This window comes from Exiguobacterium sp. s91 (assembly GCF_018618915.1).
In the GTDB taxonomy this organism is placed as follows: Bacteria; Bacillota; Bacilli; order Exiguobacteriales; family Exiguobacteriaceae; genus Exiguobacterium_A; species Exiguobacterium_A abrahamii.
In genome coordinates this window covers 2,108,600-2,206,596 of record NZ_JACSMZ010000001.1, presented here as the reverse complement: position 1 = coordinate 2,206,596, position 97,997 = coordinate 2,108,600, and the positions used below count along the sequence as shown (strand labels likewise).

The window sequence follows — 97,997 nt, the reverse complement described above, 5'->3', positions numbered from 1 at the left end:
GTGGTCACACCCGTTCCCATGCCGAACACGGAAGTTAAGCACTTGAACGCCGAAAGTAGTTGGGGGCTTCCCCCTGTGAGGATAGGACGCTGCCAGGCGATCGTTCCGCAATAGCTCAGCGGTAGAGCAACCGGCTGTTAACCGGTAGGTCGTAGGTTCAAATCCTACTTGCGGAGCCATTTATTACTTCTTCACCACGTACAATGGAGAGCTGTCCGAGTGGCCGAAGGAGCACGATTGGAAATCGTGTAGGCGTCAAAAGCGTCTCAAGGGTTCGAATCCCTTGCTCTCCGCCATCATCACTTTCAATTCATAATGGCCCGTTGGTCAAGCGGTTAAGACACCGCCCTTTCACGGCGGTAACACGGGTTCGAATCCCGTACGGGTCACCATTTATAGCGTCGCGGGGTGGAGCAGTCTGGTAGCTCGTTGGGCTCATAACCCAAAGGTCGTCGGTTCAAATCCGGCCCCCGCAATTACATACGGTCCTGTGGTGTAGCGGTTAACATGCCTGCCTGTCACGCAGGAGATCGCGGGTTCGAATCCCGTCAGGACCGCCATTGTTAAGGCTTTGTAGCTCAGTTGGTAGAGCAAAGGACTGAAAATCCTTGTGTCGGCGGTTCGATTCCGTCCAAAGCCACCATCTTTATTAACAACATGATTTTCCCATTTGTGGGGGGGTAGCGAAGTGGCTAAACGCGGCGGACTGTAAATCCGCTCCCTCGGGTTCGGCGGTTCGAATCCGCCCCCCCCCACCACCATAGGGGCATAGTTTAGCGGTAGAACTACGGTCTCCAAAACCGTCAGCGCGGGTTCGATTCCTGCTGCCCCTGTTTACCATGGCGATTGTGGCGAAGTGGTTAACGCACCGGATTGTGATTCCGGCATTCGTGGGTTCAATTCCCATCAGTCGCCCTCTTATTATTGGGCTGTAGCCAAGTGGTAAGGCACTGGATTTTGATTCCAGCACGCGAAGGTTCGATCCCTTCCAGCCCAGCTTTTCAAGCGGAAGTAGTTCAGTGGTAGAATACGACCTTGCCAAGGTCGGGGTCGCGGGTTCGAATCCCGTCTTCCGCTCCAATGAGTGGCGCCATAGCCAAGTGGTAAGGCAGAGGACTGCAACTCCTTTATCGTCAGTTCGATTCTGACTGGCGCCTCCAACTATTTCTCAATTAAATAGTTTTGCAAGAGATTGTGCCGGTGTGGCGGAACTGGTAGACGCGCACGACTCAAAATCGTGTTCCTTTGGAGTGTCGGTTCGATTCCGACCACCGGTATCTTGCGGGTGTAGTTTAATGGTAAAACCTCAGCCTTCCAAGCTGATGACGAGGGTTCGATTCCCTTCACCCGCTTTATACTTTTTACACAATCTGATGTTTCACCTGATCATGCGGGTGTAGTTTAATGGTAAAACCTCAGCCTTCCAAGCTGATGACGAGGGTTCGATTCCCTTCACCCGCTTACTAAAAAAGAGCAATGTGTCGTTTTCGCTGACACCTTGCTCTTTTTGTTTAGGAACGGGATTTTAACGAGGAAAGGAGTAGATCGTGATGGATGGTGTGCAATTGAAATTGGCTTTACAAGAGTACGCAGCAGAGATTGGGATTGATGAATTGAAGGTGACGACGGCTGATCCATTTCTTGTCTTAAAACGTCGCCTGCAAGCGCAACAAGAAAAAGGATTCGCTTCTGGTTTTGAAGAGCCCGATCTCGATCTTCGAACGACACCGTCTCTACTCGTTGAAGATGCCGCTTCGATCATTGCCATTGCGGTCGCGTATCCAAGTACTCTCAAAAGTGCACCTCGTGGCAAGGAAGGGGAGCGACGGGGAATCTTTTGTCGATCGTCCTGGGGACTGGATTATCACCAGGCGTTGCGACAACGCTTGACGTTACTTGAAGAAAAAATTCAAGAATTGAGTCCAGGTGCAAGGACGCGCTCGATGGTCGATACAGGAGAACTCGTCGATCGTGCAGTAGCAGAACGAGCAGGTATCGGATTCAGTGGGAAAAACTGCTCGATCATCAGTGAGGAGCACGGATCCTATCTCTATCTTGGTGAACTGATTACAGATATCGTCCTACCGCCGGACCAGCCAGTCGAAGAATTATGCGGGACATGCAATAAGTGTATCGACGCTTGTCCGACGGATGCGCTTGTTGAACCTGGCGTCATCGACGCTAAACGGTGTATCTCGTTTTTGACGCAGACGAAAACATTACTACCAGAACCATTCCGAATGGCGCTTGGGAACCGTCTATACGGTTGTGATACGTGTCAGCAAGTATGTCCGTATAACCGGAAGAAGAATGCGACACATCACGCTGAACTGCAGCCGGATCCAGAACAAGTCAAACCGCTCTTAGTTCCACTCTTATCCATGAGTAACCGTGAGTTCAAGAGCCGGTTCGGTACGTTGTCTGGCGCATGGCGTGGAAAAAAGCCGATTCAGCGTAATGCGATTTGTGCGCTCGTCCATTATCGAGACAAGAGCGCGATTGAGGCGCTACGGTTAATGACAGAAACGGATGCCCGGGAAGACATGCGGGCGCTTGCACTCTGGGCAGTCGGTCGAATTGGTGGAATTGAAGAAAAGTCATATATCGAATCACGTCTTTTAGCCGATACTGCAGTGGATGTGCAGACAGAAGGACAACGGTTACTTGAGGAGTGGGGGGAAGCAGATGCCATTTCAACAGCTCACTTATGAGTTTGGTACATTGCTCGTCGCATGGGAAAAAGAGCACATCGTGTATCTCGATTTTGGATTGAATGAAGAGCGTGCTCGAACCTATTTGCAAGAAGAAACCGACGACGGTGAATTACCGAAAGCTTGGCGCATGGCGTTTGATCGTTATGCAGGAGGCGATCGACAAGCGCTTGATGCACTTCCTTGTCAGTTGCGTGTCACACCGTTTGCGGAGCAAGTGTTGCACGCTTTACGAACCGTTCCGTTTGGTCAGACGATCAGTTACGGTGAACTGGCTCGAATGATCGGGAAACCAAAGGCAGCACGAGCCGTTGGTGGTGCCTTGAACCGGAATCCGATCGCGTTAATTTATCCGTGTCACCGTGTCATAGGGGCGACTGGTAAACTGACGGGTTTTGCAAGTGGGATTGCCCATAAAGAAGCGCTTTTAGCGCATGAGATAGGAGAGAATTGAACCATGGCTATTCATGTCGTTATGTATCAACCGGAGATTCCTCAAAATACAGGAAATATTTCACGCACATGTGCAGCGACGCATTCCGTCCTTCACTTGATCCGACCGCTCGGCTTCTCGACGGACGATAAGCAACTTAAACGTGCGGGTCTCGATTACTGGGAATTCGTCGATGTCCGTTATCATGATTCGTTAGAAGAACTGTGGGAGAAGCATCCGGAAGGTATTTTCTACTATATTACGAAATATGGAGAACAGTACCCGAGCCAGATCGACTTATCGGATGTCGAACAGGATTATTTCTTTGTCTTTGGTCGGGAAACAAAAGGATTGCCGCTTGAAGTCATCGATGCGAACGCAGAGCGTTGTATCCGTCTACCCCAATCGAATCTCGTTCGTTCACTGAACGTCTCGAACACGGCAGCGATCATCGTCTATGAAGCATTGCGTCAGCAAGGATACGCAGGTCTTCTATAAAGCAAAAGCTCCATCCTGAATCAGGATGGAGCTTTTATGAATTATTCGTTACCTTCAGGTTTTTTGTTGTAGCCTGCAGTGAAGATTGCTGTCAAAAACGCAAGACTTACGCCGACCATTAAGATAAATGCCATTTTTGTTTCCCCCTTCAGTCTCTTGAACCGATATAATCTATTATAGTATACCTGTAAGTGAAATTGTGTGCTACATATGAATTTTCTATGAATGGAGACTCCACATGCGTACGAACGTTTACCTATTAAGTTATGCTCCGCTGATCAGCATCTTGTTATTTAGTACGTCCCTTGCGATTGCAACGACGGAACTTGCATTACATTGGCTCGATCAAGTCGGCGTGTACGATGAACTACTGCAACTCTTGACGGCACGCGATACGAAGCTTGTCGTTTGGCTTGGTTTTTTGATCGTTTACTTCATGATCTTTAGTTCACTTAAACTATTGTCAGATACGATCAATCAGCTCGGTTTTGCCTTTTTTATCAAGGAACAAGAGGGTACGACACTCGGCATGTTACGTCCGGGTAGTATTCTGTTACTTATCGGAGGTTGTGTCAGCTTTGCCTTCATGACGTCCTTCTTGCATGTCGGAATCGTGTTGCTTGTGTCTTTTTTCATCTATTTTATCTTTTACACGGTACAAATTAGTAAAATGACGAGTGCAGCAGGAGCCGTCGGTTTGATTATCTTTTCTTTCTTAGCCTGGGGTGTTCTGCTTGCTGGTCTATCGTGGGTCGGTCTGACTTTATTCAATTCGTTCGGGGAAGCGATTTTATTTCCGAGTTGACTTAAGGACGTAAAATCGTCGCCCACGTCTGGACTTGTAACGTTGCATTCGCCTCAACAGGGAAGGGACGCGGGCGATCTGCCCCTAGCCAAATCCCTCCGATATGTTGATTTTTAATACCGACGAACCACATGTCTTTGTTATCGTTCGTCGTTCCTGTTTTTCCTCCGATATAGCGCGCAGAGGAATCATATCCTTTGCGTCCCGTTCCATACGTCATGACATTCTTTAAACCAGCCCGTAATTCCCGGTTCGTCTGACTGGACCAAATCCGTTGTTCTTTTTCTTGTGGTCGTTCGACCGTTCCATTTTTAAGCGTAATACTTTTGATCATCGATGCCGGTCGATAGATCCCGTCATTGACGAATACGGAATAAGCGTTCGTCAGTTCATATGGACTGATCCCGTATTGCAACCCACCTAGGGCACTCGTAAAGGCATCATCCTCACGTGTCCATTGGCTAAACTGGAATGGACGGATGGACTTCAATCCTTCCCGGAAAGAGACAGCAAATGCTCGAATTGCTGGTGTGTTATAGGAATAAGCGATCGCATCGGCAATCGTTACTTGTCCGAGAATTCGATTTCCGCTATTTGACGGACAGTATCCATCGATACAGACGGGACTACCGTCTAACGTGCTCGACAAGCGGGCTTTCGTCTTCTCAAGGTAAGGACCGTAGACAAGTAACGGTTTGATGGCTGAACCAGGTTGTCGGTACGACTGCACTGCTCGGTTGAACTGACCTGTCAAATTCGATTTGTAGCCGACAAGAGCCGTGACCCCGTGTGTTTGTCCGTCGATGCCAACATAAGCCCCCTCAATCGGGTTGGGTAGATTGCGAAGAGCTTCCTTAGCCCGTCGTTGTTCTGCTGAGTCGAGATATGTCGAGATGACCGCACCTTGTTGATGCAGATATTCTGCAGCATGCTTCTCACTCCAACCCTTTTTTTGAGCGGTCATCCGAACAGCAGCTTGAACGGTGGCATCGATATAGTCCGGATAAGGGACACTCGGTTTATAGGATCGAGGCGACACACGAGAAATAGCAAAATCTTTCGTCAGTACACGATCGCGTATTAACGCTTGAACGATTCGTTGCTGACGTTTTTTTGTGTTTTCAGGAAAGCGCAGCGGGTCATAAAGAGAAGGATTATTCGGAATTGCTGTCAGAAAACTGATTTCAGACCAACTCAACTCGCGTGCCGGCTTATTGAAATATGATTTTGCGGCAAGTTCGATGCCATAAATATTATTCGCGAAATAGGCTTGATTGACATACGCTGTCATCAGTTCTTTTTTCGAATATTTTTGCTCCAAAGACACAGCAATTAACAACTCTTTTATTTTTCTAGTATATGTTTTTTCGTTTGTTAGATATGTCATTCTTGCTAGTTGTTGTGTGATCGTACTGCCACCTTGAGATTTAGAATCAGACTGGTTTTTCGTAAACGCGCGTAAGATTCCTGTGATGTCATATCCGTCATGTTGATAGAAACGCTGATCTTCGATAGCAACAAACGCTTGCTCGACTTTTTTCGGCAATGTTCGAGGTGTTAAGTCATCCCGTCGCAATCCGTCATAGAGCTCGACCCGTTTGTTTTCATAGGTTACGGTGATTGGTTGGTAGGAGGTCAGTGGATGTCGTGTCGTCTGTTCATCGGCCCAGAAAAAAAGTGTGCGTGCTGTTTTTAACTCATCTTTAATTGAAAATAAGGAAAACAGAAGCATCATTGTAAGACCAAGTAAGACGAGATATCCTGTCGTAATTCGCATGAGAACTCCTTTCAAAAAGCCATTTCATTCCTATTATCGGTCTTTTATGGAGAAATCAATAGATTTTTTTTCGATTTTTGTATTTTAATAAACCTATTTTGCAGGAATGTTATATTAAAAAGAGAAAAGATTGGGTATATAGAAGTATCTGTGGATTTTAGAACGCGAGTCATCTGTAAAAAAAGAGCATAAATGGAGGGGACGAAATGGCTAAAAAGAATGTCGTTGCGATGTTACTTGCAGGCGGAGAAGGGAAACGTCTGGGAGCTTTGACGAAACACACTGCGAAACCAGCTGTTGCATTTGGAGGAAAATACCGGATCATTGATTTCCCACTTTCGAACTGTACGAACTCAGGAATCGATACAGTTGGCGTGTTGACGCAATACGAACCATTAGAGTTGAATCGATACCTTGGCATCGGAAGTCCATGGGATTTGGATCGTCGTAATGGCGGATTAACAATTCTTCCACCATACCAAGCACAGAACGGCAAAAACTGGTATGAGGGCACAGCAAATGCTATTTATCGAAACATGAGTTATATCAACCAATTTGACCCTGAATATGTTCTTGTTCTATCAGGCGACCATATCTATAAAATGGACTACGAAAAGATGATTGAGGAACACCGTGTGACAGGTTCTGATGTCACGATTTCCGTACGTGAAGTACCATGGGACGAGGCACCGCGATTTGGTATCCTCAATACGGACGATGACTTACGAATCAATGAATTCGAAGAAAAGCCAAAAAACCCGAAATCAAATCTTGCATCGATGGGGATTTATGTCTTTAACTGGGACATCTTAAAACGCCACTTGATTCAAGATGCCGGCGATGCGGAATCAAGCTTTGACTTCGGTAAGAATATCATCCCGAACATGCTTTTTGAAAATCTCAATATCCGTGCGTATAAATTCAAAGGATACTGGAAAGACGTCGGGACGATTCAATCCCTTTGGGAAGCAAATATGGATCTATTGACGGCAGAGCCTGAATTCGATTTGTATGAACCATCATGGAAAGTACATTCGGTCAACCCGAATCAGCAACCACAATACATTGGAAACGCTGCGACAGTCGAGACATCGATCATCAACGAAGGATGCCACATCGAAGGAGAAATCAATCATTCGGTTCTCTTCTATGGTGTCGATGTAGCAGAAGGATCACTCGTCAAAGACTCAGTCATCTTCCCGAACGTCAAAATCGGACGAGACGTCACGATTCACCGGGCGATCTTAGCAGATGGCGTGATCGTTGAAGATGGTGCAACGATTGGTTCTCCGGACGGAGAAGTTTTCGTCATTGAAGCAGACAGTATCGTCAAAAAGAACGAAGTCATCAAAGAAGCGATTCAATAAGGGGGATATACGAAATGAAGGTCGATCTATTAGGCGTCATCAATCTGAGTGGTGAAGAAGGATTTTTTAAAGAATTGACAGAACATCGCAACTTGGCAGCAGTTCCATTTGCAGGGCGTTATCGGTTGATCGATTTTACATTAACGAACATGGTACAAAACGATATCGCGAACATCGGGATTTTTACGCTCGAGAAATATCGGGGCATGATGGACCATCTTGGATCTGGTAAAGAGTGGGATCTTGACCGTTCAAACGGTGGACTCTATATCTTCCCACCTGCATTGTCACAAGATGCGAACGAGTTCCGTGGGGATCTATCGAACTTCCACCTTCACCGTGATTTTTTCCTTCGCAGTAAGGAAAACTATGTCGTCGTCTCTGGTTCAAACATCTTATCCGCGGTGGATTATCGCGATGTATTACGTGAACATAAAGAATCGAATGCGGATATTACGGTCGTCTATACGAAGCGTGAGCTACCTTGTAAATACTGCCGCCCGATCCGTTTTGGTGAACAGAATCGCGTGACAGCGATTGGATCACGCGGATTCCAGCCGACGGATGAGACGTTCTATATGGAGACGGTCGTTCTATCGAAAAATCTCTTTGTTCGTTTAATTGATGAAGCGATTGCTCGTGGTGAGTACGATTTACTTCAGAGTATCATTCGTTCGCAACTGAACCGTCTACACGTGCACGGTTATGAGTACAGTGGTACATCACAAGTCATTCACTCGCTTCGTTCATACTATCGTGAGAGCATGCTGTTGCTTGAACAATGGGGAGCAATCAATGACTTCCAGCACGTCTATACGAAAATCAAGCATGAGCCACCGACACGTTATCTACCGGGTTCTGACATCAAGAACTCACTTGTCGCGAACGGCTGTAAATTAGAAGGAACGACGACGGACAGCATCTTGTTCCGTGGTGTCAAAGTCGGTAAACACGCTCGTGTCAAGAATTCGATCATCATGCAAAAATCAGTCATTGAAGAAGGCGCGGTCGTTGAGTACGCGATTCTCGATAAAGAAGTCACCGTCAAACGCGGTCAAGTCATCCGCGGAACGGCAGAAGAACCAATCGTCATCAAAAAACAAACAATCGTTTAAAGGAGATGTCACTTATGAAGGTATGGTTTGCTGCCACGGAAGCGACACCCTTCATCAAGACAGGGGGGCTAGCTGACGTCGTCGGCTCGCTCCCTTTAGCGCTTGCTGAGGAAGGTGCAGACGTTTCAGTCGTTTTACCTAATTATGGTCAAATCAAGGAACAGTATAAATCAGAGATGGAGTTTTTATTCGACTTCATCGTGCCTGTCGGCTGGCGCCAGCAATTCGGTGCAGTTCTCCGTCTGAAACAAGATGGTGTGACGTTCTATTTCATCGATAATGAGTACTACTTCAAACGGGATGGCGTCATTTATGGACATTACGATGATGCGGAACGGTTTGCGTATTTCTCACGTGCTGTCCTTGAGATGATTCAACATTTGGATCGAAAGGAAGTACCGGACGTCATCCATTGTCACGATTGGCAAACAGGTGTGATTCCAGCGTTCTTACGCATCCATTATCAACACCTCGAGCGCTATCAAGACATTAAAACGGTCTTTACGATTCACAATCTACAATACCAAGGTGTCTTCCCGGAAGAAGTGCTTGGTGACTTACTTGGTTTGAGTCATGAACATTTCACAGCGGATGGGATTGCTCATAACGGGCTCGTCAATTACATGAAGGCAGGACTCGTCCACTCCAATCAAATCACGACAGTCAGTCCAACGTACCGTGATGAAATCATGGATCCGTATTACGGTGAGACACTTGAGCCGGTCTTGCAACATCGCGCTGTCGACGTGCGTGGCATCTTGAACGGGATCGACTATCGTCAATTTGATCCTGCGCATGATACGCATCTCGTTGAGACGTATTCCGTTGATACCGTCACGGAAGGAAAAGCAAAAAACAAGGCGGCTTTACAAGAGGAACTAGGTCTCCCAATCAATCCGGACGTACCATTGTTCGGTTTCGTATCTCGTCTTGTCGACCAAAAGGGAATCGATTTACTCGCGCATATTTTACCAGACTTGTTCGAACTCGATGCGCAGTTCATCATTCTCGGATCGGGTGAAGCGGAATATGAAGGATTGTTCCATCATGCGACATCGATTCGTCCAGACAAAATCGCTTCTTATATCGGATTTGACGTTGGTCTCGCACAACGGATCTACGCGGGCAGTGATGCCTTCTTGATGCCATCGCGTTTTGAACCGTGTGGTCTCAGTCAGTTGATTTCGATGAAGTATGGCTGTTTACCGGTCGTTCGGGAAACAGGTGGGCTCCGTGATACGGTCAAACCGTTCAATCAGTTCACATTAGAAGGAAATGGATTCTCGTTCGCGAATTATAATGCACATGAGTTTTTAGAAGCGATTAAACGTACGATTGAGGTGTATCATGATCGACCAGTCTTTGATCATTTGATTGAGACAGCGATGAATGAAGACTTCAGTTGGTTGCGTTCAGCCGACGAATACTTGGCGTTATATCGTTTGATTGCACCGTCCGCCACTTGATCGTATCACTGGGAAAAGGGGTTACGTCATGTTCAAAGATAAAGAGAAGTTCAAGGAGAGGTTTACGGAACGATTCGTTTCGATGCATGGCAAGGCAATAACGGAAGCAACAGAAAACGATATCTATCAGACACTTGCCTATCTGGTACGCGAGACGGTCACGACCGATTGGTTACGGACGAAGGAAACATATATCCATAAAAAAAGTAAGCAAGTCTATTACTTCTCACTCGAGTTTTTACTCGGACGTTTCCTGCATAACAATCTATTGAGTCTTGATGTCTTAAAGGATGTCGAGCGGGGACTTGAAGAACTCGGATATCAGCTCAGTGATTTGACGGAAGAAGAGCCGGAACCTGGACTTGGGAACGGGGGTCTCGGACGTCTCGCGGCGTGTTTCCTTGATTCCCTTGCTGCGCTCGGTCTTCCTGGACACGGGAACGGAATCCGGTATCAGTATGGTCTCTTCAAGCAAAAAATCATCGATGGTTATCAAGTCGAGTTACCGGATAACTGGCTGAAGAACGGAAACATGTGGGAAATCAGACGTTCTGATAAAGCAGTCGATGTTCCATTCGGTGGACACGTTTGGCTTGAAGAGGTCGGTGATGGATATCGCGTCCATCATGAACCGGCTGAAATCGTCCGTGCTGTTCCGTACGATATGCCGATCGTCGGCTATCAAAACAATGTCGTCAATAACCTGCGACTTTGGAGTGCTGAGTCTCCACTTGATGATGATGAATTACTTAGCCAATACCGTGGGAACTATAAAGATTTACTGGCACATAAACAATCGATTCAGACGATTTCAGAATTTCTGTATCCGGATGATACGACGTATGAAGGAAAAGAGCTGCGTCTAAAGCAACAATATTTCTTCGTCTCTGCTGGATTACGGAGTATCTTAACGTCCTTTAAAAAGCGAAATCATTCATTGAAGCAACTCGGCAACCATATCGCTATCCATATCAACGATACACATCCGGTCGTCGCGATTCCAGAGTTGATGCGGATTCTTGTCGATGAAGAAGGATTTGGCTGGGAAGAAGCATGGCGCATCACGAAGAGTGTCATGTCGTTTACGAACCACACGTTACTGTCAGAAGCACTCGAGCGCTGGCCGATCGATTTGTTCCGTCGCTTATTACCGCGCATCTACCTCATCATCGAGGAAATCAACCGACGCTTCTGTAAGGATGTGCTTGCGAACTATCCACACATGGAAGCGCATATGCGAGATATCGCCATCATCGCGGATGACCGGATCAATATGGCGAATCTGGCTGTTGTCGGCACGCATTCGACGAATGGTGTCGCTCAGATTCATACTGAGATTCTGAAGCAGCGCGAGATGCGCCTATTTTATGAGATGTTTCCGCTTCGCTTTAATAATAAGACGAACGGAATTACACATCGTCGCTGGTTCCTCTCATCAAACCCAGCACTGGCAAATCGTGTGACAGAAGCAATCGGGGATAGTTGGATTCAGCATCCGTCTGATTTGCAAAAGTTGACGAAATGGGCAGAGGATTCAGCATTACAGAAGGACATCGCCGAGATCAAACTTCAGCGCAAAGAAGAATTAGCGTTGCTCATTGAAAAAGAAACCGGTATCGTCGTGGACCCAACCTCGATTTTTGATGTTCAAGTCAAGCGATTGCATGCGTACAAACGTCAACTCTTGAATGCGTTACACATTCATTCGCTCTACTATCGTCTGAAGGAGGACCGTTCCTTCACGATGACACCGCGGACATTCATCTTTGGTGCAAAGGCGGCGCCAGGCTATCATTATGCAAAAGAAGTCATTCGTTATATCAATGCGTTAGCTCGCTTGATCAATCAGGATCCAGACGTCAGTCCATACTTAAAAGTCGTCTTCCTAGAAAACTATCGTGTATCGCTTGCTGAGAAGATTTTCCCGGCAAGTGACGTCAGTGAACAGATTTCGACTGCAAGTTATGAAGCCTCTGGAACCGGCAACATGAAATTCATGATGAATGGCGCCTTGACGATTGGAACGCTCGACGGAGCGAACATCGAAATTCGAGACGAGGTCGGGGATGTGAACATCTTCATCTTCGGCTTAACACCACAAGAAGTCATGAATTATAAACAATACGGCGGTTACAGTGCATACGATCAATACAGTGCCCAACCCGAGCTACGACGGATCATCGATAGTCTCGTCGATGGAACATTATTTGCTCCAGGTGAATTCCAAGCGATTTACGATTCATTATTGACGTATAATGATGAGTATCTGATCCTGAAAGACTTCATGTCGTATCAACAAGCGCAAGAACGAATCGATCGGATGTATCAGCAACCAGAAGAATGGTATAAACGCGTCATTCTTAATATTGCACGGTCAGGTGTGTTCTCAAGTGACCGCACGATTAAAGAGTATGCGAATGCGATCTGGAACATCAAACCGATTCAACTCTGAACAAAAAGACACTGACAGATGTTTCTGTCAGTGTCTGATGCTTACGAACGGGAGACATCTTCACCACGGCTGACCCAATCACTATAAGAGCCGGCGTAAAGCCGGACATCGGTTTTCCCGAGTGAATGGAGAGCGATGACATTGACACACGCTGTCACACCACTTCCACAATAGAGGATAGGGGCTGTGACCGGTAGGATGTCGGCGTACAATTCTTTCAAATCTTCCGCGTCCCGTAAGCGACCATCTGGTGAGAGTGCTTGTTCAAAGAAACAATTCACGGCACCTGGAATGTGGCCGGCGACGTGATCGAGTGGTTCGATTTCTCCACGGTATCGATCGGGCGCACGGGAATCGATGACCATCGTTTCTGTCAGCTGATCTTTCAACTCTTCGAACGAGACGAGCATCTCATCTTGAAAACGAGGCGCGTACTGAGAAGGTTCATAAGTAGGAACGTCGTCCGTGACCGGAAGATCGAACGCTAGGTAAGAGGAGAATCCGCCCTCAAGGACGACGACACGCTCATGTCCGATCCATTTAAATAACCACCAGGCACGAGCGGCATACGGAAAACCATCGTCATACAAGACGACGAAGTCGTCCGGTGTCACACCATGCTGTTCCAGTGTGTGTTGCCACGCTTCTTTTGAAGGAAGCGGATGCCGACCGCCGACCTCATCGATGGGACCGGAAAGGTCAGTTGTTAAATCCAGGTGCTGTGCACCTTCGACGTGTTGTTCCAAGAAAGCATTTCGTCCATATTCAGGTTGTTGCAAGTCATATCGGCAGTCAAACCAGCGAATCTGATCCGTTCGGACGAGCTGTTGAAGATCTGCCATTTGAATCGTAGGAAACATGCCTCATCACCTTACCCTTTCTAGTGTTAATCATATGAAAGGTATCGCATCATCGCAAGTCTTACCCTCATTCAAAAAGGAGTCGATTTACCATGTCATGGAAAGAAACCTACCAAAAATGGGATCAGTTCGCTGATTTAGACAGTACATTAAAAGAAGAGTTAGTCACGTTAGCAACGGATGAAAAAGCAGCCGAAGAAGCATTCTATAAAGAACTCGAGTTCGGAACAGGTGGTATGCGTGGGGAAATCGGTGTCGGGACGAACCGGATGAACGTATATACGGTCCGAAAAGCATCACAAGGGTTCGCGGCATTCATTAAGGCGTCGGGGGAAGAAGCGGCAGCAAAAGGAATCGTCATCGCACACGATTCACGCCATTTCTCACCAGAATTTGCGCTAGAGGCGGCACGTACGCTCGCAAGCAACGGCATCAAAGCGTATCTGTTTGACGGTCTACGTCCGACACCGGAACTTTCGTTTGCGGTTCGGTCTTTACAAGCGGCGGGCGGGATCGTCATCACGGCGAGTCACAACCCACCAGAGTACAATGGCTACAAAGTATATGGAGATGACGGTGGACAACTTCCGCCAAAAGAAGCAGATGAACTCGTTTCGTACGTCAGCCAAATCGAAGATGAGCTATCGATTGAACTTGAGCAAGAAGAAGTCCTTCGCGCGAACGGTTTGATCGTCCGTGTCGGAGAAGAGCTCGACGAGGCGTATCAAGAAAAATTACAAACGATTCGTGTCTTACCTTCGATTCAATCGGAATTAGCGGATCCACTTAAAATCGTCTTCACACCACTTCACGGAACAGGTCTTGTGCCGGTAACAGAAGGCTTGAAACGGTATGGATTCGAACACGTGACAGTCGTTAAGGAGCAAGCAGAACCAGACGGTGCGTTCCCGACCGTGACGTCACCGAACCCGGAAGAACATGCTGCCTTTAAACTGGCGATCGAATATGGTGACCGGACAGATGCCGACATCTTGATTGCGACGGATCCCGATGCTGACCGTGTCGGAGTCGCAACACGTGATGCAGACGGAGAATGGACAGTCCTGACAGGGAATCAGACGGGAGCGTTATTGCTCGACTACATCCTTTCACAAAAAGCGGCGCAAGGAACACTGCCAGCGAACGGATTCGTCGCGAAGACGATCGTTACGTCGGAACTCGGCGCGTTGATTGCACGTCACTATGATCTTCATGTCGAGAACACGTTGACAGGCTTTAAGTTCATCGGGGAAAAAATCAAACAATACAACGCATCGGGTCAATATGAGTATCTCTTCGGATACGAGGAGAGCTATGGTTACCTTATCGGTGACTTCTGCCGAGACAAGGATGCCGTCCAAGCGTGCTTGTTAGCTGCTGAGATGGCTGCGTACCATAAGAAAGAAGGACGGACGCTCTATGAGGCATTACAGGCGATTTACGAGCAGTTCGGGTACTTTGAAGAGTCACTCCGCTCTCTGACACTCAAAGGGAAGGATGGCGTGGAACAGATCGGTCGTATCATGGATACGTTCCGTGAGAATCCGCCAAAACAAGTGGCTGGAGAACAGGTCGTCTTATTCGAGGACTATGATGCGAGCATCGCCCACGATTTGAAGACACATCAACCTTCACCGATCAACTTGCCAAAATCCAACGTACTGAAGTTTACGCTTAGCGATGGATCATGGTTCTGCCTTCGTCCATCGGGTACGGAACCAAAAATCAAATTCTACTTCAGCGTCACGTCACCAGATGCTGCTGAGACGACACGGAAACGTCAGCAAATCGAAGATGAAGTCATGCAAGAAGTCGAACAAATTCAATAAGTCCCATGCAGGATCACGTCATCGACGGGGTCCTGTTTTTTGTCTGAGAGCATCAAAAAGTGAAATCCGTGCAACCGGTACCATTTTGGGGTACAGTAAACAAGATAGAGTTTATACGATAGGGGAGTGGAAGATAGATGAAACGGATTCAACTAACAGAAGATTTATCATTCTCACGCATCATTCACGGCTTATGGCGATTGAATGAATGGGAGATGACGAAAGAAGAGCGGCTTGAATTGATCGAAGCATGTCTTGCTTTAGGAATTACGACGTTTGATCACGCAGATATCTATGGCGATTACACGAATGAACGCTTATTCGGAGAAGCGCTTGCTTTAAAACCGGAGTTACGTGACCGAATGGAGATCGTTACGAAGACGGGCATCAAGATGAAAGGGAATCATTTCTCGGATCAGTCGTTGTCATTCTACGATACGACGAAAGAGCATATCATCAAACAAGTCAACCGTTCTCTTCAAGAACTCGGTGTCGAGTACGTGGATACGTTGTTGATTCACCGTCCAGATCCGTTGATGGACCCGAACGAGATTGCTGAAGCGTTCGTAGAGTTGAAGGACGCAGGAAAGGTACGGACATTCGGTCTCTCGAACCATACACCTGCGCAACAAAGTCTGATTCAGTCGCGCTTACCATTCATGCTCGTGACGAACCAACTCGAGTTGTCGGTTTCGGAACTGAAACATTTCGAGGACGGATCCGTTGATCTCTGTCATGAAAATGAGATGCCGTTGATGGCATGGAGTCCGCTTGCGGGCGGTCGTCTCTTCAAGGACGAGCAATATGCTCCGTTACGCGAAAAATTAGCTGAGATCGCAGAGACGATCGGGGCAGAAGAAATCGACGAAGTCGCATATGCATGGTTGCTCAAACATCCAGCACGTATCATGCCAATCGTTGGTTCTGGTAAGATTGAACGCATCGAATCTGCGGTTCGTTCGACGAAATTGTCGTTGACACGCGAACAGTGGTTTGAGATTTTGAAGGCATCACGTGGTCGTGACGTCGATTAATTGATTTTGAGATAGAAGCGGATCAATGCGTAAATTGTCCGTTAGCGAAATAAAGTGAGGGGATCGTTTCCGATATATCATCCGGAAGCGATCCTTTCTTTCGCTTACGTATAGAACATATGTCAAAAAGTAAACAAAAAAAGCCCCATCTCAAGGGGGAGGAGAGATGGGGGAATCTATGAGGTTAAGCTTCTAAGCGAAGCATCTCCTGACGGTATTTATCTAAACGATCTTTACTTGCTGACATGGCAGCTTGGTCATTGGCTTGAATCGCATCGAAGAGCGTACTGAGCTCATAATCGATTTCGAGACGTAGCACTGGAATTCGCTGCTCTGCATCTTGTCTACGGAAAGCTTCAATTACTTGTTTCATCTCGGCCACGCTCCTTTATAAGTTGTCAGATAATTCTGATTTTTATTAGTATACTTGATTATTCCCGGATTGCCTAGTGCTAAACCTAAAAAAATCTAAAAAAACACACTTGAAATCCTGACGGTTCCAAGTGTGGAAAATTCATTCTGGAATGCTGAATCGTGCCTCTAAGCGATGTTGAACACTTTGAATGAGCGTTGACATGATCCAGTAAATCGCAGCTGAGAATAGCAGCAACGGCATGACGAGATACGTCGTAGCTGAAATCTGGTCAGAGACGTATGTCAATTCTTCGACAGCAACAATCGTACCGAGTGATGTCGATTTGATGATATCGATGACAGAGTTCGAAAGCGGTGGAATCGCCCGAGATAGTGCTTGCGGCAAGATGACGTCCTTGAATGTCTTACGACGCGGAATACCGAGCGAATCAGCTGCTTCCCATTGTCCACGATCGACAGAGGAGATGGCAGCTCGGAACGATTCTGAGATATACGCAGAAAAGTGAAGCGATAAGCCGAAAGCGAGAGCTTGGAATCCAGTCAATTGAAGGACAACGAGACCATTGTATAAAATCAGGATTTGTAACAGCAATGGTGTTCCTCGGAAGAAGGAGACGTATAAACGTGCAAAACCGCTAAAGACGGCAAGACGGCTATCACGCATGACGGCAAGAATCAACCCGAGAATAAGCGCAAAGACGATGGCGAGACCACTTGCTAGAAGGGTCGTACCAATCGCCTTTGCGTAGACGTCCGAGTTATCCCGGACGATCGTCAGTAATTCACTCACTTACTGATATCCTCGTTGAAATACTTCTCACCGATTTTTGCAAGAGTGCCGTCTTCTTGCATCTCAGCGAGTGCTTTATTAAAGTCTTCTGTATACTTGCTGTTTTTCGCCATCATGAAGCCTGATTCGTTCTTATCGAACGTCTCACCGACCGCTTTGACTTTATAGCCTGCTTTTTTCAGCTCCGTTAAAACGAAGAGACGATCGTTCATAGCAGCATCAACACGACCTGCTTCAAGATCTTTTAAGACTTGGTTCGCACCTTTGTAGTACTTCACTTTCGCGCCAGCTTCTTCAGCCGTTTTGGCATAAAGTGAACCTTGTGTCGAACCGACTGTCTTTCCTTTTAAGTCGTCGAGTGTTTTGATGTCGTTCGTTTTATTGTTGACGATGATCGTTGAACCAGAGACTGTATACGCATCAGAGAAAGCGTATTTTTCTTGGCGCTCAGGCGTGATTCCCATTTGGTTCGCGATGACATCGATTCGTTTTGAATCGAGTGCTGGGATGAGTCCTTTGAAGTCCATCGCTTTGTAATCGACTTTATAGCCGGCACGTTTTGCGACTTCATTCATGACGTCTACGTCATAACCTGTCAATTTTCCTTTTTCTTTATACGTGAAAGGTGGGTACGTTGCTTCTGTACCGACTGTAATGACTTTTGACTCTTTATCAGAACCTGCGTTGTCGTTCGAAGCGCCGCATGCTGCAAGCACCCCCGCTGTCGATAATGCTGCTACAGCTAATTTCAAACCGTGTTTCATAGCGCTCTCTCCTTTATAAATGAATGATTTCAATTCCTAGTTTTCGAATAGGATTAATTTTAAGCTACAAGCAGTATCATACAAAGTTACAGGAACGTCTGTCAATAAAAAAGACTGCCCTTAAAAGGACAGTCTGAAACATCGTAACTGATCGATGATGCGATTAACGGATCGTTGCTTCCGTCGCAGAGTCGAAGAAGTGTGCTTTCGTCATATCGAAGAAGAGATCAAGCTGCGATCCCATCTCGACGTGTGAACGCGAATCAACACGTGCCGTGAACGCTTGTTGTCCGACTTTTGAGTAGAGGTAAGACTCTGCACCCATCAATTCGGAGACTTCGATATGTGCTGGGAAGCGGTGTGCTGTTTTCGTGTCTTGGTAGATCAATTCCGCATGGATGTCCTCTGGACGAATTCCGAGGACGAGATCCTTGTTCGTGTAACCACGGTCGCGGAGAACTTTCATTTTTCCTTCTGGTACTTCGAACTTCTCTTCTGTTCCTGAAACGTGGAAGAGACCGTCTTCCGCTAATTTACCTGTCAAGAAGTTCATCGATGGTGAACCGATGAATCCGGCAACGAACATGTTATCTGGGTGATCATAGACTTCTTTCGGCGTACCGACTTGTTGAATGATACCCGCTTTCATGATGACGATTCGTGTCGCAAGCGTCATCGCTTCCGTCTGATCGTGCGTAACGTAAATCGTCGTCGTCTCAAGACGTTTGTGTAACTGAATGATTTCCTTACGCATTTGTACACGTAATTTAGCATCTAAGTTCGAGAGCGGCTCATCCATCAAGAAGACTTTAGCATCACGAACGATGGCGCGACCAATCGCTACCCGTTGGCGCTGACCACCAGAGAGTGCTTTTGGCTTCCGCTCGAGGTATTCTTCAAGACCGAGGATACGAGCTGCGTTATCAACGCGTTGCTTGATTTCATCTTTAGGGAACTTCCGAAGCTTTAATCCAAATGCCATGTTATCGAAGACGTTCATGTGTGGATACAGCGCGTAGTTTTGGAAGACCATCGCGATATCGCGATCTTTTGGCGCTACATCGTTCATGCGTTTACCGTCGATGATGAAATCCCCACCTGAGATTTCTTCGAGCCCAGCGATCATCCGGAGCGTCGTTGATTTACCGCAACCTGATGGTCCGACGAAGACGATGAATTCTTTATCTTTAATGTGAAGGTTGAAGTCATCAACCGCTTTTGCATCACCTGAGTAGATTTTATCGATATGTTCAAGACGAATTTCAGCCATGTGTAGTTCCCCCTAATGTAAATGATGAAATAATAACGCTTACAAGATTTAGTATAAAAGAAGTCAGGGAGTCTGCCTATGGACAACCTGACTAAATGCAAACGTTTTCAATTAGGCATCATGCTACAAGAAGTAAGGTATAGAGGAAAGTAGCACCTTCAAATGAGCGAACATCGATTCCAGTCTGCTCCGTCAACCGGTCGAGTCGATACTGGAGGCTATTTCGATGTAAGAATAGATGTTTTGCTGTCAGAGAGACGTTCAAATTAGATCGACAAAAAGCAAGGATTGTCTCACGAGACTCTGGCTCGAGGGAACGAATGAACTGATCGACGAGTGTCGCGCGGTGCCGGTCATCTAGACTCGCAAGACGAATCATGGCAGGCAAGAAGCGTTCGATGTGCATCGAAGGAACGAAAGCAAGCGCTGCTTGTTCAAGTTGGAACTGAACGGCGATATCGCCTGCAGCACGTTGTTGACCAAGCAATACCTTACCGTCGAGTACAAAATCAGATTGTAACGCTAAAAATAAATCGGATAGTTCAGACTCAATGACAAACTCTTCGCGTTCGACGACCGTGAAGCGGTGTGTGCTAAAAGGAATAAGGATGCTCGTCTGCGAAAAGAAAGAGGAGAGCAATTGTTGAATTTCTTCACTTGTCCGTTCATCGGTTGGATTGAACAAAAAATGGACAAGTCGGAACGACTGATCTTCGAGGGCATGAGCAGATTGGATACGCTCTCGCCATAGATCGATATCAGACCGCGACGTCGTAATGATGCGTTCAGCGAATACATCAAGCAGTTGTTGTTCGCGGTCAGAGATGGCGGTCGCCTTGATTCCAAAACAGAGTCCATCTTCAAGGCGATATACGCTATACTGTTCCTGGCAATAAACATTCGGATCGGTCGTAAGCTGGTCATTGAATACAGTCATCAGTTGTCGTAACACACGGCATCACTCCTAAATCGTACATAACTATCTCGACTTTACCATAAGTCGAAAATCGGAAGGAATGATAACTTATGTCAGATACGTTTTTACTCGTATTGAAACTTGTCGGAATCATTGTCATTGGGGCCCTGATTGGCGCAGTCACGAATCATCTAGCGATTCGGATGTTATTTCGACCACTTGAACCGAAATACATCGGAAAATTTCGCGTACCCTTTACGCCGGGTCTGATTCCTAAACGGCGGGATGAACTGGCAGCGAATCTCGGACGGACGGTCGTCAAGCATCTTTTGACGCCAGAAGGGATCGGGAAACGTCTCGCATCACCAGCTGTTCGTGGAGCCGTCACGCGACTTGTCGAACAAGAAGTCATGAAATGGACACGCTCGGAAGAGACGACGGAAGCGTGGATTAGTCGCTTCATCGACGAACCCAAACAACGGATCCAAGGGAAAATCAGTTATCACTTGGAGCAGGAGTTTTCGCTTCTCATGGGTAAATGGCGTGAAAAATCCTTACGCGAGTTGATCGGGGAAGCCGGAGAACAAAAAATCGAGGAGGTCATGCCAAGACTCATCACATCCGTATTGCACCAAGCAGAGGAATATTTTGATGGACCAGAAGGACGTCTACAACTCGAGGAAACGGTTGCTCGTTTCATCCAACAGCGACTCGGAGGTGGGATGTTCGGGATGTTGCTCGCGAACGTCAACGTCGTTGATATGATTCAGCCGGAGCTGAAACGGGTACTTCAATCAGAGTCGACGTCTCAGTTCATCCTTGCCTTATTACGTCAGGAATGGCAAAAGGGACTGGATCGTCCACTGTCGTCCTATATGACGGAAGAGACGGAGTCGCGGATTCGACAGACCGTCAAAGAACAAGTCTTGGCGCGTTTACCGATTGAATCGATGCTTGCTACACCATTACGCGTCTGGTTGAATCCACTCGAATCACAATTACTCGAGCAACATGTCCCTGTCGTCATCGATCATCTATTCGAACGGACGACGAATCAAATCGGGCAAATCTTGCAGACGCTCGATCTCGAAACGATTGTTCGAGAAGAGGTCGGTTTGCTGGATACTGCATATCTCGAAGAAATCGTCTTATCGATTTCTAAGCGAGAATTCCGGGCTATCACTTGGCTTGGAGGGTTGTTAGGTGGTTTAATTGGATTGATACAGGCGGGGCTTTATCTCGTCTAAACAAATTGGAGGTTTTACTCATGGCAGAAACAAACTTATACGATCACGCGTACACACTGGAGCGTGCATTACGTGAAACTTCGGAGTATACGACATTAAAAGACTTGTACACGCAAGTTAACGCGGATCCGGAATCAAACGAATTGTTCGCGTCGTTCCGTAACATCCAACTCGAATTACAACAAAAACAGATGCAAGGTGAAGAAATCACACCAGACGATATGGCATCTGCCCAAACAAAGATGCTTGAAGTACAAAACAACCCACTAATCAGTCAGCTGATGCAAGAAGAGCAACGGATGCACACGATGCTGACGGAAGTCACACAAATCATCATGAAGCCGTTAGAAGAACTCTACGCGCCAATGATGGAGCAACAAGACGACGTTCAATAAGTAATCAAAAGGAAGACGGCCATAGTGGCGAGTCTTCCTTTTTTGTATGGCTCAAGATGAAGTAGGGACGATCCGTGGCAAATAAGCGCGCTCGAAATGAATGAGACGACCGGAACGTGTGACACGTGCTGCATGATGGGCGTACCCACTCTCATTAAGACGCCGAATCCCTTTTTCTCGTGCCTGTCCATCTGTTTCTGCTTCAAAGACGTCATCGAGTAACGTTTCACCACGATCTGAAAAGACTGTAATCGTATACTGCATACTTGTTCCTCCCTTGTCCGATTGGTCTTGTATTTAGTATAGTGAATCACTATTCATTTTACAAGCGTAAGTCCATATCCTGCCACGTCAGTTGTCTCGCAGCTGGAGGAGTAGTCAGGTGACTGACCGTCATACCAATCAAGCGGATCGGTCTGTCGAAGGTGATGCCATTGAACAGTTTCGTTGTTTCCTCAAGTAATCGTTCTTCGTCCGCCGTCTCTTCTGAAAATGTATGCCGTTTCGAACGTGACTGGAATGTATCGGTCTTCCACTTGATCGTGATCGTCCGGCAGACGAGTTCTTTTTTTTGAAGACTCGCAATGACGGATTTTGATTCTCGAATCAACGTCTCAAATATCGTATCGATATCCTCCGTATCTTCTTCAAATGTTGTCTCAGAACCAATCGATTTTCGCTCGCGTTCCGGACGAACCGGACGCTCGTCGATCCCGTGTGCCATCGCATGCAGTTCCGTTCCGCGATCACGTCCAAGTATTGCTCGTAATTGTTCGACCGGCATTGCTTGGACATCTGCGACGGTTTCAATCCCTTGCTTTCGTAACGCTTGTTCCGTGACTTTTCCGACGCCATGTAAATCTCCAATTTTTAATGGAGACAAGAAACTGAGGACGTCCTCTGGAGGAACGACCGTCAAGCCGTTCGGTTTCTCGTATCCGGAAGCGACCTTCGCGACGAGCTTAGAGTTCGAAACACCAGCAGAGGCCGTCAGACCTGTCCGTTCTTTAATTTGCTGAAGAACATATTGCGCGATATAGGTCGCACTTTTTTGATCAAAATAATTTTCCGTGACGTCAAGATACGCTTCATCAAGCGAGAGAGGCTCGACGAGCGGTGTCACTTCTCGAAAAAGCGCCATGATTTGCGCACTGACAGCTCGGTAGACGTCAAAGCGGGGACGAATGAAGACCGCACGGGGGCAAAGCTGGAAGGCACGTCTTGACGGCATCGCGCTATGGATCCCGTATTTCCGTGCTTCATAGGAACAGGTCGCTACGACACCACGTGCATGAGGCGGTCCACCGACGACGACGGGAACACCTTTTAATCGAGGACGATCGCGTTGCTCGACGGAAGCGTAAAAGGCGTCCATATCAATATGAATGATTTTTCGTTCCATCGTACAAGCGTCTCCTTTCAGTAGATATGATACAATTAGTATAACGAACTTATGTTCTGATATCTATTTTTTTGGTCGACTGTTCTTTGGCATCCGAACAAGAGCGCCTAACCATCCGCGCCAGCGCATCCAGTAGAAGATGCCACCGGTCGAGAGAAAGATCAGTCCTAGGGATAGGGCGTAACCGTATTTCCATTCTAATTCCGGCATGATTTTAAAGTTCATCCCCCAAATCGCACCGAGAGCCATCGTTGGTGTCGCGACGGCAGTAAAGATTGTTAATGCCTTCATGATTTCGTTTCCACGGAAGTTCGAGACGGTCGTCGATAAGTCGAGCAGGACCTCAATGTCTTTTTGATAATGTTCGATGAGCATCAACAGACGGCGGACACGTTTCGTAGCTAGTTTCAACGAGAGATCCTCGAGATACGCGTCCTCATCGAGAAATGATTCTTCGCCAGCCATGACGAGCTCTTGAAACGGAACGATTAAATCGGACCAGTTCTCGATCGTGTCGCGTAAAGCGAAGATGCTATCGAGTGAATCTTCATTGATGCTACCGCGCAGTTCATCTTGTCTTGAGAACAGTTCCGTCTCAAACTGATCGATACCGGCAAAATACGTGTTCAGCTGTAAAGCAAGAATCGTATAAAAAGCCGCAAAGGGATGCGCGGGAGAATAGGGAGCGACCAGGGACACGATTGAATCCGACAATCCGATTGTGATGAGTTTTTCTTTCGTTACGTAAAAGCAAATCGAGCGGCGGTCACTTTTGTCGACAGGATTTTGCCAGGTGACGACAGCGCCATAGAGAACCCCTTTTTCCGAGCGGGTGAAGTTCATGTCTTTCGATCGCAGCTGTGTGACCCAGTCCATTTCGGATTGGTCGACGGCAGCCGTCGGAAAGGTTTGTTCATAGTCAGCTAAATCGAGATAGCGGGACCAATTAAATTGAGGTTCCAGTTCCATGTTCATGACTCCCATATAGTAGAATGAAATAGTATATGCCTTAAGTGTAGTCAATGGAATATAAAAAAGACACCTATTTTACAGATAAAGGACGTGTTTCAAGTATGAAAGGAATTGGTAAATTAGCAGTTGGAGAAACGCTCGATCAACGAGCGATGATCAAGCAAGCGGTCAAAGGAATTGCAGCAAATGGGAAACCATACTTGACGCTCATCTTGACGGATAAGACAGGCGAAATCGAGACGAAGATGTGGGATACGAGTGATCTTGAAAAATATGCGCCGAAGTCGATCGTCCATGCTGCTGGAGAAGTCATGGACTATCGGGGACGGACACAACTCAAGCTCAAACAAATCACGGTCCTAGCGGAGACGAATGTCGAGGACTATGTCCAATCCGCGCCGATTCCGCGAGAGCAGATCGAGACGGAAGTACTCGCGTTCGTAGAATCGATTCAGAACAGTGATATGAAAAAGCTCGTTAAACATTTGATTACTTCACGATTCGACGCCTACTTCACGCATCCGGCAGCGGTCAAGAACCATCATGCTTTTTACTCGGGGCTGTCATACCACGTCCTTTCGATGTTGCGTCTAGCGGATCAAATCGCTCAACTCTATCCGACCTTAAACCGTGACGTGCTAATCAGTGGCATCATTCTGCACGATTATGCGAAAATCAAGGAGTTATCCGATCCGGTTGCACCGGAATATACGTTGCCTGGTAAACTCGTCGGTCATATTACGATGATGGTAGCGGAACTTGAGAAAGTCGGAGCAGAATTACAAATTGACGCAGAAGTACTGACGGTCTTGCAACATCTCGTCTTAAGTCATCACGGACGACCGGAATGGGGTTCTGCCGTCGCACCACAGATGCGCGAGGCAGAAGTTTTGTTCTTGATCGATAACCTTGATGCACGGATGACGATGATGGATCGTCTCCTTGAATATGTCGAGCCAGGACAGTTCTCGGAACGATCATTTGCACTAGATAATCGTGCTTTTTATCGTCCGAAGCTATAAGGGGGAAAAAAGATGAAGACGAAGTTGTTTGATACGGTTCAACTCGGAACGTTGACATTCCGCAATCGGGTCATCATGGCGCCGATGTGTATGTACAGTGCAAAAGAAGATGGACTCGTTACGGATTGGCATGTCACGCACTATGCAACCCGTGCAATGGGTGGTGTCGGTGGTGTCATCTTAGAAGCGAGTGCCGTCACGCCAGACGGTCGTATTTCAGCCGGTGACCTTGGGATTTGGTCAGATGCGCATATCGAAGGACTACAACGGATCGCAGAGCAAGTCAAAGCAGCGGGGGCAAAAGCAGGCATTCAACTGGCCCATGCTGGGCGCAAAAGTACGACGGCAGAACCACCCGTCGCACCGAGTGCTTTACCGTTTGATGACACATACGGTCATCCGCGAGCATTAACGCTTGAGGAAATCGCAACGATCAAACAACAGTTCATCGATGCAGCACTACGTGCGGAACGAGCAGGGTACGATTTCATTGAAATTCATGGGGCTCATGGTTATTTATTGAACACGTTCCTCTCTCCGTTATCGAATGTCCGCGATGATCAATACGGTGGATCGATTGAAAATCGGATGCGCTTGTTGCTAGAGATCATTGATGGGATTCAGGACGTCTCGAAGCTTTCGATTTGGGTCCGGATTTCAGCAGCGGATCACGCAACAGGAGGAATGACGGCAACGGACTATATTCCACTTGCAAAAGAACTAGCCGCACGTAACATCGATCTACTCGATTGCAGTTCAGGGGCTGTCGTCGCCAATGCCGTACCGGAAGTGTATCCAGGCTATCAAGTGAGCTATGCAGAAGAGTTGAAACGAGAGACAGGTATTGCAACAGGCGCGGTTGGATTGATTACGACAGCTGCCCATGCAGAAGAAATCGTCCGTAACGGTCGAGCAGATATCGTACTGCTCGCACGTGAACTACTTCGCCAACCGTACTGGGTCTATCATGCGGCAGCCGAACTAGGAGACACGGTCGCCTTGCCGAAACAATACGAACGAGCACCGATTCGGACGGTACGCTAACTATTAATCATATGAAAAAACGACACAAAAAAGGGAAGCCCTAAAGGCTTCCTTTTTTGATTACTGCTGTTGTTGTTGCATCATCTGTTGTTGCATTTGTTGTTGTTCTTGTTTGTCTAAATCAAAAGCATCCTTGAAGTCTTTGTTTTCGATTTTAACATCGTATTCTTTCATGAGTGAACGGTAGATATCGTTCGGGTTGACTTGTGCTGCTTTTTCTTCAGCAAGTGCTTTTTTGATGCGTGATTTTTCTTTATCAAGTGTAAAGTCTTTCTTTTCTTTACGATCGACTACTTTGATGATGTGGTAACCGAACTGTGTTTTAATTGGATCGGAGATTTTACCTTCAACGCCATCCTTGAACGCATAATCTTCGAATTCCTTGACCATTTTACCTTTTGTGAAGTATCCAAGGTCTCCACCTTTTGTACCGCTACCTGTATCTGTTGATTTCTCTTTTGCGAGTTTCGCGAAGTCTGCGCCGTCATCCAATTGTTTTTTGATGTCTTTTGCTTCTGACTCTTTCGCAACGAGGATATGGCTTGCTTTAACTTCGACTTTTTCTTGGTCAAAACGCTCTTGGATTTCTTTATCTGTTACTTTTGATTTCGCAGATTTTGCTTCCGTTAAGAGCATTTGTGTGCGAAGAACTTTCTCGAATTCTTTTTCGTTCTTGATTCCAGCAGATTTCAATGTTGTACTGAACTGCTCTTTATCCGGGAACTGGTCCTTTGTCTTCTTGACTTCTGCTTCGACTTCTTTATCCGTGACTTCTTTGCCGTATTTCTTCTCAAGCAATTTGTTCATCGTTTGCTGGAAGGCGATTTGAGCACCAGCTTTTTCGTATGCTTCTTCTTGGACGTCAGCCTTGTTGACTTCGCCACCTTTGTAATTGATGACGGCTTCGTCATTTGATCCACATGCTGCTAACGTAAATACACTTGCGACTGCTGCTGCGCCTAACAATTTCTTTTTCATACATACACCCCTAATTTACCATTTATTTCAACCGTTTTATCATATCATATTCTCGTCTGGTTGACAGCTGTATCTTGTCATGCCGAGAGATACTTGCTCTTTTCCATGCTATCACATCCAAGTAGCCGGTTGAGGATAATTTTTATGGGAAATTGTGAGGGAAATAACGCTCTTGAGACATAGTAGTAATGTCCTTGTCATGAGGAAAAAAGACCTAAAAAAAGCATTCTAGCTAGAGGCTAAAACGCTTTTAGTAAGGTTATGCTTTTTTGATTGAGTCCATGACTGGATCTTGAGGGCGACGATCTGCTTCTTCTGTGATCATCTTTGATGTCTCAGCGAATATGTCCATGAAGCTGTCGCCATACAAGCGACGTACGATCGCAGAAATGTCCGTTAATTCCGGGAACTTCCCGTACAGTTCCTGAAGAGGAAGTGATGCACGGAAGACACCGTTTTCTTCAGGGCGGAACGCTTGAATCGTCTCAAGCAAGAGTGATTCGCCCTCTGGTGTCAACTGGACGTAGGTATTTCGTTTATCTGTTTCCTTTTTTGAGAACGTCAACAGTCCGCGGTCTTCTAACTTCTTCGAGAAGTTGAACGCCGTCGAGACGTGCATGACACCATACTTCGCAATCTCTGAAATCGAGGCACCGCCTAGCGCGTGCGAAATCCACAAGATATGATGTTCATTGATGTTCAGATCAAAAGGCTTGATCCAATTTTGCCAATCTTTTTCTACCGTTTTCCATAGTGCTTTGCTTAACTGGACAATCTTGTGGCTATACAACAAAGCCTCTTGTCCAGGATATAACTTTTCGTGTTCCATATCTGACTCATCCTTTCGAAAGGTGACAATGGCTCAAACGCGCAAAATGCAAACTATACAAAAACAAATCGAAGCAACGGATCTTACTTTTGTGGAGAAAGCTGGTCTGCTTCCTGTTTCGCTTCATCAGCGAGAGACTGGATCTTCGTGAGCGATGCTTGGACTTCCGTTTGGTATTCCGAGACGCTCTGCATGACTTCTTCTTTGAAGTGCATACCAGACGCTTTTGCTGTCTCTACTAAGTTCTTGCCCTCCTGGGTCAAATCCTGCACATTCGTTACGATTGTAGAATAAGAATTTCGACGTTGATGACCGTTCGAAGAGTCGCTTTTCGTACCTTGGCGAAGCGCCTTCAGACCGTAAAAAGTCACAAGTGTTAGCGTAGCACCAAAAGCGACCCAATTACGGGCGGGACGCTTCGACATATTGAACCTCCTTTTTAATATTAAAATATTTGTTTCATATTATTTTACCGAAAATCGAATGAAAGAAACCTATTTCGGCAATATTTTTCTAAGAATAGAAGAAAAAGAACAGACTTAGATGCGAGAAGCGATCGAGTTAGCGAGTTCAGCCAATTCCTCTACCGTGTAATCGTCATTATGAACTTCCCATTTCGCGCCGAAACCGTCTTGTTTATCGTGACGCGGAATGAGGTGCAGGTGGAAGTGGGAGACCGATTGACCCGCTACTTTTCCTGTATTCGATAAGAGATTCATGCCAGCTGCCTCTGTCTCTTGTTGAAGCGCACGACTGATTTGCGGGATCGTCGCAAATACGTCTTGTGCTTGTTCAGGAGAAAGATCATACAAATTATCGGCATGTTGTTTTGGGATGACGAGCGTATGTCCTTTCGTCACTTGTGACAAATCGAGGAAGGCGAGAACTTGTTCGTTCTCGAATACGATATGACCAGGGACTTCTTTGCGAGCAATTTTACAGAAGATACATGACTCTTTTTGCATGGAACGTTCACTCCTTTGGGTAAGATAACATTAGTATACGGAAAGTTTCCGACTTCCGCACGATTGACAGTCAAATTGAACCCGATACACTTAGAAACATACAGCTACTGAAGGGAAGGAGCGAACTGCATGGCATCACGAGTAGCCTCGACGGCACAAAAAAAACGAAAACGGCGTCTGCTCGTCGGTAGCGTTATCGTCGTCGGTCTTTTCTTATTGGTTGCCTTTTGGTTTGGGCGTAACATGCAAGAAGCGGCGAAAATGGAGAAAACAGACGAGCGTCTTGCTACCTTGTTAAAGGAAAAGGATCAGCGTGGATTCCAAAAGCTAGTCACGATGAACGATAAGTCACTACCGATGAGTGAGGCGACGCGACTCGTTAATTGGTTGACGGCTGATGCAGAGCGGACGGACCGGGTCATCGCACAAGTCAAACAGGATCAAGACGCAGGTAAGCAAGTGAAGACACATCTGTTTTCGTTACAAGAAGAGGATGGATGGCTTTGGTATGATCGGTACTCTCTCGATGTGAATCCTCAACGGTTAACCGTTTCGAGTGATCTACCGGGAACGAAGGTTTCACTAGATGGAGAAGAAGTCGGGACGATCGATCAGAAATCCCTTGAAGTCAAGCGTTCTCCTGGAGAGTACGATATTCAAGTAAGTGCGGAACAATCAGGACAGACCGTCCAGGAATCAAAGACTGTACAACTCGGAGATGAACCGAACGCGACAGTCGACTTTAAATTAGCTGATCGGTTCAATACGACCGTTTCGAACGAATATGCAGTCGATATCAAAACGTTACTTGAGACGGAAGTGAAAGCCCGGACTGGAAAAAGTATCGATACGATGACTGGCTATCTTGGACGTTCGCGTGACTCGTTTGAGAATACGTTCGGCACGCCTGATTCGACCGTTGCCAATCGAGCGCGGTACGATGGATATGAAGTAACCTATCAGTCGGGGCAGGTAGAAGAATTGTTAATCCGATTGAATAAGACTCCGGATGAACTGGAAGCCATCGCTGGAAAACCTGAACGAAAGAAGCGAGAGCAAGTCGGTACGGTTTGGGAGTATCCGTCTAGTTTTCTCGAAGGTGTGTTCGAATGGTTGAATCTGCGAGCAGAAAAACGTGTCGTCGAGCGAGAAGACGGCATGTGGTTACAATTAAAAGACTAAAAAAATCCTCGGACAGAACGTCCGAGGATTTTTGGTTATCGTTTATTCACCGCACGGAGAATGAACGATACGATGAGGATAAGAATGATAGCTCCGAGTAAAGCAGGTACGATTGCGAATCCAGCAACCATTGGACCCCAATCTCCGAATAATGCTTGACCAATCAATGCACCAACGAAACCAGCGATGATGTTACCGATAATACCACCTGGAACATCTTTACCTAAAATCAAGCTTGCTAACCAACCAATAATACCACCAACGATTAATGCCCATAAGAATCCCATTTAAAACACTCCTTTTCAATTTAAGATATATGATTACTTACGTACTGCCCGGAGAATAAGTGAGACGATGAAGATCAAGATGACTGCTCCGAGAATAGCCGGAATGACTGCGAAACCAGCGATTTTTGGTCCCATTGAACCAAAGATGGCTTGACCGATCATCGAACCGATGAAACCAGCGATAATGTTACCGATGATGCCACCCGGCACATCTTTCCCGATAATTAAACTTGCGATCCAACCGATGAGACCACCAATGATGAGTGCCCATAAGAAACCCATTTTAAAACATCTCCTCTACATATTAGTTTTACCTGTTTTCAGGCAGTTATAAACACGTGCGAAAATGAAAAAATCTGAAATCGTTCATTCTTTAAATGACTAGACAATTAGACCACTTGATAGAGAATGAATGGACGATTCATTGATTTCACTTTCAATTTACATGTAAATCGTTTTCATATATTGATGTAACGATTACACTTAGAGTAATTGCCGAAAAAACAAGTATTAAAACATTATATTTTAAAAAACTAGGCGTTAAGCTAGAAAAACGAAGCAAATCTACTTTACGATGAGCCTAAAGGGAGTGGCGAACATGTTATTAGATATCAAAGGTTTATCAGGCGGATATGGATCGAAAACCGTCCTTCATGACATTAATATCGAAGTGGATTGGGGTGAACTCGTTGGTTTAATTGGTTTAAACGGTGCTGGGAAATCGACGACTATCAAGCACATACTCGGTCTTTTGCCAGTCAAGACGGGATCAGTTCGAATCAATGGAATGGATTTAGCAACGAACGAAACCGAGTATCGTCGCCAAGTTGCATACATTCCAGAACAACCGATGTTATATGAACAACTGACATTACGGGAGCACCTTCGTCTGATGGCGCAAGGATATGATGTCGAAGAAGCGATCGCGACAGAACGCGCGCAACATTACGCTGAACGACTTCGGATGACGAAGCAACTCGAATGGTTTCCAAGTGTCTTCTCAAAAGGAATGAAACAAAAAGCGATGATCTTGTGCGCACTCGTCACAGGGAGTGAGCTGTTGATCGTCGATGAACCGTTTGTTGGACTAGATCCGCTCGCGATTCGCGAGTTATTACAGATTTTTAGTGAACTGAAACAGGATGGAAAAGGGATCTTAATGTCAACACATATCCTTGAGACAGCAGAACGGCATTGTAATCGTTTCGTACTCTTACATGAGGGTCACATTGCAGCGGAAGGGACGACAGCTGCTTTACGCGCACGATATGGACTGCAAGATGGAACGCTGGATGATCTGTACGTCGCTGCAATCGAGGAGGCGGAACGATGAGCAGCCAGTCCTTATGGAGGGAACGGTATCAGGCGGCGATGACCGAGACGGTGAAATACACAAGGTATATGGCGAATGGTGGACTATTATTCACCGTGTACTTCGTTATTTTGTACGGTTTAGTCGTATACGGTCGTTTCCTCGACCAACTCGATCCATCGTTTCCTGGTCGGTTCGTCATGGCAGCCTTGTTTCTGATTTTACCGCTCTACCGGACGAGTCGGACGTTTCTCGTTGAGGCGGACCAAGTGTTTTTGTTACCGGTATTAGCGAAGTTATCAGGGTTTATGCAACAAGTACGAGCGTACAATGCGGTCTTTGGTATCATCCGTGCCGTGATTCCATTTTTAGCTGTCGTTGTTCTCTATGTTCGAACGGAACAGACGACACCACTTGAACTTGTTTTACTTGGGGTAGCACTTGCTTTGTTCGGAGCGGCTGCGAATTTATCCAAGCTTGAAGGCATCGCACATCGGACGGTGTTGCTGTATGCGTTCGGAGCGGCGCTACTCGTCATCATCGATATGGCGTGGATGACAATCGTCGTCGCACTTCTCTTAATGGTCGTACTCCATTTGAAGCGTCAGGACCATCTTCCTCTACGCGAATGGATTGCACTTGAGCAGGAATCGCGCGATCGTTTTTACCGACTAGCAAATTGGTTCGTCGATGTACCTCATTTGACAGCAACGTATAAACGCCGTCGTCTCTTAAGTAACATGGTCGAGCGGATTCCACATCGAGCGCAAACGACATTCGATTACCTGTATGTCAAACAGTTCATCCGGAGTGGGGACGGCATCGGATTGATTGTTCGTTTGACATTGATTGGGGTCGTGTTCATGTGGTTGGCAAACGGTAACGAGTTGTTCGTTGCGCTTGCAATCCCTGCGTTTGCAGGACTTACAAGCTTTCAGCTAGCACCGTTCACGAAGGCAGTGGACCAACACCTATTGACTCGTCTATTACCGTTTGGAAATGCTGTACAGGCGAAACGGAAAATCATCCGCTTCGCAGCAATCAGTCAATGCATCGTCCTGACGCTACTTGGATTCTTCTTCAGTGGATCCCTCTATGTCGTTGGTGGGGCAGCCTTGGCGCTTGTGATTGGTGAATACTACGCTCGAAAGTAATAAACAAGAAAGAGCCTACGCGATGAATCCATCGTGTAGGCTCTTGTTCTTTACTAATTATTAATTGACACGTTCGTTTGAGAGGTCTTCTTCTTCAACCATACGTAATTCTTTGCTGACAGGAGCAGGGAGATCGTAAGAAGATTGACCATGTTCTGCAACATCCAATCCGCGGAGTTCATCTTCGCGTGTGATCCGAAGACCAATCGTAAGGTCGAGAACTTTTAAGAATGCGTAACTTAAGACGCTGACGATGACGACGGCAAAGACGACACCAAGTGCTTGAACGCCGAGTTGCGTAAAACCGCCACCATAGAAGAGACCAGCTTGTCCGATCCCTGTGATTTCAACGAGTCGTGGTGAAGCGAAGAATCCAGTTGCGAGTGTACCCCAGATACCAGCGACGCCATGAACGGAGAAGGCACATAATGGATCATCCACACGGCTTGCGAGAAGAATGCTCGTTCCATATGTGATCACACCAGCGAGGAAACCGATGACGACAGCTGCCCACGGTTCGACGAAGGCACAGGCTGCTGTGATGGCGACGAGTGCAGCTAACACGCCGTTGATGATCGAAGGGATATCTGCGACACGACGGTGCCAGAATGAGATGGCAAGAGCACCGAGGGCACCTGCTGCAGTCGCAAGTAACGTCGTCAAGGCAACGTAACTAAAGAATCCATCGGCAATCGTTAGTGTCGAACCAGCGTTGAAGCCGAACCAACATAACCAGAGGATGAAGGCACCAACGACAGAATAGATGACGTTGTGTCCAAGTAACGGTGTTTTTTCAGCACCGATTCGTTTCTTGAGCAGTAAAGCGGCAACGAGTGCGGCAATCCCACCTTGTAAGTGAACGACCGTTGATCCAGCGAAGTCTTGCATCCCGAGCGAACCAAGGAATCCACCTGCCCAAACGGAACGTGCGATGATCGGATAGATGATAGCAACGAAAAACGTTCCGAACAACAGGTAGACGGATAATTTAGCACGTTCTGCGAATCCGCCCCAAGCGATCGCGAGGGAGACAGCGACGAATGAGAGTTGGAAGAGGAACTTCACATCAATCGTGATGTTCGACCAATCAAGACTGCTGAATCCTCCTTGTAAAAAGAATCCTTCCGTTCCGATGATAGAATTGCCATCACCGAACGTCAATCCGAATCCGATGGCCCAAAAGGCGAGAGCGGCAACCGAGAAGCTGATGATTTGTTTGACGGCGACGTGCCCCGCGTTCTTCGCCCGTAACATCCCTGTTTCTAGAAGTAAGAATCCGATTTGCATCGTCAAGACGAGCAGTGCTGCGAATAAGACATAAAACGTATCGACTGAGATAGCGAGTTGTTCCAGTTTCATTGTCGTTCCTCCTTTATCCATTTAAAGTATGTGTTTACTTTAGACGGAAATACTTTCAAAGAAACGTGTTGTGTCAGAAAATCTGACATGGTATTTTTGTGGAAAGGAGTGACGAAGATGAACTACCGCGAAAAAAAGGTGATGTCGATCGGAATCGTCTGTGAATTGACCGGCTTGTCAGAACGTCAGATTCGTTACTATGAGGAACGGAAGCTAATCTTTCCAGAACGGACAAATGGAAAGACACGAAAATATTCGTTTACGGATGTCGAGCGACTCGTCGAAGTCGCGGAAAAAATCGAGGATGGCTGGCGCACGCACGAAATTCGAGAAAAAGAACGCAAGGTAACGGAACAACAACGTTCTGACTTGATTCGTGGTCAGTTGAATGCTGCATTCGGTCTTTACAAGAAACAGTGAACATTTCATGAACTGGTAACAGAACTGTCATTTTGTAAACGATTTATTGGCACAGACTTCTTAATTTCAGATATAATGTTTCTGTGTTCACAAACTTATCGTACGTTTTTTTGGGGCGTTAGAACGAGTATAAAGGGGTAGTTATGATGAAGAAATTCAATGATACGTTTTTGCGGGCGATCCGTGGCGAGCAGATTGATCACGTTCCCGTCTGGTACATGCGACAAGCAGGTCGTTATCAAGCGGAATATCGTGAAATCAAGAAGACGCGGACGCTTTTCGAGATCACACATGACTCGGAACTAGGCGCATATGTGACAGAACTACCTGTAAAACAATTAGGGGTCGATGCAGCGATTCTGTATAAAGACATCATGACGCCACTTCCATCGATGGGCGTTGACGTCGAAATCAAGAGTGGTATCGGTCCAGTCATCGCGAACCCGATTCGCACGATGGCAGATGTCGAAGCATTACAACCATTTAACCGTGAAGATATTCCATATATCTATGAAACGATTCGTTTGTTACGGGAACGACTCGAAGTACCGTTGATTGGTTTTTCCGGGGCACCATTCACGCTTGCGAGCTATATGATTGAAGGTGGTCCTTCGAAGGGATACCATAAAACGAAAGCATTGATGTATGGACAACCTGAGGTATGGCATGCCTTAATGGAGAAACTAGGTGACATGGTCATCGATTACATCAAATCACAAGTGGATGCAGGAATCCAAGCGTTCCAAATCTTTGATTCATGGGTCGGAACGACAAGCCGGAAAGATTATGTCCGTTACATCAAGCCAACGATGGAACGCATTTTCACGGAATTAAAAGATACAGGCGTGCCGATGATCATGTTCGGTGTAGGAGCGAGTCACTTGGCAGAAGAATGGCACAGTTTACCGTTAGACGTCGTCGGACTTGATTGGCGTTTGTCGATTGACGAAGCACGTGAGCGTGGACTGACGAAACCTGTCCAAGGAAACCTCGACCCGTCTTATCTGTTAGCACCATGGGATATCCTTGAAGCAAAAACGAAGGAAATTCTCGACATGGGAATGAAGCAACCAGGATTTATCTTTAACCTCGGTCACGGCATCTTCCCGGAAGTCGATCCAGAAGTATTGAAACGTTTGACTGCATTTATCCATGATTATTCGAAAGAAAAAATGGAGGTAGGAAAATGAAGACGTTAGGACTACTTGTTATGGCGTACGGTACGCCATATAAACCAGAAGATATCGAGCGTTATTATACGCACATCCGTCGCGGGCGCAAACCGTCTCCAGAAGCATTGGCAGAGTTGACGGAACGTTACGAAGCCATCGGTGGTGTCTCACCACTCGCACAAGTCACGATTGATCAGGCTGAAGAGCTACACCGTCAACTGTCTGAGAAATATGCTGGTGAAATCGAGTTCAAACTCTATCTTGGTCTGAAACACATCGAGCCATTCGTTGAGGATGCTGTCGAGCAAATGGCAAAAGACGGCATTACGGAAGCGGTCACGGTCGTTTTAGCACCTCACTATTCGACGTTCAGTATCCGTTCATACAATGGTCGTGCGAAGGAAGTCGCGGACCAACACGGTATTCGTCTCGCATCCGTCGAATCGTGGTACAAAGAAGAAGCGTTTCTCGATTGGTGGGGTAAAGAAATCCGCAAGACGTTCGACGCTTTACCAGTACCTGAAGAAAAAGCCGTTCTCGTCGTTTCAGCACACAGTCTACCTGAAAAAATCATTGCAAACGGTGATCCATACCCAGAACAATTGAAGGAAACAGCTGAATTGATCGCGCAACGTGCTGGTGTACCGCATATGATCACAGGCTGGCAATCGGCTGGACAAACGCCAGAACCATGGCTTGGACCAGATGTTCAGGATTTGACACGTGACGTCTACGAAGAAAAAGGATACGAAGCATTCGTCTATGTACCCGTTGGTTTCGTTGCCGATCACCTAGAAGTATTGTTCGATAATGATTACGAGTGTAAAGTCGTCTGCGACGAACTCGGAATTCACTATGCGCGACCTGTCATGCCAAACGCGGATCCAGCTTTCATGAAAGCTGTCACGGAAGCCGTCGCGAAACAGGTGGGTAGTTATGTCCAGTAAACGTCTCGTCATCGTGGGCGGTGGTATATCAGGACTTGCAGCCGCCTATTATGCAGAGAAGCAGTTTCCGGAGATGAACATCACGTTACTCGAGGCAGAGGGTCGTCTCGGTGGTAAGGTGGCGACATATCGGGACGAAGGATTGACGATCGAGCGGGGACCGGATTCATACGTCGCACGGAAACACGTGTTGACGGATCTCATCGAAGAGATTGGATTAGGGGAGCAACTCGTTCGCAATAACACGTCGCAAGCGTATATCTTGGATGCGCGCGGTCTCCACCCGATTCCAAAAGGTGCCGTCATGGGCATCCCGACCGATTTAGAGTTATTCGCAGAGACGTCTCTACTGACGGAAGAAGAAAAGGCAGAGGTGACAGAACGCTTGCTTCACCCTGCTCCTGATTTGACGATTCCGGAAACAGACATCCCATTAGGGGAATACCTGCGTCCGCGTCTTGGAGATGCGCTCGTCGAGAAGTTGATCGAACCGCTTCTTTCAGGCATCTATGCGGGTGATATCGACCGGATGAGTACGTTCGCGACCTATCCGCAATTCGTTGCGAATGAGCAAAAGGCTGGAAGCTTGTTCGAAGGGATGCGCCTCATGCGTCCGCTTGATCAACAACAAGGTCCGACGCTCAAAGCGACAGGTCAATTCCTATCACTTGCTACTGGACTCGAGTCTCTCGTCGAGCGTTTAGAAGAGGTGCTCGAACGGACAGAGATTCGTCTTGAGACACCGCTTCGCTCCATTGAACGGGAAGAAGACGGGCGATATCGTCTCGAAACGGATCATGGTCCAGAATATGCCGATGATATTTTGTTGACGATTCCGCATCGCCAAGTCGTGTCCCTGTTACCAGATGCGACGCTTCCAGGGCTTGCGAACCTTTCAACACACTCGACGGCGACGGTCACGTTGATTTTCGATAAGGAAACTGCGTTACCGATTGATGGAACGGGATTCATCGTCAACCGTCGGGCGCCGTATTCAATTACAGCATGCACGGCGATTGATCAAAAGTGGAATCATGCAGCACCGAATCATACCGTGCTTCGTGCCTTCGTCGGACGCCCCGGAAAAGATGCACTCGTTCGTGAATCAGACGAAGTGATTGAACGCGTCGTCTTAGAAGATCTTGAAAACATCTGTGGTCGTCCTTTGCAACCGGAGCGTGTCGTCATCAGTCGTCTCTTAGACGGCTTACCGGCCTATACGGTAGGACATGCACAGCGGATTCAAGAAGTGCGAGAAATCGTCGCTTCTCATTATCCGCACATTCATTTAGCCGGACTCGCCTATGATGGTGTTGGATTGCCAGACTGTGTAGCAGGTGTCAAAGCGACGCTTGAACAAATGGCGTTACAACAACTGGAACCTTGTCCAGAATCATGACACGCCTAAACCTTTTTGAAGCTAGCAGTGCTTCAAAAAGGTTTTTTTGTCTTCAGAAGAATGACACGGAAGGAAACGGGAATAAGAGACAGAGGAATCAAAATCGAAGAATACCGTTGAAGCGGGAGGGAATCGTATGGTGGAAGTATGGAGTACGTTCACGATCATCATCGTCTACGGATTGCTTATCATGAATATCTTGGCTGTTCTGACGGTTATTTTTCTCGAGCGGCGCGATATTGGTGCGACGTGGGCATGGGTATTCATCTTGTATTTCGTTCCGCTCGTTGGATTTCTCGTCTATCTGTTTTTCGGAAGATTGTTGAAAAAAACGAATTTTTATCGTGTCACGGATGAAGAACAACTGGAACAGGATAGACGGATCGCCTTACAGAAAAAAGAACTTGTAACGATGGGACGGCACCCGATGATTCAAAAGCACCGGGATATGATTCGGATGAACCTGATGTCGAACGGTTCCCTGCTCAGTCTCTCGAATCAACTGCAGATTCTTTCGGATGGCGAGCAGAAGTTCAATCGGATGATTCAAGATATCCGCCAGGCAGAGCATGAAGTGAATATCCAATATTACATCATTCAGAAAGATCGTCTCGGGTTAGCGTTGATCGATACATTGACCGATTGTGCCCGTCGCGGGATCAAAGTACGTCTATTGTATGATGCTGTCGGATCACGAAGTCTCAAACGGACGGATTTTAAGGATTTACTCGCACACGGAGGAGAAGTGTTTGCCTTTTTCCCGTCGACGATTGGATTCGTTAATTTTCGATTGAACAACCGCAATCACCGTAAATCCTGTATCATTGACGGTCGAATCGGCTACATTGGTGGGTTCAACGTTGGTACGGAATATCTCGGTATCGATGAAAAGTTCGGCTACTGGCGGGATACACATTTTCGCTTGGAAGGTGACGTCGTTCATGATCAACTCGATCGCTTTATTCTCGACTGGAACCAAGCAAGTGACGTCTATACGGAAAAATCTTTGTTTTACTATGGAACGCATAGGATTCAGGATATATTACCGATGCAAATCGTCACATCGGGTCCGGATTCCCGTTCAGAGTATTTGAAGCTTGCCTTAATCAAGATGATCAACGAAGCAAAACGGACGATTTATATCCAATCGCCTTATTTCATTCCAGACACGAGTTATTTAGATGCATGTAAGGCAGCCCTTCTGTCCGGAGTGGAAGTCCGCATCATGATTCCGAACAAGCCGGATCACCCATTCGTTTACTGGGCAACGACTGCTGCTGTAGGAGAGTTGTTATCGTACGGAGCTAAAGTCTACACGTATGAACCTGGATTTTTACACGCAAAGACGATCGTCGTCGATGGCGAGATTGCTTCAGTCGGGACGACGAATATCGATGCGCGAAGCTTTCGGTTGAACTTTGAAATGAACACGATCGTCTATGATCAGGCAATAGCGATTGAACTAGAACGTCTCTTCCTCGCTGATTGTGAGGTATCAAAGCTCATGACGGTCGAGTCGTATGCCGCGCGTTCAAGAACGATCAAATTCAAGGAAAGTATTTCGCGTTTATTGTCACCGATTTTGTAAACCGCGTTTACGACCAGTCAAAATGTGAAAAATGGTATAGTGGTATGGAAATAGAAAAAGAGGAGAGTGAAGACGATGGCAAATTCAATCAAACTACTCGTATCAGACATGGATGGAACCGTTCTTTCGGGCAAGCAACGAATTGAACCGGAGACGATTCAGGCAATTGAAGCGGCACGCGAACAAGGTGTCGAATTTGCAATCGCGACAGGACGTAACTACTTAAATGCAAAAGAATTAACAGATGCAGCAGGAATCCACTGTCCGATCATTGCTTCAAACGGGGCACGTGTGATGACCGTAGATGGAGAAGAGTTGAGTGCGACGACGTTGACGACGGAACAAGCACAGCAAATTTACGGTATCATCAGTCAATATGAAGTTTTCTTCGAGATGTTCTGTGATCGAGGACTCGTGACAGCACAAGGAGCGACGATCGACGCAGCCTATGATTCCCTGAAAGAGTTGAGTGAAGAAAGTGATCGGGCAAAACAAGTGCTTGATTTCTTCCACGATCGTTATTATGTCCACGAAGACGTCAAGATGATTGATGGATTCCGGTCGTACATTCGTAACCAAGCAGGAAAAGTATTTAAATTCATTTCATTCTCGTTTGATCAAGAATTAATGAAAAAAATCTGGCAGGAAATCGAGCAGAAGGTCGACGGTGTCTATGTCACGTCGTCAGGACACGATAACATTGAAGTCATGGCAGTCGGTGCCGATAAAGGAACGGCAGTTAAAATCCTCGCAGACCACCTCGGTGTGCCAATCGAACAGGTCGCTGTCATCGGTGATAACCTGAATGATCTTCCAATGTTCAAAGTTGCCGGCAAAGCGATCGCGATGGGGAATGGTCATGATGAGGCAAAAGCGATTGCCCATCACGTGACGAAAACAAATGATGAGCACGGCGTCGGATATGCGATTCAGCAGTTGGCGTCCCGTGCTTGGTAAGGGGGACGTTTCATGTTTAAGGCATTCAAGGAATTCGCATTTCGAGGAAATGTGATCGACTTAGCGGTCGGAGTTATTCTTGGTGCTGCGTTTAGCGGGATCATCAAATCCCTCGTTGACAGCGTCTTCATGCCACTGATCGGTATCATCATCGGGGGCATTGATGTCAAAGGATTGTCGGTCATGGTCGGAAATGCAGAGTTGCAGTACGGTCAATTTCTTCAAGCGAGCATCGAATTCTTGTTGATCGCCTTTGCGCTGTTTATATTCGTCAAAGGCATCACTTCATTCCGGAAGAAGGAAGAAGTCATCGAAGAAGAAGCGGTACCAACGACAGAAGAAAAATTATTGACAGAAATCAGAGATGCCTTGATTCATCAAAATGAGTCGTCGACGAAAAACTGACGTATATAATTGGGATTAACTTAAAAAGAAGGACTCGTCTTTTCACGCCCTTTCCTCAGGCGAGACACAAGCCAGTTTTCCTGCTTCATTCAAGCAGGAAAGCGGGTCTTGTTTGTCTCTGACAGCGCGATGCGCTTTTTCCTGTAGGAGTGTCGTGAAACGAGGCCTTCTTTTTTTACGAGATAAGGGTGGCAGATCATCATTCTGCGACCCTTATCTTTATGGAGACTGACTTATGAATCAGTCCATTTAAATCATAAAATTTCGAGTAATGCATTTTCAGAGCAGACTTGTAACGAAAGCTGTTTTTTCATTCCTTGATCAAATGAAATTTCTAGCACGTCGTCAACCAGGTGCAAGACGGTTCCGGGACCAAATGCTGTATGCGAGACACGCATGTTCTCAGTGATCGGTAGTGGGGGGACGCTAGCTCGCGCTGCAACAGCAGTTCGCTTGCGCTCTACTTTTCGTTTTGCAGCATCAGGCGTGACGAGGCGATGAACGTCTTCGACGAATGGCGAGACATCAAATGATTTCGATTTAAAACGATAGGACAGAAGATGTAGTTCGTGTCGCGCCCGTGTCATGCCGACGTAAAACAAACGTGCAGCTTCTTCCATATCATCGAGTTGTCCATTCTTGTACGCCTTGATCGTATCAGCTGATGGAAGAATACCAGAAACGAGATCAATCATGAAAACGCGATCGAATTCAAGTCCTTTTGCACTGTGAAAGGTCGAAAGGGTGACCGCATTTTGATTTTTATTTTGTTTCGCATCACGCATCAATTGTTCGAGATGCGTGATCCGTTCACGAAAAGCGAGTAGCGTTGGTACATCACTTGCGATGTTATCAATCGTATTCAATGTTTCAAGCAGGTGATCGAGACTAAAACCGAGACTCTCACTCATTTTCCGCAAATTCTTTTCGTAACCCAGTTCATGACGAATCAGAGAGAGGGCAGCAGAGGGTCGAACGGTTTGGATGGAAGCGAACGTGCGCTTCATTTGTTGAAGTTGTTTCTTTTGATAAAACTTCATCTCGATTTTGTTTATGAGTAGATCAAATACAGATTCGCCCGTACCGAACTGCTGCAATTGAGAAAGTTGCGCTTTTGAAATGTACCCGGCGAATTTCGTATGAATAGTTGCTAACACATCGATATCTGTCGGATCTTGTGCGAATGTCATGAAGTTTAAGATATCCTTCAAAATCCAATGACTGAAGAATTTATGATCGACATCCTTAATATAAAACGGAATATTTGCTTGATCCAAAGCATTCATGACGTTGATCGAAGAAGCATTGTTGCGATATAAGATGGCCACTTCGCGGTAATTCGTCTCTGTCCGTAGTTGATTCAACAGATAGCGAGTCTGATCCTCGTAAGTTGGTAACGTCTCTAAGATGATCGGACGAACAGCAGCGTTCTCCGTGAACATCTGTTTCGGATAGCGTGCTTTATTGCGCTGAATGAATTGGTTCGCGACGGATACGATGTCTTGAGACGAACGATAATTTTGTTCCATGTAAAGAATCGTCGCATTCGGATACGTATCTTTGAAGTGCAAAATTTTAGAAGCGTCCGCGCCACGCCAGCTGTATAGCGTCTGATCATCGTCTGCAACGACACAAAGTCGGTTATGCGGTAAGGCTAACTTTTCGACCAATTGATGTTGAACGAGTGACGTATCCTGGCTCTCATCCGTTAGGATATAGTCAAAGCGACGCTGATAATGTTGCAACAGACGACGGTCTTGCTCCAAAATCGTATTCGCATACGTCAACATATCATCAAAGTCGAGTAACGGATGTAAGGGATCACGCGACTTGAATTGTTCATACGCCACATAAATATCAGGGAAATGTTTGATCGTCGTCGGTACTGCCTTGATTTCCTTTAAAGAAAGAAGACGGTTCTTGACAAAGGAAATCATTCGTAATAACTCATCCATCTGGTCGTCGGTAATGACACTCCGATTAATTTCCTGGAAAATACGCCGGAGTAACATACGTTTATGTGGCGCATTCGGATGTTGTTGATCCATTGGTCCCTCAATGATCGTATAGGAAAGACGCTGCTGGGATGTATGATCCCGAACGACTTGAAAAGCAAAGCTATGAATCGTCGAGAATGCCGCTGTCGTTCCAATTAATTCGTGAAATAGATGATAAAAACGATCCGCCATCTCGCGAGCTGCTGCCTTACTGAAGGTCAGCCCTAAAATACGATGTGGTTCGATCTTTTTTTGTAAAATCAAATAGGCAATCTTAAAATTAAGCGTCGTTGTTTTTCCAGAGCCGGGTGAGGCGAGTAACAGCAACGGACCATGGTCATGTTCGATTGCCTGTTGTTGGACAGGATTCAGTTGAATGCCGGTCAATCGCTCCATCTGTTCGAAAAAATCTTCATGCATGATACAGTTCACCTCGAGCGTATTTATTTCTCGTCCAATAATCGAACTTTCCCTAGTGTATCATTTTTAGTGTCAGGATTGGATTACGGAAAGAAGAACCGTGGAATAAAGAGACAAGAGCCTATTGGATGTTATGTAAGACGAGTACCCTAAAAGACTAGGCAAATGGATACAAAAACATTAAAATGGGAATAGATGTAAGAGAGTACTCTCTTGTCCTGTACAAAGAGGGAAGGCGGAATGAGAATGTCTGTAGTGAAATTACACATGTATACGAATGAACATTATGAACAATGTGATGCGTTCATTCTTCCGGAAGAACAAGTCCAGTTTACTTCTTTTCCGACGGATGTCGTCACAGATGCAGTTGCCCATCCAGATAAATTCCCGGTTGTCATCAAAAAAGACGAGCTCGTCGTCGGATTTTTTATTCTTCATCTTAACCCCCCTAAAACACATCGAACACATGAACAAAGTGTCCTATTACGTGCCTTTTCCATTGATGCACGCCATCAACAGCAAGGATATGCGAAAGAGGCAATGATGCAGTTGCCAGAGTTCGTCCATCATCATTTTCCAGAAGTCACAGCGATTACACTAGCGGTCAATAAAAAGAATATTGCTGCAAAATCACTGTACTTCAAGACGGGATACGTCGATACGTTACAGTCCGTCATGGGTCCGATTGGGGAGCAACACATCCTTGCCTTTGATTTAGAAAAAGAACTACGATTGAAGCATTGAATTAAAAAAAGCATTTTCCTGATTCTATTCAGGAAAATGCTTTTTTTACTTAAGATAAATCGTAGAGTGATAGATGCGCACCTGCTTCACCAGAGAAGACAATCCCTCGACTGGATGTTTTCGGGAAAATCCGTCCAGATGCAACGGCTTCTCCGTCATTCAGGAAAAGTTCAAACGAAGAACGATCCACGAACAAACGTAATGTATGCAAGTCCTTCGCAAGAATCGTCGATCGCGAAGTACCGAATGATTCAGCAGGGACTTCCGCACCTGAACGGCTTCGATCGATTGTAAATTGACGTGATACAGCATCGTAGTGGAATACCGTCTCTTCTGTAGCGTCTTGACGAATCGAGAAGCGGAACGAGTCCGACGACAGTTTTAAGTCTGTCATCACGAGCTCGAAAATCTCGGCTTCCGCAATTGTCACGTCTTGTTCGAAAAGAATCGTTTCGTCAAACAGCGTCTCTTTTCGTAGCTGTGTCAGTTCACGGACAGGTCGTTGACGAAGTTGCCCCTGTTCGATCGTTAATTCACGTGGCAATGTCAAAGCATGTGCCCAGTTATAGATGTCAGAAGGATAACTGATATCCGGTAACCCCATCCAACCAACAAGAATCCGTCGACCATCTGCCGCCTCAGTTGTTTGTGGCGCGTAGAAGTCAAATCCGAAATCGAGTTCTTGGAACGATTCGTGTGTGAATGTTAAGTCGGGTAAAGCTAACGGTTCGCCGATGAAATAACCGGACTGGAAAATATTTTGATAGTTCTGACCATCTGGTTCAATCCCTTGAGGGCTAAAGAGGAGGATTCCTTTTCCATCCAGCTCGAAATAATCAGGACATTCCCACATATAACCGAATGTCGGGTAGTTCGTCTGTAACTCACCGAGGAATGTCCATTGCTCTGCATCTTGAGACTGATAGATGACAGTACAGCCCGTCAAGTCACTGCGCTGTGCACCAATGATGCAGTACCAGATGCCCGATGCATCTTGGAAGACTTTCGGATCACGGAAATGTTCCGTATATCCTTCAGGAACGTTTGGAATAGCAGGTGGTAAATGTTTTTCGATTCGTCCATCCGAGCGGAGATGACCGACGATTTGGCTCGTATGGCGATTCCAATCCGCATCCCGTTTATTACCGGTGTACATGATGTGCACTTGATCATCTTTAATGAAGCCACTACCGGAATAAGCACCGTGCGAATCTGGATCGTCATTTGGGATCAAGGCGGCTCCTTCATCGAACCAATGTACAAGATCTTTTGATGTCATGTGATACCAGTACTTCAGCCCGTGTACGGGTCCGAGTGGAAACCATTGATAAAACAAATGATAGAGACCATCATGATAGACGAAGCCGTTCGGATCATTCAAAAGTCCGGTCGGAGGTTGAATATGGTAAGAAAATCGCCAAGGAGATGTTCGAACTTCTTCCTTCATCGCTTGGTAAACGCTCGGATCGACATCCGAGAGGGGACGGTATCGTGCTTCACGTGTCCATTGATTCATGTTGACAGCTCCTCGTTGAAAAATTATACGCTTCTCGTTCACCTTACGGAGGAGAGCTGCGCTTGTCAATCCTCCGTCCTGAATGGTCAATGAACGGACATACATCCTCTGCCGTTTTGCTTCGAACGATAGAGCGCTAAATCAGCGCGATGCATGACTTGTTCAAGTGATTCTCCTGTCACCTGTTCGGCGACTCCGATACTCATCCCGATGTGGACGGTTTGTTCTTCTAAGTGATACGGCATCGAGACGTGAGCGATCCATTGTTCACCTAAGTATCGTGCTTCTGTTAAGGATTGAGTGGTCAAGACGATGATGAACTCATCGCCGCCCAGACGAGCCACGAATCCACCAGGTGGAAGCAACTGTTCGAGACGTTGACTGACCTCGATCAGCAGGAGATCACCTAGCGCGTGACCATACGTATCATTGACTGCTTTAAAGCCGTCTAAATCAAGGCAAAGATAGATAGAATGCGTTTCTGCAGGCAATTGTTCGATGTATTGAGCAAGACCGTTGCGGTTCGCGAGACCAGTCAGGCTATCGCGTTGTGACAAGCGTTCAAACGTTAATTTCTCTTGTTCGGTATGTAGCAAGCGATGAATCAGTCGTTGTAAGGCATCCGTCAGTGTCTCGATTTCTCGGATTCCACGATGATTCGGGAGTGATTTTGAGGGATCATCCTGCATCTGTTGGGCGGCATGTGTGATTTTTAATAATGGTCGTGTCAATAGCTTCGCTAACATCCAGCCAAGTACGGCTGTAACGAAAGAGGCAATCAAACCAGCGATGAAAATCGTTTGACGTAAAGCATCGGCATCAGCGAACGCAATCGAAGTCGGTTGACGTACGAGAACCGTCCAACCTAAGCCATCGTAATCCTTGTAACCTCGGCTTGTGCTTTGACCAGAGACAAATTCTTTCCCTTGCCAGGAAGCGGTCGCAGAAGCATTCGAAGTCAGCGTTACGCTATCGGGTAATGTTTTACCGCTCCATCCGCTTGGTCCAAGTAAAATCGTTTTTCGATCTTGACTAATGATGAAGACATCGACTTGTTGGAGAGAGGACGTGGCGCTTTGAAAACTTTGTTCGATCGCTTTTGCCCATTCGAAGCTGAGATGTGTCGCAAGGACACCAGAAAATCGACCCTTATCATACAAAGGTGTACTAATATCGACGAACTGTAACGGTTCACCGCTTGGGTTCGGCAATAATTTTGCGAGTAGGACAGCTTCATGGACATCTCCGATGAATGGTTGTGATAAGGCTTGTTGGAAGACGGGACGTTCCTTGATCGATGTTCCTTCCAGAATCTGATTCGTTGACGCAACGACGTTACCTTCCGTATCTAATCGACCAATCCAAGAAAAGTCAGGAATCTGCCGTTGTAACTCTTCGAGTGTCCGTCGCGTTTCTGTTTTTTGTTCTGTTTGTTGAATCGTTGATAAGGAACCCAGCAATTTTACTTCGGCATAACGTGACCACATGTAATGATCAAGCTTATCAGATAGTTGGTGAGCGGTCGTTGACAGATTCATCCCGACTTCCGATTGGAGTCGGTTTGTTGCATGTTGACTAATGAAGAAAGTTAATCCGAGCGTCATGCTAAAAAATAGCAGGGAAATCAATCCCGCTAACAAAACATCAAAGCGAAGTGAGGGTTTGGACATTGTGTGATACTCCATTCATACGTTTTCATTTGTTTTTACTTACATCATACACGTAGACGTCTACGAGTTGTTCGCGGTTCGAGAAACTCGTTCGCGCGTATCGGAAATCGTGTTTTTCCCAAAAACGACGGGCTCTTAAATTATCAGGTAAGACCGCGAGATGAATGTGAGGTTCCTGACTTAGGAATCGATCACAAAAAGCGGATAGTAACCGACTGCTAATTCCCGTACCGTGTTGAGAAGCATCCATTAAGAATAAACCGATCCAAGGTGTACCGTTTTTTGGATGCTTCGGTAGGTAGTCAATCAGTAAGACGGGTTCTCCGTCCACATATCCAATCAGCGATACGGTATCGGGATTTAAAAACTCTTCCTGTAAGGTCGAATCAGAGAGCGGAAGCACTCGTTCTTCTAAGAGCGCATATTCAGGAACGCTCGCGTACAACGATTGGATGATCGGAAAGTGATCATGTGTTACTTGTTCAAAAAGAATCATCTAGCGACTCCATTCTTTATTTTTAGTATAAAATTTCTGCTGTTACGCCTTTTTAATTGGAATCGGATTACATATTTGTAAGAAATGAAACTTATCCTTTAAAATCACGTACACTAATAGCATAGACAAAATATGAATGAGGAGGAAGAGCAGATGTTAAAGATTGAAAATATCTCAAAGCGTCTCGGGAAAGAGCAAATTTTAAAAGACGTCAGTTTTGAGGTATCCCCAGGAGAAGTGTTCGGCTTCCTCGGACCGAACGGAGCAGGGAAGACGACGACGATTCGCATCATCACGGGACTACTCGAGCAGGATGCAGGGAAAGTCACGGTCAATGGATTTGATGTCGTAGAAGAGCGTTCGAAAGCGTTGACGCAAATTGGAGCAATCGTGGAGAACCCAGCGTTTTATCCTTATCTGACAGGAAAACAAAACTTGGTTCATGCAAAAAACCTCATTCCGGGACTCGGTCAAGTTGATTATGATGCACTAGCACGACTCGTTGGTCTTGAAGGAAAGCTTTCAAAAAAAGTCGGAGAGTACTCACTCGGAATGAAGCAACGACTCGGAATTGCTCGTGCCTTGCTACATAACCCGCGCGTCTTGATTTTAGATGAACCAACGAATGGTCTGGATCCATCCGGGATTGCGGAGCTTCGTGAATATTTACGCCAAATGGCGCGTGAGCAAGATATCGCGATTTTAATTTCAAGCCATATGTTGAGTGAGATGGAACAAATCAGTGATCGTTACGCGATCATCGATCAGGGTGTCATCAAGTCGGTCGAGTCCGTTCGTAATGAGACCGGAGCGAAAATCGCTCTTCGTGTCAATGCGGAAGCGATGACAGATGTACTCGATGCCCTTCGCGTCGCAAACTACCCATCAGAAGTACTCGAGAATAAAATCATTATCACCGCACCGGAAAGTGAATGTCCAGCTATCGCTCGACTCGTCGTGCCGATTGCCGATTTACATGAACTGACCGTTAAACGCTTGACGCTTGAGGAACAATTCCTGCAAGTAACGAAAAAAGAGGGGGATTCACATGCTTTCGCTCATACAAAATGAATGGATGAAATGGTGGACGACTAAAAAAGCGAAAATCGTTTTAGCGCTATATGTCGTTATTGCAGTTGGTATTATCATCATTGCAAAGACAAATGATTTTGAGTTCACACGTTATGATTATTATTCATTAACGTTCCTTTTACTGACATCTCTATTAGGAATCATCACGATTGTCTTCACGGCAGAAGCCATCGGGAATGAAGTACGTTATGACACGATGAAACACTTATTAATGAGTCCGTATTCACGAATGACGATTTATTTCTCGAAACTTATCTTTTCGATCTTGATCATGTTGCTCCAATTCGTGTTCATCGCTGCGATCGTCTACGCAGGCTCATTTGCGTTTTCAGAGGCAGGAGATCCAATTCTGTTCCGCGATACGATCGTCGAAGTTGTCAGTCCGATTTTTACAATATTCATGACGTTATTCTTCTCATTGTTGTTCCGTTCTGTTGGAATGATTATCGGCTTCACCGTACTAGCACAGTTCTTTACGAGCATTGCGGGTAACTTACTGGTTGGTTTCAAACCAGCAATCGCTAAGTGGATCGTATTCATGCATTTAGACTGGTCAATGTATTTCAAGGATTCTATGACCTATGGTACGAGTGAAGCGATGGGAACAACTTTGACGTTCTCCGCCTTGTTCGTATTGGCTCATATCATCGTCTTGTTAGGTGCATCGATTCTTGTCTTCCAAAGAAAATCATATACGTAAATGAAAGAGTTGCTACTGATAGATGAATTTGTCTATCAGTAGCAGCTCTTTTACAGTATTCAAGAACTTGTCCGTTTAGGTGGACGTGCCGTAATCGGGAACAATCGCTGAAACCATTCGATCAGTGGACCGTTCAATAAGAGGAAAATGAAAGTTCCGACTCCGATGCCGATCAGTTCGCGTTCAATCAGTGAAAAGAGGCAAGCAATCAAAAAAGGAATACCGAGGCTGATCGTTGCTCCGAGCGATGTACTTTTAAAGCGGCTGATCAGTGACTTCATCAAGTAATCCGGTGGCATCAATACGAATCCGATTTGGAGATAGAGGGCGAGTCCAAGTGAAATCAATGGCATACCGATCAACATGTACACGGCGCGCATCCAAAGTCCCTGTGGTGTGTAAATCAATTGATGGATGGATAAGAAGAAATCAATCGCAGCGCCGAAAAGGACGACGAGTGCAAAACTGAGAACAATCGTCCACCAACTAAATCGACTCCCGAGAGAAAGTGCTGCAATCAAAGCAAGCACATGTAAGACGATGATCGCTAGTCCGACAGTTAAAGGTGAGATGGCCGCGACGGCCTCACTCGCTGAAGTCCAAGGTGCACTCCCGATCGAGGCGGTCACCATGAAGCTGTTTCCTAAGGCGTTAATTAAAATAGAGAATAAATAGATGACAATCCGTTTTTGCTGACTCATTGACGTGCACAGACGGTAGGACTGCGCGTTCACCTCCTGAAAAAAAATCGTTTCGTTAAGCTATACCCTAATCGTAGCGCTCTTTTCACTTATTTTCATGAAAAGAGCATTGCCTATTCCTCCTATTTCACGACATACTTAGGACACATTACGAATCAGGGGGAGAACATATGACATATTTTGGACAGAAGATCCTGCCTTCCGTTAGAAAATTAGAAGACTTTGAAAAGATGCTGAAGAGTCCATATGAATATGGGGTCTTACTCGAAATGCACGTATCGCGCTTAAAAGCAGTCTATGAGATGGCGCATCGTTACGACAAAAAAATGTTTTTGCACATGGATCTCGTTCAAGGATTAAAAAATGATGAATACGCAACGGAATACGTCTGCCAAGAATTAAAGCCGTATGGTGTCATTTCGACGAAGGCGAGCGTCATCTTGAAAGCACGTCAAAAAAAGGTCAAGACGATGCAACGCATGTTCTTACTCGATTCCAGTTCACTCGAAAAAAGTTATCAACTCATGGAACGGACGCAACCTGATTACATCGAGGTGTTACCTGGATTAATGCCAAAGTACATTCAAGAAGTGAAAGAAAAGACGGGGCGTCTCGTATTCGCCGGTGGACTCATCGATACGGTCGAGGAAGTGGAACAAGCAATTGAAGCAGGTGCCTCAAGTATCACAACATCGAATAAGGACTTGTGGCGTCATTTTGAACCACGCTCCTAACCGGATTGTGATGAAAATCATTCAGATTGTTTGACAGCGTTTTCACTGATTGTTATAGTGATATCAAGTTGATACAAAGTGACGGAGAAAAGGGAGATTCACGTGTGAGTCCTGCTTGAAGAACATTCAAGTATGAACTGACGTGGATCTCCTTTTTATGTTGCTTTTTTCACATAACCAAAAGGAGGAACACATATGTCACCCATTTTAGCGGAATTTTTAGGCACAGCTTTGCTTGTCGCGCTTGGGAACGGTGTAGGTGCAGGCGTTAGTTTGACGAAATCGTTTGCAAAGGATGCAGGCTGGATCGTCATCACGTTTGCGTGGGGTTTTGCCGTGGCGATTGCAGCGTATGCCGTCGGTCAATTCAGTGGAGCACACCTTAACCCAGCAGTAACGCTTGGTTTAGCCTTTGACGGTTCATTTGCATGGACGGACGTACCAGGCTATATCGTCGCTCAAATTGCCGGCGGGATACTTGGTGCAAGTCTTGTTTTCGTCCATTACTTACCACATTGGGCAGAGACGAAAGACCCAGCAGCGAAACTCGGCGTCTTTGCGACGTCACCAGCGATTCCACATACATTTGCCAATCTAATGAGTGAAATGATTGCAACATTCTTACTTGTCATCGGGTTGTTGTCGATCGGAGCGAATAAGTTCTCAGATGGTCTGAATCCATTGATCGTCGGTTTCTTGATCGTCAGCCTCGGTATGTCATTCGGAGGCACGACAGGATATGCGATGAATCCGGCGCGGGACCTTGGTCCACGTATCGCTCACTTCATCTTACCGATTCATGGAAAAGGATCATCGAACTGGGGATACTCATGGATTCCGGTTCTCGGACCAGTTCTCGGTGGAAGTCTTGGCGGATTGTTTTATCGTTCGGTCTTCACAGGAAAAGATACACCGGCTTTTTGGATTGTAGGACTTGTGACAATCGTCATATTAGGCTTATGCTATAGATTCGGTGTTCGTCCGAACAAAACAACGTCAGTGGAGTCAAAGTCAGCTTAACTTATTTAGATACAAAAGGATGGGGAAGAGATGGAGAACTACATTTTGTCATTGGATCAGGGAACGACGAGTACACGTGCGATCCTGTTTAATCGTGCCGGCGAGATCGTCCATTCAGCGCAACAGGAATTCACGCAGTATTTTCCGAAACCAGGTTGGGTCGAACACAACGCAAACGAGATTTGGGGAAGTGTCCTTGCTGTCGTGGCGACTTGTCTGACGGAGGCGAACGTAAAGCCGTCGCAGATTGCTGGTATTGGAATCACGAATCAACGTGAAACAGCTGTCGTTTGGGAAAAAGAAACAGGGAAACCGATTCACAATGCAGTCGTGTGGCAATCGAGACAAACGGCTGAAATCTGTGAAGCGCTTCGAGCAGCCGGTCATGCCGAGCTCTTCCGTGAGAAGACAGGTCTATTGATTGACGCTTATTTCTCTGGTACGAAAGTCAAATGGATTTTAGATCATGTCGAAGGAGCACGGGAACGTGCTGAACGTGGTGAACTACTGTTCGGTACGATCGATACGTGGCTCATCTGGAAATTATCCGGCGGAAAAGCACATGTGACCGACTATTCGAATGCAAGTCGTACGTTGATGTATAACATTCATGAATTAAAATGGGATGACGAGTTACTCGGCATCTTAGATGTCCCAAAAGCCATGCTTCCGGAAGTACGACCATCTTCTGAAGTGTACGCAGAGACAGCAGGGTATCACTTCTTCGGAGAAGCAGTTCCAATTGCTGGAGCAGCAGGCGATCAGCAAGCCGCATTGTTTGGCCAAGCATGTTTTGATACAGGAATGGCGAAAAACACATACGGTACGGGTTGCTTCATGCTGATGAACACAGGGGAAGAGGCTGTGAAATCAGATCACGGATTGCTGACGACGATCGCGTGGGGCGTCGATGGAAAAGTGGAGTATGCCTTAGAAGGAAGTATCTTCGTCGCAGGATCTGCGATTCAGTGGTTACGTGACGGCTTACGTCTCATTGATGATGCCAAAGAATCAGAAGGATACGCAACACGCGTCACGTCTTCAGACGGTGTCTACGTCGTACCAGCATTCGTTGGTCTTGGTACACCTTACTGGGATTCAGACGTTCGTGGTGCCGTCTTCGGTTTGACACGTGGTACGGAAAAAGAACATTTCATCCGCGCGACACTTGAATCACTCGCTTATCAGACACGCGACGTCCTATCTGCGATGGAGCAAGATTCAGGCATCGAGATGAAAACGCTCCGTGTCGATGGTGGAGCAGTTAAAAACGACTTCTTGATGCAGTTCCAAGGTGACATCATCCAAGCGCCAGTTGAGCGTCCGGAAATCAATGAAACGACGGCGTTAGGTGCAGCGTACCTCGCAGGTCTTGCTGTTGGATTCTTTGAGAACCGTGAACAGATTGCGACGCAATGGAAAAAAGAACGTCGTTTCGAGCCGAGTATGGCGAAAGAAGAGACGGATGCGCTCTACGGTGGATGGCAAAAAGCTGTTCAAGCTACGATGTTGTTCAAATGATGTGAGGTATGTTATAGTAAGGTCAAGTTAATAAATCGGTCGGAGAATATGGAGAGACCACAGCAGCAGTTGACATAGTCAGCGTGTTTGTTGTGGTCTCTTTTTTTTTCGAACCTAAACAGGAGGAACTATTCATGGCTAACCAACCATTTTCAAGCAAAAACCGTGCAGATGTCTATAATCGATTAACACGTGAAGAACTCGATCTACTCGTCGTAGGTGGCGGTATCACAGGTGCGGGGATCGCCCTCGATGCAGCGTCACGCGGTATGAAGATTGGCCTCGTCGAAATGCAGGATTTCGCGTCCGGTACGTCTAGTCGTTCAACGAAATTAGTCCATGGTGGTCTACGTTATTTAAAACAATTCGAAGTTCAGATGGTCGCTGAAGTCGGTAAAGAACGTGCGATCGTTTACGAAAACGGACCACACGTCACGACACCAGAGTGGATGTTGCTTCCGATGCATAAAGGCGGTACGTTCGGACCGTTCAGTACGTCAATCGGTCTTCGTGTTTATGACTTCTTAGCAGGTGTTAAACGTTCGGAATGGCGGACGATGTTATCTGCGAAAGAAACATTAGCGAAAGAACCACTCGTCAAACAACAAGGTCTTAAAGGTGGCGGTTACTACGTTGAGTACCGCACAGATGACGCCCGTCTAACAATCGAAGTCATGAAAGAAGCGGTTGAACACGGTGCACGCGTCGTCAACTATACAAAAGCGGAAGAAATCATCTACGATGCTGGAAAAGTCGTCGGCATGCGTGTGACGGACCTCTTGACAGGTGACGTACATGAAATCCGTGCGAAAAAAGTCGTCAACGCGACAGGTCCATGGGTCGATGAATTACGTGAAAAAGATGGCTCTAAAGTCGGGAAACAACTTCGTTTGACAAAAGGGGTCCACGTCGTCATCGATCAATCGAAATTCCCACTCAAACAAGCGGTCTACTTCGATACACCAGACGGTCGGATGATTTTCGCGATTCCACGTGATGGAAAAGCGTACGTTGGTACGACAGATACGTTCTTCGATAAAGATACTGCACATCCGAAGTTCACAGTCGAAGACCAAGACTACGTCCTAGACGCGATTCACTATATGTTCCCAGAGGTTAAAGTGACAGCGGAAGACGTGGAATCAAGCTGGGCTGGTGTACGTCCATTGATTTATGAAGAAGGAAAAGATCCTTCTGAAATCTCTCGTAAAGATGAAGTATGGCAGTCTGAGTCAGGTCTCATCACGATTGCGGGTGGGAAATTGACTGGATACCGTAAAATGGGTGAGCACGTCGTTGATCTCGTCGCTAAACTCTTGAAAAAAGAAGAAAACGTCGCGTACGCACGTTGCTCGACGAAAAACATGCCAATGTCTGGTGGACACGTCGGCGGAGCAAAAGGATTTGCTGAATTCTTAAAAGCTCAAACAGCAACGAACGGTCTAACGACAGAAGAAGTTCAATTCCTAGCAAAACGCTACGGTTCGAACTTACCGAAAGTACTGGAATACGCAGCAGCATTCGATGCAGCAACGACAGCTCTTCCACGTTCTGTCTATGCACAACTCCACTACAGCATCGAACATGAAATGGTCGCTCGTCCGATCGACTTCTTCATCCGCCGTACAGGTGCTGTCTTCTTCGATATCGCTTGGGCTCGTGCTCATAAAGATGCCGTCATCGAAGAGATGAAATCTGTCTTGAACTGGACAGCAGAACAAACAGATGCTTATACGAAAGAACTCGATATCGAGATCGAAGATGCAGCACATGCACTCGTGACAGAATAAGCTCTCTAACTCATCAAGGAATCAAGATCAATATGATCTTGATTTCTTTTTTTACATATTCGTATTGACGCGGGCGGAAAGATTGCAACTCTTTCTAGAGGCGACTATGCTTAATGTATGAAATTGCACAAAAGGAGAGAACACAGATGAAAGTAGAAGTATGGTCGGATTACGCATGTCCGTTTTGTTATATTGGGAAGCGTCGTTTAGAACAAGCAATTGCGAACGAAAAGTTAGATGTCGAGGTCGAATTCAAGAGCTTTGAACTCGATCCAGATGCACCAGCAGTACCGACGCAAGGATTATACGAAATTCTTGCTTCAAAATATGGAACGACTCTCGAGCAAGCACGGAATATGTCGCAAGGTGTCGTTGATACGGCACGTCAGGAAGGCTTGCACTACGAGATGGATCGTGTCATCCCAGCCAATACATTTGAGGCTCATCGTCTGACTCAATTCGCTAAAAAACATGGTAAGATGAATGCAGTATCAGAAGCCTTGTTCACAGCGTACTTCATGAATGGAGAAGATCTGAATGACCGAGCTATTCTGACAAGGATCGCAGTAGATGCTGGACTTGCTGAGGCAGATGTCAAAGCGTTTCTTGCGTCAGAAGAACTGGCGACAGATGTTCGAGAAGAAGAAGCGATGGCACAACAACTGGGTGTCCGTGGTGTACCGTTCTTCGTCTTTGACCGGAAATATGCCATTTCTGGCGCACAACCAGTGGAAGCCTTCGAACAAGTCTTCGCGAAGATGCGCCAAGAACAAACACTTGAAGTCATCGCTGAAGGTGACGCGTGTGGTGTTGACGGCTGTAACTGATCACATTATGATTCCATCACAAAGGAGCACGAAACCCTTATGAAATTCATCTTCCATCCTGAGATTCGCGATGCGCGAATCAATCTCGCTGTCGAAGAATTCATCTTGAACAACCTGAACGTTAATGAAGAAGACTATTTCTTGTTTTATATCAATGGTCCGTCGATCATCGTCGGAAAAAACCAGAACACGAATGAAGAAGTCAATTTGAAATATGTCGAAGAAAACGGCATCCACGTCGTCCGTCGTCTTTCAGGTGGTGGCGCTGTGTATCATGACGAAGGAAACTTGAACTTCAGTTTCTTGACAAAAGATGACGGTGATTCGTTCAACAACTATAAAAAGTTCACGGAGCCAGTCGTACAAGCGCTGCATAAACTCGGTGTCGAAGCGGAGTTATCTGGACGAAACGATATTCATGTCGGAAGTCGGAAAATCAGTGGGAATGCTCAGTTCACGACTAAAGGGCGGATGTTTAGTCACGGTACACTGATGCTCGATTCGAACATCGAAGAAGTCGTCAATGCGCTTGTCGTCAGTGAAGAGAAGATGCGCTCTAAAGGCATTAAATCAGTCCGGAGTCGTGTCGCGAATATCTCGGAATTCCTGTCAGAACCATTGACGATGGAACAATTCGTCGATCATCTCCTTGCTTCGATCTATGAAGGGAAAGAGATTGAACGGTATATCTTAACCGAAGAGGACTGGGATAAAGTACGTGCCATCTCGGCAGAACGTTATGGCAACTGGGAGTGGAATTTCGGGAAATCGCCGAAATTCGACGTCATTCATAAAAAACGTTTCCCAATCGGTACGATTGACTTCCGATTAAACGTCAAAAAAGGCATCATCGAAGAAGCGAAGATTTACGGTGACTTCTTTGGCGTCGAGGATGCAGAAGAAATCGCACGGGCGCTCGAAGGTTCGCGCTATGATCGCGCGTCACTTCGCGAAGTGCTCGGTCGGTACGAATTGAAAAAATATTTCGGTGCCGTCGAACTAGATGAGGTGCTAGACGTTTTAGCGTAAGTCTTTATGGGAAAACTCCTTCTATCAACTGCATAGGGGGAGTTTTTTTCATGGGCTATAATAAAGATAATTTTTTAGAAGGTTCGTTGACGGACTTTATTGATTTCGAACGGATTTCAGAACAGTTACCAAAAACGGAGGATGAACAGCCGTTACCATATTATGAGCGTGATGATTATAAGGCAGCAGGAAAATTAGAGGGGAAAGTCGCGATCGTCACGGGCGGCAACTCTGGAATCGGGCGTGCTGTCTCAATTGCTTATGTCCGAGAAGGAGCGAAAGTTGTCATCGCCTTCTACGGTGATCAAGAAGGGGCAGAAGAAACAAAGGCACGCCTTGAGGAATTAGGAGGCGAAGTCCTACTTTCTAAAGGAGATATCGGAGATGCGGATTACTGTGAAACACTGGTCCAAAAAACAATCGATCGTTTCGGTCGCTTAGATATCATCGTCAACAATGCGAGTATGCAAAAACCAGAAGATAGTCTGAAGGATATTACAGACGAGTCGATGGAAAAGACGTTCAAGACGAATATCTTCGGAATGATGCGTCTTGCCCGTGCTGCCTTACCGCATCTTTCACTCGGTTCTGCCATCATCAATACGACATCTTCAACGGCATACGAAGGAAATGCGTTACTGATCGATTATTCTGCTACTAAGGGAGCAATCGTCAGCTTCACACGAAGTCTTTCGATGAACTTAGCGAAGGAAGGAATTCGTGTCAATGCCGTCGCACCGGGTCCGATCTGGACGCCGCTCATCACGGAAACGTTCCCGCATGAGTCGGTCAAGACATTCGGGAAAAATACACCGATGGATCGCCCAGGGCAACCGGCTGAGATGGCATCTGCGTATGTATTCTTAGCGTGTAACGATTCAAGTTATATGACAGGACAAGTCCTTCACTTAAACGGTGGCGTCATCGTCAACGGTTAAAAAGAAACTCGGTGAAAACGTTTCCAAAAAGTGTTACACTATCCATACGGTCGCTTTTGACTACGTATGGATTTTTTTTACGTAAAAAATGAATAGTCATTCATTCGAAAGGGGAATTTTGCTCATGCTTGGATTGATTCAATCCGTCGAAGAAACCGCTCGAACACATCCGGATTCAACGGCGTATGTGTTTGAGGACACGCAAGTCAGCTATCGTGAGTTTGTCGAGAAGTTTCACCGGGCAGCCGGCGCACTCGAAGCGAACGGAATCCGAAAAGGTGATCATGTCGCGCTAATCTTAGGGAATAGCCCAGCATTCCTAGTGGCATATTACGCCATCATGAAACAAGGGGCAATCGCGATTCCAATCAACCCTACATATACACCGGATGAAATCGGGTATATCCTGATGAACGGTGATGTGAAGGGGATTTTAGGCATTGCACCGCTCGTCGAAGCTGCAAAAGATCGTCTCGTGCATTTACCGAATCTCAAGATCGTCGTCTCTGTTCCCTACGCGGATCAGGAAGGACCAAACGAAACGCATCAACAAGTGACGTTCATCACGCTCGATCGCTGGCTCGAAATCGAACATCCATTGACAGAAGTGACGAATGAATTGGACGACATTGCTGTCATTCTCTATACGAGTGGAACGACAGGAAAACCAAAAGGTGCGATGTTGTCCCATCGTAATCTGACGTCGAATGCGCGCTCGATTGGGGATTATCTACATGTATCCAGTAGCGATCGGACACTTGCCGTATTACCGATGTTCCATGTTTTTTGTTTGACGGTCGTCGTCAATGCTTCACTCGCACATGGAGCGTCAATCATCATTGCTTCACGTTTTTCACCACAAGAAACGTTTGAGTTGGCGAAAAAAGAACAGGTGACGATCTTTGCGGGTGTACCGACGATGTATAATTTCTTACTTCAAACTGTGAAGGCTCATCCGGAATATGCGACCTATTTTGAATCAACACGTTTGTTCGTCTCAGGAGGAGCGAGTCTCCCAGTGCCGCTTCTTGAAGCATTTGATCGGACATTCCAATGTCGTATCCTCGAAGGATATGGTTTATCGGAAGCATCACCCGTTACCTGTTTCAATCCGGTCAATGGTGTTCAGAAACCAGGCTCGATTGGTACATCGATCGTCGATGTCGAAAACAAAGTCGTCGATGAACTGGGACAAGAATTACCAGATGGTCAAGTCGGAGAATTGATCGTTCGTGGACCAAACGTCATGACGGGTTATTACAAGATGCCGGAAGAATCGCAAGCGACGTTACGCGATGGCTGGTTATATACGGGTGATTTGGCTCGTCGAGATGAAGACGGTTATTTCTATATCGTCGATCGTAAAAAAGATATGATCATCGTCGGTGGTTACAACGTCTACCCGCGTGAAGTCGAGGAAGTGCTCTATCAGCATCCGAATATCATTGAAGCCGCCGTCATCGGCATACCGGACGAGGAGATGGGCGAAGCTGTCAAAGCATTCGTCGTTGCCCGTGAGACGATGACGGAAGAGGAAACGCGGACATTCTGTGCTACATCACTCGCGAAATATAAATGTCCGACACAGATTGAATTCATCGAGCAATTGCCTCGTAACACGACCGGAAAGATTTTACGGACCGTGTTGAAGAAACAACCGACGAACTCATGAGTGGAATCAAGAACTTCAGGTTTCTGAAGTTCTTTTTCTGTGCATAGACCAGAAGGAGGGGATACGAATGAATATTGCATTGATCGCACATGATGAAAAGAAAGATGAGATGATGGGCTTTACACGGGCTTACGCCGCATTCTTTAAGAAAAATACGTTATACGCGACAGGAACGACTGGACAACGGATCATGGAAGCAACAGACTTGCATGTCCATCGTTGTAAATCTGGACCACTCGGTGGGGATCAAGAAATCGGCGCCCTCGTGGCACAAGGGAAAATCGATATCGTGATTTTTTTACGGGATCCACTGACGGCACAACCGCATGAGCCGGACGTCTCGGCACTCATTCGATTGTGTGACGTGTACGATCTGCCGCTTGCGACGAATGTCGGAACTGCTGAAATTTTAATCAATGGACTCGAACAAGGACAATTCGATTGGAAGGAAATCATCCGAAAGCGTCATGAACTGGAACAACAAAAGTTTTTAGACGATTAATTTCATGAGAACGCTTCTCATTTTCGATTGAGCATGCTATAGTCAGTTTGAGGATGATACTGATTATCAATTGCGATGGAAAAGGTGGCGAAGAAAATGGAGATTCTATTAATGACGGGTGTAACGGTATTGCTAGGAGGCGGCGTTGGATTCTTGACGCACGTCGTAAAAATGGAACGTCGTCAACAGGCAACAACTGTGACTTCAAAGAACGAGCAAGTAGCGTATCCAGCGCTCCGTCTCGTCAAATAATAGAAAATTTACGACTTCGCCTTTCTTTTCTTTTGAAAAGAAAGGTTTTTTTGAATTATTATCCACTCTCCCATAATTTTGCGGAATTCCTTTGATACACTGAAACAAAGCACATTAGTCGAGGAGTGAGAGCCATGCATACAATCTATTTAGTTGATGATGAAGTGAACTTGAATCGTGTACTCGTGAAATATTTGGAGCAAGAAGGATGGCAGGTGAAATCGTTTACGTCTGGTGAGGCAGCGGCCTCTGCCATCGTTGAAAAGCCTGACTTATGGATTTTAGACATCATGCTACCGGATATGGATGGTTTTCAATTGATTAAGCGGATCAAGGCACATGATGAGACGACACCTGTCATTTTCATCTCGGCTCGGGATGAGGATATCGATAAAATCATTGGTCTTGAGATGGGATCGGACGATTACATCGCAAAACCGTTTCTTCCGCGAGAACTCGTCATCCGCGTCAAAAAGATTTTGGCACGAACGTATGCGACACCAAAGAGTGGTGTCATCCAATACGGTGATTATATGATTTATCCAGAGAAACGAATCATCGAAGAGAATGGTCAAGAAATCGATTTGACGTCGAAAGAGTACGATTTGTTGATTTTATTCGCCACACAAATTGGGACGCCGATGTCACGCGAGCAGATTCTCGTCAGCGTCTGGGGTGACGATTATTTCGGTTCGGACCGAGTCGTAGATGATCTCGTTCGTCGCGTCCGTAAAAAATTATCGAAACTCGAGCTCGAAACGATTTACGGGATCGGTTATCGCTTGGTGTCTGCATGAAAAACCGCAGTCTCGGATTCCAGATTTGGGCGATGTTTCTGCTCGTCATCGTCACGCTTTCTGCGGTCATTCTCCTGGTCATTCGGTCATCGATCGGAAATTTCATCGATGAACAAGTCTATGCGACACTTGAGAATAGCGAAGTCTTCTTCTCGAAGGACGCCTCCGTCATCGAGATGCTTCAGGATAATCCGATTGAATTCGACCGCCGAAAACAGGAGTCCCGTTCTGTTAATATCCTACTCCTTTCTAAAAACGGAAAGCTCTATTACGGTGGAGCGCCACAACAGCTGATCAATCAGATGTACCGTGATGCGATTGATCAAAAAACAGTTACGGCAAAGTATACAACGCGTCTTGATAAAGAAGATGTATACTACAGTATTCGAAAAATCGAGGATAGTGGTGAAACGTACTATCGTGTCTCTTATGTTTGGGATGCGTATCGACAAGAACTGATTACGCAATTATTCTCCAAAATCGGATTCGTCGTCATCATTGGAAGTATCTTCACGCTGTTCATTGCGTTTTGGTTAGCGCGACGTTTGACACAACCACTCGTCGAAATCGAGGGGGCGGTCGGGAAGATCGCGGCTCAGAAATGGGATACACCACTTCCGCTTGATCGCGGGGATGAAATCGGACGACTCGCACGATCCGTCGATGCGATGCGGATGGATCTTGAAAAACAAGATAAGGCACAAAAATCATTACTTCAAAACATCTCCCATGATTTGAAAACACCGATCATGGTCATCCGAAGTTATGCTCAATCCATCTCAGACGGGATTTATCCAGATGGTGATTTGACTGGATCCGTATCCGTCATTGATGAAGAAGCGGAGCGGTTGGAGAAAAAAGTCGCGGCTCTACTCTATGTCACGAAGCTCGACTATTTCGAGCTCGATCGTTCGACATGGGACAATGTTGACATCGACCGGATGGTGCATCTGTTGAAAAATCGTTTTTCCGGAACGAAGTCACTTGACTGGCATGTCAGTGGAGAAGCAGGAATCGTTCTTGGTGAAGGAGAGCAGTTACGTGTTGCGCTCGAAAATGTCATGGACAATGCGATTCGTTATGCCGAAACACGAATTGATATTCGACTGTCCGGAACAGCGGATCAGGTTCATATCGAAATCGAAAATGATGGACCACCGCTTGACGCCTCCTCGCCACTGTTCCATCAATTCTCACGTGGTAAGGAAGGGAAGTTTGGGCTTGGTCTCTATATCGTCAAACGGATCGTCGAGCGTCATGACGGGACAGTTGCAATCGAGAATCGTTCTGCGGGAAATGGAATCGGAAAAGTTTGTGTGATTTTTAATTTTCCGCGTCATTTCATTGAGCAAGAGGAAAAAAATCCAAAAGAATTTTAAAAACGGGATCTTAGGATCTCGTTTTTTTCATTAGGAAATAATCGTTACGTTCATGCAAAGCAAAAGGAAGTTTGATATAACCAATATAATCCAAGAAGGGAGCGAAGGAGATGTCATACCCAATCACGGAAGAAACGTTAGCCTTGATCCCGCGATACGGTCAATACGGTGAACCGCAGACACTCGTCATCAAGGAACATTCTGAAAGTATTTTAGATGGTCATCCCATTAAGTTGATTGAAGAATCCTGTTTGTATTTTGGTTCGTCCATGCGTGGAAGAATCGAAGCAGCGCGGCATATTCTTGGTCCGAACCGAAAGACCCCTGTTTTAGTGGATTGGCAAGCACAGACGATTTTCTTTCCAACGACCGCAAAAGAAAAGGCGGAATGTATTTGGATTAATTTTAAACAGATGAAGACTGTTCAGAAAAAATCCGGTAAAGTACAAGTCGAATTTCAGACAGGTCAATGTATCGATACGGATGCATCCGCATACAGCATCGAACGACAACGGATTAAAACACTGGAACTGGCGTATGAAATGCAGCGTCGTTTTCAGTTGCCGGAGTTTAAGAATCGGTGAAAAGTGGAAACACATAACAGGAATCTTACTTACGTAAGGAGAAACAGTAGAGAGAGAAATCATAGGGAGGTGAAGCGGTAACTTTTACCGCGACACGATGAATGAATCATACGAATGGTTAAATCGCCGAAAATTACAGCCTGGATTTGGTGCGACTGGAGGCAGACGCTTTATCAGTTCCCGCATCGTGCGTCCGGAAAATACACCGGGTAAACGAATTAAAGGAATTAAACGGGCGCGACAATTGGTCGTCGATGATGCTGGAAATCGCCGTTGGGTCACGAAACGCATCGTCGTGACGGATGCTGCGAAACACGTCACGATGAACCGTCGGACATCCATCGCCTTAAAAGAGACGAATGAGTCCCGCCTTGAGCAAGTCAAACAAAAACTAGCATCTAACAAAAAGGTCTTATTACCGATCTTGGCGGCAACAGGGATCGCTGTCGCAGGTGGCGTTCTTGCTTACGTCCTTCGTCGGAAGAAAAAACAATCTGATCAATAAAAAATAAGCCGTTCTCCAATCGGAGAACGGCTTATTTCATGCATTACAAGAATCGTTTTCGTAAAGAAGTCGAGAGTGCTTTTTCTGCGATTTCTTCTAGTTCCGTCAAGTTTGTCGGATCAAAGCTATCATTGTAGAAACGACCTACGAAGTCGACACGGTCGTAATCGAGTTCCTTGAAAATCAAGTGTTTATGGTCGTCATAAAAAACGACACGATAGTAATCAGATCCGCGTTCAAGGGTTACGAGACCTTTGATGTGATCCAATTTTTTTTGTTCTTCGGTTTGCTCTTCCTCGAGCGTGTCATCCTCGTTCGTCGATGCTTCGGCTTGCTCGATCGCATTCTTTACGAGTTCAGGTCGTTGTTCTTGTTCTTCCGTCATATTTTATCGCCTCCAATTATTATTTTACATGGAAATGGACAGATGAGAAAGAAAAATCCCTCAGTCCATCTGGTGTGCTTCACAAACGCGTAGTACATTCATCGCGCCAATTCGTAATCGATCGAGTAGTTGGAGTCGTGCTTCTTCATTTGGAATTGTCTCAAGAGAAGCTACTTCCATCAGTTCCAACCAACGGATGGCATGTTCTTTTTGAATCGGTAATAACCGGTGAATCATCGCCAAACTCGCCGGCGGTTGATCCGGGTCGCGCGGTCCTCCTGTCAATTGGGTCAAGAAGACGAGTTGTGCCTGTTCGACACGTTGTCGATCGTCAGGGAACAACGGTCGCAACAGTGAATCATGGTAGACTTGATGATAGAACGAGCGAACCAAGGATGTGAGTACATGCTCGCCTCCGATGGTTTCGTAAAGTGACAAGGAGCATCACCTGCCTTACATAGGATGTGTCCTGATTATAGCAAATTTATACGTAGAAGACATGCGCCAAAAACAGTACATTTGTTCTTGTTTGTGAGATACTAAGAGTAAAGAAAAACGAGGAGGAGGTTTTCTTGATGAACCATATGCATATTGGTCGTGCCGGGAGTGGGAAAACGACACAATTGATCGAGCGCGTCGTACAAGAACTCGAGCAACGACCATTAGGGGAGAAGATGTATTTCATCGTTCCGGATCAAATGTCATTTGAAATGGAGCGGCGGATTGCGACAGATGAACGGATAGCAGGTCTTGTTCGTCTTGAGGTCATGAGTCTACGGCGCTTTGCGTTTCATATCTTACGCGATTACGGGAATCAAGCGATTCCATTTCTCGATGAGACGGGGACACAGCTATTACTGCGACAGGTCGTCGAGGAATCAGAAGACGAACTGAAGATTTTTAAACGAACTAAAAACATGCCAGGATTTTTCCAAGGACTTGATGAGCTCATCGCGTCGTTTAAACGCTCGTTGATTGAGCCTGACATGTTGCGTCAAGTGAGTGATCGCTCTCTCGAACGGTCACCGAAATTAAACGACCTTGCGTTGATTTATGAGCGCTTTACGGAACGAATTGTCGATAAAGCACTCCATGCAGACGATTACTATACGACGTTGCTCGAATTACTTCCAAAAGCGCGACTGGATCAAGCGACGATCATCGTCGACGGATTTTATGAATTTTCGCTCCAGGAACAACAAGTTTTACTCGCCTTGATGCAACAAGTGGCTGAAATGCATATTAGTTTTACGATGGATGCAACGGATCCTTATGCGAAACAAACTTCTTTTGGTGTGTCTCAGCGGTGCTACATGCAATTGATCGGTCAGATGCAGGAACTGTCGATTCCATATGAAGAAATTTTGTATGATCAACCAATCAAGTTTCAATCAGAAGGGCTACGACATTTGGAGCAGGCCTTGTTGAAGCCGGGATATCCTCCTGTCGATCATGACATTGAGGGCTTTCAGATGACAGCTGCAGTTAACCGTCAAGTTGAAGCAGAATCAGCCGTGCGGAAAGCGATTCAACTCGTTCGACAAAAAGGGTATCGGTTTCATGAGATGGCATTCGTCGTGCGACATCTTGAGCCGTATGCGGATCACTTGGAACGAGCCTTCCACATGTATGATGTTCCATATTTCTTGGATCAACGTGAGTCGATGGTTCATCATCCACTCGTTGACTTGATTCAATCTGCTTTAGACATCGTAACGTCGGGTTATCGGGAAGAAACGGTCTTTCGTTTACTGAAGACGGAGCTCTTGCCGATTCCCGCAGAAGATGCGCGTCTAGCGCTCGATCGTTTTGAGACCTTCGTGCTCGAACGCGGCATCAAAGGGTCGATGTGGCAACAACCGTGGCAATTAAAGCGGCGCCTAGCAGAGGAAGTTCGCTTAACGGAAGAGGAGCTTGCGCAAGAAGAAGAACTGAACCATTTACGAACATTCGTCGTCGACTTGATTGAACCGTTGCACCGTCGGCTGAAACAGGCGAAGACGATGAGCGCGTATACGAAAGGTCTTTATCAATTCCTTGAAGAACAAAAAATTGCAGAACGTTTAATGGAATGGCGTAAGCAAGCACTAGAGCAGGATCAATTACTTGTTGCGCGCGAGCATGATCAAGTATATGAAGCGATACTTCATCTATTCGAGCAGCTAGAAGCTGCTGCGCCTGAGCATACCTTATCAACGGATTTGTTCGTCCAGATGGTCGAGACAGGACTTGAGAGCCTTCGTTTTGCACTTGTTCCGCCATCGCTCGATCAAGTCATCGCGACGGACTATGTCCGTGGACGATTACAACGAGTAAAAGTCGTCTTTTTACTCGGAGCGAATGATGGTCTGATTCCGTTCGTTCAAGATCAATCAAAGTTACTGTCCGAAAATGATCATGACTTTTTACATGAGCATGGTATTCCGGTTGGAAAAGCGTCTCTTGATGTGTTTGATGATGAGCTGTTTTACCTGTATCAAGGGATGATGGCTCCAAGTGAAGCCTTGTATGTCAGTTACGCACTTGTCGATGAAGAAGGTAAGGCGCTTCAGCCGGCAGCGATCACAAAACAATTAAAGCGACAATTGTTGCTCGATCGTCCGATCAAAACACACTTTGCGGAAGCTGGGGAACACGCACCGCAAGAACAACTTGATTTCGTAACGAGTCCAGATCGCGCGGCAGCAGCGACGGCGATCGAGCTGCGCCGTTTGCAACGACGTTATCCGATTCAGCCGATTTGGTTCGAAGTGTACAATACGCTTCTCGAAAACGGACAGGGACGTGAACGGATGGGGTTATTCTCGAGTGCCTTGTTCTATCAAAATCAAGCGGAAGCCTTGCCGGAAGGGTTGGCGCATCGTCTATATGGTGATTCACTGCAAGCGAGCGTTTCGCGTTTTGAGACCTATAACGCCTGCTCGTATAAGCATTTTGCTCGATACGGACTTCGTTTACGCGAGCGGAAGCTGTATAAATTTGAAGCACCGGACATCGGGAATCTGTTTCACGGCGCATTAAATGATCTGTCGCTCAGTATTAAAGCTTCTGGACGACACTGGCGAGAGATCGACGGCGAGACGTGCGGAACACTTGCGAAGGAAGCTGTCGAAAAGGTGACACCGGAAATTCAGAATGCGATCTTGATGAGTTCGAGTCGCTTCGGGTATATCAAGAAAAAATTGACGGATGTCGTCGAACAAACAGCTAAAATGCTTGTTGAACAAGCAAAACGAACAGACTTTGAACCCGACTTATTTGAAATCAGTTTTGGGAACGCGACGTTCCCACCATTACGCTTTACGTTACCAGACGGAACAGAAATTGAATTCACGGGTCGCATCGACCGGATTGATCAGGCGACGATTGGTGATCAGCTATACGTTCGAATCATTGATTACAAATCGAGTGCTCGAGGACTTGATTTTGCGGAAATCTATTATGGGCTTGCGATTCAGATGTTGTTGTATTTGAAGACGGTCGTGGAGCAGTCGGAGCTGCTCTATCAACAGCAGGCAAAACCAGCTGGTGCGTTATATTTCCACGTCAAAAACCCGATGTTACGGGGCGATTTATCGGCTGACGAAGAAGAGCGCAACCAACTGTTACTCGAGTCCTATCAAATGCAAGGCGTCATTCTCGAGAATGACGAGGTACTACGAGCGATGGATCATATTGCGTACGATGAACGAAAAAAATCACCACTCGTCAAAGTGACATTCACAAAAAACGGACTGCATAAGACGCAGACGAAAGGTGTCGTACAAGAGGAAGATTTATCAGCGCTGATGGATCATGCATGGGAGGCATTAAAAGACAGCAGTCAAGATATCTATGATGGGGATATCGCCATCAATCCATTCGATTATCAGGAACGGACACCGTGTAGTTTTTGTGAGTATCGTTCAGTCTGTCAGTTCGATGAATCGCTTGGGAATCAGTATCGCCCATTAAAACCGATGTCTGAAAAAGAGGTACTGGAACGGTTGAAGGAGGAAGAAGAATGAGCGTGCGTTGGACGGAAGAACAACAACAAGCCATTTCAGCTAGAGGTGGACATATCCTCGTCTCAGCGGCAGCGGGATCAGGGAAGACAGCGGTCCTCGTTGAACGGCTGACGCAACGATTGATTGATCCCGAAGATGAGTTGTCGGCTGATCGGATTCTCGTCGCTACCTTTACGAATGCGGCAGCACGTGAGATGAAGACGCGGGTCATTGAGGTGATGGACCAGCGCATCAAAGAGGCACCGGATGATTTGTATTTGAAAAAACAGCGTCAATTAATGAACCGGGCACAAATTACAACGATTCATTCGTTCTGTTTGTCGATTCTGCGCGAGAATTATTACCGGATTGGTCTAGATCCTGCGTTTCGAATTGCCGATGAATCTGAATTACTGTTATTGCAAGACGATGTCTTAGAAGCGGTCTTTGAGTCCTTTTATGCTTCTGAGGACCCGGGATTCTATGATTTGATTGATAGTTATACGTCAGATCGGGATGATCAAGCGATGCTGACACTGATTTCGAATCTCTATCGGTTTTCCCGTTCCTTACCGGATCCGGAAGCTTTTTATGCACATTTAATCAGTCAGTACGATCAGCCAATTGACCCGGATGATTCTCCACTCATGCAACGACTAGTCGAATTAGAGTGGGAAAGTCTCTCGAATTTATTAGGACGTTACCGAGAACTTGCTTTTGAGCTGGAGCAGTCTGGTTATACGGAAATGGGACAGATGATGCGTCAGGACATTGCTCCTTTTACCTTGCTTGAGACGTCGGCACGCTACTGGTCGATGGTTGCGCTTGCTTTTCAAGCAGTAGAATTCGGTCGTTGGAAGAGTCCACGCGGGGATGAAGGAATCAAACCGTTTCAAGCAGAGCGGACGCGACTCGTAGCGGAATTCAAGAAAATGAAAGAGCTGTTCGTCCAAAAGACCGGTGTCGATTACTTGGAGGACTTGCGGTCGCAGTTGCGACACGTCGAGACGATCGTGACACTCGTACGTCAATTTGCAAGCGATTATCTCGAAGCGAAACAACAACGTGGTATCGTCGATTTTTCGGATCTTGAACATTTTGCATTAGAGATCTTGACGGACGAAGGACAACCGTCAGACGTGGCAAAACTTCTGAAGGAACGTTTCGTCGAAGTACTCGTCGACGAATATCAAGATACGAACGAGGTTCAGGAACGTATCATCCAATTGGTCTCGAAAACAGATGAGGCAACAGGAAATCTCTTCATGGTCGGTGACGTCAAACAATCCATCTATAAATTTCGTCATGCAGAGCCAGGACTGTTCCTTGAAAAATTCAAACGATTCCAACAGACCGATGTGGGAACACGGATCGATTTAACAAAAAACTTCCGGAGTCGTCTTGAAGTGCTGGATGGAACGAATCAAATTTTCCGCCAAGTAATGGATGAGACGGTCGGGGAGATTGATTACGATGAAGCCGCGCACCTTCGACTCGGGAATCTGAGTTATCTCGAATCGGAGCAAGTGGCACCTGAATTACTTTTGATTGATCCACTTGATAGTGAAAAGGAAGAGGTTGAAGCACGAGCGATTGCAACGCGAATTTTAGAACTCGTTGATTCGAAGCATCCACATCTAATCTATGACGCGAAAGCCAACCGATTCCGGACCTGTGAATACCGCGACATCGTCGTCTTAGCACGGTCGCGTGGTAAGCGTGTCCAAGTGCTTGTCGAAGTGCTCGAACAGTATGAGATTCCGGTCTATGCGGATACGACAGGCGGATACTTCCAAGCGACGGAAATTCAAATCATGATGGCATTGCTCAAGACGATCGATAATCCGCTTCAAGACATTCCATTCGCGAGTTTGTTACGATCGCCGATTTTTGGGGTGGCGGATCGAGATTTAGGACGGATTCGAGCAAAACAAAAAGAAGGAAGCTTTTATGAGGCAGCGCTAGCAATGGCGGCAGAGGAATCATCACTCGGAATTCGAATGGATGAAATCATCCGTCAGATTCAATCATGGCGAACTGAAGCACGTGGGAGTGCCCTACCTGCCTTCATTCGATCGCTCTTTGATCAGACCGGCTATTTTGAATACGTCGGCTGTCTCGCCGGAGGCAAAAGTCGTCAAGCCAACTTGAACGCTTTATATGAGCGAGCGAAGCAATATGAGACGTCCGGTTATCGTGGTCTCTATCGTTTCCTTCGTCTAATCAATCGATTAATTGAACGAGGAGAAGACTTCGCAGAAGCCCGTTCGCTTGGAGAAGACGAGGACGTCGTTCGCATCATGACGATCCACCAATCAAAGGGACTCGAGTTCCCCGTGACGATCGTCAGCCAATTGACGAAGCAATTCAACAAACAGGATCAAATGCAGGCGATTCAGTTGCATAAGACGTATGGTATTGCCCTAGATGCGATTGATCCGATTCGTCGTTTGCGATCTGGGACACTCTTAAAAGAAGTCATCCGCCGGGAAATGGATCGAGAGATGAAGGCAGAAGAGATGCGCGTCTTGTATGTTGCGATGACTCGAGCGAAGGAAAAGCTGATTCTCGTCGGGACAGTCAAGGATTTAGAGGATCAAATGGCGACCTGGCAGATGACGCCACCAGATGAAGTCTTACTACCTGAAAATGATCGACGCCAAGCGAAGAGTTATGCGGAATGGGTCGTTCCGGCAGTCTTACGCAGTAGTTTACTACGTCCGGATGAGACGGATTGGTCGATTCGTGTGATGTCGTTAGAGGAGTTAGCACCGTATCAAGAAATTTCAACACTCGTGGAGCAACTCGAACACGTCCAGAAGCTTGAAAAAATCGATGTGCCGGTTAATTCACAAGTCAAAGAAATTGTCGAAGCGGCATTTTCGTATCAGTATCCGCATGCGCTTGCGACAGAGACGGCAGCAAAACAGACCGTCACGGAACTGAAGCGGGCGGAGCAACTGGAGCGTGCAGCATTCGAAACGACATATCGCCAGACGACGTATTACCGTACGCCACAATTCCTCGGACCTGTTTTAAGTGGAGCGGAACGAGGAACGGTCTTACACTTAGCGATGCAATTATATGAACCGGACGAACCGATTTCGCAACAAATTGATCAATGGGAAGCGACGGAACGCATTACGCCGATTGAAGCGACGACGATGCGGGAAGCGACAGCACAGTTACAAGGGTTCCTCGACTCTGAAATCGGACAATTGTTCAACGAACGATTACGGACGAACCACGTCTATCGGGAGTTGCCGTTCACATATAAGATTGGGGCATCGCGTTTCCGGAAAGACTGGACAGGTCCAGTGGATGACGCAGTCATGCAAGGAATCGTCGACTGTTTGATTCAGGATGGGGAGTCCTATATCTTGCTCGATTATAAATCGGATCAAATCGTTACGACGGAAGTCGGACAGACACCTGCTGATGTGTTACGGGATCGGTACGCGACTCAGTTGAATCTGTATCAAGAAGCGTTAGAAGCGATTCTTCATATTCAAATTTCACGCAAGGTCATCTATGCGTTTGCTTTAGAAGAAACGATTGATTTAGTTTAATTTAATTTTGATACGATCGAGACCTTCCTCGTCCTCCTACTTCAGGTAGAGATGAGGGAGGTTTTAGTATGGGTCGAAAGAGGGATGAGGAATAAGGAGGGAAAATCAGTTTCTAAAGTAATTTCCGTTTCTTATTGTGAAAGAACTGTGTAAAATAAAGAAGATATGTTACTTTGGTGATGGATAATTTTGGGAGGTTTTAATAGATGGCACGTATTTTATTAGCAGAAGACGAAGATGTCTTACGAATGTTAGTACTCGATACACTAGAAGATGAAGGATATACGATCGACGAAGCGACGGACGGTGACGAAGCGTATCAAAAAATCATGAACGCTGAGTATGATCTCGTTTTACTCGATTACATGATGCCTGGAATGACAGGGATTGAAGTCATCGAGAAAGTCCGACAACATCCAGATAAGCAACACTTAAAAATCATGATGTTGACGGCTAAAAGTCAACAATCAGACCGCGAACGAGCAGAAGAAATCGGAGCGAATTACTTTTTCTCGAAGCCCTTTAGTCCGTTAGAACTGATTGATGTCGTGGGAGGAATACTGAGTGATCACCAAGTGGATTAATCGAAAAATCGGGCGCCAACTCATGGCCTCCTTTTATGTCGTATTAGCTACATTGATGATTTCATCATTGATCGTCTACAACTATACCGATACAAAACTGCAGGCGACTCGGGCGAAATTAGAAGATATCCGTGACCGGAGTGCACGTGCGGGTGCTTTATGGGAAGAGTGGCAGGATGTCCAGTTCAACATGCGCGGTTATGCCTTGATGGGGAATGGTGATCTATACAATCAAGTCATGGCTCAACAAGATAAGATTGATCAGCAGACAGAATGGTTCGAAAAAAATGCGATTTATGATCAAGGAAAGGCATTCGCCCAGTCCTCGAGAGAATTGTATGGTTATTATTTCGATGCGATTTTGCCGCTTATTCAATCCTATGTCCAAGCGAAAGAATCTGGAGATGTCACGGAATCCTTCTTAAAAGGAACAACACTTGCTGAACTGCCACTTGGTCAGCAATTATTAGCTGAAGGTAAGATTCAATTAGATGCTCAAGGAAACATTGATGTACTCTCGGAAATCAATAAGAGCGAGCTAGCACTCGGCGGTTATCGCGAATTTTTAGAGGATTGGGCACAACGGACGAGCGACCAACTGGAACGGGAGATCCGGACGACACAGCTGATTTGGTTAGCGAATATCGTCGTCTTACTTGCCGTCTTGATTTTCTTTATTTATCCGTTTATCCGCCGCATCACGATGGAATTATTATCTCTCGTCAAGAACAGTCAACGGCTTGCGAACGGTGAAGATGTCTCGAGCGTCAAAGTACCGAATCGTAAAGATGAAATCGGAATCCTGGCGTTATCCTTCAATCAGATGGCAAGTTCGATTTCCGAGAACAAGCAGCATTTATTAGCGAAAAATGAAGAATTACAGGCGCAACAGGAAGAATTACAAGCACAGCAGGAAGAATTGCAAGCACAGCAAGAAGAACTCGAAGAAGCATTAGAGCTGACGATGCGGAATGAGCAACATTTGCAGTATCGGAATGATTTGACAGAAACGCTCGCGGCACGTGAGTCGTTGACTGCTTATCCAGAAATCATTGAGAAGCTCGTCACGATCACAGATTCTGAGATTGGTGCATTAGTATTTGTTGATGAAGAAGATAGTTATTCTGTCGTTACGTATGGAATGACGGATGAATTGGCAGAACAGCTGCTTCAAAACGATGCGTCTCTCTTAAAACGAGCTGAGTCACTAAAGTCACCTGTTCATTCTTCTAAACAAGTCGCAAGCAATCATCCACTGCCGTACCCGTACTATATGTACGAAACAGCTGTACCGATTCTTGAACCGACGTCTGGTGACATCATCGCGTATATCTACCTTGTCCGTTATCGCGATCAGTTTACGAACGAACAGATGCGTGATGTCATGTCCTTCTCCCGTCAATTATCGCTATCGCTTTTACGGATGCGGTTGTTTGACGAGATGACGAAAGAGAAAACGAAGACGGAGCGGATTCTCGATTCGATTCGAGAGGCCGTCATCTATCTTGAACCGGGTAAAGAAGAGGTCTTCGTCAATCGACCATTATACGATTTATTCCCGGAATTACGTTATGGTGTTCAGACTGAACAGGAGACATTGCAAACGTGCTTAGAAGTCATTCGATCCGTCGTCGACGAACCAGAAGTCTTTAGCCGTTATGTTGATTCAGTTCTGCGTGGAGAATTACCGACCGATAGTTTACAGTTCTCGATTCGAAACGAAACGGTATTCATTCAATTTTATGTCGAGGTGATCCATATCCATCACGTACATAAAGGAACGATGCTCGTCATGCGTGATGTAACGAAAGAGACTGAAATGGATCGTTTGAAATCAGAACTCGTTTCAACCGTCTCTCATGAACTTCGGACGCCACTCTCTTCGATTTACGGATTTACAGAACTCATGCTCAACCGAGACATCGAAGAGTCGCGCCAAGATCGATATTTGCGGACGATCCATTCCGAAACGGAACGTCTTGCGAATCTCGTCAATGATTTCTTAGATGTCCAGCGCATGGAGTCGGGCACACAATCGTATAAAAAAGCATCCGTGAACATCTATACGATTGCTGAAGAAACGACACAATTTTATGCGGCTTCGACACAGGCTCATCGGATTACGTTCCGTCACGAGGGAAATCAGTTGCCTGTCATTGAAGCAGACGAAGAAAAAATCAGACAGTTGCTCAATAATTTATTGAATAATGCGGTGAAATATTCACCATCTGGTGGTGCGATCGATGTCGTACTCACGACATCACTTGATCAAGTCATTCTTCAAGTTCGAGATGAGGGAATCGGGATTCCAGAACAATCGCTGAGTCGTCTATTCGAAAAGTTCTATCGCGTCGATAACTCGGATAGTCGAAAAATTGGTGGGACTGGTTTAGGACTAGCTATATGTAAGGAAATCGTCACGGGTCATGGTGGAGAAATTCATGTCGAGTCAGTCGTGAAGGAAGGTAGTCTTTTTACCGTCAAATTTCCACTTGTCCAGTCTACACATGTGACAATCTCCTGAAAAAACCATATATCAACAAAATAACACTAGGTGTTCGTCCTGAAATCAGATACGATGAAATAGGAAAAGAAAGGAGGAAATGAAATGCCAATCACAGCATTCGTTCACACACACGTCTTACTTTGGGTACTTTTATTGGTTACGTTCTTCGTCGCTTTTTCGATGTACAAGAACAACAAAAAAGCTGCAAAAGGGATTCATATGGCGTTCCGTCTGTTGCTTTTATTGACATTCGCGACAGGTCTTTATCTGTACATCAAAATCATGGGGATGTCTGAAAATCCAGACCCACTCTACCATGCGAAGATTACACTCGGCTTATTGTCGCTCATCTTCGGAGAGTTGACACTTGTTCGACTTAAAAAAGGAAAAGCTTATTCCGGTTTCGTCATCGGATTCATCGTGCTTGTCCTTGTGACAGTATTCCTAGGCTATTCACTCCCATACGGTATGAAATTCTTCTAAGTTCATGCGGGATCAAAGAGTCCTTTTCGACCTCATAGGTTGAAAAGGGCTCTTTTTGTCATGTTCGTTAGTAATTTTTGTTTACAAGTGGTTGTTATTTGGGAAAAGGGATGTATTACACAGTAGAGAGGGGAACGCTTGTGGCACAGTTGAAGGAATGGACGAAAGTTTTCCGGGCACGAAAATGGATGAAACGCGCAGAACCGGTGTTACCACTTTGGCATGGGTATATCGGTTATAAATATGGATTATTCGATGCTCTTCAAACAGGAGCAACACAAGCAGAGGCACAGCTACGGATGCAGCGTCCGCTGACACAGGAAGCGTTATCCCGCTGGTTCGAAGTCGGCGTCGCAGTCGGTCACTTGAAGAAAAAAGATTTACGCTATACAGCGACTCGCCATGTTCTTCCGGAACTCTCTCAATCAGACGATCGGAGTATCGGATTCATGTTATCGGAAATGATGGAGCTGCACTTGCCAGCACTATTCTCTTATCCTCAATTTTTAGAAGAGGGTCAACAAAAGACCTTTAATGGAGAGGAACATGGAGACATCGTGGCTGAAACTTCAGCTCTCGTTGAGACTGTTGCTTTCCCAGCAGTACGCCATATCATTCGGAGTCGTAATCTGACCTCACTTCTTGATATTGGTTGTGCTTATGGTGGGTATCTCCGTAAAATCCATGAGGCATTGCCGGACTTACGACTCGCCGGAATCGATATTGAAGAATCCGTCATCGCAGAAGCAAAACGACGAGATACGAGCGGAGAGATTGATTTTGTCGTTGGAGACATCAAAACGTTTGATGTCAAAGAGACATATGACGGTGTCATGATGAATAATATTTTGTATTACTTCCCGCAACCGGAACGCCTTGCACTATTAAAAGGAGTTCGTCGTTTCGTCAAGGATGATGGAACAGTCATTCTCGTCACACCATTACGTGACAGTTCACATGGTGCACCTTTCTCAGCAGCATTCAATGCCTTCATGACGTTGCATGAGAATCTGTATCCATTACCAAGTAAGGAAGAATTGAAAGAAGGTCTAACGAAAGCTGGGTTTGAAAACATTTCGATCACACCATTCTTAAAAGAAGGTGCCTGGTATATCGTCACTGCAAACGCCACTTCCTAAGCGAAGTCTGGCGTTTTTACAGTTGGAAGACAGTTCAAATTTGTTGCTTTTACTATGTGCTTAGTATAATAGTTGAAACGATGAGAGATAAAAAGGAGAGATTTGGGTGAAGCGACGCGTAGCAGTGATTGGAGCAGGACCTGGGGGACTTGCATGTGCCTTGTTATTAGCAGGAAAAGGAGTAGACGTCACCGTTTACGAAAAACAAACGCAAGTCGGTGGACGAACTTCTGCCGTCAAGCTAGGTGACTATACGTTCGATCGAGGACCAACATTCCTTAATATGCCGCATATTTTAGAAAACGTTTTTCACGAAGCCGGTTTACGATTAGAAGATTATTTAGATTTAAAGGCGCTTGATCCGATGTATACACTCTATTTCAAAGGCGGAACAGAGGAGTTTACGATGACGACGGATCGGGACCGGATGAAAGAGGCAATCGAACGACAATTTCCTGGAAACGGGGAAGGGTACGATCGATTCATGGCAGAGCAAGCACTTAAGCTTGGAAAACTCATGCCAATCTTACAGACACGTCACGATCGGCTGACGGATTACTTATCACCGCGTGTCTTAACGGCACTTCCGCGCCTATCGCTCGGACGATCGCTTTATGATGTTTTATCCGACTACTTCACGAGCGAAGAATTGAAGTATTCTTTTACATTCCAAGCGAAATACTTAGGCATGTCAGCTTGGGAATGTCCAGGTGGTTTTTCGATCTTGTCTTACATGGAACATGCTTACGGTGTCCATCATCCGATTGGTGGAATGCATCAAGTACCGCTTGCAATGCAACGTGCGATCGAAGAGCTAGGCGGAACCGTACAGTTAGGTGCGGGCATCGAACAATTGATCTTAAACGGAAAAGCTGTCGAAGGAGTCATCCTCGAGTCAGGTCAACATGAGTTATTCGATGAAGTCATCATCGGTGCTGATTTTGCGCATGCGATGAATCATCTGGTGCCGGAAGGGGTTCTGAAAAAATGGTCCCGACCAAAAATTGACCGTAAAAAATTCTCGTGTTCGACGTTCATGTTATATCTTGGTGTCAACCAGACGTTCGATGCACCACACCATACGATTTACTTTGCAGAGGATTATGAGAAAAACGTTCGCGAGATGACGCAGACTTTAGAATTATCGGATGACTTTTCGTTCTATGTCCAAAATCCATCCGTGATTGATCCAACGCTAGCACCTGAAGGCAAGTCTGCTATGTATGTCCTAGTGCCAGTGCCGAACAATTACTCTGAACTTGATTGGTCGATCGAAGGACCGAAACTACGTCGTCGTGTTCTGGACGCTCTTGAAACGCGTTCACCGTATAAAGGGATTGAGGCGGCAATCGAAGTCGAAGAGATGTTCACGCCAGACGACTGGGAAGCGATGGGGATCCATCAAGGCGCGACGTTCAATCTCGGTCATCAGTTGACACAGATGATGTACTTCCGCCCGCATAATCAATTTGAAGAGCTCGATCATCTGTATCTCGTCGGAGGTGGCACACATCCGGGTAGCGGATTACCGACGATTTTCGAATCCGCGCGTATTACGGCAGAACTCGTGCTCAAAAAAGAAGGGGTGCGGACATGAAGATAGGATTCGTAGGAGCCGGTGTCGGTACACTGCATGCAGCGCTTTTGCTGACAGCAAGACATCCTGGAGTCGAGATTACGATTTTTGAAAAAGAAGCGCATGTCGGTGGTCGATTACGATCCGTCGATTTTGAATCGGGTGGCCGCATCGATGAAGGTCCGACGATCGTTCTGATGCCAGGCAAGTTAAAAGAGCAGTTAGCAGAAGCCGGCGTGACGGGAGTAGAACTTGAACGGGTCGATCCATTGTATGACCTTCACTTCGACGATGGTACCGTCGTCACGAAAGTAGCCGATGTCGTGGATCAAGCGATCGCGATCGAACGTCAATTCGGTGAAGGTCGTGGATTTTATGAATTCATGCATCAAAAAGAAAAGGATTATGAGACGAGTGTATCGAAATTTTTAGAACGTGGTTATCGTCGGAAGACGGAGTTGTTGCACCCAGACATGATGCGTCCATTATTACAGATGCATGCTCTAGAGACTGCACATGACCATTTGAAGCGATACTTCAAGAGTAAATATTTACGCATGGCATACAGTTTCCCAACATTTTATATCGGCGGAAACCCTTATACGACACCGTCGATTTACGGTTTGATTCCGTACCGGGAACAAGCAGAAGGTGTCTGGTATGTAAAAGGTGGCTATTTCTCGCTTGCTGAACGCATGTACGACACATTAGTCGAACGTGGTGTCCGATTCGTCTTCGAGGCACCCGTTGAACGAATCGTCGTCGACCAAGGACAGGCAAAGGAAATCGTCTTACAAGATGACACACAGGAAGCATTCGATCAAATCGTACTAAATGGAGAGTTTCCATTGATGGAACGCCTTGTAGAAGGTAAACAGCCTAAGACCTATACACCTTCAGGCGGTACGCTATTGCTATATTTCAAGATGAAAGGGAAAGTCGATTTACCGGTGCATCGCTTTTTGATGCCAAACGACTTGGAACCGCTCATGACGAATATCTTTAAAAAAGGACGATTACCTGAACATCCGGCAGTCTATCTGTTCCATCCGAGTCGGATTGACCGTAGTTTAACAGGAACGGACGATAGCGTCGTCTATTCATTAATTCCTTCTCCGCGTGGCTATGGTGTAGAAGATTATGAAAAAGTAGACTTCATTGAGACCGTACTTGAAAAAATCGAGCATCATCATCCGGGATTCCGGGAAAAGATACAAGAAATGAAGATTCGTACACCGAATGATGCACAGGCCTTTGGATTATATCAGGGAGGTAGTTTTGGGATTGCGCCGACGATTCGCCAATCGGCTGCCTTAAAGACACAGGCAAAACCGTATCCGGATATCGATCGATTATATGCTGTCGGTGCATCGGTGCATCCGTGTGGAGGAGTACCAGTCGTCATGATGGGCGCAACGATACTCGTAAACCGAATGGAACAAGAGATGGGGTGGAAACATGAATTCAGTGACGATCCAGAACGCGTATATCAAATGTGAGGAAGTCATTCAGTCCGGATCTAAGACGTTCTATAAAGCCTTTTCACTCTTACCAAAAGCAGATCGACAAGCTGTTTATGCCATCTATACATTTTGCCGGTTCCTCGATGATACCGTCGATGAGTCGGATACGCCGAAAGAGAGTTTACTAGCTTTCTTGAATGAATTCAAACGGTTCCGTGATGGCGAAGTACTAGACAAACCGTTATGGATTGCGTTGGCAGACGTATTTGAACGTTATGAAATGGATGAGACACCATTTCTTGAGCTCGCGGAAGGGATGCGTTGGGATATCGAGAAAAATCGTTATCAGACGCTTGAAGAGACAGAGCAATACAGCTACTACGTAGCGAGTACTGTCGGTTTGATGTTGTTGCCCATCCTTGCACCGCAACAGCCTGATCTCCGTAAGTCTGCTATTGATCTTGGAATCGCGATGCAATTAACGAATATTTTACGAGATGTTGGTGAAGATGCCAAGCGTGGTCGTATCTACTTACCACATTCTTGGATGGAAACGTATGGTGTCACAGCAGAATCGTTACTCGCTGGTCGTCCTTCAGGAGACTTTATCGGTCTCTGGGAAGAGGTTGCACTTCGAGCAGAGCATCTGTATGACGCAGCGATTCCATCGTTTGAACGGTATCCACGAGAGAGTCGGCGTGCTCTGAAGGCTGCTGCCTTCCTGTACCGTGGTATACTCGATGCAGCGCGGGATAATCACTATGACGTCTTTACAAAACGGGCGTACGTCAGCCGTTGGCAAAAAATGAAGTTACTTGCTACGATTTAATACATGACCATAGAAAAAAGACCTTGGCGGGGACCAAGGTCTTTTTTCTATGGTCTGAGACCGGGGAGTCTCAGATTACTTCTACACCAGAGCGAACATCTGGACTACGAGATAGGTCTGTTTCGACCACGGGGATGGTCTTTTCTTTATCGAGCTATCTGTGGACCATTCGGATGAGACGATCTAAGGGGGAACGTCGTAAGTCATGCGAATGGACACACGATGAGTCACGTGATGAAATGGGTGGGTCCCATTTGATTTCGCTGGTTAGAAAAAGTAAGTTCTTCAACGCTCTTGACTCGGGGAAGTCACCTTGCGCTTGATTGAGGATGTGGGGTCAATCACTACCTCTTGAACTCGAAGTAATCGTATCAAATCTTAGTTGTCCGTACAAGTGATTGATATGCAATTCACATAACGTTCACAGGGTAGCGGCGACAGCAGAGACGATTCGTTCACTTGCTAGTTTTCCTGAAAGCGTCACCATTGGACTACCACCACCAGGATGCGTTGATCCACCAGCAAAAAACAAATTGTGAACATTCTTTGAACGGTTGCTCGGACGGAGGAAAGACGACCGGATGCCATTGGATGACAAGCCATACAATGAGCCGTGATAGGCAAAGAAGGTTTGTTCGATATCCTGTGGCGTGACCCGTTGCTCGAAGACGACATCAGATGAAATATCAATCCCAAAGGACTGCAATCGTTGATTGATCAGTTGATCATACGTATCAAAATCAATCGCATGTCCAGTATCCGTTGCAGGTGCATTGACGAGCACGAATAAGTTATCACCCGCTTGTCCCATTTCTGGTGCTGTGACGGAAGAATTCGAGATATAGATCGTCGGCTCCTCAGCGTAACGCTTTTCATCAAAGAGTGCCTTGAACTCAGCTTCGTAATCTGAAGAGAAGAAGACGTTATGATGAGCCAGTCCTTCAATGCGACGTGAGAGACCGATACAACGAACGTAGGCAGAAATCGACGGTTCGACTTGAGCAGGTGTTGGATTTTTAAAATCAGGTCGTGCCGTTTCTGAGATCAGACGTGGATATTGTGTCAACAAATCACCATTCATGACGACGAAGTCAACCGGTAGATATTCTAAGTGATTCAATTCGATTTCCGTCGCTTGTCCATTGACGACTTCGATCTGTGTCACCTCATCGCCAAGACGGAAGACGACACCTAGTTCTTTTGCGCGTCGCGCGAACCCTTCTGCGATTGCTGTATTACCGCCATTCGTGAAGTAGACGCCGTCATTTAGTTCTAAATGAGCGATTAGACTGAAGGTAGCGGGTGTTTGATACGGACTACTCCCGATATACGTCGCATAACGATCGAGTGCCTGAATCAGCCCTTTATCCTTAAAGTAGTGCTTATGCAACCCATGAAGGTTTTGAAAGGGATGCACTTTCAACATGTCTCGCCAGAGGGAGGGGCGGATATACGAATCAATATTCGTAAAGAATTGTTGTTTTGCGATCGTATGCAACTTCGCCACTTCTTCTTGGTAACCTGTAATATCGTTCTTCGCCAACTGACCGTTCGTGAAACGATCTACTTCTGTCCGCATCGCTTCGCGTCCAGACGAAAATGTTAATGTTCTTCCGTCGGAAAAATGATTGACCGTATGACGTTCAAGTTTCGTGAATGTAAAGTACTCATCGGGATCCGCACCGGATTCAAGAATGACAGACTGAAAAACTTCCGGCATCGTGATCGTATTCGGACCAAAATCGAAGCGATGTCCTTCTGTGACGATCGGCATCATTTTGCCACCGATATGTGTATTGCGCTCGATGACCGTGACGCGAAATCCTTTTGCTGCTAATGAGATAGCAGCGCTGAGTCCACCAAGACCGGCTCCGATGACAGCTATATGTTTCATGATACTGATTCCTCCTTATGAATAGGTCCTACCCTTCCATGTGATTTCCCGTTTCCTAAAGCTTCGAATCATCGCACTTGCTAGCAAGATGACATAAAGGAATACCGCCAGTGGATGGAGCCACCAAACATGTCGGATTCGTGCCGCACGATCGATCCGGAATCGTGCTAAATAAAGAAGAATCAGTGCGCCACCCATCTGCCAGGATGGGTGGAGGATGAGATAAGGTAGGACACTTGCTTGAACCAAGTAAAAGAGTAGAAAGTATGATCCGACGATATAAGAATCGTTCATCCCACGAAAGACATTCTTTAGAAAACCTTGCCAGACTTCTTCGTTCGTGGCGTACATATCGCAAGAGACTGCTGGGGCGACTTCGACGAGCGTCGTCGTCAACCCGTGTCGTTTAAATGTACGACAAAGTTCTAAATCGTCAACGAGAGCCGATTGGATGCTTTCATGTCCACCGACTTGGTCATACGCGTGTCGTTCGACGAGAACGACCATGCCGTTGGCTGCAGCAAACGCTGGATGTTTCACCTTGCGAAACGGAATCGGAAGATGCTGCGCGATAAGAACATGTTGCATCGGAATCAAACACTTCCCTAGAAACGTCGGTACAGGAAAGGACGGGAAACCGGAAAGGAAAACAGCTCGTTCTGTTCGTAACGTTCCGTATAAGCGACAAATCGCATCAGGTGTCAGTGTCACATCAGCATCGAGAAATAACAGATAGTCCTCTGTCGTTCGTTTCGCGAGTTGATGACACGCATGGACCTTTCCTGCCCAGCCAGCTGGTAAGGGAAGACCATCAATCACTGTAAAACGGTCGTCTTGACCGATTCGATCGAGCAATAACTCGCGCGTCCGATCGGTCGAGCGGTCTTCATATAAGTAAACGTGCATCCCTGGTGTCAGAGCGGGTTCTAATGCGTCTAATAATTTTCGTACATTACGCTCCTCATTACGTAAAGGGATGCAAATTGCTAGACTATCTGGTTGAACGGGAGCCGTTAATCGTGGTAGAAAAGCTAAATTAATCCATGTATAGAGACAGACAGCTAGAGCGAAGAAGAGAAAGAACCAACTCATGACCGAAGGGCCCGTAACCAGCGCTCCGTTCGTGCAGGAAGTGGTTCCCTTCGGGTAGAGATACAGCGATACAAATCAACACGTTCCGCAATTGCATCTGCTCGAATGTCGTCGTATAAAGCAGTTAGTTCTACCGTCAGTCGTTTTGCCTGAGCACTTGACCGTTCGTTAGGTAATGGACGAAAGCGACGCGTCCGGATATAGACGTCCGGTTGCTGTTCATGACCATATGAATAATAAAAGGCGACGAGAGACACGTGATCCGTATGACGCGTCAAATGTGTGGCACCACTTGCTAAGCGAAGCGGACGGTCCTCTTGATGACGTTCCTCGCCTTGAGGAAACACCCAGACGCTGCTGCCATTTTGAAGTCGTTCTTTTGCATAATGAAGGCTTGTCTTGATATCAGCGAATGATGTCCGGTCAACAGAGAAAGCTCCGAGACGGGAGAAGAACGGGAAACGAGCAAGCCCTGCTTGATCAATCATGACATAGGGGTCGTGATGGAAACAGGTCTGATCCAAATGAAAAAGAATCATACCGTCCCACCAAGAGCTGTGTGTAGCAAGCATGAGACCAGGGACAGGTAGATCGTCTGCTCGATATAAGACACGGTGGAAATGACGTCGGATCAAAGCATGATCGACATACGTATGAAATACGGATTCAGCTAATTTGCTTTTGTTTGCTTCTTTCAACGATAACCCCTCGTTTCACAATGAAATAGACGATGAATGCACTTAAGCTGACCAAAGTGACGCCATAGAGACCAGCAACTCCTGCTGTTACACCGAATAAAGTGTGCAACATCAAAAAGAGATACTGATTGTTTTGTTCGAGTGCGGCATCCGTCGCCTTGACTTGATATCGATTGATGAAAAAGGAAAAGACGAGCGCCGTTCCATACCACCCGAAGAAATTCTGTGTCGGAATATCGTAATACCAGCCACCGTCTTGCCAAAGCCAATACGATTTCACGTTAGCAGCAACAGGATCAATTGCTAAATCGAGCCAGACGGCAAACAATGGAACGAGAATCAATGTACTATAGCGAAACGAGAACAAACGGGAGAAAGCGAGACTCGCCCCCATGACCGATAGCCATGCAGCCCCGATCGTAATCGGCACACCTAATAATTGGACACCGAAATCCGACTCGTAACGATATGTTCCAAACGGCCAACCGGTATGGACCCCAATCGACTCAATGATGATCGAACCAAAGAAGATAAAGGGGATGACAAGACGCCCCTTCGGTAAGACATGCCAAAAATAGAGAGCTGCGTATAAGCCGGAAGCGAATAAAAAGACGGCATTGGCCCACTCGAGCCAAGGGGGAAGTAACGAAAAACCGACTAAGATCAAGCCGATGGTGAACCAAATCGAAAAGAAAATCCAAAGACGTTTATGAAACTGCTCCATGCGTGACATTCCTCCATTTCCAAAATAGCTTCTGTCATAAGTATACCCATATATCTTGAAAACGAGCGAGGGAGAAGCGGTCTTATAAAAAAAGTGGTCCGGCTTCTCGTAAGAGAAACCGAACCACTTCCTATCATCATCCGTTTGAATGTTGTTTTTGCTTCTTCTTTTTGATGAACGAGAAAAGGAGAAACGCGATATACAACGGAACAGCAACGAACCAAAACGTAGACCACTCATTGCTACGCGCAATCATGACATACGTCACGTATAGCAACGTAAAGGTGATGACGAACGTATGGCGCGGAACGGGAATGTCTTTAAAACTTGGAATCTTGACACGACTGACCATCAAGAAGGCAAGACCTGTAAAAACGAGTGGGACCATCAAGTCGTTCATTCGTCCGCTAAACAACGTGACGACGGCCAAAATACCACCTGCCGCTGTAATCGGTACACCTGAAAAATAAGCAGATGCCACATTCGTTGCCGATAAATTAAAACGAGCAAGACGAAATGCGCCAAACAACGGGAACAGAGCAGAGATTAGTAAACCAACTTCTCCGAATTCATAGAAATACGTATAGTAGGCCATCATTGCAGGTGCGACACCGAATGTCACGATATCTGCTAATGAGTCCAGTTCTTTTCCGAAGTCGCCTGCTACACCAAGCATCCGAGCAAGGCGTCCGTCCAGACTATCAAGCATCATCGCGATGACGATTAGTAAGGTGGCATTTTGAAAATCACCTTTTGCTGCCATGACTATGGCTAAAAAACCACAATACAGATTTCCGAACGTAAATAGGTTGGGTATTGAATTACGAACACGATCTTTCCACAAAATGATTCCTCCTGCCACTTCATCGATACTACTCATCATACCATAATTAGGAGATGGAATTCAGCCGTTCGTAAAGAGAATCCCCTGAGTGAAAGATAAAAAATCATGAGGATTCAACCGAACTTGATGTCCACGTTTTCCAGCGGATATGATGATGAATGGTTCATGGATAGCACGATCCGATAAGAGAACCGGAAAATTCTTCTTAGCACCGATGGCAGAGACACCACCTCGAATATAGCCAGTCAGGTCTTCTAACTCCTTCATCGGAACAAGCGCGACTTTTTTCGAATGCAATGCTTTAGCCGCTGCCTTTAGAGAGAGTTCTTCTTCCCCCGAAATGACGACGAAGACATATTTATTTTCGACCATTTTCAAAACAAGGGTTTTAAAAATGGTCGAAAGGGGGTAATTAATCTTTCTAGCGACGGCTTCAGCAGATAAATCATCAAGATCAACAGGATAAGTGAGGGATTCGAAGTCAATCTTAGACTGCTTCAGAAGCCTCTCGACGTTCGTTTTGCTCATGTGTTTCTCCTTTGACGAGTGAGTATTGGACCCATTTCCGTCCGTGCCAACGTTTCATGGCGAAAATGCCACGGAACCATTCGTCAGCAGAGAAGGCAATCCAGATTCCAAGTAAACCGAGACCGAAACCAAGACCAAGTGTATAACTGAGGACGACCGCGATTCCCCACATCGATAGAATACCGATGGCGACAGGGAAACGAACATCTCCTGCCGATTTAAGAGTTCCCATGAGCACGATGTTCATCGCGCGACCTGGTTCAAGAATGACGCTTGCCCAGAGTAGTGGGATACCGATTGCAATGATTTCAGGACTCGATGTGAACACTGATAGAATCGATGAACCGAATGAAGCAAGAGCGACAGCTGAGATGAAGCTTGCGAAAACAGCAATCTTCAATGTTTTCACAGCACGTCCATATGCTTGTTCAAATTGTTGAGCACCAACTTGGCGTGCGACGAGTAACTGCGTTCCTTGAGCGATGGCAAGCGTAAATAGGAAACAAAGCATCGTGATGTTTGATACATAGACACGAGCAGACAATGCTGCTTCACCAATTGTTGCGATGAATCCTGTGATGATGAGTTGTGAGAATTGATATGAGATCCCTTCACCAGCAGATGGGATTCCGATGTTCATGATTCGTTTCACATCCTCACGATTAAAATGAATCAAGTCTTTTACTGTAAAACGTAAAGAAAGTTTGCGGTAAACGACAAAGAACAACACAAGGACAGCGATTGTTCGGGCGATGACGATCGACCAAGCGACACCAGCAACACCGAGAACGGGAATGCCGAAGAGTCCAAGAACAGCGATGACGTTACCAAAAGCACTAACGAAATTCATGAGTAGCGTGACGTACATAGCATTTTTAGTGAATCCATGACTCCGGAGAATCGCACCCAGTGTCAATGAGATGGCTTCTAAGAAAAGGAACAGACCAACGATCTTAATGAACGTTTCGCCATAGACGAGCGTCTCTCCTTCTAACGAGAAAAATCCAAGGAGTTGTCTTCCGAACAACACGACGGTCAAAGAAACGATGAGACCGGTATACAAGTTAATCGCAAAAGCAGAACGAGCCGTTTGACGAGCGTTTTGCGTCTTTCTTGCACCGAGGTACTGACCAATGATGATCGTTGCACCGACCGAGGTGATGTTAAAGAGAATAATGAAGATGTTCAAAATTTGATTGGATACACCGACTGCTGCAGCGGCGCTATCTGAGTAATAACTTAAAATCAACGTTGCAATGATCCCAAGGCTCATGTGCAAGGCAATCTCGATGAATAATGGCCACGTAATGTGGAATAAGCTTGGTTGCTTGACTGTTTTCATAAATAAATCCCCTTTGTTTCATAAAACGAATAGTGTTTCTTTATCTTTTTGAAACTATACGCCTTCGATTTTCATAATGAAAGAGGGTTTTTTGTCTTTCATCGAAAAAAAAGAGATTTAAAAGGATTTTCATAAAATATCACGAATACATCATAATGAACAATCATTCATTTTTTAAAGGTAGGGGAATCCGATGAAACGAGAAATGCATTATGTCGTCAAGGATCAAATCGCAACGCTAACGCTAGCTCGACCCAAACAACTGAATGCATTAACGTCGAATTTACTAGAGGAGTTGGCAGACGCTCTAGAAGAAGCGAATCAGGATGAGGAAGTACGTGTCATCGTCTTGACTGGTGAAGGACGTGGTTTTTGTGCAGGACAAGATTTGAAAACCGTCTCGCCTGAGCTCGATCATGGTGAATATCTACAACAGTATTATCATCCTGTCGTTCGGGCACTCGCTAAATCGAAAAAACCGACGATCGCTGCCATCAATGGTGTAGCGGCAGGTGCCGGTTTGTCACTAACGCTCGCCTGCGATTTCCGGCTCGTCCACGCTGAAGCGAAATTGTCGCTCGGATTCATCAATATCGGTCTTGTCCCGGATGCAGGAGCGCCGTATTTCTTACCCCGGCTAATCGGTGCGGCAAAAGCAACGGAGCTTGCGTTACTCGGTGACACGATTTCAGCAGAAGAAGCCGTTTCGCTCAACCTAGCAACACGAAGTATCGAATCAGAGAAATTTGTAGAAGAGGTCACAGCGTTTGCTCGTCAGCTGGCAGATCGTCCGACAAAAGTGATCGGGTACATTAAGCAGCTGCAAGCAGCGAGTTATGAAAATAACTTGGAGGAAATGCTTGCTCAAGAAATCATCTATCAGTCACGTGCTGGAAAAACGGAAGACCATCGCCATGCTGTTGAATCCTTCATCGAAAAAAAACGCCCTGTTTTTGTCGGACGATGAATCGAGCATACTTTATAGAAGAAAGACGTCGGAAACGCACGATGCGCCGACGTCTTTTTAATTCAATTTCTTTTTGATTTTTCTTGCGGTCGCATGTGTACGGTTCGTCAATCCTGTAGAGATACGGAATAGTAGAATTCCGAGAAAAGCAGAAACAAAAATGTATATCCCGGTCAACGTCACGAATGCACCACTAGCGAGCGTGATGAAAAGTATCGAAAATTCACCACGTGGACCCAGACAAAAGCCAGATTCGATCGCATGATAATTCGATAAACCAAAGGACCTTCCGCCGAGGTAACCGACTAAGAATTTAGAGACGACTCCCCAAATGACAAGAGCGAAGAAAAATAGATCAATCGGTAATCCGTCAGTCAACTCGAATGACATTCCGAACGTGATAAAGAACAATGGTAATAATAAGTCTTGGAACGGCGTGACTAGTCGTCTAAGATAACGCGTCTCATCCAGTTCGGTTAACAGAATACCGATGATGAAGGCGCCAAGTACTTCTGACAATCCGAATAAGATACCGATACCGGAAAATAACAAGATTAACCCGATGATTCCGATGCCGGCATCAGGATGACGGTAGAGTGAATCGACGAGACGTTTCCGTCTTCGGATGAATAACGTCATGATGATTAAAGCAATGAATAAGAAGGCGAACCCGAGAAAGATGATGCTGATTTTGGCAACCGAGAATGTCTCAGTCCCTAAAACGAACGGGGCCGTCGTCAGTAGGATTGGTGCCATCAAATCTTCGAAAACGAGTAAGGACAGCACGAAGCGATTCACATCCTGATGTTTATCCGGTTCCCGATCGAGCAGCCGAGCAGAAATCGAAGAACTCGTCGCATATAAGACACAGCCAATCAAAAACGATTCGGCGACTGAAAAGCCAAACGATAGGGTCAACAGGATAGTCCCACCAAACGAAAGTAGAATATCGATGACTCCCGCTTTCCAAATGGAACGGAGCTGAATCAGCAAGTCCGCCACTGAAAATTTTAGACCGAGTAAAAAGAACAGGACGATGATGCCCGCTTCTCCCCCGAGTTTCAGCTCTTCGGGAGGGTCGTAATAAAATCCAAGGACGATTCCGATCAAGATGAAGGCTAGAATACTCGGGACGTGGAATCGTTCACTCAAGTAACTGATCGTAAACAAGCCGATGAGGATGAGACCGGCGTAAAAGAAAATTTCCATGGAGGATGTCCTCCTTTCTGTACCCTATACCCTAATTCGATGGCATTCATTAACTTGTTTCTCTCCTGGAGAACGGATACAGAAAAAAGCCTGGACACAAAACTTCTTTTTCAGAAGGTGAGTGTACAGGCTTTTAAATGGTTATAAGACTTGAACGATCGTTCCAGAATACGCAGGGAGAGAGACATCAAGTGTCTGCTGGTGCGTGTTCGTCAATAAATCAAGCCCCCGACCAGCTTGTGGAGCGGTCAACGAAACGGGAGCATCTGAATTGTTGAAGTAGATATAATATAATCCTTCCGGGCTCATGCGACGCATGATGATTGTATTCGTCTCATCATTCGCATGAACGAAAGAGATATGTCCTTTGTTCGCAAGCGTCTTATGCTGCTTTCGAAGCTGTAACAAGTGTCGCGTATAGGCGAATAACTCCTGATCCTGCTCCTCTGGATCCCACGGCATGCATTTTCGGCAGCCTGGATCTTGATCGCCATCGAGACCGATTTCATCACCATAATAGATGACGGGACTACCTGAGAACGTCAACATCGATAACAAGAGAAGGCGAAGCTTCTGTTTGTTATTGCCAGCGCGCGTCAACGCACGTGGTGTATCGTGTGAACCGATCAAATTAAAGGTCACTTCATTGACATTCATCGTGTTTGAGAACAATACATGCGACATATCGTTCGCATACGAAGTTGCTTTAGTCTTATCTAAGGCAAAGAAGTTCAAGGCGGCATTCGTAAATGGATAGTTCATGACGGCGTCAAACTGGTCACCGAGCAACCATTCCTGTGAGTCATGCCAAATTTCACCAAGGATATACGCGTCAGGATTGACTTCCTTGACGACTTGACGGAAATCACGCCAAAATGCGTGATCGACTTCGTTGGCGACATCGAGTCGCCAGCCATCGATTCCGAATTCTTCGACCCAGTAGCGGGCGACATGGAGTAAGTATGACTTTACTTCATCGTTCTCGGTATTGAATTTCGGCATCTCAGGAACGAAAGCAAACGTATCGTAGTTCGGTAGCGGCTCGGTCACGAGTGGGAAATCACGCAGATGGAACCATTCTTTATAAGTTGAATGGCTACCATGTTCACGAATGTCAGCGAATGCTTTGTGATGGAAGCCGGCATGATTGAATACGGCATCTAGCATGATACGAATGCCGTGTGCGTGTAACAAATCGACCATTTCCTTGAATTTCTCTTTCGTACCGAACTGTGGATCAATTTCTAAGTAATCGATTGTGTCATATTTATGATTCGATTTCGCCAAGAAGATGGGGCAGAAGTAAATACCAGTGATACCAAGTTCAACGAGATAGTCGATGTGATCGATGACGCCTTGGAAATCTCCACCGAAAAGATTCGTCGTCGTTGGTGCTGTACTATTCCATGGAAGTGTACCAGCTGGATCATTCGTCGCATCGCCATTTGCGAAGCGATCTGGGAAGATTTGATACCAAACCGTATCCTGGACCCAATCTGGTGCAGTGAATACGTCGACTGCATTAAGGAAAGGAACGCAGAAATAGTAGCCTGTATCATCGAGCGGTTTTTCATCAAACCATCCACGTTCCGTGAATACATGACTCGTTGAACCGTCATGGAGACGGAAACCATATCGTAGACGACGGAAAGGAGGTACGACATCGATGAACCAATAATCGTATAATTCATCTGATCCACTTCGCTTCATCGGTGTTTCAAATGTATTCCAGTAGTTTGATTTTGAGGGATCGAAGTTCCAATCGGCAGCATCCGGGTTTTCAGTATGCCAATCGTATGGGTCGCCCCATATCAAATCGACGCGATCAACGTCATTTTTTTTCGTTTGTAAACGGATGTGGATTGTTCGCTCATCGTACTTATAGACGAATGGAGACATCGCACGGTGAAACACAGCTTCTTTGAACATGGCAGTCACTCCTTAACGCAATCGCTTGCATCGTATTGATTATGTCTTCGACCTAAGAATAGTAAAGCGCTTTCTTAAAGTCAATTCCAATCCCGTGAAATCAAGGATTCCTGATAAAAGTCGAGAGTATGATGCAATCGTTTGCATCATGTTGTGCAAACAATAAAAATGAAAACGTTTTCTTTTTGTTCGCTTATTCTTTTTAGCGTTTGATTCAAATAATGAAATCAAAAATAAAAAGTTTTTGAAATGTAAGAAAATAATTGAATAAAAGGACTTGTCAAAAGGATTTTAGATTGTATAATAAAAATGTAAAGGTGATGCAAACGTTTTCATAAAACGCTTACAACCACTCGGTTGTTATCATGAGAAAATGGTTGTGCCTTTATGCAAACGTTGTGCATTAAAACTTATCATTCATAAGTTAACTTGGGGAGGAAATTTCAATCATGGAAATGAAAAAATTCGTAGCAGGTCTCTCTGTATCTGTCATGGCAATCGGTGCGCTTGCAGCTTGTGGCGGTGGATCGGATTCTGAATCATCATCTTCAGAATCAGGTAGCAAAAAACCATCAAAAATCGTCATCTGGGAAGACACTGACAAAGCTGAAACGACTAAAGCGGCAGCTAAAGCGTTCGAAGAAAAAGAAGGCGTCAAAGTCGAAGTTAAAGAAGTTAAGATGACAGATCAGCAAAAGAAAGTAGCACTTGACGGACCAGCAGGTAAAGGACCGGACATCATGCTTCTTCCGCACGACCAAATCGGTACAGTCGTTGACCAAGGGTTGATCGCGGAACTCAAGGATGGTGAAAAAGCACTTGAGCCATTCATCGATACAGCGAAGTCAGCAGTAACGTTTGATGGTAAAGTCTACGGATATCCAAAAGCAGTTGAAACACCAATCCTCCTTTTCAATAAAGATGAATTAAAAGAAGCACCAACTTCGATGGATGACCTATACAAGCTGTCTACTGAAAAGAAAAAAGACGGTCAGTACGGTTTCCTCGCACTTTGGGATAACTTCTACTTCGCACACGGTCCAATCGGTGGATACGGTGGGTATGTCTTCAAAGACAACGGTGGCAAATTGGATCCAGCAGATATCGGCTTGAACAATGAAGGTGCTGTCGAAGGTATGGATTATATCGGAAAATGGTACAAAGAAGGTCTCTTCCCGAAAGGTCTCATCGGTGGTGGCGGTGCTCAAGCGATGGACCAACTCTTCGGTGATAAAAAAGCAGCAGCTGTTATGAACGGTCCTTGGGCTGTTGCAGGATATAAAGAAAAAGGTATCAACCTCGGAGCATCTGAACTTCCGAAACTTCCAAACGGTGAGCCGATCAAAACATTCGTTGGTGTAAAAACATACGCGATTTCAGCATACTCGGAAAATGCAGAGTGGGCTGAGAAGTTCTTGGCATCACTTACTGGTGAAGAAAACGCTAAGACAATGTTCGAAAAATACAACGAGATCCCACCAGTCACTGCTCTTCAAGAAGATGCAGCAATCAAGGATAACGAAGTCGCAGCAGCAGTCTTCGCACAAGCGAAAAACGGTGTACCAATGCCGAACATCGCTGAGATGGGTCAAGTTTGGGAGCCAATGGCAGCAGCACTCCAGCTTGTTGCAACAAACAAACAAGACGCACAAAAATCAGCTGATGATGCTGTCAAACAAATCAAGCAACAAATCGAAGCAAACAATCAATAAGCGTAAATGGAACGCATGAATCCATGACAAAGAGATAAAGAGAGGGGGATCTTGGATTCCCCCTCATCTTTATGGTTGGAAGAGAAGCCTGAGGTCAGACATGACCTTTGGAAAGGAGAACGGACGATGGCTGCGATTGCAACACCACACCCGACGAATCCAACGCCTGAAAAAAAGACGAACCACCGCACGATTGCGGCGCTGATGTCGATCATTCCAGGAGTAGGACAACTATACAATAAACAGTTCCTTAAAGGCGCGACGTTTTTCGTCGTCGTACTATCATATTTTCTCGTCAACTTTGAACTGTTCTTCAAAGGAGCCGGAAATGGTCCTGGCGATCGCGGAGCGATCTGGGGCTTGATTACACTCGGTGAGGTACCAGGCGTAAGAGGGGATCACTCGATCTTTCTAATGGTCGAGGGCATCATTGCCTTGATTTTACTTATCTTTGGTATTGCCATTTACGTCTGGAACTTTATCGATGCGTATCGAATCGGTAAGTTACGTGACATGAACCTTGAAGTACCTTCCTTAAAGATGCAACTACGGAACTTCCGCGATAATGGATTCCCGTATGCGATGTTGATTCCTTCATTAGTACTTTTAGTATTCACGGTCGTCTTACCGTTAATCTTTACTTTCTTGATTGCTTTTACGAACTATAAGTTCAACAACTCGCCTCCTGCAAAGCTGGTCGACTGGATCGGGATTCAAAACTTCTTGAACATCTTTACGGTTGATATTTTCCGTGACACGTTCGTCAGCGTTCTTGGTTGGACGCTTGTCTGGACCGTTGCTTCGACGACAGGTGTCATCGCGATCGGTATCGGACTTGCAGTCTTGCTTAACCAAAAAGGACTCAAAGGGAAACGGTTCTTCCGTTCCATCTTAATCCTGTCATGGGCAGTACCAGCCTTCATCACGATTTTGATCTTCCGCTCGATGTTCAATGAGACATTCGGTGTCTTCAATACGACATTGTTACCAGCGATTGGTCTCGATAATGGTATCGAGTGGATGACAGATCCAACGTATACGAAGCTTGCTTTGATCGGGATTCAGTGGTGGTTAGGTTTCCCGTACATCATGACACTGACGACGGGGATCTTGCAGTCGATTCCAGAGGATCTCTATGAAGCAGCAACAATCGATGGTGCCACTTCAGGCGAGAAATTCCGCTTGATCACATTGCCGATGATTCTTTTCGCAACAGCACCGATCTTGATTACGCAGTATACGTTCAACTTCAATAACTTCAATATCATCTATCTCTTCAACAACGGTGGACCGGCAGTACCTGGTCAATCGGCTGGTGGAACGGATATCTTGATTTCGTGGATTTACAAATTGTCGCTTGGCTCGAACCCGCAGTATGGATTTGCAGCAGCGATCACGCTTGTGTTGTCGTTCTTCATCATGACGATTGCCGTCATTCAGTTCAAGCGTTCAAAATCATTCAAAGATGAGGATATGATCTAATATGAGAAAACAAAACCGAATCAACATGGCGTTGTCATATCTCATTTTGACGATCGCCTCCATCATTATCGTTTATCCACTTCTTTGGGTTGTTGGTACTTCACTTAACCCAGGGAAAAGTATTACATCGGATATCTTTCCAAGTAATCCGACTTTGATTCACTACTTCGATTTGTTTGATCCATCAAAAACGGATTATGGCATGTGGTATTTAAACACAATCAAGATTGCCGTCATCACGATGGTCGTCTCCGTCGCTCTAATCACGTTAACAGGATACATTTTTTCACGCTATCGCTTCGTCGGTCGGAAAAATTCACTAATCTTGTTCCTCGTGTTGCAGATGGTACCGCAATTCGTTGCCATTATTGCGATTTATGTCTTGCTTAATATGTTAGAATTGTTTGATACGCATCTGGCGCTCATCCTACTCTACTCGGGTGGCGCGATTCCAATGAATACGTATCTTGCAAAAGGATATTTCGATACGATTCCAAAAGAACTCGATGAGGCGGCACGGATGGATGGTGCCGGTCACTTACGAATCTTCTGGCAAATCATCTTACCGCTCGCAAAACCGATGGTCGCCGTCATCGCGTTGTTCAACTTCATGGCACCATTCAACGACTTCATTTTAGCATCGCTCGTCCTGCGTTCTCCTGAGAAACAGACACTTGCGGTCGGGTTGTACAACATGGTGTCGGAGCAGTTCGACAATAACTTCACGTTATTTGCGGCAGGTGCCGTATTATCAGCAGTTCCAATCGTTCTTCTCTTCTTCGCATTCCAGCGCTTCTTCGTGTCTGGATTGACAGCAGGTGGAACAAAAGGATAATCATAAGGGGGAAATCAGCGGCATGAGACGAGGCATAATGCTTCTCCTCTTGCCGCTTCTCTTGTCTATCGGACTTCAGCCGATGACGGGTGAAGCAGCAGGTTGGGAAAAAGAACGAATGTATTTCATCATGGTGGACCGGTTCGAGAATGGCGATCCGAGTAATGACCGAGAGGCGGATCCTGAAAATCTAAAAGCGTTTCAAGGTGGTGATTTAGCAGGCGTGACGAAACGTCTCGATTACATCAAGGAAAAGGGATTCACGTCGATTTGGTTAACGCCGATCTTTAAGAACCGTCCGAATGGTTATCATGGATACTGGACGGATGATTATTACGAGATTGATCCGCACTTCGGAACAAAGGAAGAGTTTAAACGCCTCGTCAAGGAAGCTCATGACCGGGATATCAAGGTCGTCCTTGATCTTGTCGTCAATCATTTAGGACCAAATCATCCAATGGTGAAAGAAAAACCGGAGTGGTTCCATAAAAATCAACCAATCATGAACTGGAATAACCCGTCGGAAGTCGAAAATAACTGGCTGTTCGATTTACCGGACTTCAATACGGAAAATCCAGAAGTCGTCGATTATTTAGTTGATGTCGCGAACTACTGGGTCGACGAAACGGGTATAGACGGATACCGGCTCGATACGGTTCGCCATGTGCCAGCCTCTTTTTGGGAAACGTTCATTCCAGCAGTCAAAGAAAAGCATCCGGACTTATTCTTGTTGGCTGAAGTATTCGATGGAGATCCGCGAAAAATCGCATCCTATTCAAAATTAGGTTTTGATTCCGTGACGAACTTCCCGTTTTATTATGGAGTCAAGGATCAGTTTGCCCGCAAAAATGGTTCAGCGGAAGAGCTCGATTCAGTTTATAATCGAGATACTACGTTTAATCCGAATGCCAAGGGACTTGCAACCTTCATTGATAATCATGATGTCAAGCGCTTCATCACGGAAGCAAAGATTGGTGGAGCAGACGAAGAGGAACGGCAGCTTCGATTGGCGCTGTTTGCACTCTATGCTGCCCCGGGGATGCCGATCGTCTACCAAGGAACAGAGGTGGCGATGCCAGGTGGCGAGGATCCTGGAAACCGGATGATGATGACATTTGATCAAAACAAGAAGATGCAACAGTACGTAAAAACGTTGAACGAGATGCGTCAGGACTACCCAGCGTTTGCAACAGGGAAGCAACGCTTGATCGCAAAAACAGATCATATGGCAGTCTACTCACGGGAGACGAAACAACAACAAGTCGTTTACGCGATCAATCTTGGAGAAAAAAAGACGAGCTTACGCGTGTCTGCGAAAGAAATCGGTGATGACCAGCGTTTAAGAGGACTTTTATTCTCAGACTTGGTGCGTCAAGATGGTGACGCCTATGAGATCACGCTTGATGCAAATAGTGCGAACAGCTATGTCATCGAAAAGTCACAAGTCAACTGGTGGTCGATCATCGCCATTGGTGCGATTGCTCCGATTTTAGCGCTCATACTTCTTCTCGTTCACCGTAAACGCATGCAACGTCAAACAAAATAAAATACTTAACTAGGGGAAATGTGAGGTGAAGGGGATGCAGGTAACAATCAAGGATGTAGCACGGGAAGCGAATGTCGCACCCTCGACGGTATCACGCGTCATTGCGAATAGTTCACGCATCAGTCAAAAGACGAAGGAACGGGTGCGGCAGGCGATGGATGAGCTCGGATATTATCCGAACGTTCATGCTCGCAGTCTAGCGAATCGAACGACACAAGCGATCGGTCTCGTCATGCCAAGTGCTGCAACAAAAACGCTACAAAACCCGTTCTTTTCGGAAGTCATTCGAGG

88 protein-coding genes, 15 tRNA genes, 1 rRNA gene and 1 pseudogene (1 of these 105 cut by a window edge) are annotated in these 97,997 nt (G+C 46.0%); 72 read left to right on the top strand and 33 right to left on the bottom strand.

The genetic code is table 11. The features are described from left to right. The 20 genes from rrf to KNQ06_RS11375 all read left to right on the top strand — a co-directional run. Positions 1-98: ribosomal RNA gene (rrf, locus tag KNQ06_RS11470) — 5S ribosomal RNA — on the top strand; the annotation flags it as partial. Positions 99-104: 6 nt separating this feature from the next. Next, positions 105-179 (top strand) — tRNA-Asn (locus KNQ06_RS11465). Between the two features lie 26 nt (positions 180-205). Beyond that, a tRNA-Ser gene (locus KNQ06_RS11460) sits at positions 206-296 on the top strand. 21 nt (positions 297-317) lie between these two features. Then, positions 318-392: transfer RNA gene (locus KNQ06_RS11455), tRNA-Glu, on the top strand. A 10-nt stretch (positions 393-402) separates the two neighbouring features. Then, positions 403-476, top strand: a tRNA-Met gene (locus tag KNQ06_RS11450). 8 nt (positions 477-484) lie between these two features. Next, a tRNA-Asp gene (locus KNQ06_RS11445) sits at positions 485-560 on the top strand. 7 nt (positions 561-567) lie between these two features. After that, positions 568-643 (top strand) — tRNA-Phe (locus tag KNQ06_RS11440). Positions 644-674: 31 nt separating this feature from the next. Beyond that, positions 675-758, top strand: a tRNA-Tyr gene (locus KNQ06_RS11435). A 4-nt stretch (positions 759-762) separates the two neighbouring features. Beyond that, a tRNA-Trp gene (locus KNQ06_RS11430) sits at positions 763-833 on the top strand. A gap of 9 nt (positions 834-842) precedes the next feature. Next, positions 843-915 (top strand) — tRNA-His (locus KNQ06_RS11425). Positions 916-925: 10 nt separating this feature from the next. Next, positions 926-997 (top strand) — tRNA-Gln (locus tag KNQ06_RS11420). 8 nt (positions 998-1,005) lie between these two features. After that, positions 1,006-1,080 (top strand) — tRNA-Gly (locus tag KNQ06_RS11415). 6 nt (positions 1,081-1,086) lie between these two features. Next, positions 1,087-1,160 (top strand) — tRNA-Cys (locus KNQ06_RS11410). A 36-nt stretch (positions 1,161-1,196) separates the two neighbouring features. Beyond that, positions 1,197-1,277, top strand: a tRNA-Leu gene (locus tag KNQ06_RS11405). Between the two features lie 4 nt (positions 1,278-1,281). Then, positions 1,282-1,352: transfer RNA gene (locus KNQ06_RS11400), tRNA-Gly, on the top strand. Positions 1,353-1,390: 38 nt separating this feature from the next. Beyond that, positions 1,391-1,461: transfer RNA gene (locus KNQ06_RS11395), tRNA-Gly, on the top strand. An 89-nt stretch (positions 1,462-1,550) separates the two neighbouring features. Continuing rightward, a complete protein-coding gene (queG, locus tag KNQ06_RS11390) occupies positions 1,551-2,711 on the top strand; it encodes a tRNA epoxyqueuosine(34) reductase QueG (RefSeq protein ID WP_214724339.1) in 1,161 nt (386 codons plus the stop codon). After that, a complete protein-coding gene (locus KNQ06_RS17100) occupies positions 2,686-3,165 on the top strand; it encodes a methylated-DNA--[protein]-cysteine S-methyltransferase (RefSeq protein WP_149426890.1) in 480 nt (159 codons plus the stop codon). The genes queG and KNQ06_RS17100 overlap by 26 nt, the downstream gene beginning before the upstream one ends. 3 nt (positions 3,166-3,168) lie before the next feature. Continuing rightward, positions 3,169-3,642, top strand: coding sequence for a tRNA (uridine(34)/cytosine(34)/5-carboxymethylaminomethyluridine(34)-2'-O)-methyltransferase TrmL (gene trmL / locus KNQ06_RS11380; RefSeq protein ID WP_023467320.1), 474 nt, complete (start codon positions 3,169-3,171; stop codon positions 3,640-3,642). Between the two features lie 238 nt (positions 3,643-3,880). After that, positions 3,881-4,447 (top strand): DUF5366 family protein, encoded by a 567-nt coding sequence (locus tag KNQ06_RS11375; RefSeq protein WP_029340917.1) that lies wholly within the window; start codon positions 3,881-3,883, stop codon positions 4,445-4,447. Between the two features lies 1 nt (position 4,448). Here the strand turns inward: KNQ06_RS11375 and KNQ06_RS11370 are convergent, their stop codons facing one another. Beyond that, complete coding sequence (locus KNQ06_RS11370; protein WP_050677725.1) at positions 4,449-6,224, bottom strand: transglycosylase domain-containing protein; 1,776 nt, start codon at positions 6,222-6,224, stop codon at positions 4,449-4,451. 206 nt (positions 6,225-6,430) lie between these two features. On the opposite strand from KNQ06_RS11370, the gene KNQ06_RS11365 reads away from it, so the two are divergent. The 4 genes from KNQ06_RS11365 to KNQ06_RS11350 are packed head-to-tail and all read left to right on the top strand — an operon-like array spanning position 6,431 to position 12,624. Beyond that, positions 6,431-7,591 (top strand): glucose-1-phosphate adenylyltransferase, encoded by a 1,161-nt coding sequence (locus tag KNQ06_RS11365; RefSeq protein ID WP_023467324.1) that lies wholly within the window; start codon positions 6,431-6,433, stop codon positions 7,589-7,591. A gap of 14 nt (positions 7,592-7,605) precedes the next feature. After that, positions 7,606-8,706 carry a glucose-1-phosphate adenylyltransferase subunit GlgD gene (glgD, locus tag KNQ06_RS11360; RefSeq protein WP_023467325.1) on the top strand — a complete coding sequence of 367 codons (1,101 nt, stop codon included), beginning with the start codon at positions 7,606-7,608 and terminating at the stop codon, positions 8,704-8,706. A 14-nt stretch (positions 8,707-8,720) separates the two neighbouring features. Then, positions 8,721-10,172, top strand: coding sequence for a glycogen synthase GlgA (gene glgA / locus KNQ06_RS11355; protein WP_149426891.1), 1,452 nt, complete (start codon positions 8,721-8,723; stop codon positions 10,170-10,172). A gap of 28 nt (positions 10,173-10,200) precedes the next feature. Further along, positions 10,201-12,624, top strand: a complete 2,424-nt coding sequence (locus KNQ06_RS11350; protein ID WP_214804345.1) for a glycogen/starch/alpha-glucan phosphorylase — start codon at positions 10,201-10,203, stop codon at positions 12,622-12,624. A 41-nt stretch (positions 12,625-12,665) separates the two neighbouring features. Here the strand turns inward: KNQ06_RS11350 and KNQ06_RS11345 are convergent, their stop codons facing one another. After that, positions 12,666-13,484, bottom strand: a complete 819-nt coding sequence (locus KNQ06_RS11345) for a sulfurtransferase (protein ID WP_149426893.1) — start codon at positions 13,482-13,484, stop codon at positions 12,666-12,668. Positions 13,485-13,576: 92 nt separating this feature from the next. On the opposite strand from KNQ06_RS11345, the gene KNQ06_RS11340 reads away from it, so the two are divergent. Beyond that, positions 13,577-15,313 (top strand): phospho-sugar mutase, encoded by a 1,737-nt coding sequence (locus KNQ06_RS11340; RefSeq protein ID WP_149426894.1) that lies wholly within the window; start codon positions 13,577-13,579, stop codon positions 15,311-15,313. Positions 15,314-15,450: 137 nt separating this feature from the next. Next, positions 15,451-16,347 carry an aldo/keto reductase gene (locus tag KNQ06_RS11335; protein WP_215148209.1) on the top strand — a complete coding sequence of 299 codons (897 nt, stop codon included), beginning with the start codon at positions 15,451-15,453 and terminating at the stop codon, positions 16,345-16,347. Positions 16,348-16,531: 184 nt separating this feature from the next. Here KNQ06_RS11335 and KNQ06_RS11330 read toward each other — a convergent pair whose 3' ends face one another. From KNQ06_RS11330 to KNQ06_RS11310, 5 genes are all read right to left on the bottom strand, one after another. Next, complete coding sequence (locus tag KNQ06_RS11330) at positions 16,532-16,720, bottom strand: hypothetical protein (RefSeq protein ID WP_023467331.1); 189 nt, start codon at positions 16,718-16,720, stop codon at positions 16,532-16,534. A gap of 141 nt (positions 16,721-16,861) precedes the next feature. After that, positions 16,862-17,512, bottom strand: coding sequence for an amino acid ABC transporter permease (locus KNQ06_RS11325; protein ID WP_023467332.1), 651 nt, complete (start codon positions 17,510-17,512; stop codon positions 16,862-16,864). Beyond that, positions 17,509-18,276, bottom strand: a complete 768-nt coding sequence (locus KNQ06_RS11320) for a transporter substrate-binding domain-containing protein (RefSeq protein WP_047396216.1) — start codon at positions 18,274-18,276, stop codon at positions 17,509-17,511. The genes KNQ06_RS11325 and KNQ06_RS11320 overlap by 4 nt, the downstream gene beginning before the upstream one ends. A 163-nt stretch (positions 18,277-18,439) precedes the next feature. Continuing rightward, on the bottom strand, positions 18,440-19,546 hold the full coding sequence (locus tag KNQ06_RS11315; protein WP_023467334.1) for an ABC transporter ATP-binding protein: 1,107 nt from the start codon (positions 19,544-19,546) through the stop codon (positions 18,440-18,442). 118 nt (positions 19,547-19,664) lie between these two features. Beyond that, positions 19,665-20,498 carry a PucR family transcriptional regulator gene (locus KNQ06_RS11310; RefSeq protein WP_214768882.1) on the bottom strand — a complete coding sequence of 278 codons (834 nt, stop codon included), beginning with the start codon at positions 20,496-20,498 and terminating at the stop codon, positions 19,665-19,667. 74 nt (positions 20,499-20,572) lie between these two features. Here KNQ06_RS11310 and KNQ06_RS11305 point away from each other — a divergent pair, with 74 nt between their 5' ends. Together KNQ06_RS11305 and KNQ06_RS11300 are read left to right on the top strand one after the other, a co-directional pair. Next, positions 20,573-21,709 (top strand): DUF445 family protein, encoded by a 1,137-nt coding sequence (locus tag KNQ06_RS11305; protein ID WP_214768886.1) that lies wholly within the window; start codon positions 20,573-20,575, stop codon positions 21,707-21,709. A gap of 20 nt (positions 21,710-21,729) precedes the next feature. Then, positions 21,730-22,104, top strand: coding sequence for a YlbF/YmcA family competence regulator (locus tag KNQ06_RS11300; protein ID WP_023467337.1), 375 nt, complete (start codon positions 21,730-21,732; stop codon positions 22,102-22,104). 51 nt (positions 22,105-22,155) lie between these two features. Here KNQ06_RS11300 and KNQ06_RS11295 read toward each other — a convergent pair whose 3' ends face one another. The 3 genes from KNQ06_RS11295 to KNQ06_RS11285 all read right to left on the bottom strand — a co-directional run bounded on the left by KNQ06_RS11295 (position 22,156) and on the right by KNQ06_RS11285 (position 24,475). Continuing rightward, positions 22,156-22,368, bottom strand: coding sequence for a YhzD family protein (locus tag KNQ06_RS11295; protein ID WP_214768889.1), 213 nt, complete (start codon positions 22,366-22,368; stop codon positions 22,156-22,158). 58 nt (positions 22,369-22,426) lie between these two features. Further along, positions 22,427-23,506 (bottom strand): DNA polymerase IV, encoded by a 1,080-nt coding sequence (gene dinB, locus KNQ06_RS11290; RefSeq protein ID WP_214768897.1) that lies wholly within the window; start codon positions 23,504-23,506, stop codon positions 22,427-22,429. A 63-nt stretch (positions 23,507-23,569) separates the two neighbouring features. Further along, complete coding sequence (locus KNQ06_RS11285) at positions 23,570-24,475, bottom strand: magnesium transporter CorA family protein (RefSeq protein WP_023467340.1); 906 nt, start codon at positions 24,473-24,475, stop codon at positions 23,570-23,572. Positions 24,476-24,579: 104 nt separating this feature from the next. Here KNQ06_RS11285 and KNQ06_RS11280 point away from each other — a divergent pair, with 104 nt between their 5' ends. Beyond that, complete coding sequence (locus tag KNQ06_RS11280; RefSeq protein ID WP_214768900.1) at positions 24,580-25,500, top strand: HD domain-containing protein; 921 nt, start codon at positions 24,580-24,582, stop codon at positions 25,498-25,500. Between the two features lie 12 nt (positions 25,501-25,512). Next, positions 25,513-26,544 carry an NADPH dehydrogenase NamA gene (namA, locus tag KNQ06_RS11275; protein WP_214768902.1) on the top strand — a complete coding sequence of 344 codons (1,032 nt, stop codon included), beginning with the start codon at positions 25,513-25,515 and terminating at the stop codon, positions 26,542-26,544. 60 nt (positions 26,545-26,604) lie between these two features. On the opposite strand, the gene KNQ06_RS11270 is transcribed toward namA, so the two are convergent. From KNQ06_RS11270 to KNQ06_RS11255, 4 genes and pseudogenes are all read right to left on the bottom strand, one after another. Then, positions 26,605-27,522: a peptidylprolyl isomerase gene (locus KNQ06_RS11270; protein ID WP_050677713.1), complete on the bottom strand. Its 918-nt coding sequence runs from the start codon at positions 27,520-27,522 to the stop codon at positions 26,605-26,607. A gap of 259 nt (positions 27,523-27,781) precedes the next feature. Continuing rightward, positions 27,782-28,351, bottom strand: coding sequence for an HTH-type transcriptional regulator Hpr (locus tag KNQ06_RS11265; protein ID WP_023467344.1), 570 nt, complete (start codon positions 28,349-28,351; stop codon positions 27,782-27,784). Positions 28,352-28,434: 83 nt separating this feature from the next. Continuing rightward, the gene (locus KNQ06_RS11260; RefSeq protein ID WP_023467345.1) at positions 28,435-28,776 is read right to left on the bottom strand and encodes a hypothetical protein; all 342 of its coding nucleotides are present in this window, start codon (positions 28,774-28,776) and stop codon (positions 28,435-28,437) included. Between the two features lie 114 nt (positions 28,777-28,890). Continuing rightward, positions 28,891-29,319, bottom strand: a pseudogene (locus KNQ06_RS11255) (HIT family protein); the annotation flags it as partial. A 126-nt stretch (positions 29,320-29,445) separates the two neighbouring features. Here KNQ06_RS11255 and KNQ06_RS11250 point away from each other — a divergent pair. Beyond that, positions 29,446-30,498 (top strand): TcaA second domain-containing protein, encoded by a 1,053-nt coding sequence (locus tag KNQ06_RS11250; RefSeq protein WP_215148207.1) that lies wholly within the window; start codon positions 29,446-29,448, stop codon positions 30,496-30,498. Positions 30,499-30,533: 35 nt separating this feature from the next. Here the strand turns inward: KNQ06_RS11250 and KNQ06_RS11245 are convergent, their stop codons facing one another. Next, positions 30,534-30,785 carry a GlsB/YeaQ/YmgE family stress response membrane protein gene (locus KNQ06_RS11245; protein WP_029340936.1) on the bottom strand — a complete coding sequence of 84 codons (252 nt, stop codon included), beginning with the start codon at positions 30,783-30,785 and terminating at the stop codon, positions 30,534-30,536. Between the two features lie 33 nt (positions 30,786-30,818). Beyond that, positions 30,819-31,067, bottom strand: coding sequence for a GlsB/YeaQ/YmgE family stress response membrane protein (locus tag KNQ06_RS11240; RefSeq protein WP_023467349.1), 249 nt, complete (start codon positions 31,065-31,067; stop codon positions 30,819-30,821). 316 nt (positions 31,068-31,383) lie between these two features. Here KNQ06_RS11240 and KNQ06_RS11235 point away from each other — a divergent pair, with 316 nt between their 5' ends. Together KNQ06_RS11235 and KNQ06_RS11230 are read left to right on the top strand one after the other, a co-directional pair. Continuing rightward, on the top strand, positions 31,384-32,118 hold the full coding sequence (locus KNQ06_RS11235) for an ABC transporter ATP-binding protein (protein ID WP_215148205.1): 735 nt from the start codon (positions 31,384-31,386) through the stop codon (positions 32,116-32,118). Then, entirely contained in the window at positions 32,115-33,251 is a 1,137-nt protein-coding gene (locus KNQ06_RS11230) for an ABC transporter permease (protein WP_214768906.1), read from the top strand. The genes KNQ06_RS11235 and KNQ06_RS11230 overlap by 4 nt, the downstream gene beginning before the upstream one ends. Positions 33,252-33,311: 60 nt before the next feature. Here KNQ06_RS11230 and KNQ06_RS11225 read toward each other — a convergent pair whose 3' ends face one another. After that, positions 33,312-34,610, bottom strand: a complete 1,299-nt coding sequence (locus KNQ06_RS11225) for an ammonium transporter (protein ID WP_215148203.1) — start codon at positions 34,608-34,610, stop codon at positions 33,312-33,314. A 117-nt stretch (positions 34,611-34,727) separates the two neighbouring features. On the opposite strand from KNQ06_RS11225, the gene KNQ06_RS11220 reads away from it, so the two are divergent. From KNQ06_RS11220 to mscL, 7 genes are all read left to right on the top strand, one after another. Then, positions 34,728-35,030 (top strand): MerR family transcriptional regulator, encoded by a 303-nt coding sequence (locus KNQ06_RS11220; RefSeq protein WP_023467353.1) that lies wholly within the window; start codon positions 34,728-34,730, stop codon positions 35,028-35,030. Positions 35,031-35,173: 143 nt separating this feature from the next. Then, on the top strand, positions 35,174-36,220 hold the full coding sequence (gene hemE, locus KNQ06_RS11215) for a uroporphyrinogen decarboxylase (RefSeq protein ID WP_023467354.1): 1,047 nt from the start codon (positions 35,174-35,176) through the stop codon (positions 36,218-36,220). After that, positions 36,217-37,149, top strand: a complete 933-nt coding sequence (gene hemH / locus KNQ06_RS11210; RefSeq protein WP_023467355.1) for a ferrochelatase — start codon at positions 36,217-36,219, stop codon at positions 37,147-37,149. Before hemE ends, hemH begins: the two co-directional genes overlap by 4 nt. Next, the gene (hemG, locus tag KNQ06_RS11205) at positions 37,139-38,548 is read left to right on the top strand and encodes a protoporphyrinogen oxidase (protein ID WP_214768908.1); all 1,410 of its coding nucleotides are present in this window, start codon (positions 37,139-37,141) and stop codon (positions 38,546-38,548) included. Before hemH ends, hemG begins: the two co-directional genes overlap by 11 nt. Before the next feature lie 136 nt (positions 38,549-38,684). After that, positions 38,685-40,136 carry a cardiolipin synthase gene (gene cls, locus KNQ06_RS11200; protein ID WP_023467357.1) on the top strand — a complete coding sequence of 484 codons (1,452 nt, stop codon included), beginning with the start codon at positions 38,685-38,687 and terminating at the stop codon, positions 40,134-40,136. Between the two features lie 75 nt (positions 40,137-40,211). Continuing rightward, on the top strand, positions 40,212-41,093 hold the full coding sequence (locus KNQ06_RS11195; RefSeq protein ID WP_149426903.1) for a Cof-type HAD-IIB family hydrolase: 882 nt from the start codon (positions 40,212-40,214) through the stop codon (positions 41,091-41,093). Between the two features lie 12 nt (positions 41,094-41,105). Beyond that, complete coding sequence (gene mscL, locus KNQ06_RS11190; protein ID WP_214768911.1) at positions 41,106-41,498, top strand: large-conductance mechanosensitive channel protein MscL; 393 nt, start codon at positions 41,106-41,108, stop codon at positions 41,496-41,498. Between the two features lie 254 nt (positions 41,499-41,752). On the opposite strand, the gene KNQ06_RS11185 is transcribed toward mscL, so the two are convergent. After that, positions 41,753-43,915 (bottom strand): ATP-dependent helicase, encoded by a 2,163-nt coding sequence (locus tag KNQ06_RS11185; RefSeq protein WP_149426904.1) that lies wholly within the window; start codon positions 43,913-43,915, stop codon positions 41,753-41,755. Positions 43,916-44,155: 240 nt separating this feature from the next. Between KNQ06_RS11185 and KNQ06_RS11180 the strand changes: the two genes are divergently transcribed. After that, entirely contained in the window at positions 44,156-44,659 is a 504-nt protein-coding gene (locus tag KNQ06_RS11180) for a GNAT family N-acetyltransferase (RefSeq protein WP_251133517.1), read from the top strand. Positions 44,660-44,708: 49 nt separating this feature from the next. Here KNQ06_RS11180 and KNQ06_RS11175 read toward each other — a convergent pair whose 3' ends face one another. The 3 genes from KNQ06_RS11175 to KNQ06_RS11165 all read right to left on the bottom strand — a co-directional run bounded on the left by KNQ06_RS11175 (position 44,709) and on the right by KNQ06_RS11165 (position 48,341). Then, a complete protein-coding gene (locus KNQ06_RS11175) occupies positions 44,709-46,175 on the bottom strand; it encodes a glycoside hydrolase family 32 protein (RefSeq protein ID WP_214768913.1) in 1,467 nt (488 codons plus the stop codon). An 86-nt stretch (positions 46,176-46,261) separates the two neighbouring features. After that, the gene (locus tag KNQ06_RS11170) at positions 46,262-47,845 is read right to left on the bottom strand and encodes a diguanylate cyclase domain-containing protein (protein WP_214768926.1); all 1,584 of its coding nucleotides are present in this window, start codon (positions 47,843-47,845) and stop codon (positions 46,262-46,264) included. 25 nt (positions 47,846-47,870) lie between these two features. After that, complete coding sequence (locus KNQ06_RS11165; RefSeq protein WP_214724370.1) at positions 47,871-48,341, bottom strand: GNAT family N-acetyltransferase; 471 nt, start codon at positions 48,339-48,341, stop codon at positions 47,871-47,873. A 153-nt stretch (positions 48,342-48,494) separates the two neighbouring features. Here KNQ06_RS11165 and KNQ06_RS11160 point away from each other — a divergent pair, with 153 nt between their 5' ends. Next, positions 48,495-49,412 (top strand): ABC transporter ATP-binding protein, encoded by a 918-nt coding sequence (locus KNQ06_RS11160; protein ID WP_029340951.1) that lies wholly within the window; start codon positions 48,495-48,497, stop codon positions 49,410-49,412. Then, positions 49,390-50,133, top strand: a complete 744-nt coding sequence (locus KNQ06_RS11155; protein ID WP_133207914.1) for an ABC transporter permease — start codon at positions 49,390-49,392, stop codon at positions 50,131-50,133. The genes KNQ06_RS11160 and KNQ06_RS11155 overlap by 23 nt, the downstream gene beginning before the upstream one ends. 59 nt (positions 50,134-50,192) lie before the next feature. On the opposite strand, the gene KNQ06_RS11150 is transcribed toward KNQ06_RS11155, so the two are convergent. Then, positions 50,193-50,834: a YczE/YyaS/YitT family protein gene (locus KNQ06_RS11150; RefSeq protein ID WP_064300371.1), complete on the bottom strand. Its 642-nt coding sequence runs from the start codon at positions 50,832-50,834 to the stop codon at positions 50,193-50,195. Positions 50,835-51,004: 170 nt separating this feature from the next. Here KNQ06_RS11150 and KNQ06_RS11145 point away from each other — a divergent pair, with 170 nt between their 5' ends. The 14 genes from KNQ06_RS11145 to KNQ06_RS11080 all read left to right on the top strand — a co-directional run bounded on the left by KNQ06_RS11145 (position 51,005) and on the right by KNQ06_RS11080 (position 64,384). Further along, positions 51,005-51,568, top strand: a complete 564-nt coding sequence (locus tag KNQ06_RS11145; protein ID WP_023467370.1) for a glycerol-3-phosphate responsive antiterminator — start codon at positions 51,005-51,007, stop codon at positions 51,566-51,568. A gap of 195 nt (positions 51,569-51,763) precedes the next feature. Next, the gene (locus KNQ06_RS11140; RefSeq protein ID WP_064300370.1) at positions 51,764-52,588 is read left to right on the top strand and encodes an MIP/aquaporin family protein; all 825 of its coding nucleotides are present in this window, start codon (positions 51,764-51,766) and stop codon (positions 52,586-52,588) included. Positions 52,589-52,618: 30 nt separating this feature from the next. Next, on the top strand, positions 52,619-54,109 hold the full coding sequence (glpK, locus tag KNQ06_RS11135) for a glycerol kinase GlpK (protein ID WP_050677155.1): 1,491 nt from the start codon (positions 52,619-52,621) through the stop codon (positions 54,107-54,109). Positions 54,110-54,243: 134 nt separating this feature from the next. Next, entirely contained in the window at positions 54,244-55,899 is a 1,656-nt protein-coding gene (locus KNQ06_RS11130) for a glycerol-3-phosphate dehydrogenase/oxidase (protein ID WP_023467373.1), read from the top strand. 146 nt (positions 55,900-56,045) lie between these two features. After that, the gene (locus tag KNQ06_RS11125) at positions 56,046-56,726 is read left to right on the top strand and encodes a DsbA family oxidoreductase (RefSeq protein ID WP_064300369.1); all 681 of its coding nucleotides are present in this window, start codon (positions 56,046-56,048) and stop codon (positions 56,724-56,726) included. Positions 56,727-56,765: 39 nt separating this feature from the next. Further along, a complete protein-coding gene (gene lplA / locus KNQ06_RS11120) occupies positions 56,766-57,755 on the top strand; it encodes a lipoate--protein ligase (protein ID WP_023467375.1) in 990 nt (329 codons plus the stop codon). Positions 57,756-57,805: 50 nt separating this feature from the next. After that, positions 57,806-58,693 (top strand): SDR family oxidoreductase, encoded by an 888-nt coding sequence (locus KNQ06_RS11115; protein WP_064300368.1) that lies wholly within the window; start codon positions 57,806-57,808, stop codon positions 58,691-58,693. Between the two features lie 124 nt (positions 58,694-58,817). Then, the gene (locus tag KNQ06_RS11110; protein WP_214768932.1) at positions 58,818-60,365 is read left to right on the top strand and encodes a fatty acid--CoA ligase family protein; all 1,548 of its coding nucleotides are present in this window, start codon (positions 58,818-58,820) and stop codon (positions 60,363-60,365) included. Between the two features lie 67 nt (positions 60,366-60,432). After that, positions 60,433-60,867: a methylglyoxal synthase gene (gene mgsA, locus KNQ06_RS11105; RefSeq protein WP_023467379.1), complete on the top strand. Its 435-nt coding sequence runs from the start codon at positions 60,433-60,435 to the stop codon at positions 60,865-60,867. A gap of 96 nt (positions 60,868-60,963) precedes the next feature. Next, positions 60,964-61,119 (top strand): hypothetical protein, encoded by a 156-nt coding sequence (locus KNQ06_RS11100; protein ID WP_167507527.1) that lies wholly within the window; start codon positions 60,964-60,966, stop codon positions 61,117-61,119. A gap of 134 nt (positions 61,120-61,253) precedes the next feature. Further along, a complete protein-coding gene (locus KNQ06_RS11095; RefSeq protein ID WP_023467381.1) occupies positions 61,254-61,916 on the top strand; it encodes a response regulator transcription factor in 663 nt (220 codons plus the stop codon). Then, entirely contained in the window at positions 61,913-63,295 is a 1,383-nt protein-coding gene (locus KNQ06_RS11090; RefSeq protein ID WP_133207918.1) for a HAMP domain-containing sensor histidine kinase, read from the top strand. The genes KNQ06_RS11095 and KNQ06_RS11090 overlap by 4 nt, the downstream gene beginning before the upstream one ends. Positions 63,296-63,405: 110 nt before the next feature. Next, a complete protein-coding gene (locus KNQ06_RS11085) occupies positions 63,406-63,879 on the top strand; it encodes a competence protein ComK (protein ID WP_029340962.1) in 474 nt (157 codons plus the stop codon). A 97-nt stretch (positions 63,880-63,976) separates the two neighbouring features. Next, on the top strand, positions 63,977-64,384 hold the full coding sequence (locus KNQ06_RS11080) for a hypothetical protein (RefSeq protein WP_023467385.1): 408 nt from the start codon (positions 63,977-63,979) through the stop codon (positions 64,382-64,384). Positions 64,385-64,427: 43 nt separating this feature from the next. Here KNQ06_RS11080 and KNQ06_RS11075 read toward each other — a convergent pair whose 3' ends face one another. Both KNQ06_RS11075 and KNQ06_RS11070 read right to left on the bottom strand, forming a co-directional pair. After that, the gene (locus KNQ06_RS11075; protein WP_023467386.1) at positions 64,428-64,769 is read right to left on the bottom strand and encodes a hypothetical protein; all 342 of its coding nucleotides are present in this window, start codon (positions 64,767-64,769) and stop codon (positions 64,428-64,430) included. Between the two features lie 60 nt (positions 64,770-64,829). Next, positions 64,830-65,207: a truncated hemoglobin gene (locus KNQ06_RS11070; protein WP_133207919.1), complete on the bottom strand. Its 378-nt coding sequence runs from the start codon at positions 65,205-65,207 to the stop codon at positions 64,830-64,832. Between the two features lie 137 nt (positions 65,208-65,344). On the opposite strand from KNQ06_RS11070, the gene addB reads away from it, so the two are divergent. From addB to KNQ06_RS11025, 9 genes are all read left to right on the top strand, one after another. Then, the gene (gene addB / locus KNQ06_RS11065; protein ID WP_214768935.1) at positions 65,345-68,776 is read left to right on the top strand and encodes a helicase-exonuclease AddAB subunit AddB; all 3,432 of its coding nucleotides are present in this window, start codon (positions 65,345-65,347) and stop codon (positions 68,774-68,776) included. Further along, entirely contained in the window at positions 68,773-72,324 is a 3,552-nt protein-coding gene (gene addA, locus KNQ06_RS11060; protein WP_214768939.1) for a helicase-exonuclease AddAB subunit AddA, read from the top strand. The genes addB and addA overlap by 4 nt, the downstream gene beginning before the upstream one ends. Before the next feature lie 206 nt (positions 72,325-72,530). Then, complete coding sequence (locus KNQ06_RS11055; RefSeq protein ID WP_023467390.1) at positions 72,531-72,908, top strand: response regulator; 378 nt, start codon at positions 72,531-72,533, stop codon at positions 72,906-72,908. Further along, the gene (locus KNQ06_RS11050) at positions 72,889-75,432 is read left to right on the top strand and encodes an ATP-binding protein (RefSeq protein WP_214768944.1); all 2,544 of its coding nucleotides are present in this window, start codon (positions 72,889-72,891) and stop codon (positions 75,430-75,432) included. Before KNQ06_RS11055 ends, KNQ06_RS11050 begins: the two co-directional genes overlap by 20 nt. A gap of 84 nt (positions 75,433-75,516) precedes the next feature. Beyond that, positions 75,517-75,897, top strand: coding sequence for a DUF1516 family protein (locus KNQ06_RS11045; protein WP_023467392.1), 381 nt, complete (start codon positions 75,517-75,519; stop codon positions 75,895-75,897). 140 nt (positions 75,898-76,037) lie between these two features. Beyond that, a complete protein-coding gene (locus KNQ06_RS11040; RefSeq protein ID WP_214768946.1) occupies positions 76,038-77,036 on the top strand; it encodes a class I SAM-dependent methyltransferase in 999 nt (332 codons plus the stop codon). 106 nt (positions 77,037-77,142) lie between these two features. Beyond that, the gene (locus KNQ06_RS11035) at positions 77,143-78,633 is read left to right on the top strand and encodes a phytoene desaturase family protein (RefSeq protein WP_214804363.1); all 1,491 of its coding nucleotides are present in this window, start codon (positions 77,143-77,145) and stop codon (positions 78,631-78,633) included. Continuing rightward, positions 78,630-80,111, top strand: a complete 1,482-nt coding sequence (locus KNQ06_RS11030; protein ID WP_215148201.1) for a phytoene desaturase family protein — start codon at positions 78,630-78,632, stop codon at positions 80,109-80,111. The genes KNQ06_RS11035 and KNQ06_RS11030 overlap by 4 nt, the downstream gene beginning before the upstream one ends. After that, positions 80,071-80,904 carry a phytoene/squalene synthase family protein gene (locus KNQ06_RS11025; RefSeq protein ID WP_055966987.1) on the top strand — a complete coding sequence of 278 codons (834 nt, stop codon included), beginning with the start codon at positions 80,071-80,073 and terminating at the stop codon, positions 80,902-80,904. The genes KNQ06_RS11030 and KNQ06_RS11025 overlap by 41 nt, the downstream gene beginning before the upstream one ends. A gap of 421 nt (positions 80,905-81,325) precedes the next feature. Here the strand turns inward: KNQ06_RS11025 and KNQ06_RS11020 are convergent, their stop codons facing one another. From KNQ06_RS11020 to KNQ06_RS10990, 7 genes are all read right to left on the bottom strand, one after another. Next, positions 81,326-82,798: a phytoene desaturase family protein gene (locus KNQ06_RS11020; protein ID WP_215148199.1), complete on the bottom strand. Its 1,473-nt coding sequence runs from the start codon at positions 82,796-82,798 to the stop codon at positions 81,326-81,328. Positions 82,799-82,813: 15 nt separating this feature from the next. After that, positions 82,814-83,890 (bottom strand): glycosyltransferase family 2 protein, encoded by a 1,077-nt coding sequence (locus KNQ06_RS11015; protein WP_214724387.1) that lies wholly within the window; start codon positions 83,888-83,890, stop codon positions 82,814-82,816. Continuing rightward, positions 83,887-84,588: a lysophospholipid acyltransferase family protein gene (locus KNQ06_RS11010; RefSeq protein ID WP_251133515.1), complete on the bottom strand. Its 702-nt coding sequence runs from the start codon at positions 84,586-84,588 to the stop codon at positions 83,887-83,889. Before KNQ06_RS11010 ends, KNQ06_RS11015 begins: the two co-directional genes overlap by 4 nt. Further along, positions 84,557-85,312 (bottom strand): carotenoid biosynthesis protein, encoded by a 756-nt coding sequence (locus KNQ06_RS11005; protein WP_023467400.1) that lies wholly within the window; start codon positions 85,310-85,312, stop codon positions 84,557-84,559. Before KNQ06_RS11005 ends, KNQ06_RS11010 begins: the two co-directional genes overlap by 32 nt. 136 nt (positions 85,313-85,448) lie before the next feature. Beyond that, positions 85,449-86,195 carry a CDP-diacylglycerol--serine O-phosphatidyltransferase gene (pssA, locus tag KNQ06_RS11000; RefSeq protein ID WP_174316042.1) on the bottom strand — a complete coding sequence of 249 codons (747 nt, stop codon included), beginning with the start codon at positions 86,193-86,195 and terminating at the stop codon, positions 85,449-85,451. A gap of 21 nt (positions 86,196-86,216) precedes the next feature. Beyond that, on the bottom strand, positions 86,217-86,684 hold the full coding sequence (ybaK, locus tag KNQ06_RS10995; RefSeq protein ID WP_064300355.1) for a Cys-tRNA(Pro) deacylase: 468 nt from the start codon (positions 86,682-86,684) through the stop codon (positions 86,217-86,219). Next, positions 86,644-88,026: an MATE family efflux transporter gene (locus KNQ06_RS10990; protein WP_058265055.1), complete on the bottom strand. Its 1,383-nt coding sequence runs from the start codon at positions 88,024-88,026 to the stop codon at positions 86,644-86,646. Before KNQ06_RS10990 ends, ybaK begins: the two co-directional genes overlap by 41 nt. Before the next feature lie 193 nt (positions 88,027-88,219). Here KNQ06_RS10990 and KNQ06_RS10985 point away from each other — a divergent pair, with 193 nt between their 5' ends. Further along, on the top strand, positions 88,220-88,993 hold the full coding sequence (locus tag KNQ06_RS10985) for an enoyl-CoA hydratase/isomerase family protein (protein ID WP_035398437.1): 774 nt from the start codon (positions 88,220-88,222) through the stop codon (positions 88,991-88,993). 57 nt (positions 88,994-89,050) lie between these two features. On the opposite strand, the gene KNQ06_RS10980 is transcribed toward KNQ06_RS10985, so the two are convergent. Together KNQ06_RS10980 and KNQ06_RS10975 are read right to left on the bottom strand one after the other, a co-directional pair. Next, positions 89,051-90,202, bottom strand: coding sequence for a cation:proton antiporter (locus tag KNQ06_RS10980; protein WP_215148197.1), 1,152 nt, complete (start codon positions 90,200-90,202; stop codon positions 89,051-89,053). A 141-nt stretch (positions 90,203-90,343) separates the two neighbouring features. Next, entirely contained in the window at positions 90,344-92,131 is a 1,788-nt protein-coding gene (locus KNQ06_RS10975) for a glycoside hydrolase family 13 protein (RefSeq protein WP_215148195.1), read from the bottom strand. A 455-nt stretch (positions 92,132-92,586) separates the two neighbouring features. Here KNQ06_RS10975 and KNQ06_RS10970 point away from each other — a divergent pair, with 455 nt between their 5' ends. The 5 genes from KNQ06_RS10970 to KNQ06_RS10950 all read left to right on the top strand — a co-directional run. Continuing rightward, positions 92,587-93,843: an extracellular solute-binding protein gene (locus KNQ06_RS10970; protein ID WP_214805653.1), complete on the top strand. Its 1,257-nt coding sequence runs from the start codon at positions 92,587-92,589 to the stop codon at positions 93,841-93,843. A gap of 126 nt (positions 93,844-93,969) precedes the next feature. Further along, positions 93,970-95,325: a carbohydrate ABC transporter permease gene (locus KNQ06_RS10965; RefSeq protein WP_133207934.1), complete on the top strand. Its 1,356-nt coding sequence runs from the start codon at positions 93,970-93,972 to the stop codon at positions 95,323-95,325. A gap of 1 nt (position 95,326) precedes the next feature. Next, positions 95,327-96,160 carry a sugar ABC transporter permease gene (locus tag KNQ06_RS10960; RefSeq protein ID WP_050677686.1) on the top strand — a complete coding sequence of 278 codons (834 nt, stop codon included), beginning with the start codon at positions 95,327-95,329 and terminating at the stop codon, positions 96,158-96,160. A 22-nt stretch (positions 96,161-96,182) separates the two neighbouring features. Further along, a complete protein-coding gene (locus tag KNQ06_RS10955) occupies positions 96,183-97,706 on the top strand; it encodes an alpha-amylase family glycosyl hydrolase (protein WP_215148193.1) in 1,524 nt (507 codons plus the stop codon). A gap of 34 nt (positions 97,707-97,740) precedes the next feature. After that, positions 97,741-97,997: the 5' end (the start) of a LacI family DNA-binding transcriptional regulator gene (locus tag KNQ06_RS10950; RefSeq protein WP_035398727.1), read on the top strand. 775 nt of this gene lie beyond the right edge of the window; only the first 257 of its 1,032 coding nucleotides appear in the window; its start codon is at positions 97,741-97,743; its stop codon lies beyond the right edge, outside the window.

Coding starts and splice junctions, on each gene's coding strand:
- addA (WP_214768939.1), top strand. CDS start 68,773: ATGAGCGTGCGTTGGACGGAAGAACAACAACAAGCCATTTCAGCTAGA.
- KNQ06_RS11270 (WP_050677713.1), bottom strand. CDS start 27,522: ATGAAAAAGAAATTGTTAGGCGCAGCAGCAGTCGCAAGTGTATTTACG.
- KNQ06_RS11295 (WP_214768889.1), bottom strand. CDS start 22,368: ATGCAGTATACGATTACAGTCTTTTCAGATCGTGGTGAAACGTTACTC.
- KNQ06_RS11195 (WP_149426903.1), top strand. CDS start 40,212: ATGGCAAATTCAATCAAACTACTCGTATCAGACATGGATGGAACCGTT.
- KNQ06_RS11090 (WP_133207918.1), top strand. CDS start 61,913: ATGAAAAACCGCAGTCTCGGATTCCAGATTTGGGCGATGTTTCTGCTC.
- KNQ06_RS11095 (WP_023467381.1), top strand. CDS start 61,254: ATGCATACAATCTATTTAGTTGATGATGAAGTGAACTTGAATCGTGTA.
- KNQ06_RS11005 (WP_023467400.1), bottom strand. CDS start 85,312: ATGGAGCAGTTTCATAAACGTCTTTGGATTTTCTTTTCGATTTGGTTC.
- KNQ06_RS11245 (WP_029340936.1), bottom strand. CDS start 30,785: ATGGGATTCTTATGGGCATTAATCGTTGGTGGTATTATTGGTTGGTTA.
- KNQ06_RS10980 (WP_215148197.1), bottom strand. CDS start 90,202: ATGGAAATTTTCTTTTACGCCGGTCTCATCCTCATCGGCTTGTTTACG.
- KNQ06_RS11300 (WP_023467337.1), top strand. CDS start 21,730: ATGGCAGAAACAAACTTATACGATCACGCGTACACACTGGAGCGTGCA.
- KNQ06_RS11250 (WP_215148207.1), top strand. CDS start 29,446: ATGGCATCACGAGTAGCCTCGACGGCACAAAAAAAACGAAAACGGCGT.
- glpK (WP_050677155.1), top strand. CDS start 52,619: ATGGAGAACTACATTTTGTCATTGGATCAGGGAACGACGAGTACACGT.
- KNQ06_RS11025 (WP_055966987.1), top strand. CDS start 80,071: ATGAATTCAGTGACGATCCAGAACGCGTATATCAAATGTGAGGAAGTC.
- glgD (WP_023467325.1), top strand. CDS start 7,606: ATGAAGGTCGATCTATTAGGCGTCATCAATCTGAGTGGTGAAGAAGGA.
- KNQ06_RS10955 (WP_215148193.1), top strand. CDS start 96,183: ATGAGACGAGGCATAATGCTTCTCCTCTTGCCGCTTCTCTTGTCTATC.
- KNQ06_RS11335 (WP_215148209.1), top strand. CDS start 15,451: ATGAAACGGATTCAACTAACAGAAGATTTATCATTCTCACGCATCATT.
- KNQ06_RS11045 (WP_023467392.1), top strand. CDS start 75,517: ATGCCAATCACAGCATTCGTTCACACACACGTCTTACTTTGGGTACTT.
- KNQ06_RS11080 (WP_023467385.1), top strand. CDS start 63,977: ATGAATGAATCATACGAATGGTTAAATCGCCGAAAATTACAGCCTGGA.
- KNQ06_RS11020 (WP_215148199.1), bottom strand. CDS start 82,798: ATGAAACATATAGCTGTCATCGGAGCCGGTCTTGGTGGACTCAGCGCT.
- KNQ06_RS11370 (WP_050677725.1), bottom strand. CDS start 6,224: ATGCGAATTACGACAGGATATCTCGTCTTACTTGGTCTTACAATGATG.
- KNQ06_RS11085 (WP_029340962.1), top strand. CDS start 63,406: ATGTCATACCCAATCACGGAAGAAACGTTAGCCTTGATCCCGCGATAC.
- KNQ06_RS11265 (WP_023467344.1), bottom strand. CDS start 28,351: ATGGAACACGAAAAGTTATATCCTGGACAAGAGGCTTTGTTGTATAGC.
- KNQ06_RS11260 (WP_023467345.1), bottom strand. CDS start 28,776: ATGTCGAAGCGTCCCGCCCGTAATTGGGTCGCTTTTGGTGCTACGCTA.
- addB (WP_214768935.1), top strand. CDS start 65,345: ATGAACCATATGCATATTGGTCGTGCCGGGAGTGGGAAAACGACACAA.
- KNQ06_RS17100 (WP_149426890.1), top strand. CDS start 2,686: ATGCCATTTCAACAGCTCACTTATGAGTTTGGTACATTGCTCGTCGCA.
- KNQ06_RS11130 (WP_023467373.1), top strand. CDS start 54,244: ATGGCTAACCAACCATTTTCAAGCAAAAACCGTGCAGATGTCTATAAT.
- pssA (WP_174316042.1), bottom strand. CDS start 86,195: ATGATGAGTAGTATCGATGAAGTGGCAGGAGGAATCATTTTGTGGAAA.
- KNQ06_RS11140 (WP_064300370.1), top strand. CDS start 51,764: ATGTCACCCATTTTAGCGGAATTTTTAGGCACAGCTTTGCTTGTCGCG.
- dinB (WP_214768897.1), bottom strand. CDS start 23,506: ATGGAACGAAAAATCATTCATATTGATATGGACGCCTTTTACGCTTCC.
- KNQ06_RS11115 (WP_064300368.1), top strand. CDS start 57,806: ATGGGCTATAATAAAGATAATTTTTTAGAAGGTTCGTTGACGGACTTT.
- trmL (WP_023467320.1), top strand. CDS start 3,169: ATGGCTATTCATGTCGTTATGTATCAACCGGAGATTCCTCAAAATACA.
- KNQ06_RS10960 (WP_050677686.1), top strand. CDS start 95,327: ATGAGAAAACAAAACCGAATCAACATGGCGTTGTCATATCTCATTTTG.
- KNQ06_RS11235 (WP_215148205.1), top strand. CDS start 31,384: ATGTTATTAGATATCAAAGGTTTATCAGGCGGATATGGATCGAAAACC.
- KNQ06_RS11160 (WP_029340951.1), top strand. CDS start 48,495: ATGTTAAAGATTGAAAATATCTCAAAGCGTCTCGGGAAAGAGCAAATT.
- mgsA (WP_023467379.1), top strand. CDS start 60,433: ATGAATATTGCATTGATCGCACATGATGAAAAGAAAGATGAGATGATG.
- KNQ06_RS11155 (WP_133207914.1), top strand. CDS start 49,390: ATGCTTTCGCTCATACAAAATGAATGGATGAAATGGTGGACGACTAAA.
- KNQ06_RS11150 (WP_064300371.1), bottom strand. CDS start 50,834: ATGAGTCAGCAAAAACGGATTGTCATCTATTTATTCTCTATTTTAATT.
- KNQ06_RS11285 (WP_023467340.1), bottom strand. CDS start 24,475: ATGGAACTGGAACCTCAATTTAATTGGTCCCGCTATCTCGATTTAGCT.
- mscL (WP_214768911.1), top strand. CDS start 41,106: ATGTTTAAGGCATTCAAGGAATTCGCATTTCGAGGAAATGTGATCGAC.
- KNQ06_RS11365 (WP_023467324.1), top strand. CDS start 6,431: ATGGCTAAAAAGAATGTCGTTGCGATGTTACTTGCAGGCGGAGAAGGG.
- KNQ06_RS11110 (WP_214768932.1), top strand. CDS start 58,818: ATGCTTGGATTGATTCAATCCGTCGAAGAAACCGCTCGAACACATCCG.
- KNQ06_RS11175 (WP_214768913.1), bottom strand. CDS start 46,175: ATGAATCAATGGACACGTGAAGCACGATACCGTCCCCTCTCGGATGTC.
- KNQ06_RS11125 (WP_064300369.1), top strand. CDS start 56,046: ATGAAAGTAGAAGTATGGTCGGATTACGCATGTCCGTTTTGTTATATT.
- KNQ06_RS11350 (WP_214804345.1), top strand. CDS start 10,201: ATGTTCAAAGATAAAGAGAAGTTCAAGGAGAGGTTTACGGAACGATTC.
- queG (WP_214724339.1), top strand. CDS start 1,551: ATGGATGGTGTGCAATTGAAATTGGCTTTACAAGAGTACGCAGCAGAG.
- namA (WP_214768902.1), top strand. CDS start 25,513: ATGAAGACGAAGTTGTTTGATACGGTTCAACTCGGAACGTTGACATTC.
- KNQ06_RS11100 (WP_167507527.1), top strand. CDS start 60,964: ATGGAGATTCTATTAATGACGGGTGTAACGGTATTGCTAGGAGGCGGC.
- KNQ06_RS11145 (WP_023467370.1), top strand. CDS start 51,005: ATGACATATTTTGGACAGAAGATCCTGCCTTCCGTTAGAAAATTAGAA.
- KNQ06_RS11185 (WP_149426904.1), bottom strand. CDS start 43,915: ATGCATGAAGATTTTTTCGAACAGATGGAGCGATTGACCGGCATTCAA.
- KNQ06_RS11240 (WP_023467349.1), bottom strand. CDS start 31,067: ATGGGTTTCTTATGGGCACTCATCATTGGTGGTCTCATCGGTTGGATC.
- KNQ06_RS11230 (WP_214768906.1), top strand. CDS start 32,115: ATGAGCAGCCAGTCCTTATGGAGGGAACGGTATCAGGCGGCGATGACC.
- KNQ06_RS10985 (WP_035398437.1), top strand. CDS start 88,220: ATGAAACGAGAAATGCATTATGTCGTCAAGGATCAAATCGCAACGCTA.
- ybaK (WP_064300355.1), bottom strand. CDS start 86,684: ATGAGCAAAACGAACGTCGAGAGGCTTCTGAAGCAGTCTAAGATTGAC.
- glgA (WP_149426891.1), top strand. CDS start 8,721: ATGAAGGTATGGTTTGCTGCCACGGAAGCGACACCCTTCATCAAGACA.
- KNQ06_RS11225 (WP_215148203.1), bottom strand. CDS start 34,610: ATGAAACTGGAACAACTCGCTATCTCAGTCGATACGTTTTATGTCTTA.
- KNQ06_RS11315 (WP_023467334.1), bottom strand. CDS start 19,546: ATGGCTGAAATTCGTCTTGAACATATCGATAAAATCTACTCAGGTGAT.
- KNQ06_RS10970 (WP_214805653.1), top strand. CDS start 92,587: ATGAAAAAATTCGTAGCAGGTCTCTCTGTATCTGTCATGGCAATCGGT.
- KNQ06_RS11345 (WP_149426893.1), bottom strand. CDS start 13,484: ATGTTTCCTACGATTCAAATGGCAGATCTTCAACAGCTCGTCCGAACG.
- KNQ06_RS11280 (WP_214768900.1), top strand. CDS start 24,580: ATGAAAGGAATTGGTAAATTAGCAGTTGGAGAAACGCTCGATCAACGA.
- KNQ06_RS11165 (WP_214724370.1), bottom strand. CDS start 48,341: ATGATTCTTTTTGAACAAGTAACACATGATCACTTTCCGATCATCCAA.
- KNQ06_RS11220 (WP_023467353.1), top strand. CDS start 34,728: ATGAACTACCGCGAAAAAAAGGTGATGTCGATCGGAATCGTCTGTGAA.
- cls (WP_023467357.1), top strand. CDS start 38,685: ATGGTGGAAGTATGGAGTACGTTCACGATCATCATCGTCTACGGATTG.
- hemE (WP_023467354.1), top strand. CDS start 35,174: ATGATGAAGAAATTCAATGATACGTTTTTGCGGGCGATCCGTGGCGAG.
- lplA (WP_023467375.1), top strand. CDS start 56,766: ATGAAATTCATCTTCCATCCTGAGATTCGCGATGCGCGAATCAATCTC.
- KNQ06_RS11375 (WP_029340917.1), top strand. CDS start 3,881: ATGCGTACGAACGTTTACCTATTAAGTTATGCTCCGCTGATCAGCATC.
- KNQ06_RS10965 (WP_133207934.1), top strand. CDS start 93,970: ATGGCTGCGATTGCAACACCACACCCGACGAATCCAACGCCTGAAAAA.
- KNQ06_RS11330 (WP_023467331.1), bottom strand. CDS start 16,720: ATGAAACAAGTAATTGAAGCTTTCCGTAGACAAGATGCAGAGCAGCGA.
- KNQ06_RS10990 (WP_058265055.1), bottom strand. CDS start 88,026: ATGAAAACAGTCAAGCAACCAAGCTTATTCCACATTACGTGGCCATTA.
- KNQ06_RS11180 (WP_251133517.1), top strand. CDS start 44,156: ATGAGAATGTCTGTAGTGAAATTACACATGTATACGAATGAACATTAT.
- KNQ06_RS11170 (WP_214768926.1), bottom strand. CDS start 47,845: ATGTCCAAACCCTCACTTCGCTTTGATGTTTTGTTAGCGGGATTGATT.
- KNQ06_RS11075 (WP_023467386.1), bottom strand. CDS start 64,769: ATGACGGAAGAACAAGAACAACGACCTGAACTCGTAAAGAATGCGATC.
- hemG (WP_214768908.1), top strand. CDS start 37,139: ATGTCCAGTAAACGTCTCGTCATCGTGGGCGGTGGTATATCAGGACTT.
- KNQ06_RS11030 (WP_215148201.1), top strand. CDS start 78,630: ATGAAGATAGGATTCGTAGGAGCCGGTGTCGGTACACTGCATGCAGCG.
- KNQ06_RS10975 (WP_215148195.1), bottom strand. CDS start 92,131: ATGTTCAAAGAAGCTGTGTTTCACCGTGCGATGTCTCCATTCGTCTAT.
- KNQ06_RS11340 (WP_149426894.1), top strand. CDS start 13,577: ATGTCATGGAAAGAAACCTACCAAAAATGGGATCAGTTCGCTGATTTA.
- hemH (WP_023467355.1), top strand. CDS start 36,217: ATGAAGACGTTAGGACTACTTGTTATGGCGTACGGTACGCCATATAAA.
- KNQ06_RS11305 (WP_214768886.1), top strand. CDS start 20,573: ATGTCAGATACGTTTTTACTCGTATTGAAACTTGTCGGAATCATTGTC.
- KNQ06_RS11055 (WP_023467390.1), top strand. CDS start 72,531: ATGGCACGTATTTTATTAGCAGAAGACGAAGATGTCTTACGAATGTTA.
- KNQ06_RS11015 (WP_214724387.1), bottom strand. CDS start 83,890: ATGAGTTGGTTCTTTCTCTTCTTCGCTCTAGCTGTCTGTCTCTATACA.
- KNQ06_RS11320 (WP_047396216.1), bottom strand. CDS start 18,276: ATGAAACACGGTTTGAAATTAGCTGTAGCAGCATTATCGACAGCGGGG.